Annotated in this window: 68 protein-coding genes (1 of these 68 running past the window's edge); 36 read left to right on the forward strand and 32 right to left on the reverse strand. The window is 73.6% G+C overall.

The genetic code is table 11. The annotated features are described in order from the left end of the window. The 5 genes from AB0H28_RS22305 to AB0H28_RS22325 form a co-directional block, all read right to left on the reverse strand. Positions 1 to 570, reverse strand: the 5' portion of a protein-coding gene (locus tag AB0H28_RS22305; protein WP_358043269.1) for an iron-siderophore ABC transporter substrate-binding protein. 375 nt of this gene lie to the left of the window's left edge; the window shows 570 of its 945 coding nt (coding positions 1-570); it begins with the start codon at positions 568 to 570; its stop codon lies off the left edge, out of view. 38 nt (positions 571 to 608) lie between these two features. Then, positions 609 to 1,478, reverse strand: a complete 870-nt coding sequence (locus AB0H28_RS22310; protein WP_358043272.1) for an ABC transporter ATP-binding protein — start codon at positions 1,476 to 1,478, stop codon at positions 609 to 611. After that, complete coding sequence (locus tag AB0H28_RS22315; protein ID WP_358043275.1) at positions 1,475 to 2,536, reverse strand: iron ABC transporter permease; 1,062 nt, start codon at positions 2,534 to 2,536, stop codon at positions 1,475 to 1,477. Before AB0H28_RS22315 ends, AB0H28_RS22310 begins: the two co-directional genes overlap by 4 nt. A gap of 80 nt (positions 2,537 to 2,616) precedes the next feature. Beyond that, a complete protein-coding gene (locus AB0H28_RS22320; RefSeq protein WP_358043278.1) occupies positions 2,617 to 3,663 on the reverse strand; it encodes an iron ABC transporter permease in 1,047 nt (348 codons plus the stop codon). A 110-nt stretch (positions 3,664 to 3,773) separates the two neighbouring features. Beyond that, the gene (locus AB0H28_RS22325) at positions 3,774 to 4,241 is read right to left on the reverse strand and encodes a cytidine deaminase (protein WP_358043280.1); all 468 of its coding nucleotides are present in this window, start codon (positions 4,239 to 4,241) and stop codon (positions 3,774 to 3,776) included. A 132-nt stretch (positions 4,242 to 4,373) separates the two neighbouring features. On the opposite strand from AB0H28_RS22325, the gene hrpA reads away from it, so the two are divergent. Next, positions 4,374 to 8,369, forward strand: coding sequence for an ATP-dependent RNA helicase HrpA (gene hrpA / locus AB0H28_RS22330; RefSeq protein WP_358043282.1), 3,996 nt, complete (start codon positions 4,374 to 4,376; stop codon positions 8,367 to 8,369). Here hrpA and AB0H28_RS22335 read toward each other — a convergent pair. Both AB0H28_RS22335 and AB0H28_RS22340 read right to left on the reverse strand, forming a co-directional pair. Continuing rightward, on the reverse strand, positions 8,336 to 9,718 hold the full coding sequence (locus AB0H28_RS22335) for an FAD-dependent oxidoreductase (protein ID WP_358043285.1): 1,383 nt from the start codon (positions 9,716 to 9,718) through the stop codon (positions 8,336 to 8,338). The two genes, hrpA and AB0H28_RS22335, sit on opposite strands and share 34 nt — an antisense overlap. A gap of 61 nt (positions 9,719 to 9,779) precedes the next feature. After that, positions 9,780 to 10,715 carry a LysR family transcriptional regulator gene (locus tag AB0H28_RS22340; RefSeq protein WP_358043466.1) on the reverse strand — a complete coding sequence of 312 codons (936 nt, stop codon included), beginning with the start codon at positions 10,713 to 10,715 and terminating at the stop codon, positions 9,780 to 9,782. 29 nt (positions 10,716 to 10,744) lie between these two features. Here AB0H28_RS22340 and AB0H28_RS22345 point away from each other — a divergent pair, with 29 nt between their 5' ends. The 6 genes from AB0H28_RS22345 to AB0H28_RS22370 all read left to right on the forward strand — a co-directional run bounded on the left by AB0H28_RS22345 (position 10,745) and on the right by AB0H28_RS22370 (position 17,920). Then, a complete protein-coding gene (locus AB0H28_RS22345; RefSeq protein WP_358043288.1) occupies positions 10,745 to 11,476 on the forward strand; it encodes a succinate dehydrogenase cytochrome b subunit in 732 nt (243 codons plus the stop codon). A 1-nt stretch (position 11,477) separates the two neighbouring features. Continuing rightward, entirely contained in the window at positions 11,478 to 13,412 is a 1,935-nt protein-coding gene (locus AB0H28_RS22350; RefSeq protein ID WP_358043291.1) for a fumarate reductase/succinate dehydrogenase flavoprotein subunit, read from the forward strand. Then, positions 13,409 to 14,170, forward strand: a complete 762-nt coding sequence (locus AB0H28_RS22355; protein ID WP_358043294.1) for a succinate dehydrogenase/fumarate reductase iron-sulfur subunit — start codon at positions 13,409 to 13,411, stop codon at positions 14,168 to 14,170. The genes AB0H28_RS22350 and AB0H28_RS22355 overlap by 4 nt, the downstream gene beginning before the upstream one ends. Positions 14,171 to 14,503: 333 nt before the next feature. Further along, positions 14,504 to 15,688 (forward strand): zinc-dependent alcohol dehydrogenase, encoded by a 1,185-nt coding sequence (locus tag AB0H28_RS22360; protein ID WP_358043297.1) that lies wholly within the window; start codon positions 14,504 to 14,506, stop codon positions 15,686 to 15,688. After that, positions 15,685 to 16,662: an SDR family NAD(P)-dependent oxidoreductase gene (locus tag AB0H28_RS22365; protein ID WP_358043300.1), complete on the forward strand. Its 978-nt coding sequence runs from the start codon at positions 15,685 to 15,687 to the stop codon at positions 16,660 to 16,662. The genes AB0H28_RS22360 and AB0H28_RS22365 overlap by 4 nt, the downstream gene beginning before the upstream one ends. A gap of 112 nt (positions 16,663 to 16,774) precedes the next feature. Beyond that, the gene (locus tag AB0H28_RS22370) at positions 16,775 to 17,920 is read left to right on the forward strand and encodes an MBL fold metallo-hydrolase (protein WP_358043303.1); all 1,146 of its coding nucleotides are present in this window, start codon (positions 16,775 to 16,777) and stop codon (positions 17,918 to 17,920) included. A gap of 6 nt (positions 17,921 to 17,926) precedes the next feature. Here AB0H28_RS22370 and dgt read toward each other — a convergent pair whose 3' ends face one another. Together dgt and AB0H28_RS22380 are read right to left on the reverse strand one after the other, a co-directional pair. Next, complete coding sequence (gene dgt, locus AB0H28_RS22375) at positions 17,927 to 19,438, reverse strand: dGTP triphosphohydrolase (protein WP_358043306.1); 1,512 nt, start codon at positions 19,436 to 19,438, stop codon at positions 17,927 to 17,929. Positions 19,439 to 19,484: 46 nt separating this feature from the next. Continuing rightward, positions 19,485 to 20,747: a nucleotide sugar dehydrogenase gene (locus AB0H28_RS22380; protein ID WP_358043309.1), complete on the reverse strand. Its 1,263-nt coding sequence runs from the start codon at positions 20,745 to 20,747 to the stop codon at positions 19,485 to 19,487. Between the two features lie 182 nt (positions 20,748 to 20,929). Here AB0H28_RS22380 and AB0H28_RS22385 point away from each other — a divergent pair, with 182 nt between their 5' ends. Continuing rightward, positions 20,930 to 23,368, forward strand: coding sequence for a Tex family protein (locus AB0H28_RS22385; protein ID WP_358043312.1), 2,439 nt, complete (start codon positions 20,930 to 20,932; stop codon positions 23,366 to 23,368). Positions 23,369 to 23,697: 329 nt separating this feature from the next. After that, positions 23,698 to 24,153 carry a hypothetical protein gene (locus tag AB0H28_RS22390; protein ID WP_358043315.1) on the forward strand — a complete coding sequence of 152 codons (456 nt, stop codon included), beginning with the start codon at positions 23,698 to 23,700 and terminating at the stop codon, positions 24,151 to 24,153. Here the strand turns inward: AB0H28_RS22390 and AB0H28_RS22395 are convergent. After that, positions 24,116 to 25,126 (reverse strand): DUF389 domain-containing protein, encoded by a 1,011-nt coding sequence (locus tag AB0H28_RS22395; protein WP_358043318.1) that lies wholly within the window; start codon positions 25,124 to 25,126, stop codon positions 24,116 to 24,118. The two genes, AB0H28_RS22390 and AB0H28_RS22395, sit on opposite strands and share 38 nt — an antisense overlap. Positions 25,127 to 25,301: 175 nt before the next feature. On the opposite strand from AB0H28_RS22395, the gene AB0H28_RS22400 reads away from it, so the two are divergent. The 6 genes from AB0H28_RS22400 (at position 25,302) to AB0H28_RS22425 (ending at position 33,004) form a co-directional block, all read left to right on the forward strand. Beyond that, positions 25,302 to 26,432, forward strand: a complete 1,131-nt coding sequence (locus AB0H28_RS22400) for an aminotransferase class I/II-fold pyridoxal phosphate-dependent enzyme (protein WP_358043321.1) — start codon at positions 25,302 to 25,304, stop codon at positions 26,430 to 26,432. Continuing rightward, positions 26,429 to 27,529, forward strand: a complete 1,101-nt coding sequence (locus AB0H28_RS22405; RefSeq protein WP_358043324.1) for a GNAT family N-acetyltransferase — start codon at positions 26,429 to 26,431, stop codon at positions 27,527 to 27,529. Before AB0H28_RS22400 ends, AB0H28_RS22405 begins: the two co-directional genes overlap by 4 nt. Positions 27,530 to 27,666: 137 nt before the next feature. Further along, a complete protein-coding gene (locus AB0H28_RS22410) occupies positions 27,667 to 28,953 on the forward strand; it encodes a glycosyltransferase (protein ID WP_358043327.1) in 1,287 nt (428 codons plus the stop codon). 41 nt (positions 28,954 to 28,994) lie between these two features. Continuing rightward, the gene (locus tag AB0H28_RS22415) at positions 28,995 to 30,185 is read left to right on the forward strand and encodes a glycosyltransferase (protein WP_358043330.1); all 1,191 of its coding nucleotides are present in this window, start codon (positions 28,995 to 28,997) and stop codon (positions 30,183 to 30,185) included. Continuing rightward, positions 30,182 to 31,759: an O-antigen polymerase gene (locus AB0H28_RS22420; RefSeq protein WP_358043333.1), complete on the forward strand. Its 1,578-nt coding sequence runs from the start codon at positions 30,182 to 30,184 to the stop codon at positions 31,757 to 31,759. Before AB0H28_RS22415 ends, AB0H28_RS22420 begins: the two co-directional genes overlap by 4 nt. Positions 31,760 to 31,789: 30 nt before the next feature. Beyond that, positions 31,790 to 33,004, forward strand: coding sequence for a glycosyltransferase (locus AB0H28_RS22425; protein WP_358043336.1), 1,215 nt, complete (start codon positions 31,790 to 31,792; stop codon positions 33,002 to 33,004). Positions 33,005 to 33,038: 34 nt separating this feature from the next. On the opposite strand, the gene AB0H28_RS22430 is transcribed toward AB0H28_RS22425, so the two are convergent. The 6 genes from AB0H28_RS22430 to AB0H28_RS22455 all read right to left on the reverse strand — a co-directional run bounded on the left by AB0H28_RS22430 (position 33,039) and on the right by AB0H28_RS22455 (position 39,514). Then, entirely contained in the window at positions 33,039 to 34,460 is a 1,422-nt protein-coding gene (locus tag AB0H28_RS22430) for a lipopolysaccharide biosynthesis protein (RefSeq protein WP_358043338.1), read from the reverse strand. Further along, positions 34,457 to 35,467, reverse strand: a complete 1,011-nt coding sequence (locus AB0H28_RS22435) for an NAD-dependent epimerase/dehydratase family protein (RefSeq protein ID WP_358043341.1) — start codon at positions 35,465 to 35,467, stop codon at positions 34,457 to 34,459. The genes AB0H28_RS22430 and AB0H28_RS22435 overlap by 4 nt, the downstream gene beginning before the upstream one ends. Continuing rightward, positions 35,467 to 36,813, reverse strand: coding sequence for a nucleotide sugar dehydrogenase (locus AB0H28_RS22440; protein WP_358043344.1), 1,347 nt, complete (start codon positions 36,811 to 36,813; stop codon positions 35,467 to 35,469). The genes AB0H28_RS22435 and AB0H28_RS22440 overlap by 1 nt, the downstream gene beginning before the upstream one ends. Positions 36,814 to 36,880: 67 nt before the next feature. Then, on the reverse strand, positions 36,881 to 37,609 hold the full coding sequence (locus tag AB0H28_RS22445; RefSeq protein WP_358043347.1) for a sugar phosphate nucleotidyltransferase: 729 nt from the start codon (positions 37,607 to 37,609) through the stop codon (positions 36,881 to 36,883). Further along, on the reverse strand, positions 37,597 to 38,499 hold the full coding sequence (locus AB0H28_RS22450) for an NAD-dependent epimerase/dehydratase family protein (RefSeq protein WP_358043350.1): 903 nt from the start codon (positions 38,497 to 38,499) through the stop codon (positions 37,597 to 37,599). Before AB0H28_RS22450 ends, AB0H28_RS22445 begins: the two co-directional genes overlap by 13 nt. Before the next feature lie 28 nt (positions 38,500 to 38,527). Further along, positions 38,528 to 39,514, reverse strand: coding sequence for an NAD-dependent epimerase/dehydratase family protein (locus AB0H28_RS22455; RefSeq protein WP_358043353.1), 987 nt, complete (start codon positions 39,512 to 39,514; stop codon positions 38,528 to 38,530). Between the two features lie 143 nt (positions 39,515 to 39,657). Between AB0H28_RS22455 and AB0H28_RS22460 the strand changes: the two genes are divergently transcribed. After that, positions 39,658 to 40,905, forward strand: coding sequence for a glycosyltransferase family 4 protein (locus AB0H28_RS22460; protein ID WP_358043355.1), 1,248 nt, complete (start codon positions 39,658 to 39,660; stop codon positions 40,903 to 40,905). Then, positions 40,902 to 41,543 (forward strand): sugar transferase, encoded by a 642-nt coding sequence (locus tag AB0H28_RS22465; RefSeq protein WP_358043358.1) that lies wholly within the window; start codon positions 40,902 to 40,904, stop codon positions 41,541 to 41,543. Before AB0H28_RS22460 ends, AB0H28_RS22465 begins: the two co-directional genes overlap by 4 nt. Here the strand turns inward: AB0H28_RS22465 and AB0H28_RS22470 are convergent. Together AB0H28_RS22470 and AB0H28_RS22475 are read right to left on the reverse strand one after the other, a co-directional pair. Further along, positions 41,527 to 42,534 (reverse strand): DegT/DnrJ/EryC1/StrS family aminotransferase, encoded by a 1,008-nt coding sequence (locus AB0H28_RS22470; protein ID WP_358043361.1) that lies wholly within the window; start codon positions 42,532 to 42,534, stop codon positions 41,527 to 41,529. The genes AB0H28_RS22465 and AB0H28_RS22470 overlap by 17 nt on opposite strands. Beyond that, positions 42,531 to 43,394, reverse strand: a complete 864-nt coding sequence (locus AB0H28_RS22475; RefSeq protein ID WP_358043364.1) for a GNAT family N-acetyltransferase — start codon at positions 43,392 to 43,394, stop codon at positions 42,531 to 42,533. The genes AB0H28_RS22470 and AB0H28_RS22475 overlap by 4 nt, the downstream gene beginning before the upstream one ends. 60 nt (positions 43,395 to 43,454) lie before the next feature. Between AB0H28_RS22475 and AB0H28_RS22480 the strand changes: the two genes are divergently transcribed. After that, positions 43,455 to 44,384: an NAD(+)/NADH kinase gene (locus tag AB0H28_RS22480; RefSeq protein WP_358043366.1), complete on the forward strand. Its 930-nt coding sequence runs from the start codon at positions 43,455 to 43,457 to the stop codon at positions 44,382 to 44,384. A gap of 4 nt (positions 44,385 to 44,388) precedes the next feature. On the opposite strand, the gene pgm is transcribed toward AB0H28_RS22480, so the two are convergent. Both pgm and glgC read right to left on the reverse strand, forming a co-directional pair. Beyond that, entirely contained in the window at positions 44,389 to 46,029 is a 1,641-nt protein-coding gene (gene pgm, locus AB0H28_RS22485) for a phosphoglucomutase (alpha-D-glucose-1,6-bisphosphate-dependent) (RefSeq protein WP_358043369.1), read from the reverse strand. 37 nt (positions 46,030 to 46,066) lie between these two features. Continuing rightward, a complete protein-coding gene (glgC, locus tag AB0H28_RS22490; RefSeq protein WP_358043372.1) occupies positions 46,067 to 47,299 on the reverse strand; it encodes a glucose-1-phosphate adenylyltransferase in 1,233 nt (410 codons plus the stop codon). Positions 47,300 to 47,393: 94 nt separating this feature from the next. Between glgC and glgA the strand changes: the two genes are divergently transcribed. From glgA to glgB, 4 genes are all read left to right on the forward strand, one after another. Next, positions 47,394 to 48,599 (forward strand): glycogen synthase, encoded by a 1,206-nt coding sequence (gene glgA, locus AB0H28_RS22495; protein ID WP_358043375.1) that lies wholly within the window; start codon positions 47,394 to 47,396, stop codon positions 48,597 to 48,599. Between the two features lie 27 nt (positions 48,600 to 48,626). Further along, positions 48,627 to 49,001, forward strand: a complete 375-nt coding sequence (locus tag AB0H28_RS22500; protein WP_358043378.1) for a Uma2 family endonuclease — start codon at positions 48,627 to 48,629, stop codon at positions 48,999 to 49,001. Positions 49,002 to 49,855: 854 nt separating this feature from the next. Then, a complete protein-coding gene (locus tag AB0H28_RS22505) occupies positions 49,856 to 51,952 on the forward strand; it encodes a maltotransferase domain-containing protein (protein WP_358043380.1) in 2,097 nt (698 codons plus the stop codon). Then, entirely contained in the window at positions 51,940 to 54,042 is a 2,103-nt protein-coding gene (gene glgB, locus AB0H28_RS22510; protein ID WP_358043382.1) for a 1,4-alpha-glucan branching protein GlgB, read from the forward strand. The genes AB0H28_RS22505 and glgB overlap by 13 nt, the downstream gene beginning before the upstream one ends. A gap of 97 nt (positions 54,043 to 54,139) precedes the next feature. On the opposite strand, the gene AB0H28_RS22515 is transcribed toward glgB, so the two are convergent. Continuing rightward, the gene (locus AB0H28_RS22515; protein WP_358043385.1) at positions 54,140 to 55,177 is read right to left on the reverse strand and encodes a phosphatase domain-containing protein; all 1,038 of its coding nucleotides are present in this window, start codon (positions 55,175 to 55,177) and stop codon (positions 54,140 to 54,142) included. A gap of 119 nt (positions 55,178 to 55,296) precedes the next feature. Between AB0H28_RS22515 and AB0H28_RS22520 the strand changes: the two genes are divergently transcribed. From AB0H28_RS22520 to AB0H28_RS22535, 4 genes are all read left to right on the forward strand, one after another. Continuing rightward, positions 55,297 to 56,886 carry a hypothetical protein gene (locus AB0H28_RS22520; RefSeq protein ID WP_358043388.1) on the forward strand — a complete coding sequence of 530 codons (1,590 nt, stop codon included), beginning with the start codon at positions 55,297 to 55,299 and terminating at the stop codon, positions 56,884 to 56,886. Between the two features lie 16 nt (positions 56,887 to 56,902). Next, positions 56,903 to 57,706, forward strand: coding sequence for a peroxide stress protein YaaA (gene yaaA / locus AB0H28_RS22525; protein WP_358043470.1), 804 nt, complete (start codon positions 56,903 to 56,905; stop codon positions 57,704 to 57,706). Between the two features lie 97 nt (positions 57,707 to 57,803). Next, a complete protein-coding gene (locus AB0H28_RS22530) occupies positions 57,804 to 58,457 on the forward strand; it encodes a hypothetical protein (RefSeq protein ID WP_358043391.1) in 654 nt (217 codons plus the stop codon). Between the two features lie 35 nt (positions 58,458 to 58,492). Beyond that, positions 58,493 to 59,455, forward strand: coding sequence for a TAXI family TRAP transporter solute-binding subunit (locus AB0H28_RS22535; protein WP_358043394.1), 963 nt, complete (start codon positions 58,493 to 58,495; stop codon positions 59,453 to 59,455). Between the two features lie 6 nt (positions 59,456 to 59,461). On the opposite strand, the gene AB0H28_RS22540 is transcribed toward AB0H28_RS22535, so the two are convergent. Further along, positions 59,462 to 60,895 carry an ATP-binding protein gene (locus tag AB0H28_RS22540; protein ID WP_358043397.1) on the reverse strand — a complete coding sequence of 478 codons (1,434 nt, stop codon included), beginning with the start codon at positions 60,893 to 60,895 and terminating at the stop codon, positions 59,462 to 59,464. An 11-nt stretch (positions 60,896 to 60,906) separates the two neighbouring features. Next, positions 60,907 to 61,563 carry a response regulator transcription factor gene (locus AB0H28_RS22545; protein WP_358043400.1) on the reverse strand — a complete coding sequence of 219 codons (657 nt, stop codon included), beginning with the start codon at positions 61,561 to 61,563 and terminating at the stop codon, positions 60,907 to 60,909. Between the two features lie 84 nt (positions 61,564 to 61,647). Here AB0H28_RS22545 and AB0H28_RS22550 point away from each other — a divergent pair, with 84 nt between their 5' ends. Both AB0H28_RS22550 and AB0H28_RS22555 read left to right on the forward strand, forming a co-directional pair. Continuing rightward, positions 61,648 to 62,052: a DUF952 domain-containing protein gene (locus AB0H28_RS22550; RefSeq protein WP_358043403.1), complete on the forward strand. Its 405-nt coding sequence runs from the start codon at positions 61,648 to 61,650 to the stop codon at positions 62,050 to 62,052. A 1-nt stretch (position 62,053) separates the two neighbouring features. After that, positions 62,054 to 62,596: an acyltransferase gene (locus tag AB0H28_RS22555; protein ID WP_358043406.1), complete on the forward strand. Its 543-nt coding sequence runs from the start codon at positions 62,054 to 62,056 to the stop codon at positions 62,594 to 62,596. Positions 62,597 to 62,645: 49 nt separating this feature from the next. Here the strand turns inward: AB0H28_RS22555 and AB0H28_RS22560 are convergent, their stop codons facing one another. From AB0H28_RS22560 to AB0H28_RS22570, 3 genes are all read right to left on the reverse strand, one after another. Then, positions 62,646 to 64,394, reverse strand: a complete 1,749-nt coding sequence (locus AB0H28_RS22560) for a CDP-glycerol glycerophosphotransferase family protein (RefSeq protein WP_358043409.1) — start codon at positions 64,392 to 64,394, stop codon at positions 62,646 to 62,648. A 200-nt stretch (positions 64,395 to 64,594) separates the two neighbouring features. Continuing rightward, on the reverse strand, positions 64,595 to 65,878 hold the full coding sequence (locus AB0H28_RS22565; RefSeq protein ID WP_358043412.1) for a nucleotide sugar dehydrogenase: 1,284 nt from the start codon (positions 65,876 to 65,878) through the stop codon (positions 64,595 to 64,597). A gap of 3 nt (positions 65,879 to 65,881) precedes the next feature. Next, the gene (locus AB0H28_RS22570; protein ID WP_358043416.1) at positions 65,882 to 67,450 is read right to left on the reverse strand and encodes a glycosyltransferase; all 1,569 of its coding nucleotides are present in this window, start codon (positions 67,448 to 67,450) and stop codon (positions 65,882 to 65,884) included. Between the two features lie 298 nt (positions 67,451 to 67,748). Here AB0H28_RS22570 and AB0H28_RS22575 point away from each other — a divergent pair, with 298 nt between their 5' ends. Next, a complete protein-coding gene (locus AB0H28_RS22575) occupies positions 67,749 to 68,951 on the forward strand; it encodes a hypothetical protein (protein ID WP_358043419.1) in 1,203 nt (400 codons plus the stop codon). A 13-nt stretch (positions 68,952 to 68,964) separates the two neighbouring features. On the opposite strand, the gene AB0H28_RS22580 is transcribed toward AB0H28_RS22575, so the two are convergent. After that, on the reverse strand, positions 68,965 to 70,863 hold the full coding sequence (locus AB0H28_RS22580) for a hypothetical protein (RefSeq protein WP_358043422.1): 1,899 nt from the start codon (positions 70,861 to 70,863) through the stop codon (positions 68,965 to 68,967). A gap of 217 nt (positions 70,864 to 71,080) precedes the next feature. Here AB0H28_RS22580 and wecB point away from each other — a divergent pair, with 217 nt between their 5' ends. Genes wecB through AB0H28_RS22595 form a run of 3 tightly spaced genes read left to right on the forward strand, consistent with a single transcriptional unit; the run spans position 71,081 to position 75,800 of the window. After that, a complete protein-coding gene (gene wecB / locus AB0H28_RS22585) occupies positions 71,081 to 72,163 on the forward strand; it encodes a UDP-N-acetylglucosamine 2-epimerase (non-hydrolyzing) (RefSeq protein ID WP_358043425.1) in 1,083 nt (360 codons plus the stop codon). Between the two features lie 41 nt (positions 72,164 to 72,204). Then, positions 72,205 to 73,677 carry a glycosyltransferase gene (locus AB0H28_RS22590; protein ID WP_358043428.1) on the forward strand — a complete coding sequence of 491 codons (1,473 nt, stop codon included), beginning with the start codon at positions 72,205 to 72,207 and terminating at the stop codon, positions 73,675 to 73,677. Next, positions 73,674 to 75,800 carry a glycosyltransferase family 1 protein gene (locus AB0H28_RS22595; RefSeq protein ID WP_358043431.1) on the forward strand — a complete coding sequence of 709 codons (2,127 nt, stop codon included), beginning with the start codon at positions 73,674 to 73,676 and terminating at the stop codon, positions 75,798 to 75,800. The genes AB0H28_RS22590 and AB0H28_RS22595 overlap by 4 nt, the downstream gene beginning before the upstream one ends. Positions 75,801 to 75,860: 60 nt before the next feature. On the opposite strand, the gene galE is transcribed toward AB0H28_RS22595, so the two are convergent. From galE to AB0H28_RS22615, 4 genes are all read right to left on the reverse strand, one after another. Beyond that, positions 75,861 to 76,907 (reverse strand): UDP-glucose 4-epimerase GalE, encoded by a 1,047-nt coding sequence (gene galE, locus AB0H28_RS22600; protein ID WP_358043434.1) that lies wholly within the window; start codon positions 76,905 to 76,907, stop codon positions 75,861 to 75,863. A gap of 2 nt (positions 76,908 to 76,909) precedes the next feature. Continuing rightward, on the reverse strand, positions 76,910 to 77,917 hold the full coding sequence (locus tag AB0H28_RS22605; RefSeq protein ID WP_358043436.1) for a Gfo/Idh/MocA family oxidoreductase: 1,008 nt from the start codon (positions 77,915 to 77,917) through the stop codon (positions 76,910 to 76,912). Beyond that, on the reverse strand, positions 77,914 to 79,023 hold the full coding sequence (locus AB0H28_RS22610) for a DegT/DnrJ/EryC1/StrS family aminotransferase (RefSeq protein WP_358043439.1): 1,110 nt from the start codon (positions 79,021 to 79,023) through the stop codon (positions 77,914 to 77,916). Before AB0H28_RS22610 ends, AB0H28_RS22605 begins: the two co-directional genes overlap by 4 nt. 150 nt (positions 79,024 to 79,173) lie before the next feature. Continuing rightward, positions 79,174 to 79,806: a TetR/AcrR family transcriptional regulator gene (locus AB0H28_RS22615; RefSeq protein ID WP_358043442.1), complete on the reverse strand. Its 633-nt coding sequence runs from the start codon at positions 79,804 to 79,806 to the stop codon at positions 79,174 to 79,176. A gap of 154 nt (positions 79,807 to 79,960) precedes the next feature. Here AB0H28_RS22615 and AB0H28_RS22620 point away from each other — a divergent pair, with 154 nt between their 5' ends. The 4 genes from AB0H28_RS22620 (at position 79,961) to AB0H28_RS22635 (ending at position 84,975) form a co-directional block, all read left to right on the forward strand. Then, entirely contained in the window at positions 79,961 to 80,863 is a 903-nt protein-coding gene (locus tag AB0H28_RS22620) for an ABC transporter permease (RefSeq protein ID WP_358043445.1), read from the forward strand. Beyond that, a complete protein-coding gene (locus AB0H28_RS22625) occupies positions 80,856 to 81,656 on the forward strand; it encodes an ABC transporter ATP-binding protein (RefSeq protein ID WP_358043448.1) in 801 nt (266 codons plus the stop codon). Before AB0H28_RS22620 ends, AB0H28_RS22625 begins: the two co-directional genes overlap by 8 nt. Positions 81,657 to 81,781: 125 nt before the next feature. Then, positions 81,782 to 83,281: a bifunctional cytidylyltransferase/SDR family oxidoreductase gene (locus tag AB0H28_RS22630; protein ID WP_358043451.1), complete on the forward strand. Its 1,500-nt coding sequence runs from the start codon at positions 81,782 to 81,784 to the stop codon at positions 83,279 to 83,281. 17 nt (positions 83,282 to 83,298) lie between these two features. Next, positions 83,299 to 84,975 carry a CDP-glycerol glycerophosphotransferase family protein gene (locus AB0H28_RS22635; RefSeq protein WP_358043454.1) on the forward strand — a complete coding sequence of 559 codons (1,677 nt, stop codon included), beginning with the start codon at positions 83,299 to 83,301 and terminating at the stop codon, positions 84,973 to 84,975. A 4-nt stretch (positions 84,976 to 84,979) separates the two neighbouring features. On the opposite strand, the gene AB0H28_RS22640 is transcribed toward AB0H28_RS22635, so the two are convergent. After that, a complete protein-coding gene (locus AB0H28_RS22640) occupies positions 84,980 to 85,810 on the reverse strand; it encodes an alpha/beta fold hydrolase (protein WP_358043457.1) in 831 nt (276 codons plus the stop codon). Positions 85,811 to 86,019 lie beyond the last annotated feature (209 nt).

Raw genomic sequence — 86,019 nt, forward strand, 5'->3', positions numbered from 1 at the left:
CTTCCGCGCGGAGGCGTCGCCGAGCGTCGCGCCGAAGTCCTTCGCCCGCTTCTCGTACCCGGCCAGCAGGTCCTTGGCCTGCTGCTCCTTGCCGAGCGCCGCGCCGTCGAGGAGGAAGTTCTCCTTCCAGGTGACGCCCACCTTCTCGGTGAACACGGTCGGCGCGATGGCGGACAGCTCGTCGTAGAACTTCTCCTGGCGGAACTTGCTGCCGAGGATCAGGTCCGGCTTGAGCGCGTTGATCGCCTCCAGGTCGGGCTCGGTGAGCACCCCGACCTCGGTGATGCCGGCGAGCCTGTCCGCGCCGAAATAGGTGGGCCAGCTCCGCGCCTCACCTGCGGTGGCCGCGCCGACCGGGGTGACGCCCAGCGACAGCGCGGTGTCGATCTTGTCGGTGTCGAGCACCACCACACGCTTCGGCTCGGCGGGCACCCTGGTGGCGCCCATGGCGTGGGTGACCTCCCGGGTCTCCCCGGTGCCGGCGCCGGCGACCGGGTCGCTCTCCCCGCAGGCGGTGAGGCCGACGCCGAGGGCGAGGGCGGTGGTGAGTACGGCGGCGAGGCGACGCATCGGGTTCCTTTCGGTGGTGCGGGTGCGGGTCGGCGCGCTCAGGCGTCGCCGACGGGTGCGCCGGCCGGAGCCGGCGTGTCGGCCGGAGCGGCCGAGGTCTGGGTCTTGCCGGCCGGGGCCGGGCTCTGGGTGCGGGCGGGCACCACCAGCGGGGCGCCGGTGACCGGGCAGGGCACGACCACGCAGTCGAGCCCGAAGACGTCGCGGACCAGGCCGGCATCGAGGATCGCGCGCGGCGGTCCGGCGGCGACCACCGCGCCGTCGCGCATGGCGACGAGGTGGTCGGCGTACCGGGCGGCCTGGTTGAGGTCGTGCAGCACGGCCACCACGGTCCGGCCCCGCTCGGCGCGCAGCCGGTGCAGCAGGTCCAGCACCTCCACCTGGTGGGCCAGGTCGAGGAAGGTGGTCGGCTCGTCGAGCAGCAGCGCGTCGGTGTCCTGGGCGAGGGTCATCGCGATCCACACCCGCTGGCGCTGCCCGCCGGAGAGCGTGTCCACCGCGCGGTCGGCCAGCCCGGTCACGTCGGCCAGCCGCAGCGCCTCGTCGACCGCCCGGCCGTCCTCGGCCGACCACTGCCGCCACCACCGCTGGTAAGGCTGCCGGCCGCGGCCGACCAGGTCGGCCACGGTGATCCCCTCCGGCACCAGCGGGCTCTGCGGCAGCACGCCGAGCCGCCGGGCCACGTCCCGGGTGGGCAGGTCGCGGATCTGCGCGCCGTCGAGCAGCACCGCGCCGCGGCGCGGGGTGAGCAGCCGGGCCATGGTGCGCAGCAGGGTGGACTTGCCGCAGGCGTTCGGGCCGACGATCACGGTGAACGCGTCGGCCGGCAGGTCGAGCGCCAACCCGTCCAGCACGGTCCGGCTCTCGTAGCCGACGACCAGGTCGCGGGTGGACAGCAGTGCGGTCACGACCGCCTCCCTCGGGTGCGCAGCAGCACGAAGATCAGGTACGGGCCGCCGATGGCCGCGGTCAGCACGCCGGCCGGCAGTTGGGTGGGCGCGAACAGGCGGCGACCGGCCAGGTCGGCGAGCACCAGCAGCAGCGCGCCCAGCAGCGCGGCGCAGAGCATCGGTGGGCGCTCGGCGCGGACCAGCCGGCGGGCCACCTGCGGGGCGACGAGCGCCACGAAGTCCACGGCGCCGACCTGGGCGGTGACCGCGGCGGCGGCGAGCACGCCGGTGCCGGCCAGGGCGATCCGGCGGGCCACCGGGCGCAGCCCGATCCCCCGCGCGGTGTCGTCGTCCAGGGCGGAACTGCGCAGCGCCCAGCCGGCCCAGAGCAGCACCGGCAGCAGCGCGACGAGGGTGCCGGCGATCCAGGCCGCCTCGGTCCACCCCTTGCCGGCGAGCGTGCCGATCAGCCAGAGCTGGGCGCGCAGGCCGTCGATCGGGTCGGCGGTGAGCATGACCACCTCGATCAGCGCCCGGAACGCGAACGCCACCGCCACGCCGGCCAGCACGAACCGCTGCGCGGCCAGTCCGTGGCGGGCGCCGAGCGCGAACACCAGCACGGCGGCGGCCAGGCCGCCGAGCAGCGCCGCCGGCGCCACCAGCACGACCGCCGCGCCGCCGGTCAACGCGATGGTGGCGGCCAGCCCGGCGCCCTGGGTGACGCCGATGACGTCGGGGCTGGCCAGCGGGTTGCGGGCCACGCTCTGGACCAGCGTGCCGGCCACGCCGAACGCCGCCCCGGCCAGCGCCGCGAGCACCGCGCGGGGCAGGCGCAGGTCGCGCACCACGAGGTCGTACGGCGTGCCGGCGCCGGAGAGCGACCGCAGCACGTCGACCGGCGCCACGTAGGGCGTCCCCAACGACAGGCTGACCACCACCGCCGCGAGCAGCAGCACCAGCAGCACCCCCGCCGCGACCACCGGCCGCCACCGGAACGGCACCGCCACCGCCCCCACGCGCAGCAGCGCCCTCCCCGCCAGTGCCCCACCCCGCTCCCGGCTGCCGCGATCGTGCACGGATGGCCCCTCGAACGGGGTATCTGCCCGGTTCGCCAGGGCAGCAACTGCACGATCACGGGAGGAGGGGGTGGGGGTGGTCATGCGGTGACCACCTTGGCTCGGTGGACCAGGACGGCGAGCAGGGGGGCACCGAGCAGGGCGGTGACGATGCCGGCGGGGATCTCGCCGGGCGGGGCGACCAGGCGGCCGGTCACGTCGGCGGCGAGCACCAGGGCGGGGCCGAGCAGCGCGGCGACCAGCATGCTCCACCGGTGGTCGGCGCCGACCAGCGCCCGGGCCAGGTGCGGCACGGCCAGCCCGACGAAGGCGATCGGGCCGGCGGCGGCCACCGCGGCGCCGGTGAGCAGCACGCCCCCGCCGCCGGCGGCCAGCCGGATCAGGGTGACCCGGTGCCCCAGCCCGCGGGCGAGGTCGTCGCCGAGGGCGAGCGCGTCCAGGCCCCGGGCGGCGAGCGTGGCCAGCAGCACCCCGGCCAGCACGAACGGGAGCACCTGCCCGGCCACGCCCACGTCCCGGCCGGTGAGCCCGCCGACCACCCAGAAGCGGTACTCCTCGAACGTGCGGGTGTCGATGCTGAGCAGCGCGTACACGATCGCGCCGAGACCGGCGTCGAGGGCGGCGCCGACCAGCGCGAGGGTGACCGGGCTGGCGCCCTCGCGGGTGCGGTTGGCCACGGCGAACGCCAGCAGCCCGGCGAACAGCGCGCCGGCGATGCCGAACCAGACGTACCCGGCGAGCGTGCTCACGCCGAACACGGCGATGGCCAGCACCACGCCGAAGGACGCGCCGGCGCTGACGCCGAGGATGCGCGGCTCGGCCAGCGGGTTGCGGGTGACCGCCTGGAAGAGCACCCCGGCCAGCGCCAGCGCGAGGCCGACGACCAGCCCGAGGGCGGTACGCGGCACCCGCAGCTCGCGGACGACCGTGGTGGCGTCGCCGGCGTCCGGCGCGACCAGGGCGTGCCACACCTCGTCGACCGGGAGGTGGCGGCTGCCGAGCGCCAGGCTGGCCAGCAGCGCGAGCAGGAGCAGGAGCGCCGCCGCCAGGGTGACCGCCACGCGGCGGGGCGCGCCGCGACGGGCGGGGGCGTCGGCCCGGGCGGGCCGGACGGCGACGGTGGTCACGGGGGTGTTCGCCTTCCGATTAGGTTCGCCTTACCTTAGCTGATCAGGTAAGGCACACCTAACTCGGCGATGTCGATGGGCTTGCGCCTCCACCGGGGGAGCGACGCGCGTCAGTCCTCCGCGGACTGGCGGCTCCCGGGCACCACCGGCTGCGGCCACACCCCGGTGCGCGGGACGGCCGGCACCTCGACCTGGTGGTCCGACCAGACGTACGTCTCGGGCAGCAGGTCGGCCACCGGCACCGTGCGCAACCCGTCCGGCGGCCCGACGATCACCCGGATCGACGGGAAGTAGTCGAGCAGCACCTGCCGGCAGCGCCCGCAGGGCGGGATCACCCCCCGGCCCCGGTCCCCCACCGCGACGATCGACTCCAACTCGCCGGCGCCCTGGGTGGCCGCCGCGCCGAGCGCCACCACCTCGGCGCACGGACCACCGGTGAAGTGATAGACGTTGACGCCGCTGAACACCCGGCCGTCGGTGCTGCGCACGGCGGCCGCCACGGTGTGGTTGTCGCTGCGGCAGCGGAGCTTGGCGACGGCGGTGGCGGCCTGCACGAGCGCCCGGTCGGTGTCCCGCATGATCATCCCCGTCCTCGTCGACCTCGTCGGCGGCAACCCTATCCGGGCCGGACGCTCCGACCTGGGACGGCACGCCAACGGACGGTAACCCGGGGGCGGTCCGCCGCGCGGCTGCCTATCCTTGGCGACGACATGCAGAATCCAGCCGTACCCGCCGCTGCCGACACCGCCCGCGACCTGCACCACCGCCTCGCCGCCCTGATGTTCCGCGACCAGCGCCGCCTCCGGCGGCAGCTCGACGGCGTGCGGCGGCTGCGCGACCCGCAGCGGCGGGATGCGGCGCTGGCCGAGGTCGCGACCGAGGTCACCCGTGCCGAGGCGCGGCTGGCGGCCCGGCGGGCCGCCGTGCCGGCGATCACCTATCCGGCGCAACTGCCGGTCAGCGAGCGCAAGGACGACATCGCCGCCGCGATCCGCGAGCACCAGGTGGTGATCGTGGCCGGCGAGACCGGCTCCGGCAAGACCACCCAGCTACCCAAGATCTGCCTGGAGCTGGGCCGTGGCGTCTCCGGTCTGATCGGGCACACCCAGCCCCGGCGGCTGGCCGCCCGGACGGTCGCCGACCGGATCGCTGAGGAACTCGGCACCGAGCTGGGCGGCGTGGTCGGCTACAAGGTGCGCTTCAGCGACCAGGTGGGCGACACCAGCCTGGTCAAGCTGATGACCGACGGCATCCTGCTGGCCGAGTTGCAGACCGACCGGATGCTCCGGCAGTACGACACATTGATCATCGACGAGGCGCACGAGCGCAGCCTCAACATCGACTTCATCCTCGGCTACCTGCGGCAGTTGCTCCCCCGCCGGCCCGACCTCAAGGTGGTCATCACCTCGGCGACCATCGAGACCGACCGGTTCGCGCGGCACTTCGCCGACGCCGACGGCAACCCGGCGCCGGTGGTCGAGGTGTCCGGGCGCACCTACCCGGTGGAGGTCCGCTACCGGCCGCTGGTCGAGGTCACCGAGGCCGACGAGGAGGACGAGGCCGACGAGGAGAACGTCCGGGACCAGATCCAGGCCATCGGCGACGCGGTCGAGGAACTGGCCGCCGAGGGTCCCGGCGACATCCTGGTCTTCCTCAGCGGCGAACGGGAGATCCGGGACACCGCCGACGCGCTGGGCAAGCTGGTGCAGAACAAGCGGTCCCTGCTCGGCACCGAGATCCTGCCGCTGTTCGCCCGGCTCTCCACCGCCGAGCAGCACCGGGTCTTCGCCGCGCACGACAACCGCCGGGTGGTGCTCGCCACGAACGTCGCGGAGACCTCGCTGACCGTGCCCGGCATCAAGTACGTGGTGGACCCGGGCACCGCGAGGATCTCCCGCTACTCCAGCCGGCTCAAGGTGCAGCGGCTGCCCATCGAGCCGGTCTCCCAGGCCAGCGCCAACCAGCGCAAGGGCCGCTGCGGGCGCACCTCCGACGGCATCTGCGTCCGCCTCTACGACGAGGCCGACTTCGACTCGCGGCCGGAGTTCACCGACCCGGAGATCCTGCGCACCAACCTGGCGTCGGTCATCCTCCAGATGACAGCCATCGGGCTCGGCGACGTGGCCGCGTTCCCGTTCATCGACCCGCCGGACCGGCGCAACGTCACCGACGGCGTGAACCTGCTGCACGAGCTGGGCGCGCTCGACCCGGCCGAGACGGACCCGGCGAAACGGCTCACCGCGCTGGGCCGGCGGCTGGCCCAGCTCCCGGTCGACCCCCGGCTGGCCCGGATGGTCCTCGAAGGGGAACGCAACGGCTGCGCGACCGACGTCGTGGTGATCGCCGCCGCGCTGTCCATCCAGGACCCGCGCGAACGCCCGGCCGACAAGCAGGCCCAGGCCGACCAGGCGCACGCCCGGTTCGCCGACTCCGAGTCCGACTTCGTCGCGTACCTGAACCTGTGGCGTCACCTGCGGGAGAAGCAGCGGGAGCTGTCGTCCGGCGCCTTCCGCCGGATGTGCAAGGCCGAATACCTCAACTACCTTCGCGTACGCGAGTGGCAGGACATCGTCGGCCAGTTGCGCCAGGTCCTGCGTACCCCGGACCAGGGTGACGGCCGGCGCGGCGCCGGCGCCGACCTGCCGGAGGAGATCGACACCCCGAAGGTGCACCAGTCGCTGCTGCCCGGCCTGCTGTCGCACCTCGGGCTCAAGGACGCGCAGAAACACGAATACCTGGGCGCGCGGGGCGCGAAGTTCGTGATCTTCCCCGGGTCCGCGTTGTTCAAGAAGCCGCCCCGTTGGGTGATGGCCGCCGAGCTGGTGGAGACCTCCCGCCTCTTCGGCCGGGTGGCCGGGCGGGTCGAGCCGGAATGGGTCGAGCCGCTGGCGCAGCATCTGGTCAAGCGCAGCTACAGCGAACCGCACTGGGAGAAGAAGCAGGCCGCGGTGATGGCCTACGAGAAGGTCACGCTCTACGGCATCCCGCTGGTCACCTCCCGCAAGGTCACCTTCGGGCGGATCGAGCCGGCGTTGAGCCGGGAGCTGTTCATCCGGCACGCCCTGGTCGAGGGCGACTGGCAGACCCACCACCAGTTCTGGCGGGACAACCAGAAGCTGCTCGCCGAGATCGAGGAGCTGGAGAACCGGGTCCGCCGGCGCGACATCCTGGTCGACGACGAGACCATCTTCGCCTTCTACGACCAGCGGATCCCCGCCGACGTGGTCTCCGGCCGGCACTTCGACGCCTGGTGGAAGAAGACCCGGCGGGAGCGGCCGGACCTGCTCACCTTCACCCGGGAGCTGCTGGTCAACGCCGGCCGGGGCGGGTTGACCGAGGAGGACTACCCGGACGAGTGGCGGGCCGACGGCGTCACGCTGCCGCTGACCTACACCTTCGACCCGACCGCTTCCACCGACGGCGTCACCGTGGACATCCCGCTGCCGCTGCTCAACCAGGTGCCGGCGGAGAGCTTCGACTGGCAGGTGCCCGGCCTGCGCGAGGATCTGGTGATCGCGCTGATCCGGTCGCTGCCCAAGCCCGTACGGCGCAACTTCGTCCCGGTGCCCGACTACGCGCGCGCGGCGCTGGCCGCGATGACGCCGGGCGAGGAGCCGCTGCTGGCCGCGCTGACCCGCCAGCTACGCCGGATGACCGGCGTGACGGTGCCGCCCGACGCCTGGGAACCGGGCAAGCTCCCGCCGCACCTGCGGGTCACCTTCCGGGTGCTCGGCGACGACGACAAACCGGTCGCCGAGGGCAAGGACCTGCCGGCGCTGCAACGCGAGCTGCGCCAGGAGGTACGCCAGGTCGTCGCCGCCGCCGCGCCGGACGTGGCCCGCAGCGGGCTGACCGGATGGTCGATCGGCACGCTGCCACGCACCATCGAGCAGATCCGCGCCGGTTTCGCGGTGACCGCCTACCCGGCGCTTGTCGACGAGGGCGCCACCGTCGGGGTGAAGGTGTTCGACTCGGCCGGGGAGCAGGAGGCCGCGCACTGGGCGGGCACCCGCCGGCTGCTGCGGCTGACCCTGCCGTCACCGGCGAAGTTCCTGCAGGGCCGGCTGAGCAACGAGGCGAAGCTGGCGCTGTCGCGCAACCCGCACGGCGGGGTGCCGGCGCTGATCGAGGACGCCACCGGGGCCGCCATCGACAAACTGGTGGCGGACGCGGGCGGCCCGGCCTGGGACGCCGACGGGTTCGCGGCGCTGCGGGAGCGGGTCCGCGCCGACCTGGTCGACACCGTGGTCGAGGTGATGGGCCGGGTGCGGCAGGTGCTGGCCGCCGCGTACGCGGTGGAGCAGCGACTCGGCGCGACCCGTGACCTGGCCGTGGTGGCCGCCCTGGCCGACGTCCGCGCCCAGCTCGGCGGCCTGGTGCACGCCGGATTCATCACCGAGGCCGGCTACGCCCGGTTGCCCGACCTGCTGCGCTACCTGACCGCGATCGAGCGCCGGCTGGACCGGCTGCCCGGCAACCCGCAGCGGGACAAGTCCCAGCAGGACCGGGTCGCGGTGGTGCAGAAGGAATACCGGGACATGCTGGCCGCGCTGCCCGCGGCGAAGCGGCAGTCGACGGCGGCGCGGCAGATCCGCTGGATGATCGAGGAGCTGCGAGTGAACGTGTTCGCGCAGGCCCTCGGCACCCCCTACCCGGTGTCGGAGCAGCGCATCTACCGCGCCATGGACGACGCCGAGGGTCGCTGACCGCCGCCGTCGCCCGCCGACGCGACCGCCGGGGCGGGCCGGGCGCCACGCAGCACCCGCCATCCGATCCGGGGCGCGAGCAGCCGGGTGGGCGGGTCGATCAGGTTGAGCACCCGCAGAAACGCGGCCCCGAGCACCGGATCGTCGGTGGCCGCGGCGTGCAGCCGGTGGACGTACGCGTTGACGAGCCGGACGGTCGGGGTGCGCCGGCCGGCCACCTCGGCGAACCGTAGGTCGGTCCCGACGGAGATGGACCAGGGCCCGTCGATGACCCGGGCCGCGCGGCGGAAGAACCGCCGGGCCAGCCGGTCCGGGCCACGGCGCAGCAGCGTACGCAGGAGCTGCGCCTCCAGCGCGGCGACGGTCATGCCCTGGCCGTACACCGGGTTGAAGCTGCACAGCGCGTCGCCGATGACCAGGAAGCCGGCCGGGAACCGGCGCAGCCGTTCGTACCGGCGACGCACACTCGCCGGATAGCGCATCCGGGCCGGCTCGCCGGCCGGGGTGGCAGTGCGCAGCAGCTCGGCGATCTGCGGGGCGGGGAGCGTCGCGGCGAAGGCGGCCATCCCGTGGTCGTCGGTGGGCGGTTGCTCGCCGAGCATGCCGCTGAGCGCCACCGCGAACCGGTCGCCCTCCTGCGGGGCGACGATCCCGCCCCGGGGCTGGCCGGGCATCGCGTTCGCCAGCGCGCCGAGCAGCCCGTCGAGTTGACCCGGCTCACGCCGGTAGGCGCGGGTCACATAGGTGATCCCGACGTCGACGCGCTCCTCGGGGGCGGGCCGGTAGCCCAGGTCGGCGAGCCAGTGGGGGCTGCGGCTGCCCCGGCCGCCGGCCTCCACCACCAGGTCGGCGGCGAGCGCGCCGACCCTGCCGTCGCCGGCGCGGGTGCGCACGCCGGTGACCCGGCGGCGGTCCTCGGTGGTGGTCAGGCCGGTCACCTCGACCTCGGTGACGATCCGCACCCCGGGCAGCGCGGCGACCCGCTCCCGGACGGCGTCCTCCAGCAACGGTCGGCTCATGCCGAACGCGTGCAACGTCGACGGCGCCCGGCGCATCCGGTGCCCGTCGTTGTACCAGTGCACCTCGCCGTGCAGGTCGACGGTCGGCGCTCCCCGGCGGGACAGCTCCGCGCCGAGCCCGGGGAACAGGTCCTCCAGCACCTGCCGGCCGCGGGCCAGCAACACGTGCAGCTGGCGACCCTGCGGGACGCCGCGGCGGGCCGCGGGCCCGGCCGGGAGGCCGTCGCGGTCCAGCAGGACCACCTCGGCGAACGTCTCGCTCAACGCCCGGGCGGCGAGCAGGCCGCCGATGCTCGCCCCGACCACCACGGCCCGTCCCACAGCTGTCATGGCGCTCACCGTAGGGAGACACCGGGCGCCGGTGCTTCTCCGGCCGTGCGCAGTTGCCGCGCTACAGCGGTTCGACGCCGGCGGGGAGCTGGGCGGCGGCGGTGGCGTCGTGGACGTACTCCAGGAGGATGCGGCGCAGCTCGCGGCCGGCGTGGGTCGGCACCACGTCGCGGCGGCGGGCCACCGCGATGGTCCGGCGGACGCCGGGCGGCACGAGCCGGGTGACCCGGATGCCCGCCCGGCGGGCCACCACGATGCCCGGCACCAGCGCGACGCCGAGGCCGGCCTCGACGAAGCTGAGCACGGCGTCCATCTCCCCGCCGTCGACCGACAGGCTCGGCTCGAAGCCGGCCGCCCGGCACGCCTGCAGGGTGGCGTCACGCAGGTCGTAGCCCTCCCGGAACATCACCAGCGGCTGGTCGCGCAGGTCGGTGATGCGCAGCTCGCCGTCGGCCGAGGCGCCGGGCAGCGGGTCCACCGACGCGACCACCAGGCTCTCGGCCAGGATCGGGTCGACGCGCAGCCCCGGGTCCGCGCCGCCGCCCGGCATGATGATCAGCGCCAGGTCGAGGTCGCCACGGAGCAGGTCGCGGACCAAGTCCTGCGAGCCGCCCTCCTCGACCCGCAGGTCGACGGTGGGGTGCGCGTCGCGGAACCGGCGCAGCACCGGGGGCGCCAGCGAGGTGGCCAGGCTGGGCGTCGCGCCCAGCCGGACCCGGCCGCGGCGCAGCCCGACCAGTTCCTGCACCTCGCGGGTGGCGGTGTCCACGTCGGCGAGGATCCGTTTGGCCAGCGGCAGCAGCACCTCGCCGGCTGCGGTGAGCGTGATGTTGCCCCTTACCCGCTCGAACAGCGGGGCCCCCAGGTCGGTCTCCAGGGCGTGAATTTGCTTACTCAACGACGGCTGGGTTATGCCGACCACGTCGGCCGCTTGGGTGAAATGTCGTACTTCTGCGACCGCGACGAAGTACCGGAGCTGATGGAGCTGCATCTCTATAGCCTACGGCTATCAAGACTGTGATTTCGATGCATTGGACGCCTGATCGAACTGCTCCTAGCGTCGGTCGTGTGGTAATCACGAAAACTCGGTCGCCCATCCGCTCGAACGTCGGCCTCAAGGCCGTCATGGCGGTGACGGGCATCGTCCTGGTGCTGTTCCTGATCGCGCACATGCTCGGCAACCTGAAGATCTTCACCGGCGAGACGTCCTTCGACCACTACGCGCACTGGTTGCGGGACATCGGCACGCCACTGCTGCCGGCCACCTGGTACCTGTGGATCCAACGCACCGTGCTCACCGTGGCGGTGCTGGCCCACATCGGCGCGGCCGTCGTGCTCGCCAGGCGCGCGCGGGCCGCCCGCCCGGTCGCGTACGCGCACCGCCGGAAGATCCACGTGAACTACGCGGCCCGCACCATGCGCTGGGGTGGGGTGATCATCCTGCTCTTCGTGATCTATCACATCCTGGACCTGACCACCGGTCACCTGAACCCGCAGGGCGACCCGGCCAACCCGTACGGCAACGTGGTCGCCGACTTCGCCCCGGAACGCTGGTACGTCACGCTCTTCTACACCCTCGCGCTGGTGACCCTCGGCTTCCACCTGCGGCACGGTGCGTTCAGCGCGTTCCGCAGCCTCGGCCAGCAGACGCCGAAGGGTGAGCGCCGGGCCCGCACCGCCGCGCTCGTCTTCGCCGTCCTGCTCGTCGGCGGCTACCTGGTGGTCCCGTTCGCCGTACTCACCGGATTGGTGGCCTGACATGGAGCTCTACCTCGAAGGCGACCCGATCGCCGACACCCGGGCCCCGGACGGCCCGATCGAGACCCGGTGGGACCGCCACCGCTTCGACATGAAGCTGGTCAACCCGGCCAACCGCCGCAAGCTGACCGTGATCGTGGTCGGCACCGGCCTGGCCGGCGGCTCCGCCGCGGCCACCCTGGCCGAGCAGGGCTACCACGTGAAGTCCTACTGCTACCAGGACAGCCCGCGCCGGGCCCACTCGATCGCCGCCCAGGGCGGCATCAACGCCGCCAAGAACTACCGCAACGACGGCGACTCGGTGCACCGCCTCTTCTACGACACGGTCAAGGGCGGCGACTTCCGCTCCCGCGAGTCGAACGTGCACCGGCTCGCCGAGGTCTCGGTCAACATCATCGACCAGTGCGTCGCCCAGGGCGTCCCGTTCGCCCGCGAGTACGGCGGGCTGCTCGACACCCGCTCCTTCGGCGGCGCGCAGGTGCAGCGCACCTTCTACGCCCGGGGCCAGACCGGCCAGCAGTTGCTGCTCGGCGCGTACCAGGCGTTGGAGCGGCAGATCGGCCTGGGCAACGTGGAGATGAACGCCCGCCACGAGATGTTGGAACTGGTCACCGTCGACGGCCGGGCCCGCGGCATCGTGGTCCGGGACATGGTCACCGGCGAGATCAGCACCGAGATGGCCGACGCGGTGGTGCTCGCCTCCGGCGGCTACGGCAACGTCTTCTACCTCTCCACCAACGCCAAGGGCTGCAACGTCACCGCCTCCTGGCGGGCGCACCGCAAGGGCGCCTACTTCGCCAACCCCTGCTACACCCAGATCCACCCGACCTGCATCCCGGTCTCCGGCGACCACCAGTCGAAGTTGACTCTGATGAGCGAGTCGCTGCGCAACGACGGCCGGGTGTGGGTGCCGAAGGCGAAGGGCGACGACCGCGGCCCCCGGGACATTCCCGAGGACGAGCGGGACTACTACCTGGAGCGGATCTACCCCTCCTTCGGCAACCTGGTCCCCCGCGACATCGCCTCCCGCGCCGCGAAGAACGTGTGCGACGAGGGGCGCGGCGTCGGCCCGACCGGCCTCGGCGTCTACCTCGACTTCGCCGACGCGATCGGCCGCCTCGGCCGCAAGGCCATCGAGGCCAAGTACGGCAACCTCTTCGAGATGTACGAGCGGATCACCGGCGAGGACCCGTACCAGGTGCCGATGCGGATCTACCCCGCCGTGCACTACACGATGGGCGGCCTCTGGGTCGACTACGACCTCCAGTCCACCATCCCGGGCCTGTTCGTGATCGGTGAGGCCAACTTCTCCGACCACGGCGCGAACCGGCTCGGCGCCTCGGCACTCATGCAGGGCCTGGCCGACGGCTACTTCGTGCTGCCCAGCACGCTGGCCAACTACCTGGCCGCGAACCCGATGGAGAACGTCGACGCCAGCCACCCCGAGGCGGTCGCGGCGCGCACCGAGGTCGAGCAGCGGCTGCAACGGCTGCTCTCGATCAACGGCGACCGTACGGTGGACTCGTTCCACCGCGAGCTGGGCCAGATCATGTGGGAGCACTGCGGCATGGAGCGCTCCGAGGCCGGGCTGCGCAAGGCGATCGACGAGATCCGCGCCCTGCGCGAGCAGTTCTGGCAGCGGGTGCGGGTCCCCGGCGACGGCGAGGGGCTCAACCAGTCATTGGAGAAGGCCGGCCGGGTGGCCGACTTCTTCGAGCTGGCCGAGCTGATGTGCGTCGACGCCCTGCACCGCGAGGAGTCCTGCGGCGGCCACTTCCGGGCCGAGTACCAGACCCCGGACGGCGAGGCGCAGCGCGACGACGACCGGTTCGCCTACGTGGCGGCCTGGGAGTACACCGGCACCGGTGAGCCCGTACTGCACAAGGAAGACCTGACCTTCGAATACGTCCACCCCTCGCAGCGGAGTTACAAGTGAACCTGACCCTGCGCATCTGGCGCCAGTCCGGCCCCGAGGACAAGGGTCGGATGGTGACCTACCCGGTGCCGGACGTGTCCCCGGACATGTCCTTCCTGGAGATGCTCGACGTCCTCAACGAGCGGCTGATCCTCGACGGCGAGGAGCCGGTCGCCTTCGACCACGACTGCCGCGAGGGCATCTGCGGCACGTGCAGCCTCATGATCAATGGCGAGGCGCACGGACCGCAGCGCGGCACCACCGCCTGCCAACTGCACATGCGGCAGTTCTCCGACGGCGAGACGATCGACATCGAGCCCTGGCGGGCCCGCGCCTTCCCGGTCGTCAAGGACCTGGTGGTGAACCGGAACGCCTTCGACAAGATCATCGCCGCCGGTGGCTACATCACCGCGCCGACCGGCAGCGCACCGGAGGCCCACTCCACCCCGGTGGCCAAGGACGACGCGGACGCCGCCTTCTCCTCGGCCGCCTGCATCGGCTGCGGCGCCTGCGTGGCGGCCTGCCCGAACGGCTCCGGCATGCTGTTCACCGCCGCCAAGGTCACCCAGCTCTCGCTGCTCCCCCAGGGCCAGCCCGAGCGCTACACCCGGGTGATCGGCATGGTCGACGCGCACGACGAGGCCGGCTTCGGCGGCTGCACCAACATCGGCGAGTGCGCGTCGGCCTGCCCGAAGGGCATCCCGCTGAACACCATCGGCCGGCTCAACCGCGACTACCTCAAGGCCACCACCAAGCGCGCCGGCACCCCCGGTTCCTGAGCCTTCCCCGCCGAACCACGCGACCGCCGCGCCCCGCACCCAGGAGCGCGGCGGTCGAGGTTTCCGGTTCCCTGGCAGTACCTCTTCGGCTGCCTTTCGAGCTGAGTCGTTCCTGATATCAGCTCGAAAGGCGGCGCCAGCCCGTGTCCCGGTCCGCGTGCCCCACCACGGCCAGCCCGGCGCGACGTCGCCTGGCATCGGCGCGGAAGGCCGCCCCGGCCCGTGCCCCGGTCCACGGGTCCGACGCGGCACGCCCGGCGCGACGGCGCCGGTTCAAGTCACTTTTCGCGGGTAGCAGTCCCATGGACGGAACCGAGGAGGGGACATTCAGGCATGAAGGCACTGACCTGGCAAGGCAAGCGTGACGTCCGGGTCGAGGACGTCCCGGACCCCCGGATCGAGGAGCCGACCGACGCGATCGTCCGGATCACCTCGACCGCCATCTGCGGTTCCGACCTGCACCTGTACGAGGTGCTCGGCCCGTACCTCAAGCCCGGCGACGTGCTCGGGCACGAGCCGATGGGCATCGTCGAGGAGGTCGGGTCGGGGGTGACCCGGCTGAAGAAGGGCGACCGGGTGGTCGTCCCGTTCAACATCTCCTGCGGGCACTGCTGGATGTGCGAGCGGCAGCTCTACGCCCAGTGCGAGACCACGCAGGTCACCGCCGAGGGCAAGGGCGCGTCGCTGTTCGGCTACACCTCGCTCTACGGCTCGGTCCCGGGCGGCCAGGCCGAGTACCTGCGCGTCCCGCAGGCCCAGTTCGGGCCGATCAAGATCCCGGAGGCCGGGGCGGACGAGCGCTGGCTCTACCTCTCCGACATCCTGCCCACCGCCTGGCAGGCGGTGAAGTACGCGGACACCCCGCCCGGTGGCACGCTTGCCGTGTTCGGGCTCGGCCCGGTCGGGCAGTTCTGCGCCCGGATCGGCCGGCACCTCGGCGCCGGCCGGGTGATCGGCCTGGACCTGGTGCCGGAGCGGCTGGAGATGGCCCGCCGGCACGGCATCGAGGTGCTCGACGTCAGCCAGCTCGACGACGTGCCCGGCGCGCTCATCGACCTGGTCGACGGGCGCGGCCCGGACGCGGTGATCGACGCGGTCGGCATGGAGGCGCACGGCGCGCCGGTCGGCAAGATCGCCCAGGCCGCCGCCGGGCTGCTGCCGGACAAGCTGGCCCAGCCGATGATCGACGCGGCCGGGGTGGACCGGCTCGTGGTGCTGCACGCCGCGCTCAAGGCGGTCCGGCGCGGCGGCACCGTCTCGATCTCCGGCGTTTACGGCGGCGAGCAGGACCCGATGCCGCTGATGGAGATGTTCGACCGGGGCATCCAGCTGCGGATGGGGCAGTGCCACGTGCGGCGTTGGGTGGACGAGATCATTCCGCTGTTGGCGGGCGACGACGACCCGCTGGGCGTGGAGGACCTGCGCACCCACCGGTTGCCGCTGGCGCAGGCGCCGCAGGCGTACGAGATGTTCCAGAAGAAGTCCGACGGCTGCGTCAAGGTCGTGCTCGCACCGTGACCCGGACGGTGGTCGTCACCGGCGCGACCAGCGGGATCGGCCGGGCGGCGGCCCGGGAGTTCGCGGGCCGTGGGGACCGGCTGGTCCTCGCGGCCCGCTCCCCTGCCACGCTCGACGAGGTACGCGACGAGTGCCGGGCGGCCGGCGCGGCGGGCGTCCTGGCCGTGCCCACCGACGTCACCGGTCCGGACGCCCTCGACGCGCTGGCGGGCACCGCGCTCGCCGAGTTCGGGCGGATCGACGTCTGGGTGCACACCGCGGCGGTGATGGCGTACGGGCGCTTCGAGGACATCCCGGCGGAGGTCTTCGACCAGGTGGTGCGCACCGACCTGCTGGCCGCCGCCGGGGTGGCGCGGGTGGCGCTGCGGCACTTCCGGGCGGCTGGCGGCGGCACGCTGATCCTCACCGGTTCGGTGCTGGGCCACATCACCGCGCCCTACATGAGCGGCTACGTGACCAGCAAGTGGGGGTTGCACGGTCTGGCGCGGGCGTTGCAGCAGGAGTCGCGGGACCTGTCCGGGGTGCACGTCTGCCTGGTCACCCCGGGCAGCGTGGACACCCCGGTCTACCAGCAGGCGGCGAACTATCTCGGCCGGATCGGCCGGCCGCCGCTGCCGATCACCAGCCCGGAGCGGGTGGCCCGGGCCATCGCGCACCGCGCCGACCGGCCCCGCCGGGAGACCTCGGTGGGGAGGGTCAATCTGATCATGCGGGTCGGCTTCACCGCGCTGCCGGCCGTCTACGACGTGCTGGTCGGCCCGCTGATGCGCCTCGGCGGCCTGACGAACCGGCCGGCACCACCCGGCCCGGGCGTGGTGTTCGCCCCGAACCCGGCGGGCGAGGCGGTACGCGGCGGGTGGCTGCCCGACCTGGCCGGGCTGGCCCGGTCGGTCGGCGACTCGGCGATCTCGACCCTGGGGCGCAGGCTAGGTCGATCGCTACCGCCGGTCCACGACGGGCCGACCGGGAAGTGAACCCGCCGGCCCATGCGAATCCCGGACGAGCGGCGACGGCGGGGCTCACCTGGGCGGGTGGTGGGATGCGTGACTACCGTGTAGAGCGCAGGACACGGCGGAGGGCGGAAGCATGCGGGAACCGGTGGAGCGGGACGTCGAACGGGCCGGCGGCGGCCGGGGGTGGCGGATCGCCGGGTTGGCCGCCGCCGCCGGGCTGGCATGGGCGGCGCGGGACGTGCCGGCGCAACTCGGCGGCCGGCTCACCGGCGCGCGGGCGGAACGGGCCGCCCGGTCGCCGCGGTTCCGCGACGGCACGTTCCACAATCCGACCGGCACCGATGCCAGCATGGCCGCCGACCCGGGCCGCAACCTGGTCCGGGAGCTGATCTTCGGCAAGCAGAAGCGGCGGCCGGGCAGCGCGGTGCCGCTGCTGCGCCCGGCCGCCGCCGCGCCGGCCGACCCGGCCCGCGAGCTGAACGTGATCTGGTACGGCCACGCCTCCACGCTGGTCGAGATCGAGGGGCACCGGGTGCTGCTCGACCCGGTGTGGAGCGACAGGTGCTCGCCGTCGGCCCTGGTCGGCCCGCGACGTATCCACCAGCCGCCGGTCCGCCTGGACGAGTTGCCCCGGCTCGACGCCGTCCTGATCTCGCACGACCACTACGACCACCTGGACATGGCGACGGTCCGTGGGCTCCTCACCCACCAGTCCGCGCCGTTCGTGGTGCCGCTCGGCGTCGGGGCGCACCTCGACCGCTGGGGCGTGCCGGCGGACCGCGTCGTCGAGCTGGACTGGTCGGAGTGCCACCGGGTCGGCGGGCTGACCCTCACCGCCACCGCCGCGCAGCACTTCTCCGGGCGCGGGCTGCGCCGCGACGGCACGCTCTGGAGTTCCTGGGTGGTGGCCGGCGCGACGCGCAAGGTCTTCTACACCGGCGACTCCGGCTACTTCGCCGGCTACCGGGGCATCGGCGCCGAGCACGGCCCGTTCGACGTCACGCTCATGCAGATCGGCGCGTACGACCGGGCCTGGCCGAACATCCACATGTTCCCGGAGGAGGCGGTCGCCGCCCACCTCGACGTGCGCGGCGAACTGCTGGTGCCGGTGCACTGGGGCACGTTCAACCTGGCCCTGCACGATTGGTCCGAGCCGGTGGACCGGCTCTGGGCCGAGGCGAAGGCCCGCGACGTCCGGCTGGCCGTGCCGCGTCCCGGCGAGCGGGTGGTCGTCGACGAGCCGCCGGCGGTGGACGGCTGGTGGCAGGCGGTCGCCTGAGCCCGGTCAGAGCACGAACGCGTCCGTCCACAGCGCGCCCGAGCGCCCGGACAGGGCGTCCAGCATCGCCACCGCCTGACCGTCGGTGAGCTGCGCGACGAAGTCGACGATCGCCCGGCCCCGGGCCCGTCCGATCCGGTCCGGGGTACGCGGGTGCAGCTCCGCCTCGGCCAGCTCGCCGAGGTCGTGCAGCCGACGGGGCAGCCGGGACTCCTCCTCCGGGTCCAGCAGCCACTCCCACAGCGCCTCGACCAGGGTGTCCAGCAGCCGGGCCTGGCCGCGCTGGTGCAGCGCCAGGTCGGGGCGGGCCAGCACGAACCGGTGGTGGACGAACTTGAGCACCTGCACCTCGTGCCACTGCGCCTTGCCGAGCAGCACGTACCCGGAGCGCACGTCCGGCTCCGGGGTCACCGTGATGGCGTCCACGAAGCGGGTGGACCAGCGGGCGGAGAACCGGGCGACGTACTGCTCCGCCTCGATCGAGCCGTCGAAGGGCAGCGCCAGCAACCCCTCCACCAGTTCCTCGCGGACGTGCTCGACCGCGGCGGCGAACGCCTCGTCGTCGGCGATCCACCCGTCCTTGCGGTGCACCTGCCGGCGCAGCCGCTCGATCGCCGCCCCGGGCCGCCGGCCGGCCGCCTCCAGCGCCGGGCCGGTGATCGACCGCAGGTGCCCGCACTCGCGCTGCCAGGCCATCAGTTCGGCGGCCACCGCGCCCTGCTGGAGCACCCCGACGCGATAGAAGTCCTCCACGTCGTGGATGGCGTAGGCGATGTCGTCGGCGGTGTCCATCACGGACGCCTCGGGGGTCTGCTGCCAGTCCGGGATCCGCCCGGCGAACGGCTCCCGGGCCTGCCGCAGGTCGTCCAGTTCGGTGCGGTAGGCGCCGAACTTCACCGACCCGCTCGCCGGGTCCTCCGGGGGCACCGCGGCACCGCGCGGCGCGGGGTCGAGGTGCCGCGGGTGCGGGTCGGGGTGGTCCAGCCGGGTCCACGGGTATTTCAGCATCGCCGCCCGGACCGCCGCGGTCAGGTCCAGCCCGGTGGTCGCCGCGCCGCGGATCTCGGTGCTGGTGACGATCCGGTACGACTGGGCGTTGCCCTCGAAGCCGTCGGGCAGCCCGAGCCGCTGCCGGGCCAGCCGGTCCAGGACCCGCTCCCCCAGGTGCCCGAACGGCGGGTGGCCGAGGTCGTGGGCGAGCGCGGCGGCCTCCACCACGTCCGGGTCGCAGCCGCCCAACTTCTCCAGCAGGTCCCGGTGGGCCGGGTCGGCGGTGAGCCGCTCGGCGATCGCCCGGCCCACCTGGGCCACCTTGAGGCTGTGGGTGAGCCGGTTGTGCACCAGCAGCCCCGAGCCACCCGGGCTGATGACCTGGGTGACGCCGTTCAGCCGGGCGAAGAACGGCGACGAGACGATCCGGTCCCGGTCGGCCCGGAACGGGCCGGCGGCCAGATCGCCGAGCGCCCGGGCGCTGCCCCCGAAGAGCCGCCGGGCCCGCGGATCCGCAGGTGCCTCCATGATCGCCACGCTAGCGCAGCCGGCCGGCCCACGGCGCCGGGTGTGTCTAGAGCCGCTCCACCACCGGCCCGGAGCACCGGTTGCGGGCGTCGAACACGTAGCGGGCCCGGCGGGCGACCATCTCGTAGTCGAAGACGTCGTGGTCGGTCGTGACGATCACCGCGTCGGCGGCGTCGACCTCCTGCTCGGTCAGCGGCACCACCAGCACCCCGGCCGGGATGTGGTGCGGCTCGGCGTACGGCTCGACGGCCCGCACGTCCGCGCCGAGGTCGCACAGCCGCTGGGCGACGTCCACGGCGGGCGAGTCGCGCATGTCGCCGGTGTTGCGCTTGTAGGCGAGACCGAGCAGCAGCAGGCGGGCGCCGCTGACCGCCCGACCGCTCCGGTTCAACCCGGCCATGATCCGCTGCGTCACGTGTTCGGGCATCTCGTGGTTGACGTCGTTGGCCAGCTCGATGAACCGGAACTGCCGGCCCAGGCGCCGCTTCACCTGCCAGGACAGATAGCAGGGGTCGATCGGGAGGCAGTGCCCGCCGACGCCCGGGCCGGGCCGGAACGGCATGAACCCGAACGGCTTCGTCGCCGCGGCGTCGATCGCCTGCCAGACGTCGATGCCCAGGTGGTGGGAGAGCATGGTGAGTTCGTTGATCAGACCCAGGTTGACCTGGCGGAAGGTGTTCTCGATCAGCTTGGTCAGCTCCGCGACCCGGGTGGAGGGCACCGGCACGGTCCGGGCCACGATCCGGCGGTAGAACCCGTCCACCCGCTCCAGCGAGGGCTCGTCGACGCCGGAGACCACCTTCGGCGTGTTCTCCAACCGCCAGGTCGGGTTGCCGGGGTCGATGCGCTCCGGGCTGTATCCGAGGTGGAAGTCACCCGGCGTGTGCAACCCGCTTGCCGCTTCGAGGATCGGGCCGAGGAGTTCCTCGGTCGTGCCGGGATAGGTCGTCGACTCCAGCACCACGGTGCTGCCGGGCCGCACGTACGGGCCGATGCCGCTGCCGGCCTGCTCCACGTAGCTCAGGTCCGGCGTGCCGTTGCGCAGCGGGGTCGGCACCGTGATCACGCAGACGTCGAAGTCCCGGGCGTCGGTGTACTCGGTGCTCGGCAGGTAGCGACCGCTGCCCAGCGCCCGACCGAGGCGGTCCGCCGGGATGTCCTCCACGAACGACTCACCGGAGGCGAGCCGTTTGATCCGGTCGGCGTCCACGTCCAGGCCCACCACGTCGAAGCCGGCTTCGACGGCGCGCATGGCCAGCGGAAGACCGACGTATCCCTGGCCGATGACGACCACTTTCTCAGCGCTCACCCGGTTCTCCAGACAGGCGTAGAAATACCTGGTTGGAGGCTAGAGGGGCATCTGACCGCGTAAGGGAGGTTTCGTGATATCCGTCGGTTTCCGCGCCGCCGAGGGCCGCGCCGGGGTGCGACGCGCCGCGCGCCGGCGGGCAGAATGCACGACGAACCCACCCGAGAAGGCGGATCAAGATCGTGACTCAGTCTGTGCACCAGCGGATCGCCGAGGAACTCGGCGTCGCCGAGCGTCAGGTCCGGGCGGCCGTGGAGCTGCTCGACGGCGGCGCCACCGTGCCGTTCATCGCCCGCTACCGCAAGGAGGCCACCGGCCTGCTCGACGACGCGCAGCTGCGCACACTCGAGGAGCGGCTGCGCTACCTGCGGGAGCTGGACGAGCGGCGCGCCGCGGTGCTGGAGTCGATCCGGAGCCAGGGCAAGCTCGACGAGGCGCTGGAGGCGCAGATCCTCGCGGCCGACTCCAAGTCCCGCCTGGAGGACATCTACCTGCCCTACAAACCCAAGCGGCGCACCCGCGCGCAGATCGCCCGCGAGGCCGGGCTGGAACCGCTCGCCGACACGCTGCTCGCCGACCCGGCGCAGGACCCGCGCGCCACCGCGGCCGGCTTCGCCGACGCGGACAAGGGCGTGGCCGACGCCGCCGCCGCGCTGGACGGCGCGCGGGCCATCCTGATCGAACGCTTCGCCGAGGACGCCGACCTGATCGGCACGCTGCGCGAGCAGATGTGGTCGCGGGGCCGGCTGGTCTCCCGGGTACGCGACGGCCAGGCGGCCGCCGGCGCCAAGTTCGCCGACTACTTCGACTTCGCCGAGCCGTACCCGAAGCTTCCCTCGCACCGCATCCTCGCCATGTTCCGGGGCGAGAAGGAGGGCGTGCTGGAGCTGACCATGGCCCCGGAGGCCGACGATGACGCCGACGCGACCACCGGGCCCAGCCGCTACGAGGCGGCCGTGGCCGGCCGGTTCGGCATCGCCGACCGGGGGCGGCCGGCCGACCGGTGGCTGGCCGACACGGTGCGCTGGGCCTGGCGTACCCGGATCCTCATCCATCTCGGCGCGGACCTGCGGATGCGGCTCTGGCAGGCGGCCGAGGAGGAGGCCGTGCGGGTCTTCGCCACCAACCTGCGCGACCTGCTGCTCGCCGCGCCGGCCGGCGCGCGGCCCACCATGGGCCTCGACCCGGGCCTGCGGACCGGGGTCAAGGTCGCGGTGGTCGACGCCACCGGCAAGGTGGTCGCCACCGACACCATCTATCCGCACGAGCCGCGCCGGCAGTGGGACGCGTCCCTGCACACCCTCGCCACGCTGGCCGCGGCGCACGGCGTCGAGTTGATCGCGATCGGCAACGGCACCGCCAGCCGGGAGACCGACAAGCTGGCCGGTGACCTGATCAAGCAGCACCCCGAGCTGACGCTGACCAAGGTGGTGGTCTCCGAGGCCGGCGCGTCGGTCTACTCGGCGTCCGCGTACGCCTCGCAGGAGCTGCCCGGCCTCGACGTGTCGCTGCGCGGCGCGGTCTCCATCGCCCGCCGCCTCCAGGACCCGCTCGCCGAGCTGGTGAAGATCGACCCGCGCTCGATCGGGGTCGGGCAGTACCAGCACGACCTGTCCGAGGTGAAGCTGTCCCGTTCCCTCGACGCGGTGGTCGAGGACTGCGTCAACGCGGTCGGGGTGGACGTCAACACCGCCTCCGCGCCGCTGCTCACCCGGGTCTCCGGCATCGGCGCGGGCCTGGCCGAGAACATCGTGCTGCACCGTGACGCAAACGGCCCGTTCCGCACCCGGGGCGAGCTGAAGAAGGTGTCGCGGCTCGGGCCGAAGGCGTTCGAGCAGTGCGCCGGCTTCCTGCGCATCCCCGGCGGCGACGACCCGCTCGATTCGTCAAGCGTGCACCCCGAGTCGTACCCGGTGGTGCGCCGCATCCTGGCCCGCGCCGGGCAGGACCTGCGGACGCTCATCGGGCGCTCGGCCATCCTGCGCGGCCTGCGCGCCACCGACTTCGTCGACGACACGTTCGGCCTGCCCACGGTCACCGACATCCTGGCCGAACTGGAGAAGCCCGGCCGCGACCCGCGCCCGGAGTTCCGCACCGCGACGTTCGTCGAGGGGGTGGAGAAGATCGGCGACCTGATCCCGGGGATGGTGTTGGAGGGCGTGGTCACCAACGTGGCCGCGTTCGGCGCGTTCGTCGACGTCGGGGTGCACCAGGACGGCCTGGTGCACGTCTCGGCCATGTCACACACGTTCGTGAAGGACCCGCGCGACGTGGTGAAGTCGGGCGACGTGGTGAAGGTGCGGGTGCTCGACGTGGACGTGCCGCGCAAGCGGATCTCGCTGACGCTGCGGCTGGACGACGAGGCGCCGGCGGGCGGCGGGCGCCCGGGCCGCGAGGGCCGGCGGGACCGCGACGACCGGCGCGGCCCGGGCGGCGGCGGCCAGGGCGGCGGCGGCCAGCGCACGCGGGGCGGCGCGCGGGGGCCGGGCGAGCGGGGCGGCGCGGGCGGTGGTCAGGGCGCGCGGGGCGGCCAGTCACCGCGATCGGGGCGAGGCGGCGGTTCTGCGGCACCGGTCAACGACGCGATGGCGGAGGCGCTGCGCCGGGCCGGCCTGGCCTGAGCCGAGCCGGCCGAGCCGAGCCCGAGCCCGAGCCGGCCAGACCGCGCGCGACGGCCTGTCGAGCTGACGTCAGGAACGACTCAGCTCGACAGGCCCGGCCGAGGTGAGCCCACGGCCGATTCACGGCCGTACGGTCCGGCGCCGCTGCGAGGCGAGCGCGTCGAGGCAGCCCGGTGGCACGCCGCCGAGCGACCGGAACGCCCGGGAGCGCGGACGCCGGGCGAGCCGGGGACGCGGGACGACCCGGCGGGCCCGGGGCGGCGGGCGCGGGCCCGGGACAGCGGACGCGGGCCCGGGGCGGCGGGCGCGGGCCGGGGCAGCGGACGCGGATGTCGGCGTACCCTCGCCGGGTGAGCGGTGACGACGACGCACGGTGGCGGGAACGGCGACGCCACGCGGTGCGGGCGCACGCGGAGGCCGACGCCCGGCAGCGCGCCGCGGAGCAGGCAGAGGCGGCGGACCTGGTGGCTCGGTTCGCGGCCGAGGCGGCGCGGCGCGGGCTGCGCGCCGTCCGGCTGGCGGCGACCGGCCACGACGGGCGCGGACGCTACCGCACCAGGCTCACCGGCTGGTACGTGGACCGGGCGCTCAGCCGGGCGGTGGACACCGAGGGTCGCTTCTACCTGCTGACCGTGCCGCCGGGCCTGCGGTCGCGACTGCTCGGCGCCGAGCCGCCGCCCAGCGCGCCGCCGCTGGTGGTCGGGCGGGGTGGTCGCGACGGCGAGTCGGTGCCGCTGGCGGCGCTGCTCAACCGCCGGCTCGACGCGGGCGACGACTGGCCCTGACCGGCGTCGGAGCACGACCGGACCGCTGCCGCGGAGCCGGGCGCGCGGCCCGCCGGTCCACCCGTCGCCACCACCACCGCTGCACGAGCAGCGTGAACAGTCCGGCCAGGACGATGGCGGTCAGGTTGATGACCAGTTGGAGCGCGGAGCCGGCCGCCTCGTGCCACACCCCGTACCCGGTGGCGACCGCGACGTTGGCCGCGGCCGGCACGGTGGTCACCGAGATCAGGACGCCGACCAGGGAGCCGGACTTCTTCGACGTCAGCGACAGCATCCCGGCGATACCCGCGAGCAGGCCGACCACCCAGGACAGCGCGTCCGGGCGCCAGATGAAGTCGGTGAGCGGCCGCTGGGCCAGCAGCATCCCCCGGCCCACCAGACCGGCCGCGTCCAGCGCCCAGGTGCTGACCACCGTGGCCAACATCGCCGCACCGAAACCGACGGCCAGCGCCTGCACCGACCGGAGGACGACCCGCCCCTCGCCACGCAGCAGGGCCACGCAAAGCGCCGCCAGCGGGCCGAACTCCGGGCCGACCACCATCGCGCCGACGATGAGGATGGGCTGGTCGAGCAGCACCCCGATGCCGGCGATCATGGTGGCCACCACGATCAGCACCAGGTAGGTGCCGGACAACTCGGTCTGCTCGCCGGTCTTGGCCGCCACCTCGTCCCAGACCACGGCGTCCGCGCCGCTGCCGGGCGCCTCCTCGGCGGCCCGTTCGGCGGCGGCGGAGAGGCTCAACTCCACGTCCTCGGCGGAGATCCCGCCGCGCGCCTCGATGCCCAGTTCCTGGAGGCCGCGCAGCACCTCGTCGGCCCGTTCCCGGACCACGTCGCAGAGGACGAGGTCACCCGCCGGCCGGCGGGCGGCGCCGGCCAGGACGGCCAGGTGGGTGACACCGGCGTCGGCGGAGAGCAGGTCGACGACCGCACCCGTACGGTCTGCCGGAGTGATCACCCGCAGGTGCAGCACGGCAGTCTCCCCTCGGCTGCTGCGCCGCCGCGCGGCGGCGCAGCAGGTTACCACCGGCCGGCGCCCGCTCCCGCGACACCGCACGTGCTCCGTCTCGTTAGCCAGTGGTGAGGGCCGGCGCGAGCAGACGGGAGCACCAGGTGAGCTTTTCCTGTGGTCGGGATCCGGTCCGGCGATGAGCGGACGCATCTGGCTCTCTCCCCCCGACGTCGGGCCGCTGGAGGAGTCCTACCTGCTGTCGGCACTGCGGTCCGGCTGGGTGGCGCCGCTCGGCCCGGAGGTCGACGCCTTCGAGCGGGAACTCGCCCGCCGGGTCGGGGTGGCGGACGCGGTCGCGCTCTCCTCCGGCACCGCCGGCCTGCACCTCGCGCTGCTGGCGCTGGGTGCCGGGCCGGGGCAGGTGGTGGTCGTACCGACGCTGACGTTCGTGGCCACCGCGAACGCCGTGGTCTACACCGGCGCCGAGCCGGTCTTCGTGGACTGCGACCCGGCGACCGGCAACCTCGACCCGGCGCTGCTGCGCCAACTCCTGGCCGAGTTGGACCGGGAGGGCCGGACGGTGGCCGCGGTGGTGCCGGTCGACATGTTCGGCTCCTGCGCCGACTACGACCGGATCCTGCCGGTGTGCGCGGAGTTCGGCGTGCCGGTGGTGGAGGACGCGGCCGAGGCGCTGGGGTCCACGCGGCGCGGGCGGGCGGCCGGCTCCTTCGGCCGGGCCGGGGTGCTGTCGTTCAACGGCAACAAGATCATCACGACGTCCGGTGGCGGGATGGTCGTCTCCGACGACACCGAGCTGGTCGCCCGCTGCCGGCACCTCGCCACCCAGGCCCGTCAGCCCGCCGTTCACTACGAGCACGCCGAGGTCGGCTACAACTACCGGCTCAGCAACCTGCTCGCCGCGATCGGCCGGGCCCAGCTGCACCGGCTGGACCTGATGGTCGACCGGCGGCGCCGGCTGCGGGAAAAGTACGCCAAGCTGTTCGCCGCGCGTCCCGGCGTCCGGCTGCTCGCCGACGACGACGCCGGCGCCAACTGCTGGCTCACGGTCGTGGTGGTCGATCCAGGCGCCGCCGGCTGGCGGGCCGGCGAGCTGGCCGCGCACCTGGCCGGGCAGGACATCGAGACCCGGCCGGTGTGGCAGCCGATGCACCGCCAACCGGTGTACGCCTGCGCGCGGGCACTGCTCAGCGGGGCGGCCGACCAACTCTTCGCCGACGGCCTCGCGCTGCCGAGCGGCTCCGGCATGACCGAGAGCCAGATCGCCCGGACGCTGGAGACGATCGACGCGTTCGTGGAGGCGAAGTGAGCGGCACCGGGGACGGGCGGGTCCGGCTGGAGATCTGGGACGCCCGCGACCCGGCCGACGCGGCCCGCTGGCAGGCCGTCCACCACGACTGGGCGCACCGCGAGGTCTTCGCCCACCCGGCGTACGTGCGGCTGTTCGCCGGCCCCGCGGAGCAGCCGCTCGCCGCGTACGCCCGCACCGAACGCGGCTTCGTGCTCTACCCGTTCGTGCTCCGGCCGGTCCACGCGCCGCACCTGCGCGAGGCCGGTGGCGCGTGGACGGACCTGACCAGCCCGTACGGTTACGGCGGCGCGTTCGCACACGAGGTGGGCGACGTCGAGGCCAAGGAGTTCTGGGCGGCCTTCGACGACTTCTGCGCCGCCCGCCGGGTGGTTGCGGAGTTCACCCGCCTCTCCCTCTTCCCCGAGCAGCGGCTGACCCAGCCGGGCCGGGTCGAGGCGCGCCAGACGAACGTGCGGCGTGACCTGCGGACCCCGCTGGAGCAGATGTGGCGCGAGTTCGACCACAAGGTGCGCAAGAACGTCAACAAGGCGCGGCGCAGCGGCGTGACGGTCGAGGTGGACCTCGACGGGCACGGGCTCGACGATTTCCTGCGGATCTACGAGGCGACCATGGACCGCCGGTCGGCCGCGGCCGGCTTCTACTTCCCACGCCGGTTCTTCGAGACGATCGTCGACGAGCTGCGCGGGCAGTTCGCCTTCTTCCACGCCCGGCACCAGGGCCGGGTCGTCTCCACCGAGTTGGTGCTGGCCTCCGGTGACGTCCTCTACTCCTATCTCGGCGGGACCGACCGGGACGCCTTCGACAGCCGTCCGAACGACCTGCTGAAGGTCGAGATCTGCCGGTGGGGTCAGGAGCGGGGGAAGAACTGGTTCGTGCTGGGCGGTGGCTACCGGCCGGACGACGGCATCTTCCGCTACAAGCGGGCCTTCGCGCCCGGCGGTCTGACCCCGTTCGAGGTGTGCACGCGGGTGCTCGACGCCGAGGCGTACCGGCGGCTCGAACAGGCGCACCTGCGGGAGGGCCGCCGCCGGGACCCGGCCTGGTCGCCGGCGGCCGACTTCTTCCCCGCCTACCGGGCCCCGTTGCCCGACTGACGTCGCCGGCACCGACCACCAAGCCGGACGATCCATCACTTTTGTCGCCTTCATCCGTTTACCTTCTCGGACGAAGTCGACGGTGATGCCCCTCGTCAGGACGCTCGGCGCGGGCGGCATCGGATGCGGAGCGCGCGATGCGAGTGGTGGTGACCAGCGAATCCCGATTCGCCAGGACCCGCGATGGCGCGATCTGGACGGTGCACGGCCCCGGCGCCACGTTCTTCGCGCGCTACCTCACCGCGTTCGACGAGGTGCGGGTGGTGGCCCGGGTGGCCGAGGTGGCCACGCCGCCGCCGGACGCCGTCCGGGTGGACGCGGACGGCATCTCGGTGTGGCCCGCACCCCACTACCTCGGGCCGGCGCAGTACCTGCGGCGACGCGCTGCGGTGGTGGCAAGCGTCCGGGCGTCCGCCGGGGACCGGGACGCGGTGATCCTGCGGGCGCCCACGGTCTTCGGCGCCGCTCTGGCGCAGCGGTGCCTGCGGCACGGCCGGCCGTACGCCCTCGAGGTGGTCAGCGATCCGTACGACGTCTTCGCCCCCGGCGCCGTACGCCATCCGGCACGTCCCTTCCTGCGGGCCCGCGAGACGGCCCGGCTGCGGACGCTCTGCCGGCACGCCGCGGCGGTCGCCTACGTCACCGAGCACCAACTCCAGCGGCGCTATCCGCCCGGCCCACGAACCCGCAGCACCCACTACTCCAGCATCCACCTGCCGCCGGCCGCGTTCGTGGCCGAACCGCGGCCGGTCCGGCGCGCCGCCGGCGTGCCGCTGCTGGTCTCCGTCGGCGCGCTGGAGCAGCCCTACAAGGGCATCGACACGCTGCTGCACGCCCTCGCCCGGCTCGGCCCCGACCTCCCGGTCCGGCTCGTCCACGTCGGGGACGGCCGCTGCCGCCCCGACCTGGAACGCCTCTGCCGGCGCCTCGGCCTCGCCGGTCGGGTCACCTTCGCCGGCACGCTGCCGGCCGGGCCGGCCGTGCGACACCACCTCGACCAGGCGGACCTGTTCGTCATGCCGTCGCGGACCGAAGGGCTGCCGAAGGCACTCGTCGAGGCGATGGCGCGGGGTCTGCCGGCGGTCGGCACCACTGTCGGCGGCATTCCGGAGCTGCTGGCGGCCGAGGATCTGGTGCCGCCCGACGACCCGGACCGGCTGGCCGGGGCGCTGCGGGCCATGCTCGGCGACCCGGACCGGATGGCGCGGGCCGGCGCCCGCAACCACGCCCGAGCCGCCGGCTTCGACGAGCGGGCGCTGGCGGGCCGGCGGGCCGACTTCTACCGCTGGGTCCGCGAGGCGGCGGAGCGGCCGGCCGACGGCACCCCCGGCCCGCGGCGGCGGGAGCCGGTCGGCGAGCGCCGGCCGGTCCCGGAGACCGCCGCCGGCCCGACACCGACCACACCGCCGCGGGCACTGCCCTGACGGAGCACGAGCAACGGCCCGCCGACGAGGAGTACGCAACGATGCCGAAGGCGCATCCCATCGCACCTGCCACGCACACCGGTCGACCGGTCCGGGTGGTCCACGTCCTGGGTTCCCTGGACCGGGGCGGCATCGAGACCGCCTCGCTCGACCTCTGCCGGTCCATCCCACCGGACGAGGTGCACCAGACGTTCGTCACCACCGGCGGCTGGCTGGGCGCGCTCGCCGACGACTACCGAGCGGCGGGCGCCGACGTCACCCAGTGCCCGGGCGCGCCCCGGTGGTCGTTCCTCTTCCGGATGTGGCGGCTGCTGCGCCGCCTGCGGCCCGACGCGGTCGTCGGGCACATCAGGCTCACCAGCGCGCCGATCCTGCTCGTGGCCCGGCTCTGCGGGGTGCCGGTGCGAGTGGCCCGGATGTGGAGCGAGGGCGACGGCGCGCCGAACACCCCGGTCCGCCTGGCGAAGCGGGCGGCGTACCGCTGGTTGCTGCCACGAGCCGCCACCGACGTCCTCGGGGTGACCGGCGCGACGCTGGACTTCACCGGCCGGCGCGGGCGGGACGCGCGGTACCGTGTGCTCTACAACGGCTTCGCCGCGGAGCGGATCGCCGCGGGTGACCGGGACACCGCCCGGCAGCGGTGGCGGTTGCCGCCCGACGCGCCGGTCCTCGGTTACCTCGGCCGGTGCGCGCCGGTGAAGAACCGGCCGTTCCTGGTGCAGGTGCACCGGGCGGCCCGCCTGAGGCGGCCCGACGCGCGGCTGCTCGTGGCCGGCGCCCGGGGCGCCGACGACATCACCGACGCCCATCCGGACGTCGTCCACGATCCGCAGGTGGTGCTCGCCGGCGAGGTGGAGCAGATCGGGCCGGTGCTGGCCGCCGCCGACGTGCTGCTGCTGCCGTCGCTGACGGAGGGGCTTCCGGGCGTGGTCCTGGAGGCCCTCGCCAGCGGGCTGCCGGTGGTCGCCAACGACCTGCCCTGCATGCGGGAACTCGCCACGCTGTTGCCCGGGGTGACCCTGGTGCCGCTCGCGGCGGGCGCCGACCGGTGGGCCGAGGCGGCACTCGACCAGGCCGCCCTGGGCGGTGCCGAGCGCGAGGCGTTGCGCGCGGCCCTGCGCTCCTCGCCGTTCACGCTGGAGCACGTGTCCCGGCAGTGGTGCCGGGTCTGGGGCGTGCCCGCGCCCCCGGCCCCGGTCCGGCCGACGGAGCAGCCGGTGGGACGCCGATGAGCACGCCGACCGGTCTCGTCCGGCCCGTCGGCGCCGACGCGCCGGTCGGTCCGGGCGACGGGCGCACGCGGGCCTGGGAACTGCTGGCGGCCGGCGCGCTCACCACGTTGCTCTCGGTCACGCTCGTCATCGGCGTACCGTCGCTGCGGCACTGGTTCATGGCGCCGGTCACGGTGGGCGGCGCCCTCATCGGGGCCGAGGCGGTCCGCTGGTTCCGGCGCGGCACGGACGTGCTCGAACCGCGCGCCTGTGCGGGCCTGTTCGGCTTCCACTTCTTCTACCTGGTGCCGGTGCTCACGGTCGCCAACCGGACGTGGGGGACGGACTACTACAACGCGCCCGACTGGCCGGAGGCGATCGGCGCGCTGTCGGTGCTGAACGTCGTCGGGCTCTGCGTCTACCGGCTGGTGCTCGACGCGCCGGGCGGTCCGCCCCGGCAGCGACGCCCGGGCCGGATCCTCCACCTGCGAACGTTCTACCTGGTCGGCGCCGCGGCGGCGGCGCTCAGCATGGCGCTCTTCTTCGGCTACCAGGTCCGCTCGTTCGGTGGCTTCCCGGCGTTCGTGGCCGCGATGACGAACCGGGCGGACCCGCCGGATCTCACCAGGTTGGGCTCGATCCTGCTGGTCAGCCAGGCGTTCCCGCTGCTCGTCTACACGTTGGCGCTGGTGCGGTGGCGGGACGCGTTCGCCCGTGGGCCGGTCCGGTTGACCCTGCTCCTGGCCGGCCTGGTGGTCGCCCAGTTCTTCGTGGCCGGCCTCGGCGGCAGCCGGAGCAGCACGCTCTGGCCGCTGCTGCTCGCGCTGGTGATGGCCCACCTCGTGGTGCGGCGGCTGAGCCGGCGGGCGCTCCTCGTGCCGGCGGTGCTCATCCTGGTGTTCCTCTACGGGGCCGGCTTCTTCAAGGCCGGCGGCGTCGACAGCATCCGGGAGATCCGGCAGACCGGTTCGGTCAGCCAGGCCGAGTCGGCGACCGGGCGCAGCCTGCCTCTGCTGTTGACCGGCGACCTGGGCCGCACCGACGTGCAGGCGCTCGTGTTGCACCGCCTGCTGTCCGGCCAGATGGAGCCCGAGCTCGGCACGACCTATCTCGCGCCGGTGCGGCTCTGGTTGCCGAACTCGATCGCCCCGCTCGACTTCGAGACCAAGCGCGACGTCGGTTCGCGCTGGCTCTACAACCCGCTCTTCGGCCGGGGGGAACGCAACGCGAGCAAGGTCTACGGGATGGCCGGCGAGGGGATGATCAATTTCGGGCTGCTCGGCGGGGTGCTCTCCTTCGCCGTGTACGGCCTGATCATCCGCCTGATCGGGCGGCTGTACCGCACCGCTCGGACCGGCACCGCGCTGGTGCCCCAGATCTTCGCCGCGATGGCCTGGGGCCTGACGATCGCCGTCAACGCCGACCTCGGCAACCTGATCGACTTCAACATGAAGTTCACCGTGCCGGTGGTGCTGCTGGTCCTGCTCAGCAGTGCCCGGTCCCCGGCCGGGCCACCGGCCCCGGACCCCGCCGTACCGCTGCCCCACCGGCCGCCACGACCGGACCCGGTCGACCGGCAGCGCGTCCCGCACTAGCCGCCGCACGTCCTCGGGGGGCGACCACACATGACCCGTGCAGAGGTTGGACGTACGTCCACCGCGCCGACCCGGTACGCGGTGGTGCAGGTGTTCGGCGTCCTCGACGTCGGCGGCGCGGAGCTGCGGGCCGTCGAGCTGCTGCCGCACCTCGCCGCCGCCGGCGCGGACGTGCACTTCGTCACGCTCGCCGACCGTCCCGGGGTGCTGGCGCCCACGGTCGAGCGCCTCGGCGCGCGGGTGCGGGCGCTGCCGCTGGACCTCCGGTTCCCGCTGCGCTTCGTCCGCTTCCTCGTCCGGCTGCGACCGCGGGTGGTGCACTCCCACGTCGCCACGTTCTCCGGCGCGCTGCTGCTGCTCGCCCGGCTGGCCCGGGTGCCGGTCCGCATCGCGCACTTTCGCAGCGACGGGGACGAGCACGGGAACACGCTGCGCCGGCGGGCGCAACGGCGGGTCATGCGCGGGCTGATCGGCTGGTGTGCCACGGACATCGTGGGGGTGGCGCCCGGCGCCCTGACCCACGGCTACCGGCCCGACTGGACGTCGGACCCGCGGTGCCGGGTGGTGCCCAACGGTCTCGACGTCGACCGGCTCGACCGCCCGTCCGGGTTCGACCTCCGCGCCGCTGTCGGCGCCGCCGCGGACGAGATCGTCTGCCTGCACGTCGGCCGCCCGTCACCGGCGAAGCGGCGGTGGCTACTGCCGCGGATCGTGGCGGCGCTGCGGACGGTTGGCGTGGACGGTCACGCCGCCCTGGTCGGCCTGCGCCAGGCAGACGACGAGGAACGGGTCCGGGCCGAGGCGCGCGCGGTCGGCGTGGCGGGCCGGGTCCACCTGCTCGGCCCCCGCGACGACGTCGGCGCGGTGATGCGGCAGGCGGACGTGGTGCTGCTCCCGTCGGCGCGGGAGGGCCTGCCCGGCGTGGTGCTGGAGGCGCTGGCGGTCGGCACCCCGGTGGTCGGCTCGGACCTGCCCGGCGTGCGCTTCATCGCCACCGAGCTGCCCGGGGTCAGCCTGGTTCCCCGCGACGCCCCACCGTCGCAGTGGGCCGCGGCGGTCGCCGCGCTGGTCCGGACGGGGCGCACGGCACCGGACCGCGAGGCCGCCCGGGACGCGTTCCGGGCCAGCGTCTTCTCGCTGCGCTCCGCCGTCGACGCCCACGTTCGCCTGTACCGGGGCCGCCCGGACGAACGGTACGGCCGCCCGACGACCGCCCCGGCGCCGGAGCACGCCAGCCAAGCCTGACGGCCCTGGTCGCCGGCGCCGCCGGGGACGGGGCTCACCGGCTGACGACCGGGGCCGCCCCGGCCCACGCCGGCCGCCGGTCGGCGAGCACGCGCCGATAGCCGTACCACAGGGTGGGGCCGACCGCCAGCGCGTAGGCGGCGCAGCCGGCGTACGGGACGGCCACCAGCCCGTACCGGCCGGCGACGTACCACTTGGTCGGCACCGAGAGCCCGAGGAACAGGATCTGCCCGATCAGGTGCGGGCGCACCACGCCGGCGGCGTTCTGCACCATGAGCACCACCGAGAACGTCCCGACCAGCACGAAGTAGAGCCCGAGCCCCACCAGCAGCCACCTGCTGTCGCCCAGCGGCACCGGGAGCCAGACCGCGAACAGCCAGTCGCCGAGCAGCGCGAGGACGGCGGTCGGGACGGCGGTGGCGACGAGCGACAGGACCACCATCCGCCGCACCGTGCGACGCACCCAGGCCAGGTCGCCCCGGGCCAGGGCGTCGCCGTTCGCCGACCAGAGCGGCATGTTGATCATCGAGACGAGCATGCCGACCAGGGAGACCAGCTTCACCGGCAGCGCGTACGCGGTGACGCTCTGCGGCCCGAGCGCGTGCGCGATGATCAGGTTGTCCGCGTTCGTCGCCATCGCGTAGAGCACGACCACCACGAAGAACATCCCGCTCAACCGGAGCAGGGTGACGCTGAGCCGACCGTCGACCGCGGCCAGCCTCGGCCGGAGTTCGGGCATCCGCCGGCCGAACACCCAGACGCTGGCCGCGAGGTTGGTGGCGAGCGGGCCCAGCGCCGTCGCGGTGACCACCCCGAGCGGGGCGTGCGGGGCGTGTGCGGCGAGCAGCACCAGCGGTACGGTCGCCAGCGACCCCGCCCCCTGCCAGATCGCGCAGGCCGCGACCTGCTGGTAGGCGTACTGCACCCGGACGATCAGGGCCAGCGGGATATTCAGCAGGAACGCGGTCAGGCAGATCAGGACCATGCTCCTGGTCTCCGCCGGCGCGACCTGTCCAGCGACGTTGAACACCGCCGTCCAGGGCACCAGGCCGGCGCCCAGCCAGAGCAGGACGCACAGGCCCGCCGCCACGGCGGCGAGCAGCGCGTACGCGGTGGAGATGTAGCTGCGGGCCCGCACCGTGTCGCCGCTGGCACTACACGGCGCGAGCTTCGTCATCAGCCCCGCGCCGAGCCCGAGGTCGGCGAAGGTGACCATGCCGGTCAGCGCCAGCACCGACATCCACAGCCCGTACCGCGCGGGTCCGAGCGTGGCCAGGGACACCGGGATGAGCAGGATCGGCGCGGCCAGCGCCACCGCCCGGGCGAGCGCGGTGGTGGCGATGCCCCCGGCCAGCCGCCGGCTGCGGATCTCGTTCGCTCCGGCGCCGGCCGGCGGTGGACCGCCGGCCGGGGCGGTGGCGGTCGGTCCGGCCGGCGAGCGCGGCGCCGCCGTCATCGTCCGCCGGCGACGTCTTCGGAGACGGTCGAGGGCGGGCCGGCGGGGCCCCGCCAGGTCCGGTACCAGTCGAGGGTGCGGCGCACCCCCTCCTCCAGCGGCACGCTCGGCTCGAAGCCGGTCAACCGGCGCAGCGCGCCGAGGTCCGGGCACCGCCGGTGCACCGAGCGCGACGGCGCCGGCAGGTGCCGCACGGCCGGGGCCACGCCGGTCAGGCGCAGCACCAGTTTCGCCAGGTCGCCGATGTTTGTCTGCTCGCTGTCGTTGCCGATGTGCACGATCCGCCCGTCGGCCGCCGGGGTGGCCATCAGCCGGACGACCGCCTCCACCGCATCGTCGACGTGGCAGAACGCGCGGAACTGGTCCGCCCCCCAGATCCGGAACGGGTCCTCTCCGGCCATCGCCCGCAGCGCCATCTCCGGGATCACGTGGTCGGCGCCCATCCGGGGGCCGTAGACGTTGTGGAACCGGCCGATCACGGTCGAGCAGCCCCGGGCCCGCGCGCCGTGCAGGAGCAGCGCCTCGCCGGTCAGCTTGCTGATGGCGTACGCCAGCCGGGGCGAGGCGACGTCGGCGATCATGACCGGCACGTCCTCGGGCGTGGGCACGGGCACCAGCCCGGCGTCGACCCCGCCCGCGTACACCTCGCTGGTGGAGCTGAAGAAGACCCGCAGGCCGGGGTGGAGCCAGTCCACCAGGTGCGCCGCGGTGAGCGTGTTGACCCGCAGCACCCGGGCCGGGTCGGCCTCCACGTTGCGCACGCCGACCACGGCGGCGAGCAGGTAGACGTGGTCGACGTCGCGGGGCAGCGCCGGCCACGCCGTCGGCGCGGTCAGGTCCGCCGAGCGCACGTCCACCGCGCCCGTCCTGCGCAGCGCGGCGATGCGCTCGTCGTCGCGCCCGCGCGAGAAGTCGTCCACCAACACGACGTCGTGGCCGTCGGCGACCAGCCGCTCGACCAGGTGCAACCCGATGAACCCGGCGCCGCCGAGCACCAGCGCCCGCATCAGACCGTCACCTCCCGCGCGGCCGACGCCCGGGGCGCCGGCGGCGCGACGCCCGCCGGCAGGTAGCCGATGCCGGCGTAGCCGACCCCGGCCGCCCGCACCGCCGCCTCGTCCAGGATCCGCCAGGAGTCGAAGACCAGCCGCACGCCGGTGCCGGGCAGCAGCGTGGCGACCGGGAGCGCCCGGTAGTCCGGATGGTCGTTGAGCAGCAGCACCGCGTCCGACTCCGCGAACGCCCTGTCCGTGCTGACCGGCTCGCCGCCGTGCCGCCGGATCACCTCGTCGGTGACCATCGGGTCGTGACCGAGCACCACCAGGCCCGCCGCCGCGAAGACCGGCAGCATGCTGGTGATCGGCGTGCCCCGCATGTCGTCGGTGGGCGGCCAGCCCTTGTACGCCCAACCGAGCACCGCCAGCCGGGTGCCGCGCAGGTCGTCCCCGCGTTCCTGCCGCAGCAGCCGCAGCAGCCGCTCGGCGACGTGCACCGGCAGGTGCTCGTTGAGCCGCCGCGCCGCGCCGACCAGGAACGGCGGGCGCTCGCGGGCGCTGGCGATCATCAGGTAGGGGTCCTTGGAGAGGCAGCCGCCGCCGACGTAGCCGGGACGGCTCAGGTCGGGGCGGGGGTAGTCGAGGTTGGTGGCCCGGATGACCTCCAGCGGGTCCAGCCCGTGCGTCTCGGCGATCAGGGCCACCTCGTTGCCGTACGAGTAGATCAGGTCGGTGTGGCAGTTGTTGGCGAGCTTCACCAGCTCCGCCGCCTCCAGGCTGGACACCGGCACCAGCCGGCGGGCCAGTCCGGCGAAGAACTCCAGCCCCGCCTCCAGGCTCGCCGCGTCGAGCCCGCCGACGACCTGCGGCAGCTCGACGAGTTCCCGCAGCGCCTGCCCCTGGATCGTCCGCTCCGGCGCCATCACCAGCCGGACGTCGTCGCCCCACGCGGCGGCGAGCGCGGGCAGCACGACGTCGCGGCTGGCGCCCACCGGCACGGTGCTGCGCACCACGACCAGCGTCCCCGGCCGGCAGCGCGCCGCCACCGCCGCCGCGGCCTCGGCCAGGTTCTCCAGCCGGGCCCGGTGGTCGGCGGGGTCGACCGGGGTGGAGACGCACAGCACCACCGCGTCGAGGTCGGCCGGCAGGCGGTCGGTGACGAACAGCGACCGGCCGGTCTCCCGGCGGAGCACCTCCTCGATGCCCGGCTCGAAGAGGTGCGGACGGCCCGCCCGCAACGACTCCCGCACGGCGGGCTGGGTGTCCACGCCGTGCACTTCGTAGCCCTTGTCGGCAAGCGCGGCGGCGAGGGTCACGCCGACGTAGCCGAGGCCGACGACTCCGATCCTGTGATACACGTCTACTCCTTCGGGCGGGAACGGGACGGCAGCGGCGCCTCGGGCGCCGCCGGGTGGGGTGGACGGCTCACGCCGGGGCGCCGACGGTCGGCGGCAGCAGGAGGGGCCGCAGGTCGGCGAAGGTGCGGTTGGCCTCGTCGTAGTCCTCGGGGCGTCCGATGTCGAGCCAGTGCCCCTCGAAGGGGTAGTCGGCGGGGTGGTCGCCCTGCCGGATCAGGTCGAGCATGAGCTGGTCGAAGCCGAACGCCCGGCCGACCGGGTAGGACGCGATCGTCTTGGCGGACAGGCCGTAGACCCCCATGCTGACCTGGTAGTCGAGGGTCGGCTTCTCGGCGAAGTCGACGATCCGGCCGTCGGCGGCCGAGAGCACCCCGAAGTCGATCTTCACGGTGCGCCGGAACGTCGCCACGGTGACCGGAGCGCCGGAGGCCACGTGGGTCCGGAGCAGATCGGCGTAGTCGAGGTCGGTCAGGATGTCGCCGTTCATCACCAGGAAGTGCTCGGGCAGCCGGTCCCGGAGCCCGAACAGCGGGCCGACCGTGGACAGCGGCACCCGCTCCTCGGTGTAGTCGACCCGGATCCCGAACCGCGCGCCGTCGCCGACGAACGCCCGAATGAGCGACCCCAGATGGTTGATCGCCAGGGTGGCGTGGGTGAAGCCCCGGGCGGCGAGCTGGTGCAGGACGATCTCTAGGATCGCGTAGCTGTCGCCGATCGGCACCAGCGGCTTCGGCAACGCGGTCGTGTACGGCCGAAGCCGGGTGCCGAGCCCACCGGCCATGATCACGACGTGCATGGCGCCTCCTCTCGTGCCTCCGCCCAGATCGCCTTGATCGAGTCGGTCAGTTCGTGGGCGGGGCGCCATCCGAGGCGCCGGGCGTCGGCGACGTCGGCGCACATCCACGGCACGGCGGCCGAGCGGCGGCCCGCCTCGTCCGGCGTCGCCTCGACGACCGCGCCGGTGAACCCGGCCGCGGCGGCGAGCGCCCGGATCGCGGCGCGCACCTGGACGGCCCGCCCGGTGCCGACGTTGAGCACGGTCGGCGTCGCCGGCGCCGACGCGACGGCGGCCACGGCGAGGGCGAGGTCGCGGACGTCGACGAAGTCCCGGTGGGCGTCCAACGGCCCGAGGGTGATCTCCGTCGCGTCCCTCGCCAGCGCGACCCGCAGCAGGCGGGCGGCCCGGCCCAGGACGTTCTGCGGCGACAGGCCCGGACCGATCGGGTTGAACACCCGGAGCACCACGCCGTCGAGGCGGCCCGCCGCGACGGCGAGTTCCATCAGTCTGGTGGCGGTCAGGTGGCTCAACCCGTAGCCGCTCACCGGTTCGGCCGGCCAGGTCTCCGGCACGGCGACGCCGGTCGGCACGACGCCGTACTCCCCCGCCGAGCCGAGCCGGACCAGGCGGGCCCGGGGCGCGGCGGTCGCCACCGCGTCGACGAGCTTCGCGGTGACAAGCGCGTGCGCCGCCATCATGTCGTGGTCGCTGCCGGTCAACCGGCCGGTGCAGTTCACCACGACGGCGGGCCGGTGCGCGTCGACCAGCTCGGTCAGCCGGTCCACGGTGGCGACGAGCAGGTCGCACTCGGCGCGGCCCGGCGCGACCACGTGGTGCTCGGCGGCGAGCGCGGCGCGCACGTGGCGGCCGACGAACCCGTTCGCGCCGAAGATCAGCGCCGTTCTCACCGCGCGCCCACCCGGTCGGCCGCCGGACTCAGGACGCCCATGCCGCGCCGTCCCCGGCGCCCGCCGGGACCGGCGTCGCCGCGACCGCGCCGGACCGGAACCAGTCCACGGTGGCACGCAGCGCCTCGCCGAACGGGGCCGGCGAGGCGGCCGGGAACAGCTCGCGCAGTCGCGTGTGGTCGGCCTGGGACTCGCGGACGTCGCCCGCCCGGGGTGGGACGTGCACCACCTCCAGCGGGCGGTCCAGCACGGTCTCCAACTCGGCGATCAGGTCCAGCAGCGAGATGCGCGCGCCGAAGGCGAGGTTCACCACGTCGGGGGACGCCACCCGGCGCAGCACGGCGTCCACGATCACCGACGTCACGCTGCCCACGTAGGTGAAGTCCCGGGACTGGGTTCCGTCGCCGTGCACCTGCAACGGCCGGTTCGTCAGCGCGGCGGTGACGAACCGGGGCACCACCGCCGCGTAGACGTGGTTCGCCGCCTGCCGGGGGCCGAACACGTTGAAGAAGCGGAACGGCAGGACCGCCATGCCGTAGCAGTGGGCGTAGGCGATCGCGTACGCCTCGGTGGCCAGCTTGGAGACCGCGTACGGGCTGACCGGCATCGGTCGCAGCCCTTCCTGGCGGGGCAGCACCGGGTTCGCGCCGTACACCGAGGACGAGGACGCGAGCACGCACTGCGCGACACCGTGCCGGCGGGCGGCCTCCAGCACGGTCAGGGTGCCGGTGGCGTTCGCGTGGTGGCTGCGCAGCGGATCGTCGATGGACCGGGGCACGGATCCGAGGGCGCCGAGGTGCACCACGCTCGCCGCGCCCACCATGGCCCGGTCGAGCAGCTCGGGGTCGAGCACGGAACCGACGAGCAGCTCCACCGGCAGCCCGCGCAGGTTCTCCACGGAACCGGTGGAGAGGTCGTCCACGGCGACGATCTCGGTGACCCGGCCCGTCTCCGACAGGGCCTGGACCAGGTTGGCGCCGATGAAGCCGGCACCCCCCGTGACGACGACTCTCACGTGCGCTCCTACCGGTAGCGGATGCTCTCCCGCAGGGCCAACGAGAGAATCCGACGTTGGTTACTAAATGCCGCAAACCTCGTTCCCCTCGGTAGAGCTTCGGACCGACCCGGTCCGCCCACCACCGTTCGGAGGCGAACCACGTGGCACTGCGCGTCGCCGTCATCGTCAAGACCAACTACGGCGGACTCTGGACCATCCCGCAGGCGTGCGCCCTGCGGGACCGCGGCCACGAGGTGGTGGTGATCTGCCCGGCGGGCGGTCGCCTGAACGCCCGGCTGGCCGAGGCCGGCATCCGCACGGTGGCGTCGCCCTTCTCCTTCCGCCTCCGGCCCACACCCACCACGCTGTACGAGTTGTGGCAGCTACGCCGCCTCGTCCGCCGGCTCCGCGTCCAGGTGCTCTACCACCACCTCTACGCGGCCACGCTGGCCGCGCGCCTGGCCACCGTCGGCCTGCCGCTGGTCCGGGTGCAGTTCGTCGCCGGACCCGCCTTCCTGGAGTCGCCGGTGGTCCGGGCGGTGGAACGGCTCCTCTGGCGTCTCGATCACGCGATCATCTGCGGCACCAGGTACACCTCCCGCCGCTACCGGGCCCTCGGCGTGCCGGCCGCCCGCCGGCCGGCCGTGACCAGCGGGCTCAACCTGGCCTGGGCGACCGCCGACCTGCCGGACGACAGCGCGGCGACGAGAGCCGAGGCACGCGCGAAGTCCCGGGCGGACCTCGGGCTGGCGCCCGAGGTGTTCCTGGTGATCATGGTGGCGTACGTGTACCCGCCCCGGAAGCTCGCCGCCCACCGCAACCGCGCGTTCAAGGGCCACGACGTGCTGCTCGCCGCGTGGCGGGAGTTCCGGTCCCGGCACCCCGAGGCGGTGCTGATGCTGGTCGGCGGCGGCTCGGACCGGGCCGGCGAGGATCATCGACAGGATCTGATCCGCCGCTTCCACGTCGCCGAGGATCCCTCCGTCCGGTGGATCGACACCGCCGACGACGTCCGGCCCTACTACCGGGCCGCCGACCTGAGTGTCAGCCCGTCGTTGAGCGAGGGACACGGCGCGCCGCCGGAAGCGGCGCTGCTGGACGTGCCGAGCATCGTCAGCGACGCCGGCGGCCTGCCCGAGACGGTGGACGACACGTGCGGGTGGGTGGTCCGCCGGGACGACCCGGCCGCCCTGGCGCGGGCCTTGGCGGACGCGCACGTGGAGTTCCGCACCGGCCGGCTCGCCGAACGCGGGCTCCGGGCCCGGGAGCGGTCGCACCGGTACTTCGACAACCGGGTCTCGGCGGTCCGGATGGCCGAGGTGATCGAGCACGCGGCCGGGGTCGGCGCTCCCCCGGGCGACTACGCCCCACCCGAGTACGCCCCGGCCCCCGAGGAGGTCTCGCGGTGAACCGCGCCGACCGGCGCGCCGATCGGCGCGTCAAGCGGATCGTCGATGTCGTCGTGGCCGTGGCGGTCCTGGTGCTGACCGCACCGGTGGTGGCGGTCGCCGCGCTGCTCGTGCTGGTCCAGTTCGGACGCCCGGTCTTCTTCCGCCAGGAGCGCACCGGCCGCCACGAACGGACCATCCGGGTGCTCAAGTTGCGCACCATGTCCGACGACCGGGACGCGCGGGGGCGGTTGCTCCCGGACGGCGTCCGCTGCCGGGGCGTCGGCCGGGCGCTGCGCCGGCTGAGCATCGACGAGCTGCCCCAGATGGTCAACGTGCTGCGGGGGGATCTCAGCCTGGTCGGCCCCCGGCCGCTGCTGCTGCGCTACGACCCCTGGTACACCCCACGGGAGCGCCTGCGCTTCGCGGTCCAGCCGGGCATCACCGGCCTGGCCCAGGTCAACGGGCGCAACGACCTGGCCTGGACCGAGCGGCTGGAACTCGACGTGCGCTACGTCCTCGACTGGTCGCTCTGGCTCGACCTGCGGATCATCGCCCGGACGGTCGGCAAGGTCGTCCGCGCCTCCGGGGTGGCGGTCGACCCGTCGTCCCGGATGCTCGACCTCGACGAGGAGCGGCGCCTCACCTCGGTGCGGTGAGATGCGGGACGGCGTCCGCCCGCACCGGCTCGGGCAGCGAGCCCAACGCCCGGCGGAAGCTCTCCACCAGGGCCGGGTAGTCCGCCGGGGTGACGTCCTGGTGCACCGGGAAGTTGATGATGTGCCGGGCCAGGTCCGCCATCGACGGGTGGTCGCGCAGGTGCTCGATGAGCGTGTGGTAGAGGCTCACCATGCCGAACCCGTCGCGGTTCATCGCGGCGTACACGTGGTCGCGGTTCTTCCGCCCGGCGCCCAGGATCCGCACCGGCAGCGTCTGCGGGGCGTCGTCGTCGTGCAGATCGGGCCACATCAGCTCGAACGTGTGACCCCGCTCCGGCAATCCGTGCAGCAGCGCGGTGAGCACGCGGAAGTTCTGCTGCCGCCGCCGGGCGATCCCCACCGCGTCGTGGTCGAGCAGATGCCGGGCGAACGCCGGTGCGGTCTCCCGCTGGCCGGTGATCCGGGCGGGATTGCGGTAGGTCACCATTCCGCCGCGCGCGCCGGGCATCGGCAGCATCTTGTGCAGGGAGTAGAGCGCCACCTCGCCGGTGCGGCCGGCCGGGCCGCCGAGCGCGTGGGTGAACCAGGCGTGCGCGAGGTCCTCCAGCAGCAGCGCACCGTGCCGATCGGTCAGCTCCCGGATCCGACCGATCGCCCGCTCGGTACGGCCGAAGTAGTGGATGACCACGACCACGTCGTACCGCCGCTCGTCGAGTCGGGCCGCGAGCGCGGGCAGGTCGACGGCGAGGTCCTCGGTCAGGTCGTAGAAGCTCGGGTCGAGCCCGAGTTCGGTCACCGGGTCGAAGACGCCGCTGCCCTCGTTGGCCGACCAGCCGATGAACGCCGGCAGCAGGATGCCGCGCCGCTCGCCGCGCCACACCTGGGGCTGGGCGAGCAGGTCCCGCATGCCCTCGCGGGCCGCGTCGTAGAACAGGCTCGGGGTGCGGAAGCCCGCCGGGTCGGTGGCGGTCTTGGTGATCGTCTGCGTCACGGGTGCTCCAGGCGGGCTCGGATCTCGGCGGTGGACATTCTGAGCGAGCGGTTGACGGCGCGGAGTTCGCCGACGGCGCTCGGTGGCGCGTCGCCGCCCGGGGTCATGACCAGCACGCGGTCGACCTCGGGGAACTCCTGGCACGCGGCGGCCAGGAGCGCCGGCTGCCGCAGCGTCGCCGGGTCGAAGCACCGCAGCACCCGGGCGCTGGGCCGGCCCAGCCGGACCGGGCCGGACTCGGTGACGACCGCGAACTCGGCGAAGCCGTACGTGTCGAGCCAGGCGCGCGCGGTGTGCAGGCCGTCGAGCCGCACGTCCGCGGCCGGGGCGAGCCCGTCGCGCGCGAGATCCGCGACCCACCAGGTGCTCGTCGACTCGACGGCGAAGCCGAGCCGGTCGTAGAGCGCGCGGGCCGGGGCGTTGTCGGTGAAGACGTCGAGCTGCACGGTCCGCACCTCGGGGTTACCGTCGAGGTAGGCCCGCAGCAGAGCGCCGGCGACGCCGCGTCCCCGCGCCGCCTCCACCACGCAGACGTACGAGAGGTGGGCCCGGTCGTGCTCCGTCAGGGTCAGTTCGGCGAAGCCCAGCCGGTCGCCGCCGGTCGCCTCGGCGACGAGGAAGCAGCGGCCGGGGAACGACGCCGGGTGGGCGAGCACGACCTGCCAGAACCGGTCGACGCCGGGCTGGGCGGAGGTCAGGTAGTCGCGCAGGCGCGGCGCGAACGACGCCCGGCTGACCTCGGCCAGCCAGGCCGCGTCCGCCGCCACGGCCGGGCGGACCCGGACCGCGGCGGGGGCGCCCCGGCGGGACGGCACGCCCGGTCCGGCGTGCAGCGGCGGGGCTGGGTGCGATATCGGCATGTTCACACCTTAGTGTCCAGTAGTGCACTAAAGGTGGATTCGGGGTGGTGAGGGGGGACCGTGGCGGGCTACGTGTTCGGGCTGGTGCTGCATCCGACCCGGGACGTCTCCGAGGTGGTGGAGATGATCGCGAGCTGGGCGGGCCGGCACGGCAAGACCCTTGCCGTGCGCGCCGAGGACCGGCACCGGGTGCCGGCGTCGGTGCAGGCGGTGGCCGCCGACGAGCTGGCCACGCACTGCGACGCGCTGATCAGCATCGGCGGGGACGGCACCATGCTGGGCGCGCTCCGGCTGGCCGTGAAGGATCCGAAGCCGGTGCTCGGGGTGCACCTAGGGCGGGTGGGTTTCCTGGTCGAGGTGCAACCGCCGGACCTGCCGCGGGCGTTGGAGCGGCTGGTGGCGCACGACTTCACCGTCGAGTCGCACGCCTGCCTGGCCTGCGATGTGTGCGGCGACGACGTGGTGGCGTTCAACGACATCGCACTGGTCCGGCAGCCCGGCGCCGGCTTCGTCACCGCCACCCTGGCGGTGGACGGCCAGCGGTACGGCTACTACCGGTGCGACGCGCTGGTGGTGAGCACGCCGACCGGCTCGACCGCGTACAGCTACGCCGCCGGCGGGCCGCTGATCTCACCGGCGACGGAGGCGCTCGTGGTGACGCCGTCGGCCCCGATGGCCGGGATCTCCCGCTCGGTGCTGTTGTCCCCGCACGAGAGCGTGCACCTGGAGCTGCGGGCCGACTCGGCGCCGGTGGCGGTGGAGATGGACGGGCTGCTGATCCGGCAGGCCGCGACCGGCGGCTCGGTCCGCGTCCGCTACGTCCGCGACGCCGGCCGGGTGGTCCGCCTCGACCCGCGCCGCCACCAGGAACGCAACCAGCTCAAGCTGAGCCTGCTGGACCTGCCGCTGCTGCCCGACCAGCTCCGCGAGTTGCTGCCGGACGGGTTGCGGGAGCAGCTCAACCGCCGTGAGCTGCCCCCGCCCCGGTGACGCGTCAGGTGCCGAGCACGCCGTCGACGAGCGACTTGGCCTCATCCTGGATCCGGGCCAGGTGCTCCGGACCCTGGAACGACTCGGCGTAGATCTTGTAGACGTCCTCGGTGCCCGAGGGCCGGGCGGCGAACCAGCCCGACTCCGTGGTCACCTTGAGCCCGCCGATCGCGGCGCCGTTGCCCGGCGCGCTGGTCAGCACCGCGGTGATCGGCTCGCCGGCCAGCTCGGTCGCGCTCACCTGCTCCGGCGACAGCTTCGCCAGCACCGCCTTCTCCTCCCGCCCGGCCGGCGCGTCGATCCGGGCGTAGGCCGGCGCGCCGAACTTCTCGGCCAGCTCGGCCCAGTGCTCGCTGGGCGTGCGCCCGGTGGTGGCGATGATCTCGGCGGCGAGCAGGCAGAGCAGGATGCCGTCCTTGTCGGTGGTCCAGGTGCTGCCGTCGCGGCGCAGGAAGGACGCGCCGGCGCTCTCCTCGCCGCCGAAGCCGACCGCGCCGTCGAGCAGGCCGGGCACGAACCACTTGAACCCGACCGGCACCTCCAGCAGCGTCCGGCCCAGGTCGGCCGCGACCCGGTCGATCATCGAGGAGGAGACGAGCGTCTTGCCCACCGCCGCGGCCGGGCTCCACCGGTCCCGGGTACGGAACAGGTGGCCGATCGCCACCGCCAGGTAGTGGTTGGGATTCATCAACCCGCCGTCGGGGGTGACGATGCCGTGCCGGTCGGCGTCGGCGTCGTTGCCGGTGGAGACCGCGAACCGGTCGCGGGCGGCGATCAACGAGGCCATCGCGTTCGGCGAGGAGCAGTCCATCCGGATCTTGCCGTCGCCGTCGAGCGTCATGAACCGCCAGGTCGGGTCCACCTCCGGGTTGATCACCGTGAGGTCGAGGCGGTGCCGCTCGGCGATCTCCCCCCAGTAGGCCACGCTCGCCCCGCCCATCGGGTCGGCGCCGATGCGCACCCCGGCGTCGGAGATCGCGTCGATGTCCAGCACGGCGGGCAGGTCGTCGACGTAGTGGGCGAGGAAGTCGTACTCCCCGGTGGTGTCCGCGGCGCGGGCCCGCGCGTACGGGATGCGCTTCACCTCCTTGAGCCCGGCGGCGAGGATGGCGTTCGCGCGGTCCTGGATCCACTTCGTGACGTCGGTGTCGGCGGGGCCGCCGTTTGTCGGGTTGTACTTGAACCCGCCGTCGGACGGCGGGTTGTGCGACGGGGTGATCACGATGCCGTCGGCGAGCCCGGAGGTGCGGCCCCGGTTGTGGGTTCCGATGGCGTGCGACAGGGCGGGCGTGGGCGTGTAGCCGTCCCGGCTGTCGCGCAGCACGGTGACCTCGTTGGCGGCGAGCACCTCCAGCGCGTCGGCCTCGGCCGGCGCGGAGAGCGCGTGGGTGTCCCGGGCGAGGAACAGCGGCCCGTCCAGGCCCTGCTCCCGCCGGTAGTCGCAGAGCGCCTGGGTCACGGCGAGGATGTGGTCGGAGTTGAACGCGTTGCGCAGGCTCGACCCGCGGTGCCCGGAGGTGCCGAAGGAGACCTGCTGCGCCGGGTCGCTCGGGTCCGGGTGCTCGGCGTAGTAGGCGGTGACCAGCCGGGGCACGTCGACCAGGTCGGCGGGCTCGGCGGGCTGCCCGGCACGGGGGTGGGCCACTGCGAGATCCTCCTCGGAGATGGATGGGTGGGGCCGGTCAGGGCTCGACGCGCTGACCCTTGCCGATGACGACGATGCCGTTGTCGGAGACGGTGTAGCGCTGACGGTCCTTCTCCAGGTCGACGCCGATCTCGGCGCCCTCCGGAACGTAGACGTTCTTGTCCAGGATCGCCCGCCGGACGACCGCGTGCCGGCCGATCTCGACACCTTCCATCAGCACCGCGCCGTCCACGTGCGCCCAGGAGTGCACCTTGACCTTCGGCGAGACGATCGAGTTCTCCACCAGCGAGCCGGAGATCACCGAGCCGGGCGAGACCATCGAGCTGACCGCCCGGCCGACCCGCTCGCCCCAGGCGTGCACGAACTTGGCCGGCGGATACGGCGGCTGCTCGGTGTAGATCGGCCAGTCGAAGTTGTAGAGGTTGAACACCGGGTGCACGTTGATCAGATCCATGTGGGCGTCGTAGAACGAGTCGAGCGTCCCCACGTCGCGCCAGTAGCCGCGGTCACGGTCGGTGCTGCCCGGCACCTCGTTGTCCTTGAAGTCGTAGACGTTGGCCTCACCGCGCTCGACCAGCATCGGAATGATGCTGCCGCCCATGTCGTGCTTGCTGCTCTTGTCGGCCGCGTCGCGCTCGACCGCTTCGCAGAGCGCCTTCGTGGAGAACACGTAGTTGCCCATCGAGGCGTAGATCTCCTCCGGCGCGTCGGGCAGCCCCACCGCGTCGGTGGGCTTCTCCCGGAACGCCCGGATCCGCTTGCCGTCCTCGCCCACCTCGATCACGCCGAACTGGTCGGCCATCGACAGCGGCTGGCGGATGCCGGCCACGGTCACCCCGGCGCCGGAGGCGATGTGGTCCTCCACCATCTGCCGCGGGTCCATCCGGTAGATGTGGTCGGCGCCGAAGACGATCACGTGGTCGGGCTGCTCGTCGTTGATCAGGTTGAAGCTCTGGTAGATCGCGTCGGCCGAACCGGCGAACCACCACGGGCCGCGGCGCTGCTGCGCCGGCACCGGTGTGACGTAGTTGCCGAGCAGCGTCGACATCCGCCAGGTCTTGGTGATGTGACGGTCCAGGGAGTGGGACTTGTACTGGGTCAGCACGACGATCTTGAGAAAGCCGGCGTTCGCCAGGTTGGAGAGGACGAAGTCGACCATGCGGTACATCCCGCCGAAGGGGACGGCCGGCTTCGCCCGGTCGGTGGTCAGGGGCATGAGGCGCTTGCCCTCCCCGCCGGCCAGGACGATCGCGAGCACCTTGGCAGCCATGGTCAGACGCTATCCACCCCGCCGCGACTTCACCACTCGGACGCCCACACTTGCGCGCCCGGCGCGATCCGGCGCGCTGCACTAGGGTGCGGGCATGGCACCGTTGCGCGTCGACCTGCTCACCCGTGAATACCCGCCGGAGGTCTACGGCGGCGCCGGGGTGCACGTGGAATACCTGGCCCGTGAGCTGCGCCGGCTCGCCGACGTGCGGGTGCACTGCTTCGGCGCGCCGCGCGACTCCCCCGGCGTGACCGCCTACCCGGAGCCGGCCGGCCTGGCCGGCGCGAACCCCGCGCTGCGGGTCATGGGCGTCGACCTGGAGATGGCCGCCGGCGCGGCCGGCACCGACCTGGTGCACAGCCACACCTGGTACGCGAACCTCGCCGGGCACACCGCGAAGCTGCTGCACGGGGTGCCGCACGTGGTGAGCGCGCACAGCCTGGAGCCGCTACGCCCGTGGAAGGCCGAGCAGCTCGGCGGCGGCTACGCGCTCTCCTCCTGGTGCGAGCGGACCGCGTTCGAGGCCGCCGACGCGATCATCGCGGTCAGCGCGGGGATGCGCCGCGACGTGCTCACCGCCTACCCCCAGGTCAACCCGGACCGGGTTCGGGTGGTCTACAACGGCATCGACACCGCGCAGTACGCCCCGGACTCCGGCACCGACGTGCTCGACCGGCTCGGCATCGACCCGGGGCGGCCCAGCGCGGTCTACGTCGGGCGGATCACCCGGCAGAAGGGCCTGCCCTACCTGCTGCGGGCGGCCCGGGAGCTGCCCGCCGACACCCAACTCGTGCTGCTGGCCGGCGCCCCGGACACCCCGGAGATCGCCGCCGAGGTGCAGGAGCTGGCCGACGAGCTGCGGGCGAAGCGCTCCGGCGTGGTCTGGGTGGCGGCGATGCTGCCCAAGCACGAGGTGATCCAGGTGCTCACGCACGCCACGATCTTCGTCTGCCCGTCCGTCTACGAGCCGATGGGCATCGTCAACCTGGAGGCGATGGCCTGCGAGACGGCGGTGGTGGCCACCGCGACCGGCGGCATCCCCGAGGTGGTCGCCGACGGCGAGACCGGGCTGCTGGTGCCGATCGAGCAGGCCGGCGACGGCTCCGGCACGCCGCTGGACCCGGAGCGGTTCGTGGCCGACCTGGCCGCCCGGATGAACGAGCTGCTGGCCGACCCGGCGCGGATCGCCGCGTTCGGCGCAGCCGGCCGCCGCCGCGCGGTGGAGCACTTCTCGTGGAGCGCCATCGCCGACCAAACGCTCGCCCTCTACGAGTCGGTGAAAGGAGGGGCCCCCGCTTAACGCCTCCGGTAGAGGCGGGGCCCCCTTTTGACAGGCGGCGTACTGGCGGACCACACCGCCCAGGCCGTCGGGCTGCGCATCCCGGGCCGGCGTGGCGGGGTCGGCGGGCGCATTCCGGATCTGGTGGTCTGGAGCAAGGCCCAGGCCGACGGCGTATGGCTGCCACCGGCCGACGTCCTTCTCGTCGTGGAGATCGTCTCGCCCGGGTCCGAAGGCATCGACACGGTCACCAAGCGGAGCGAGTACGCCGCTGTCGGCATCCCGCAGTACTGGATCGTGGAGCACGATCCGGCGCAGACCGTCGCCATGCATCGCCTCGACGACGAGCGCTACGACGTACGGGCGACCATGCCGCTCGCCTGGGTCCTCAACACCAGCCCGGCCGAGTACGACCTCGGCTGATCCCCGATCGCGACGGGCCGCCACGACAGACCTCGGGCAGAGCCGACAACCGAAGCCGGCCGGCGCCGGACGACGTCGCCGATGCGCCACAAGGCCGGATTGGCCCGGATGCCCGATGCGATCTTCGCCCATCCGCGCCTCGCGCTAGTCTACGACGCCTTCGACGACGACCGCGACGACCTGACCGCCTACCTCGGCGGGCCAAGGACGCGGCGCGGGCCGAGGAGGCGGTCAGGGCCGTGGACGGAGCCATCGAGGTCCGCTGGCTCCACGGCGACGCCACGACGCTGCCGGCGCTCGACGTCGACCTGGCCACCATGACCGGAAACGTCGCGCAGGTCTTCCTGACCGACACCGCTTGGGCCCGGACGCTCCAGGGCATCCGCGCCGCGCTCCGCCCGGGCGGTCACGTCGGACTCGACACTGCGGTTCCGCGACCGCGACGAGATCGAGTCGAGCCTGACCGCCGCCGGCTACCGGGTGCTCGACGTGCGGCAGGCGCCCGACCGCCCCGACCGGGAGTTCGTGTTCGTCGCGCAGCGGACGAGCTAGGCGCGGAGGTCGGAGCGTTGCGAGCAGCACCGCGCGAACGCACCGCTCGGTGGAACGCCATAGGTGCCTCAGCCGCCGTTTGACACCCACAGCGTTCCACCCGTCGCCGTTCGCGCGACTCGGTGGAACGCTGTGGGTGTGTCAGCCTCGTTTTGGCACCCGTGGCGTTCCACCCGTCACGACTCTCGTGGGGCGACCGGCGGATCTTGGCGGGGACGAGCAGGGGCAGGCGCGTGGGCGCGATCCGGTGCATCGGAGGGCGCTGCCGAGCGCGAGACGATCTCGCGCAGTAGGTTGAGCGGGTGACTGGACGGTTCCCGATCGAAGACGTCTCCCCCGTCGTCGCCTGCGGTCGCTACCCGGCCAAGGCGGTGGTCGGCGAGGTCGTACCGGTGTCGGCCCGGGCCTACCGCGAGGGCCACGACGCGCTCGGCTGCAACGTGGTCTGGCTCGGCCCGGACGGCACGGCCCGCCCGTTCACCCGGATGCGCCCCGGCGAACCGGGCCAGGACCGCTGGCACGCCACCATCTGCCCGGACGCGGTCGGCGAGTGGCGGTTCACCGTCGAGGCGTTCGGAGACCCCTATCTCACCTGGCAGAACGCGGTGACCAAGAAGCTCGCCGCCGGCCAGGGGCCGACCGAGCTGGCGAACGACCTGGCCGAGGGCGTGCGGGTGCTGACCGCCGCGCTCGACCTGGTGCCGAAGGCCGACCGGAAGCGCGTAAAGGCGGCCGTGCAGGCGCTGCGCGACGAGAAGGCGGACCTGCCCCGGCGGGTGAGCGCGGCGCTCGACCTGGCCCCGCTGCTCTGGGCGCACCCGGTGCGCGAGCTGGTCACCACCGGCGACGAGCGCACGCTGTGGGTGGACCGGCCGCGCGCGCTCTTCTCCGCCTGGTACGAGTTCTTCCCCCGATCCGAGGGCGCGGTCGCGGCCACCGCCGACGCGCCGGCCCGCTCCGGCACGTTCGTCACCGCGCTCGACCGCCTCCCCGGCGTCGCCGCGATGGGCTTCGACGTGCTCTACCTGCCGCCGATCCACCCGATCGGCCGGGTCAACCGCAAGGGCCGCAACAACGCGCTCACCGCCGGGCCGGACGACGTCGGCTCGCCGTGGGCGATCGGCGCCGACGAGGGCGGCCACGACGCCATCCACCCCGACCTGGGTACGCCGGCGGACTTCCGCGACTTCGCCGCCGCCGCCGCCGAGCAGGGCCTGGAGGTGGCGATGGACCTGGCGTTGCAGTGCGCGCCGGACCACCCGTGGGTGACCGAGCACCCGGAGTGGTTCACCACCCGGGCCGACGGCAGCATCGCCTACGCGGAGAATCCCCCGAAGAAATATCAGGACATCTACCCGCTGAACTTCGACAACGATCCGGAGGGCATCCGCGCCGAGGTGCTGCGGGTGGTGCTGCACTGGGTCGGCGAGGGCGTGAAGATCTTCCGGGTCGACAACCCGCACACCAAGCCGTTCGACTTCTGGCACTGGCTGATCGCCGAGGTGAAGAGCGTCGACCCGGACGTGCTGTTCCTCGCCGAGGCGTTCACCCGACCGGCGATCATGCACGGGCTCGGCAAGATCGGCTTCACCCAGTCGTACACCTATTTCACCTGGCGCACGACGGCGGCCGAGATGCGGGAATACTGCGAGGAGCTGGTCGCCTCCGCCGACTGGATGCGCCCGAACTTCTGGCCCAACACACCCGACATCCTGCACGCCTCGTTGCAGCACGGCGGGCCGCCGATGTTCAAGATCCGGGCGGTGCTGGCGGCGCTGCTCTCCCCCTCCTGGGGCATGTACGCGGGCTTCGAGCTGTTCGAACACACCGCCCGCCCCGGCGCGGAGGAATACCTCGACAACGAGAAGTACGAGCTGCGCCCCCGGGACTGGGACGGCGCGCTGGCGCGCGGCCGGTCGCTGGCGCCGTTCATCACCACGCTCAACCGGGTCCGCCGCGACAACCCGGCCCTGCACCGGCTGCGCAACCTGCGCTTCCACGACATCGACAACCCGGCGCTGCTGTGCTGGTCGAAGCACGACCCGACCACCGGCAACACGGTGATCGTGATCTGCTCGTTCGACTCCCGCGCCGTGCAGTGGGGCAACACCACGCTGGACATGCCGGCGCTCGGCTTCGACTGGCACGAGCGGTTCACCGTGCGCGACGAGCTGACCGGCGCGCAGTACGACTGGGGGCAGCGCAACGCGGTGCGCCTGGATCCCTACCTGCAACCGGCGCACGTGCTCACGGTGCGCCGCCCGGCCCCGCCGGCCGCCGACCAGCCGGCGCACCCGACCGCGCCCGACCTGACCGTCGAGGACGTACCCGCCGCGCTGTCCGGCGGCACCGCACCGACCGCACCGGCCGAGAAGGACGACGCACGATGGACCAGTTGATCGCCGGCGAGGCGTACGACCCGCACGCCGTGCTCGGCGCGCACCCGGCCGACGGGAGCACCACGATCCGCACGCTGCGCCGGGGCGCGGGCGAGGTGACGTTGCTCGTCGACGGCGAGCGGCACCCGATGAAGCGGGTGCACGACGTCGGCGTGTTCGAGGCGGTGGTGCCCGGCGAGGTGCTCGACTACCGGGTCGAGGTGGACGGCGCGACGCACGACGACCCGTACCGCTATCCGCCCACCCTCGGCGAGCTGGACCTGCACCTGATCGGTGAGGGACGGCACGAGCGGCTCTGGGCCGCGCTCGGCGCCCGGGTCCTCGACGAGGGCGTGGCGTTCACCGTCTGGGCGCCCAACGCGCGCGGCGTGCGGGTGGTCGGCGACGTCACCGGCTGGGGGCCGGACGACGGCTGGCCGATGCGCTCACTCGGCTCCAGCGGCGTGTGGGAGATCTTCGTGCCCGGCATGCCGGTCGGCAGCCGCTACAAATACCGCATCCTCGGCGCCGACGGACAGTGGCGGGACAAGGCCGACCCCCTCGCGGCCCGCGCCGAGGTGCCGCCGGCCACCGCGTCCGTGGTCCACCATTCGGCGTACGAATGGGACGACGCCGCCTGGCTGGAGCGGCGGGCGGCGGCCCGGCCGCACGAGGAGCCGATGAGCGTCTACGAGGTGCACCTGGGCTCGTGGCGCCCCGGCCTCGGCTACCGGGAACTGGCCGAACAGCTCACCGCGTACGTCACCGAGATGGGCTTCACCCACGTGGAGTTCCTGCCGGTGATGGAGCACCCGTTCGGCGGCTCGTGGGGCTACCAGGTCACCGGCTACTACGCGCCCACCGCCCGGTTCGGCGACCCGGACGACTTCCGGCACCTCGTCGACCGGCTGCACGCCGCCGGCATCGGGGTGATCCTCGACTGGGTGCCCGCCCACTTCCCCAAGGACGAGTGGGCCCTGGCCCGCTTCGACGGCACTCCGCTCTACGAGCACCCCGACCCGCGCCGCGGCGAACACCCCGACTGGGGCACGTACGTCTTCGACTTCGGCCGCAACGAGGTGCGCAACTTCCTGGTCGCCAACGCGCTCTACTGGCTGGACGAGTTCCACGTCGACGGGCTGCGGGTCGACGCGGTCGCCTCGATGCTCTACCTCGACTACTCCCGGCAGGAGGGCCAGTGGGCGCCGAACGTGCACGGCGGCCGGGAGAACCTGGAAGCCATCGCGTTCCTCCAGGAGGTCAACGCCACCGTCTACCGGCAGCACCCGGGCGTCCTGATGATCGCCGAGGAGTCCACCGCCTGGCCGGGCGTGACGCGGCCGACCTCGGACGGCGGGCTCGGCTTCGGCTTCAAATGGAACATGGGCTGGATGCACGACACCCTGCTCTACACGTCCAAGGACCCGATCTACCGCCAGCACCACCACCACCAGCTCACGTTCTCCCTGGCGTACGCCTGGAGCGAGAACTACGTGCTGCCGATCAGCCACGACGAGGTGGTGCACGGCAAGGGCTCGCTGACCGGCAAAATGCCCGGCGACACCTGGCAGCGGCTGGCCAACGTGCGGGCGCTGCTGGCGTACATGTGGGCGCACCCCGGCAAGCAACTGCTCTTCATGGGCTGTGAACTCGCCGACGACCGGGAGTGGAGCGAGGAACGCGGCCTCGACTGGTATCTGCTGCACGATCCGGCACGCGCCGGGGTGCAGCGCCTGGTCGCGGACCTGAACCGGGCCTACCGGGCCACCCCGGCGCTGTGGGCGCAGGACACCGACCCGGCCGGCTTCCGCTGGATCGCCGGGGACGATGTGGCCAACAACGCGGCGTCGTTCATCCGGATCGCCCCGGACGGCCAGACGCTGGTCTGCGTGGCGAACTTCTCCGCGGCGCCGCTGAACGACTACCGGATCGGCCTGCCGGCCGGCGGGACGTGGACCGAGGCGCTGAACACCGACGCCCACCACTACGGCGGTTCCGGGGTGGGCAACCTGGGCGAGGTGCACGCGGAGAACGTCCCGTGGCACGGCATGCCGGCTTCGGTGTCCCTGCGCGTCCCCCCACTGGGCGTGCTCTGGCTCCGCCAGACCTGACCCCCACCCCCACCTCTCCACGCTGATTCACGGAAAGAGTGGCCATCCGGCGAGGAATAGCCACTCTTTCCGTGAATCAGCGCGAAGTGGGGTGGGGTCAGACGAGGTCGGCTTCGCGGAGGAGTTTCCAGAGGCCGGCGCCGTCGGGGGCGCTCAGCCACTTCTGCCCCACCGGGCCGGCCGAGGGGCGGCCGGCCGGGGCGGGCAGGCTGCCGGCCAGGACGGACTGGGTCGGCGACAGCCGCCGGATCGCCACGCCGGCCACGTTCTCCGGGTGGGCGGCGGCGAACTCCCGGTAGATCTCCTGGTCGTGCTGCCCGTCGTCGCCGATGAGCAGCCAGCGCACCTCGGGGAACTCCCGGGCCAGCCGGGCCAGCGTGGCCCGCTTGTGCTCCCGGCCGCTGCGGAACCACCGGTCGGCGGTCGGCCCCCAGTCGGTGAGCAGCAGCGGCCCTGCCGGGTAGAGGTGCCGGGACAGGAACCGGGTCAGCGTCGGCGCGACGTTCCAGGCGCCGGTGGAGAGGTAGAAGACCGGCGCGCCCGGGTGGGCGGTGGCCAGGCGCTCGTAGAGCACCGCCATGCCGGGCACGGCGGTGCGGGCGTGCTCGTCGAGGACGAACGTGTTCCAGGCGGCGAGCATCGGCCGGGGCAGCGCGGTCACCATGACCGTGTCGTCGATGTCGGACAGGACGCCGAAGCGCACCGTCGGGTCGAGGATGCGGACCAGCGCCTCCACCGGCTCGGCGTCGGCCACGGCGAGGCGTACGCAGCCCCAGCCGGGGGTGAAGTCGCCCTTGACGACGGTGTCGACGAAGCCGCTGCGGTCCGCGGTCACCTCCTGGCGCACGCCGTTGACCTCGATGGTGACCTGGGCGTGCTTGGCCGGGAGGGTGGCGAAGCTGCGCCAGCCGCGGACATTCTCCAGCCGGCCCCGGCGGGTGTCGGGGCGGCCCAGCAGCACCCGGCAGAGCACCCGCGCCCAGCCCGGGGCGCCGTACCCGGCGTACGCGATGATGTTGGGCTGCCACCCGGTGCGGCGCAGCCGGCGCTCCACGAACCCGTGCAGCGCGTCCTCGATGCGCGCAGCCCGGTGCAGTTGCGGCACGGCCAGTTGGTCCGGTGGTGTGGGTGGCACGTAGCAACACTGCCACAACCGGCGGGGCCCGGCCACGCGAGTGATCTGGACCGATCCGCCCCGACTGCCGGCGGCCGGCGTGACAGACTGCGGTCGGGGCGACGACGGGGGCGTGGGTCGTGTCGACAGCGAAGCGCAACCCGGACGGTCCGGCGTTGGCGGCGCTGCTGATCGGCGTGGCCGGGGTCGGCTACCGGCTGGTGCTCACCCTGCTCACGGTGCCGGCGTCGAACAGCGACGAGGCGACGTTCGGCCTGGCCGCGCTGCACATCGCCGGCGGCCACGAACGGCCGGTCTTCCTCTACGGGCAGCGCTACATGGGCGTGCTGGAGTCGTACCTGGCCGCGCCGCTGGTGGGCTGGGCCGGGCCGAGCTGGCCGCTGCTGAGGCTGCCGCTGCTCGCGCTGTACGCGGTCTTCCTGTGGCTGGCCTACCGGTTGACCCGTCGGCTGTTCTCGCCCTGGCTGGCCGTGGTCGTGGTGGGCCTGCTGGCGCTGGGTTCGGAGCGGGTGGTCCGCGACCAGCTCACCGTGGTCGGCGGCCGGCCGGAGGTCAAACCGGCGGTGCTGGCGATGCTGCTGATCGCGGTCGCGCTCGGGCAGCGGCGGGTCCGGCACCGCTGGCTCGCCACCGGGGCGTTCGGGCTGCTCGCCGGCCTGTCGTTGTGGTCGGACTGGCTGATCGCGCCCTACCTGCTGGCGGCCGTCGCGGCGCTGGTGCTGGCCGTCCCGCGGGAGCTGGTCGGCTGGCCGGGCGTGCTGCTGGTCGCCGGTTTCCTGGCCGGGATCGCGCCGGTGGTGAAGGACAACGTCGTGGCGCCGCCCGGACAGGACTCGCTGTCGGTGTTCCGGGAGATCAGCACGAAGGAGGGAGTCGCCCCGTCGCTGGCGGAGCGGCTGCACGGCGGGCTGCTGGAGGGGGTGCCCCTGGCCTGGGGGCTGTGCCCGATGGACGGCTGCGCCGGCTGGGCGCGGTGGTTCGGCGTGCTCTACCCGGTGCTGCTGGTGGCCGCCGCCGCGCTCGGCGTGGTCGTGTACCGCCGGGCCGTGGACCCGGCCGCGCGGGTCCGGGCCGTCGCGATCCTCGCGCTGGTCGCCGGCGCGGCGGTGACGCTGCTGGCGTACGTGCGCAGCCCGCTCGCCGCGACCGACCCGCTGGGCAACGCCCGCTACCTGTCGGTGTTGCAGATCTCGTTGCCGGCGGTGCTCTGGCCGCTCTGGCTGGCCGCGGTCGCCGCCCGGCGGGCGACCGCGTCCCGGGTGGCCCGGCCGGGCGGCGTCGCGGCCGGCGCGGTGCTGGCCGCGCTCACCGCCGGCGCCCTCGCCGGCACGCTGGCGTTCCTGGCCGGCCTGCCCGGGGTACGGGCCGAGGAGCGGTCCGCCCGCCGGCTCGCCGACGCGGTGCTGCGCGCCGGCCTGCACGAGGTGTACGGGGACTACTGGACCTGCAACCGGTTGATCTTCAACACGGGCGAGGCGGTCGCCTGCGGGGTGCTGGACGGCAACCTGACGCCGGGGCAGAACCGCTACCCGGCGTACTGGCGGCGGGTGGGGCGGGCGGCGCGGCCCGGCTACGTGGTGGCGGTCGGGTCGCCGGCGGAACGCGCGCTGCGGCGGCTGCTCGGCGCGCGGGCCGACGCGGTGGTGGTGACCGAGGTCGGCGGCAGTCGGGTGTACCACCCGGACCGTGCCGTGCGGCCGTGGCGCTGAGCCCGGCCCGTACGCTGTGCCGGTGCTCATCCTGCTCCCCCCGTCCGAGGGCAAGGCCGAGGCCGGCACCGGCCGGCGGCTGGACCTGTCGAGGCTGTCGCTGCCGGAGTTGACCCCGGCCCGGGAGGCGGTGCTGACCGCGCTCGTGGACCTCTGCGCCGGTGCGGACGACGCGGCGGCCCGCGACACGCTGGGCCTGAGCGAGGGGCAGCGCGGCGAGCTGCGCCGCAACGCGCGGCTGCGGGCGGCGGCCACCGCGCCGGCCGGGCGGCTCTACACCGGGGTGCTCTACGAGGCGCTCGACCTGGCCACGCTGCCCCCGGCGGCGGAGCGGGCCGCCCGGCGGTCGGTGCTGATCAGCTCCGGCCTATGGGGCGCGCTCCGGCTCACCGACCGCGTCCCGCCCTACCGGTGCCCGGTCGGGGCGCGGCTGCCGGGGGTCGGCGCGCTGTCGGCGTACTGGCGGGCCGCGCTGGGACCGGTCCTGACCGCAGCCGCGGGAAACGGGCCGGTGCTGGACCTGCGCTCCGGCGCGTACGCGGCCACGTGGACGCCGCGCGGGGCGGTCGCCGACCGCACGGTGACGGTGCGGGTGCTGCACGAACGGACCGTCGACGGGACGCCGGTGCGGTCGGTGGTGAGCCACTTCAACAAGGCGACGAAGGGCCGACTGGTGCGCGACCTGCTCCTCGCCGGCGTCCGCCCGCGCAGCGCCGACGCGCTGGTGGCGGCGCTGCGCGAGCTGACGTACGCGGTCGAGGAGGCGCCCCGCACGGCCGGCCGGCCCCGGCAGCTCGACCTGGTGGTCACCGACCTCTGAGCGCAAGTTTTCCTCAAGGCTCGGCCGCAGCGGTTCCCCGGCCCGGCCTGGGCGGCCACGGTAGAGGCACCACCACGCCGACCAAGGAGCTGAGCCGATGCTCTCCGAGCCCACCTCGCTGCTCGACCGGCCCCGCCCGTCGTCGCCGGCCCCGCCGCTGGACTGGCTGACCCTGGCCGACGCGTTCGAGGTCGCCTGCCTGGTGCGCTGCACGCCGCCACCGGCCGCCGCCGGCCGCCGGCTCGACGCCGGCCCGTACCGGGGCGGGATCGCCGAGTTCAACCGGGAGGACGCGGCGCACCGGATGCGGCAGCTGCTGCGCCGGCTCGACCTGCCGGTGGAGCACGAGCTGAGCACGGGTGGCCTGCGCCGCCGCTACGAGCTGCACCGGCTGTCGGTGCCCGGGGAGCACCGGTCGGCGTACGCGAATCTACTCACGGCCGGCTGGCGGCAGGGCCGCCGGGAACTGCTCGGCGGTCCGGTGCCCGGCGCATCGACGGCACGCCGGCTCTGGCGCCCCCGGCTGGCGGCCTCGGCGTGGCGGGCGGCGCTGCTCGCCGGCGGCCGGCACGTACGCCGGCACTGTCTGGGCATCCGGCTGGCCGACCGTGACCTGGCGGCGGTGCTGGTGCGCGGTGCGGCGCTGCTCGACGTGCCGGCGGTGCTGCGGCCCGGGTCGGGCTGCTTCCTGGTGAGCGTGCCCAATGGTGAGCACCGGGCCCGGATCACCGAGAGCGCCCGGCTGGGCTGACCCGGGCTTGCGCGACGGCGGGTGCGCGGCGCAGAGTGCAGCGGGTGAGCCGCCAGTGGTCCCTACCCGGCCGGCGCCGGGCCGCGGCCCCGCTGGCGTTGCTGCTGCTCCTCGTCGCCGGCCTCACCGGCTGCCGGGACGAGCCCACCGAGCCGGTGCGGATCCGGATCGCCACCGGCAGCCCGACCGCCGTCTACCACGCCTTCGGCCAGTCGCTGGCCGCCCTGCTCAACCGGGAGCTGCCCGGGGTGCGGGCCGAGGTGCTGGTCACCGCGGCCTCCGCGCAGAACGTCCGGCTGGTCGGCGCGGGCGAGGCGGAGCTGGGGTTCACCCAGGCCGACGTGCTTCCGCCGCGCGAGCCGGAGCACCCGGCGGTGCTCGCCGTGGCCCGGGTCTACGACGACCTGCTGCATCTGGTCACCACCGCCGGTGGCCCGGTGCGCACGCTCGCCGACCTGCGGGGCCGGCGGGTCTCGGTGGGCGCTGACGGTTCCGGCACCGAGGTCACCTCCACCCGGCTGCTGGCGGTGGCGCAGCTCGGCGGCGACCGGGTCCGCCACGAGCGCCTCGGGTTGGACGATTCGCTGGCCGCGTTGCGCGACGGCCGGATCGACGCGTTCTTCTTCTCCGGCGGCCTGCCGGTGCGCGGCGTCGCCGACCTGGCCCAGCGGACCTCGCTGCGGATGGTCGACCTGGGTGAGTGGACCGAGCCGTTGCGGCGCGCGTACGGGCAGGTCTACGTGACCCGCGACATTCCCCGCTCGATCTACCGGGCGGACCCGGTCAGCACGGTGGCGAACCCGAACTACCTGATCGTCAACGCCGACCTGCCCGCCGCGCTGGTGCGCGACGTGACCCGGCTGCTGATGGACCGGCGGGAGGAACTGGCCGCGGCGCATCCGGCGGCCGGTCGGATGAGTCCCCGGTCGGCAATCGTGACCACCCCGCTGCCGCTGCATCCGGGCGCGGCGCGGTGGTATCGCGACACCAAGCCCTGACCGGGCTCAGCGGTCGACCGACGCGCCGGCGCGCGCCGGCTCGCCGGCCGCGTCGAGGGTGGCCGGTTCGTCGGGCGGCGCCGGGAACCACAGCTCGGCGACCAGCCCCCGCGGCGCGCCCTGGCGCATGGTGAGCCGGCCGTCGGACGCGTCGACGAGCACCGCGGCGATGGCCAGCCCCAGCCCCGCGCCGTCCACGTTCTGCGCGTCCGGCGCCCGCCAGAACCGCTCGGTGGCCTGGTCGAGCTGGCTGGCCGTCATGCCGGGGCCGGTGTCGGCCACGGTCAGCTCCGTCCCGCCGTCGGCGGGGCGTACGGTCACCGTCACCTCTCCCCCGGCGCCGCTGAACTTGACCGCGTTGTCGATCAGGGCGTCGAGCGCCTGGTCGATGGCGGTCGGCACGGTCCGCGCGTACGCGGGGGCGCCGCCGGCGTCGAGCCGGAGCGTGACCGCCCGGTGCCGGGCCAGCGGCAGCCAGGCCGCGACCCGGGACGCGGCCACCGCGCCGGCGTCCACGCTGATCCGCTGGTTCTCCTCCCGCTCGGCGCGGGCCAGGGTGAGCAGCGCGTCGAGCAGGGTGGCCAGCCGGTCGGTCTCCTCCAGCGCCAGCCGGTGCTCGGCCCGGCCGTCCGGGTCGGTGAGGCTGGGCCCCAACTCCTCCACCCGCAGCCGCAGCGCGGTCAACGGGTTGCGCAACTGGTGGCTGGCGTGCGCGACGAAGGCCCGCTGCCGGTCCATCACGTCGGAGACCGCGTCGACCATGTCGTTGAAGCTGGTCGCCAGCCGGCGCAGCTCGGGCGGGCCGAGTCGGGGCCGGACCCGGGCGGTGCGACGTCCCTCGGCGATCTCGTGGGTCGCGGTGTCCAGCTCGGTGACCGGGCGCAGCACCCAGCCGGCCAGCCCGAACGCGGTGGAGACGCAGGCCAGCACCGCGAGCAGGCCGATCCCGGCCAGCATCAGCCACCACAGGGTGACGGTGCGGCGCACCGGGCCCGCCGGCGTGCTGGTGACCACCGCGCCGAGCACCTCACCGCCGTCGTTGATCGGCACCGCGGTCACCAGTGGCCCGTCCTCCCAGGGCCAGACCGACTCGGGACCGCTGAACTGCTGCCCGGACAGCGCGGTGTCGACAGCCGGTCCGGTGCCCGGGCCCGGATCCCACCGGGGCGAGGCGGCCACGGTGCGGCGGTCGCGGTCCACCACTGCCGCGCCGATGTGGTAGAGGTCGTCGTAGGCGGCCAGTTCCGCGCCGAGCGGGCCGGGGCTGCCGCCGCGCAGCGCCGGCCCGGCCAGCGAGGCGAAGCGGGTGGCGTCGGCGAGCCGGTCGGCGCGGACCCGGTCGGTCTCCCGGGAGGCCAGCGTGACCGCCAGCGGGGTCTCCAGCGCGAACAGCACCAGCACCATCAGCAGCAGGTAGCTGATCACCAGCCGGCGGCGCACCCGGGCCCCCGCTATCCGCGGCGGAGCCGGTAGCCGACCCCGCGTACGGTCTCCACGAGCGTCGGGTCGCCGAGCTTGCCGCGCAGCGAACCGACGTGCACCTCGACGGTGTGCCGGTCGGCCCAGACGGTGCCCCAGGCGTCGAGCAGGATCCGGTCCCGCGGCACGGCCACCCCGGGCTGGCGGGCCAGCGAGAGCAGGATGTCGAACTCCTTGCGGGTCAGGGTCACCGCCCGGCCGGCCACGCTCACCGTCCGGCCGCCCACGTCGATGCGGACCGGGCCCGCCTCGATCAGGTGGCGTTCCGGGACGGTGTGCGACGCGCGGCGCAGCACCGCCTCGATCCGGGCCTGCAACTCCACCATCGAGAACGGCTTCACCACGTAGTCGTCGGCGCCGAGCCGCAGGCCCAGCACCCGGTCGCGTTCCTCGCCCCGGGCGGTCACCGCGATGATGCCGAGCTGGCTGCTGCGCCGGCGCAGCTCCCGGCACAGGTCGGTGCCGTCGCCGTCGGGCAGCGTCAGGTCGAGCAGCACCAGGTCGCAGGGGGCGGCGGAGAGCGCGGCGGCGACGGTGGCCGCGTGCTCCACCTGGTAGCCGCGGCGGGTCAGCGCGGACGACAACGCCGCGGCGACCCGACGGTCGTCCTCGACCAGGAGGATCCGCACCCCTGCCTCCGTCCGCTCGACCCGCTGCCCTGGGAATGGTGGCAGACCCGCCGCCGGGACGCGAGGCCGCTCTAGGCTGCGGTGGTGATCTACAAGATTCTCGCCGACGACGAGTGGCGGCAGGCACGGGCGGCCGGGCGGTTCCCCGGCACCGCGCTGGACCGGCAGGACGGCTACCTGCACCTGTCCGCCGCCGACCAGGTGGTGGAGACCGCGCGCCGCCACTTCGCCGGGGTCACCGGTATCATCCTGCTCGCCGTGGACGAGGCGCGGCTCGGCGACGCGCTGCGCTGGGAGGCGTCCCGGGGCGGGGCGCTCTTCCCGCACCTGTACGCCGCGCTGCCGGTCGCCGCGGTGGTCGCCGCGCACCCGCTGCCGGCGGACCGGCCGGCCGCCGACGCGGTGGCCGATCTGCTCACCGAAGGTGCTCGTTATGCTGCGTCGAGCCCCGACCGACGGCGCGACGCGCCCCACCACGATGCGAGTTGAGATGACTGACAGCAACGACCGGTCCGCCTCCGTCTTCGTCCACCCGACGGCCGACGTGGAGTCCGGCGCCCAGGTCGGCGACGGCACCAAGGTCTGGCACCTGGCGCACGTCCGATCGAGCGCCCGGGTCGGCGCCGGCTGCGTGATCGGCCGCAACGTCTACGTCGACGCCGGCGTCACCGTGGGCGACCTCGTGAAGATCCAGAACAACGTCTCGGTCTACCAGGGCGTGACCATCGAGGACGAGGTCTTCGTCGGCCCCTGCGCGGTGTTCACCAACGACTTCCGGCCGCGCGCGCAGAACCCGGACTGGACGATCACCCCGACGCTGGTCCGCCGGGGCGCGTCGATCGGCGCCAACGCCACGCTGGTGTGCGGCATCGAGGTCGGCGAGTACGCGATGGTCGCCGCCGGTTCGGTGGTGACCCGCGACGTCGCGCCGTACCAGCTCGTCGCCGGCAACCCGGCCCGGCCGAAGGGCTGGGTGGACGCCAAGGGCGAGGTCGTCTCCCGGGACGTCGACGACCCGCCGCACCAGCGCTGAGCGCGGACCGGGGTGACGACCCGACCGGTCGTCACCCCCGCCGCGTCGGTCAGCCGCAGAGTCGGGCGATCTCGTCGAAGAAGCGGTCCATCGGGTTCGAGCCGGCCGGGCCGAGCAGGTATTCCTTCAACTCCCGGCGCGCCTCGGCCAGCGGGTCGTCCCCGCCCCGGGTCACCGCGAGGATCTTGGCCAGCTCGCCGCCGTCGGCGGAGAGCAGGTACGCCGCCCGCGCGGTCGGGAACTGCCGGCGGAACTCGTCCTCGGGCAGGCCGGCCGGGTTGGCCACCACGTACGGCCGCTCGCTCTGCACGAAGTCGGAGACCACGCTGGAGACGTCGCTGACCAGCAGGTCGGTGACGTTGAAGCAGTCGAACAGCGACGGCGTGCGGCTGGTGACCACCAGGTGCCCGGTGCCGTCGAGCGAGGACGGGTCGGTCTCGCCGCCGGCGGCCCGGAGCCGGGCCACGATCCGCTCGTGCGCCGCCTTCGCCTTCGGCGAGCGGGTGCCGGTCAGCGGGTGCGGCTTGTAGACCACCCGCAGGTTCCCGGCGGCCAGCAGCCCGGCGACGATCCGCTCTCCCATCAGCACCAGCGACGTGTGGTAGGGGTCGTCGTCCAGCCAGCCCTCCCAGGTGGGCGCGTAGAGCACGGTGAACAGGTGGTCGGCGGCGCCGGAGCCGAACGTGTGCACGCCGGCGAGCTGCGGGCGGCCGACCTCCACGATGTCGCGGTCCAGCACACCCACGCCCGCCCGGGCGTACCGCTCCCGGCCGGCCGGACCGGCCACCCACACCTCGTCGTACACCTTGCTGTACGGGTTGACGCTGGCCGCCTTGTCGCTGTCGCCGTGCCCGACGAAGACGTGCTTCACCCCCGGCTCGCGCAGCAGGTGGATGTTGGCGCCCACGTTCGCCGCGTAGAGGGCGACCCGCAGCGAGCCGAGGTCGAGGTTCATGAAGTCCACCCCGGCCGGCACGCAGATCACCGGCAGCCGGGTGTCGGCGAGCTGCGTGAACGCGTCCGCGGCCCGCAGCAGCACCACCGCGCGGCGGCCGGTCGCCTCCACCGGCGCGAGCCACATGTTGGCCTGGTAGACGTCCTTGGCCGGGCCGGCGAAGTAGAGCGCCACCTCGGGTTTCTCCCGGGCCATCCAGTCGTGCACGGCGGGCAGCACACCCGGGCTGCCGCCCCGGCCGCGCAGCGCGGTCAGCGCCAGCACGGCGGCGGTGACCAGGCCGGCGACCAGGGTGACCAGCCCGGTGACCACCACCGGCGCGACCCGGTCCACCGCGGCGGCCACCACCGCGGCCGGCACCAGCAGCACGTTGAGCAGCGGCAGCCGCAGACCCGCCAGCGCCCGCGCCCAGGCCGGCGGCACCGGGACGCGACGCAGCGCGCCGAGGTCGATGTTGCGGGTGTACGCCGGCGGGTCGACCCGCCCGTCGATCGTCTTCGTCACGGCGGTGGTGAGCACGGCGAGGGTCCACAGCGCGGCGGGCAGCAGCAGCACCGCGACCGTGCCGAGCACGCCGGGACGGACCGCGGCGACCACCAGCAGGACCACCGACAGGTCCCGGACCAGCCGCCGGAACGTCTCGCCGACACCCGCCTTGGCGACGAGCTGGGCGGTGGCGGCGTGCCGGGAGGCCAGCGCCAGCTCACCGCCGAGGACGACCACCGCGGCGATCGCGTACGGGACCACCAGGCCGAACGCCCCGGCGAGGATCATGACGCCGTACCCGAGGAACGTCACGCCGACCACGGCGAGGCCCTGCTGGCTGCGTACTCTGCTGAACAACGACACGCTCCCTGTCTGCCCGCCGGTGTCGGTGAGGCCCGATCCGGACGGCTGCGACCCTAAACGGGTCAAGTGACGCAAGTATTACCGGGGTGTCCGGTGGGTGAACAACGGACGACGGCTTTCCCGCGGCGGCCCGGCCGGGCACAGCACGCAGCGGGGCCCCGGCCGAGACGGCCGGGGCCCACCGGTGACCAGGGTCAGCCGCCGATGACCACCCGTCGCACACCCGCCCAGCGGGCCGGATCGGTGACCCGCCGACCGTCGACCAGCACCGTCACGCCCGGCAGGTCGGCGGGGGTGAGGCTCCGGTACTCCGCGTGGTCGGCCTGGATCACCGCGGCGCCGAGCGGCTCGCCGGCGTAGCCGGGCAGGCCGTGCGCGGCCAGCTCCTCGTTGGAGTACATCGGGTCGGAGACGTACGGGATCGCGCCCCGCCGGCGCAGCGCCTCCACGGTCGGGAAGACGCCCGAGAACGCCGTCTCCTTGACCCCGCCCCGGTAGGCGGCACCCAGCACCAGCACGCCCACCCCGGTCAGGTCGCCGTACGCGGCGGCGAGCAGGTCGACCGCGTAGTCCGGCATCGCGGCGTTGGCCTCGCGGGCCGAGCGGACCACGGTGGCCGCCGGGTCGTTCCACAGGTACATCCGCGGGTAGATCGGGATGCAGTGACCGCCGACCGCGATGCCCGGCGAGTGGATGTGGCTGTACGGCTGGGTGTTGCACGCCTCGATGACCTTGGTGACGTCGACGCCGACCGTGTCCGCGAAGCGGGCGAACTGGTTCGCCAGGCCGATGTTCACGTCCCGGTAGGTCGTCTCGGCGAGCTTGGCCAGCTCGGACGCCTCGGCCGAGCCGAGATCCCACACGCCGTTGGGCCGGTCCAGGTCGGGCCGCTCGTCGAAGTCGAGCACCGCCTCGTAGAACCGCACCCCGTGCGCCGCGGACGCCTCGTCGATGCCGCCGACCAGCTTCGGGTAGCGGCGCAGGTCGGCGAAGACCCGGCCGGTGAGCACCCGCTCGGGGCTGAACACCAGGTGGAAGTCGGTGCCCGCGGTGAGACCGGAGCCCTCGGACAGCATCGCCGCCCAGCGGTTGCGGGTGGTGCCGACCGGCAGCGTGGTCTCGTAGCTGACCAGCGTGCCCGGCTTGAGGCCACGGGCGATGGCCCGGGTCGCGTCGTCCATCCAGCCGAAGTCCGGCACGCCCTCGGCGTCCACGAACAGCGGCACGACCACCACGACCGCCTCCGACTCGGCGACCGCGGCGGCCGTGTCGGTGGTCGCCGACAGCAGCCCGGCGGCCACCGCCTCCTTCAGCTTGACGTCCAGGTCGGCCTCGCCCGGGAAGGGCACGGCACCGTCGTTGACCAGCTGGACGACCCGCTCGGAGACGTCGGCACCGAGCACCCGGTGCCCCTTCGAGGCGAACTGCACGGCGAGCGGCAGACCGATCTTTCCGAGCGCGACGACGCAGATGTTCATGAACTACTTTCCTCCAGAGGGCCAGATTCGGCGCAGGCGGGCAAGGAACCGACCGGCGGACACCGGCGTGATCGCGACGATCACCTGGCCCTTGTGGTTCGTGGTGGGCGTGACGAGGTGCAGCCGGACGCCGCGCCGGGCCAGCCGCCGGGGCGCGGCGACGGGGCGGTCGGTGCGCAGCGGCGCCGAGCCGACCCCACCCAGGGTCGACACCTCGGCGCGCACGGTCCGCCGTTCCCCGTTCGCCGCGACGACCGCCAGCAGCCGGTCCACCGCGAAGTCCGCGCGTACGACGGTACCGGGACCGCCCGGCGTCGCCGACGTGACACCCGTCAGGTCGCCGACGCTGACCCGCAGCGCCTCGGCGCTCAGCTCGGCCAGCTCGGCCCGGCGGCTCTGCGCGGTGATCACCAAGGCGCGGGCGCCGGCGTCGTCCCGCCCCCAGGACAGCCCGGTCGCGGTCAGCTTGGCCAGCAGGGTCGCGGCCCGTTCGGTGACGTCGTACCAGTCGTCCGGGTAGCCGAAGGCGGGATCCCGGAAGCCGACGTGGTGGGCGTACCAGCGGCCGTCGGCGATCGTCACCTCGGGCAGCGTCCGGTCCGCCTGCTGCCCGATCAGCTCACGCAGCGCGTCCAACCCGCCGTCGCGGGCCACCGCCAGGCGCAGCCGCTCCGCGGCCGGCATCCGGGTCAGCACCCCGTCGGTCAGGTGCGCCTCGGCCAGCTTGCGGACCCGGTCGTGGACCTGCTGCTGCACGTCGGGCGAAAGGGCGAGGAAGTCCGTCCGGAGCAGCTTCGCCACCTCCCAGGTGAAGTGACGGACCAGCACCGCGTCCCGCCGGGGCCCCGGCTCGATCAGGCCGGCGACGAAACCGACGAGTTCCTCGGCGCAGCGCAACCGCTCCTCGAAGCGACTGGCGTAGGTGATGTTCTGGGCGTTCTCCCGCTTGACCGCGAAGTAGTAGTCGTAGTCGCCGAGCACCGAGACCTTCTTCGCCCGGAAGCAGGCCTCCAGCGTGAACGGCTGGTCGCTGCCCATCGGCATGTCGGTGCGGAAGCGCAGGCCGTGCCGCTCGATCAGGTCCCGCCGGAACAGCTTCGTGTTCGACAACGACCACGGCAGCGCGCTGTCGAACAGGTCGAGCCGCTCCTGCGTGCTGGCGTAGACGGCCTGGTGCACGTAGCGCTTGTTGGTGCCGACCATCCGGCCCAGCACCACGTCGGAGTCCCACCGGTCGGCCGCGTCGACCAGCCGTTCCAGGGCCTCCGGCCCGAGGTGGTCGTCGGAGCCGACGAAGAAGACGTAACGGCCGCGGGCGTGGTCCAGCGCCACGTTGCTCGGCGCGGCCGGGCCGCCGGAGTTGGCCTGGTGCAGCACCCGGACCGTGCCCGGGTAACGCTCCGCGTAGCGGTCCAGTTCCGCGCCGCTGCCGTCGGTCGAGCCGTCGTCGACGGCGACCACCTCCAGCCGGTCCCGGCCGATGGTCTGGCCGACCAGCGAGTCCAGGCAGGCGGTCAGGTAGGGCATGGTGTCGTAGACGGCGACGATGACGCTGACGTCCGGCGTGCTCATCCGATCCTTCTCCATCGCCGTGATCGCTGTGGGCGGGGATCCGCCGCCGGCAACGGGCGCACGCGTCGACGATCCTCGACGCGCTGAGGCGACCTCGCCTGCGCCGTCCGCGCCGCACGGCCGCGGCACCGGACGGAACCCCCGCGAGTGTACGGCACGGCGGCGGTCGCCCGGTGGCTCCGGCAGCCGCCCCGGCGAGCCGGAATCAGCCGGTGGGCACCGGCGCGTGAACGCGGGCGCGATCGGCCCGCTTGCTAGTGTCGCCCGGGGCTGAAACACCTGCGAGGGGCGCACGTTGGTGACGGAATCGGCAATCGGTAGGGACGGGGTCACCGACGGGGCCGGACCCGCGGAGTGGACCGGGCGGGCGACCGGGTCGCCGGAGGACCGCACCCGCGCCCGGCGGCTGCGGCGGGCGCTGCACGCCGCCTGGCCGGCGCTGGTGGGCTACGCCGCCGTCCGCGCGATCGGGCTCGTCACGCTGGCGGTCTGGGGAGACGCCCGCAACGCGTCGTTCCCCAAACAGATCGGCAACCGGGCCGACGCCAGCTGGTATCTCGCCATCGCCGAGCACGGGTACGACCGGGCCGAGACCCTGCAGAGCAACCTGGCGTTCTTTCCGTTCTATCCGCTGCTGATCCGCCTCGCCGAGCCGCTGTCCCCGTTCCAGTTCCGCGGCACGGCGATCGCGCTGGCCTGGCTGGCCTCGCTGGCCGCCGCCTGGGGGCTGTTCGCGGTCGGCAACCACCTGCACGACCGGCGCACCGGGGTGCTGCTGGCGATCCTCTGGGGTCTGCTGCCGCACGCGATCGTCGAGTCGATGGCCTACACCGAGGCGCTCTTCACGGCGCTGGCCGCCTGGACGCTGTACGCGGTCCTGACCGGCCGGTGGCTCACCGCGGGTGTGCTCTGCCTCGTCGCCGGCGCCACCCGGCCCACCGCGACCGCGCTCATCCCGGTGGTGATGCTGGCCGGCCTGATCGCGCTGGCACGCCGGCGGGGCACGTGGCGCCCGGCGGCGGCCCTGCTGCTGGCGCCGCTGGGCTGGCTCGGCTACGTCGGCTGGGTGGGCCGGCGCACCGGGCGGGTGGACGGCTGGTTCCGGATCCAGACCGAGGGCTGGCACTCGACCTTCGACGGCGGCGCGGGCACGCTGAGGTTCACCGGGACGACGCTGGACCAGCCGGCGAAGCTCCAGTTCTATCTGATCGTCGCGGTGCTGGCGGCCAGCCTGGTCCTGCTGGCGCTGAGCGTCGTCGACCGGCAGCCCTGGCCGCTGCTGGCGTACAGCGCGCTGTTGCTGGTCACCACGATCGGCGCCTCCGGATACTTCAACTCCAAGGCGCGCTTCCTGGTGCCGGCGTTCGCGCTGCTGCTCCCGGTGGCCCGGGGGCTCGCCGCCGCCCGCACCGCGCGGGCGGCGGTCATCCTGGTCGGGATGACCGCCGCCTCGGCCTACCTCGGCGGCTACCTGCTGCTGGTCTGGCCGTCCTCCCCCTGACCGGCGTCGTCGCTCACCCGGTGATCGGCCGCACGTCCCACAGCCACACGTCGCGCACCCGCTGCCCCGGCCCGAAACAGGCGTCCAGGAACGCCTTCAGCTCGGCCTGGTGCGCGTGCCGGGGCAGCACCACCGCGTCCGCCTGCCAGTACCGCACGTCCGCCAGCGCCTGGTCGCGCTCCGCGGCGCTGGCCGTCGGCGGCCGGGTGCCCGCGCCGATGGCGGTGAGCAGCACCGCGGTCGGGCGCGGCGGGGTGCCCCAGCGACCGGTGTCGTCGGTCGGCGAGGTCGGCCCGAGGAAGTAGCCCTGCGGCACGGCGAAGCCGGTCAGCGCGGCGGCGCCCCAGTTGATCGAGGTCATGTTGTGCACCGGCACGGGCACCAGCGTCCGGCCCTCGGCGACGTACCCACGCCACGCGCCGGACATGACGAACTGCGGCACCGGCACCCGTCCCTTCGCCGGCAGCGGTGTCGGCAGCATCGGCAGCAGCGCCCCGACCAGCGCCGCCGTGCTCACCAGCCGCAGCGGCGCGGCCACCCGCGGCATCCGCGCCGCCAGGCCGTCGAGCCGGGCCACGGCGAGCGCCAGCAGCAGCCCGAACGCGACGGTGGTGATCAGCGCGAACCGGGCGATCACCATGGCGTCCACGATCGGCAGGTCGTGCAGGAGCGCGAACGGCGCGGGCACGTCGCTCTTCTCCGGCCCCCAACTCAGCGTCGAGCCGAGCGAGAACACGCCGGAGATCAGCGCCACCGCGGCCAGCACCCGGACGGCCGGTTCCCGGCGCAGCCCGACGACCGCCGCCGCCACCAGCACGACCACCGGCCAGCCGAAGAAGCTGGCCTGCTCGGTGGTGTTCGGCGCGAGTCCCTGGGCGCTGTCCGGCCCGCCGCCGATCGACTCCGTCGCGTAGGCCACGAACGAGCGCAGCCGCAGGGTGTAGACGTCCGGGTCGCCCGGGTGCCCGATCCGGTGCTGCGGCCCGGCGAACTGCATCCACAGCGGGTAGGCGGTGACCAGCAGCACCACGCCCCCGGCCACCGCCAGCGCGCCGAGCGCCCGCGGGGCCAGCCGGAGCGTCTCGCGGGGCCGCAGCGCCAGATACGCCACCGCGGCCATCAGCGCGCCGAGGGCGACCAGGAAGAGGATCTCGACGGAGATGAAGAACTGGGCCGTGACCAGCGCGCCCAGGATCAGGCCGTCCCGGAGCGGGGCGACCGACCGGGTCAGCCGGACGACCCGCCACACCAGGAACGGCACCAGCCACTGCGCGGTGATGTGCGGGTGTCCGTTGGAGTGGGTCACCATCGCCGGCGCGAAGCCGCAGAACAGGCCGCCGACGACGGCGGCGGCCCGGTTGCCGGTCAGGTGCCGGTCGAGCACCCAGTACCAGCCGAAGGCGGTGCCGGCCAGGTTCAGCGTGATCAGCACGAGGTAGGACAGCGGCGCGCCGCCGAGCAGGGTGACCGGCGTCAGCAGGACGCCCGGCAACTGCATCCCCACGTTCGACATCAGGTTCACGCCGTCCGGCGCGTTCTGCAGCGTGGTGAAGAACGGATTCTCCAGGTGGGTCACCGCGTGCGCGGCGTACGCCAGCATCCACTCGTTGAACCCCTGGTCGTCCGGGCGGCTGCCGAGCAGTCGCCCGTCGACGTCGAGCCACCCCCGCCCGGTGACCCAGAAGGCGCCCACCACGAACACCACGGCGACGACCAGGTCGACGAGGCGATGCCCCGGCCACCACCGGCGGTGCGGGGCGGCAGTGGCGCCCGGGTCCGTCGTGACCGCCGGGGGCGGCGGGGCGGGCGGGGCCGGCGGTACGCTCGGTGCGGCGGCGCTCCCGGCCACGGCTTCCGGCGGGGCGGCGGGCGGGCTGCTCGTGGGCTTGCCGGTGGGATGTGCCGTCGTCACACCGGCGAATCCTACGGGTCGGCCTGCGGCGGGCGTGGCGACACCGGCGGACGACGCGAAGGTGACGGCCGGGCGACATGTGGTTGACGCTTGCCCGCACCCGGTGCGGGAATTTGGCGGTCACGTCCGACTGAGGCAGAATTCGTCTCTGACTCAAGGGACAGCGCCTGCCGACGCGCTAGCTGCCTTTCACGAGATCACACGAGGAGTCATACAGGTGAAGGTCATCAGCGTCGTCGGGGCACGCCCTCAGCTGATCAAGCTCGCTCCCATCGCCGCCGCGTTCGCCGCCACCGAGCACGAGCACCGGATCGTGCACACCGGCCAGCACTACGACGCGGATCTCTCCGACGTGTTCTTCTCCGGTCTCGGCATTCCCGACCCGGACATCCACCTGGGCATCGGCTCCGGCTCGCACGGCGTGCAGACGGGCAAGGCCCTCGCCGCGCTGGACCCGGTCTTCGAGGCCGAGAAGCCGGACTGGGTGCTGGTCTACGGCGACACCAACTCGACCCTCGCCGGCGCGGTCTCCGCGGTGAAGCTGCACCTGCCGGTCGCCCACCTGGAGGCGGGCCTGCGCTCGTTCAACCGGATGATGCCGGAGGAGCACAACCGCATCCTCACCGACCACGCGGCCGACCTGCTGCTCGCGCCGTCCGACGAGGCGATGCGGCACCTGTCCGCCGAAGGGCTGGCCGCCCGGTCCGTCCTGGTCGGCGACGTGATGGTCGACGTGTGCCTCGGTGTCCGCGACGCCGTCCTCGCCGGCCGGCACCCCGCGCCGGCGCTGCCCGAGGGGATCCGCGCCGACGAGCCGTACCTCCTGGCCACGTTGCACCGGGCGGAGAACACCGACTCCCGGACGCGGCTGGCCACCCTGCTCGACGGCCTGGCCGACCTGCCCGTGCCGGTGGCGCTGCTGGCGCACCCGCGGCTGGTGGCCAAGGCCGAGGAGCACGGGCTGAAGCTGGGCCGGGGCGCGGTGCACGTCGGCCGCCCGCTGCCGTACGCCGGCATGGTCGCCGCGGTGCTCGCCTCGGCCGGTGTGGTGACCGACTCCGGCGGCCTGCAGAAGGAGGCGTACCTCCTCTCCCGGCCGTGCACCACGCTCCGGCCGGAGACCGAGTGGATCGAGACCCTGGCGGACGGCTGGAACCGCCTGGTGCCGGACCCGTCGGCCCACTCCCGCGCCGAGTGGATCGACATCGCCACCCGACCGGCGCCTACCGCCGCCCAGGGCACGCCGTACGGCGACGGCCGGGCGGCCCAGCGGGTCGTCGAGACCCTCGCCGCGAAGTGACAGTGCCCGCCGACCGAGAGACCCGGGGTGTTCGCCCGACCATGACGCCATCCCTCGACCCGTCGAACGCCACCGCGAACGGGCGGCCCGCCGCTGGCCGCGGTCGTCGCCCCCACCTCATCTACCTGGCCATCGGGTTCCCGCCAGCGGCCAAGAGCTGCGCCTACCGGATGCGGGAGACGGCCAACCAGTTCCGCCGCATCGGCTGGGACGTCACCGTGGTGACGATCACCGCCGCCTCCTGGGAGCGGGACTCGGGCCTCGACTGCAGCCTCCTCGACCAGGTCGATCCCGAGATCAAGGTGGTCGAGCTGCCGCTGGCCCGGGAAGACCTCGAGACGGACATCCGCCAGTTCAGCGAGGAACGCGCGCTGCGCCCGGCCAAGTGGCTGACCAACCTGCGCAAGCGGGAGAAGCGGATCTTCCCGGAGCCGGTGTTCGGCAGCTGGCGGGGCGCGCTGGAGCGGGCGGTCCTCGACGTGCACCGCCAGCACCCGGCCGACCTGCTGCTGGCCAGCTGCGTGCCGTACGTGAACCTGGCCGCGGCCTGGAAGCTGTGGGAGCTGCATGGCGTGCCCTACGCGGTGGACTTCCGCGACGGCTGGTCGATCGACGTGGTCAACGGCGGTCAGGCCTTCACGCCCGACTCCGAGGCGGGGCTCTGGGAGCGGCGGATCCTGGACCACTGCCAGTCGCTCTGGGTGGTCAACGACCCGATCGCCGACCACTACCGGGCGCGTTACCCGCACGTGGCGGACCGGGTGCACGTGGTCCGCAACGGCTACGACCGGGACAGCGTGCCGGCGATCCGTCCGCGCCGGCCCGACCCGGAGGCCGGCCTGACCTTCGGCTACCTGGGCACGGTCAACTACACCACCCACCAGCTCGGGGTGGTGCTCGACGCCTGGCGCGAGGCACGCAAGCAGGAGCCGCTGCTGCGCAACGCCCGCTTCGAGATCCGCGGGCACATCGGCGCCGGCGCGAACCGGGAGGCGAACGGGCTGACCGAGCTGATCCGCGAGGCGGCGGCCGACGGCGTCTCGTTCGGCGGCCCGGTGCGCAAGGCGGAGGTCGCCGAGACGTACGGCGGCTGGGATGCCCTCGTGCTGATCCTCATCGGCGGCCGGTACGTCACCTCCGGCAAGGTGTACGAGTACATGGCGACCGGCCTGCCGATCGTCTCGGTGCACGAGGTCGACCACGACGCGTCCCGGGTGCTCGACGGGCACCCACTGTGGACGGGCGCGTGCGGGCTGGACGAGCTGCGCCTGGTGGAGAGCTTCCGCGCCGCCGCCCGAATGGTGGTGGAGGCCACCGACGAGCAGCGGGCCGGGGTGCGGCACCACGCCGACCCGTTCACCCGGGAGATCCTGATGCGCAACGCGGTCGCGCAGCTGGCGGCGCACGCCCTGGCGGAACCGCACGACCTGCCGGTCAACGGCGCGGTGGTGCACCCGTCGGAGGCAGACTCGACGATGGAGCAGAACGAACGATCCGGTGGGGTGCGCGCATGAGCGACGTGTTGCTGGTGACGGGGGTGGCCCCGCAGGCGGGAATTCTCAGCACGGCGGTGCGGCGGCTGCGCGAGGCCGGCGCGACCGTCCACCTGGTCGGCGCGCTGAAGCCGGACGAGATGGCGGAGGACCTGCACCTCGACGGGGTGTGCGCGCTGCCGGCGGACATCGCGAAGGACTCGCCGACGCGCACCCTGGCCCGGCAGGTGCCCGGGGAACGGGTGTGGAGCCGGATCCGGCGGGAGCCGTGGGCCCGGGAACGCGCCCGCACCGCGGACGTCCTGGTCGCCCTCGACGCCCACGCGGTCTACACGGTGTGGCGGTTCGCCCAGCGCAACCGCTCCGCCGACGCCCGCTACGGCATCCAGGCCGCGGTGCAGGCGCTGGCCGAACGTAAGGGCCGCCACGGCACCGGCCCGCTCCAGCGGCTGGCCAACGGCATCCCCTCCACCACGCTGGTGCGCCAGAGCGTCAACCGCCTGATCAGCGGTGCCCCGCGGGCCGCAGTGAACGCGGTCACCGCCCGGCCGATCATGCGCAGCAAGGCCGGCACCCAGCTCTGGCTGAGCGCGTTGAAGGCGCCGAAGGTGCCCGACTCGATGCGCACCAAGGTCGCCCGGCAGGTCGCGAAGGGTATGGCCTGGGCGGACCGGCCCGACGGTGAGGCCATGGTCCTCACCGCCACGGCGAGCAAGCTGCGCACACCCGCGGCGCGGGCTCGGATGCTCGGCGAGGCGGCCAGCCGCGAACTCAAGGCCGGCATGCCGCCGCGCGATCTGAACGGCGCGGTCGAGGCGCTGCTCAAGGTGGCCGACCAGCGACACCGGGCGGACGAGAACACCGCCGCCGCCGATCTGCTCAACCGCGCCATGACGCTCGCCTTCGACCGGGTGCTGCACATCGACCAGCTCACCTCGCCCCTGGCCGAGGACCCGGAGGGCTTCATCACGCCGTTCCGCCGTTCGCTGGCCGCGACCACCGTGGCGAGCCCGCGCGGCCGGCTCCAGCCGGCGGCGCCGCCGCCGACCGACCGGCCGCTGCGGCTGCTGATCGCCACCAGCGCCAACGACAACTTCCTGAAACTGATCCGGTCCTACTACGACGCCCACCCGGGGGTCGAGGTCCGCTTCGTCGACCTGGCGGCGAACGCCGCACTCAAGAGCGTGACCTGGGCGTCGAAGCCGATGCTGGAGCACCGCCTGTCGGCCGACTCCACGGCCTACGGCGACAAGGCGGAGGAGCGGCTGCGCCCCTACCTCGACTGGGCGGACACGGTCTTCGTGGACTGGTGCGTGGCGCCGGCCGCGTTGTTCACCATGGTCGACCCGGGCACCACCCGGATCATCGTCCGGCTGCACAGCTACGAGGCGTTGTCGCGCTGGCCGTACATGGTGGACTTCTCCCGGATCGACGACCTGGTCTTCGTGGCCGACCACATCCGGGATCTCACCACCACCCTGGTGCCCTACCTCAAGGGACCGGACGGGCCGCGCATGCACGTGCTGGACAACGCGATGGACCTGCGCGGGTTCCAGATCGACAAGCCGTCGGAGGCCCGTTTCCAGCTCGGCATGGTGGGCATCAGCCAGGTCGCCAAGGATCCGCGCTGGGCGATCGAGGTGCTGCGGCTGCTGCGCAAGCGCGACGAGCGGTACCGGCTGCTGCTGGTGGGCGGCGACATGAACCCCAACGTGAGCGTGGCCAGCCGGGAATACCTGGAGGCGTTCAACCGCGACGTGGCGGAGTTCGAGGCGGACGGCGCGGTGCGTCGGCTCGGGCCCACCAGCGAGGTGCCGAAGATGCTCAGCGACATCGGCGTCATCATCAGCTCGTCGGTGCGCGAGGGCTGCCACTGCGGTCTGATGGAGGGGGCGGCCAGCGGCGCCGTCCCGGTGGTGCGGGACTGGCCGTTCTTCGCCGGGCGGCCGAACAGCGCCCGCACGCTCTACCCGAACGGCTGGGTCATCGGCAGTCCGGAGGAGGCGGTGGAGCGGATCCTGGAGACCACCGCGACCGAGGAGTCGTGGCGCGCCGCCGGCCGCGACGCGTCGGAGTACGCGCTGCGCGAGTGGGACTGGTCGGTGGTGCAGCACCACTTCGACCGGCTGCTGCTCGGTTCCTGACCGCGCGACGGCGAAGGGCCCCACCGGTGACCGGTGGGGCCCTTCGTCCTTCCGTCCGGCTCAGCGCGGGGCGGGCACCCGGGCCGGAGGTGCCGCACCGGCGGCGTCGTCCGCCGGGCCGAGCAGTTCGTCGCGCAGCTCGGCCCACTGGAGCGAGTGCCGGATCCCCTCGGTGAGCGAGAGCGTCGGCGTCCAGCCGAGATGCCGCTTGGCCCGGTCGCTGCGGGTGTAGGTGCCGGCCGAGTCACCCGGCCGGCGGGGCGCCACGACGGTGGGGATGGGCCGGCCGAGCACCGTGTTGAACGCGTCCAGCAGCTCCCGCACCGTCGTGCCGTCGCCGGTGCCGAGGTTGAACACCTCGTAGCGGCGGTCGCCGGCGAGCACCGTGTCGAACCGGCGCAGCGCCTCGACGTGGGCCTGCGCGAGGTCCCACACGTGCACGTAGTCGCGGATGCCGGAGCCGTCGCGGGTCGGCCAGTCGGTACCGGTGACCTGGAACGTCGTGCCGGTGCGGGCCGACTCGATCATCTTGCCGAGCACGTGCGACGGACGCGGCAGTTGCAGGCCGGTGCGCATCTTCGGGTCGGCGCCGACCGGGTTGAAGTAGCGCAGCGAGATCACCCGCAGGGGGTACGCGCGGGCGCTGTCCGCCAGCACCCGCTCGACCATCGCCTTGCTCTCCCCGTACGGGCTGGTGCCGGCGACCGGGGAGGTCTCGTCGACCGCGAAGTCCTCCCCCGGTTGGTAGATCGCCGCGGAGGAGCTGAACAGGAACCGGCCGCATCCGTTGGCCACCAGCGCGTCGACGAACTCGACGGTCTTGCCGACGTTCTCCCGGTAGTAGCGCAGCGGGTGCGCGACCGAGTCCGGGACGACGATGAGGGCGGCGCAGTGCACCGCCGCCTCGATGTCGGGGTGCTCGGCGAAGATCCGGTCGACGAGCGCCGAGTCGGCGATGTCGCCGTGGTAGAAGATGCGGTCCGCGACGAACTCGGCCCGCCCGGTGCTGAGGTTGTCCAGGATCACCGGGGTGATGCCGGCGTCCAGGCAGGCCGAGGCGATGGTGCTGCCGATGAAGCCGGCGCCACCGGCGATCAGAACCTTCACGGTCAGCTCCGCGCCGGCGGGATGGCCACCGTGACGCGCTCGGTCGCGGAACGCAGCACCGCGCCGGCCACGTCGACGGTCCGCAGGCCCTGCCGGAGGGTGACGATGTCGCTGTCCTTGCCCTCGACCGCGTCCCGGAACCGCTCGTGCTCCACCAGCAGCGGCTCCCGCTTGGGGATGGCGTAGCGGACCATGTCGCCCTCGGCGACGCCCCGGAACGCGCGCAGCGCCTCCCACTCGGTGTCGATGGCGGCGTTGGCGTAGAACGTGAGGTCGGCGGTGAGCGTGTCGGCGACGAAGCAGCCCTTGTCGCCGGTGACCACAGTGGACCGCTCCTTGAGCGGGCTGAGCCAGTTGACCAGGTGGTTGACCATCGTGCCGTCGCTGAGCTGGCCGACCACCGCCACCATGTCCTCGTGCAGCCGGCCGCTGCGCGACACGGTGTGCGCCGACACGGACGTGTATTCCCGGCCGGTGACCCAGGCGGTCAGGTCGATGTCGTGGGTGGCCAGGTCCATCACCACGCCGACGTCGGCGATCCGGTGTGGGAACGGGCCCTGACGCCGGGTGACGACCTGGAACACCTCGCCCAGCTCGCCGGCCTCCAGCCGGGTCCGCAGGCTCTGCAACGCCGGGTTGTAGCGCTCGATGTGCCCCACCCCGGCCACCAGGCCGGCGGCCTCGAACGCCTCGACCAGCTTCGTGGCGGCCTCGACGGACTGGGCCAGCGGCTTCTCGATCAGCGCGCAGACGCCGTTGGCGGCCAACTCCAGGCCGACCGGCTCGTGCAGCGCGGTCGGGCAGGCGATCACCGCGTAGTCGACGCCCAGGGCGATGAGGTCGCTCACCTCGGCGACCACCGGCGCGCGCAGCGCGCCCGTGGTGTCGCCGGCCGGGTCGACCACGCCGACCAGCTCGACGCCGTCCAGGTTGGACAGCACCCGGGCGTGGTTGCGGCCCATGGCGCCGAGGCCGATCAGGCCGGCCCGCAGCTTGCGTCCCTCGCTCATCGGGCGCCCCCGGCCAGGTTCGCGCCCTCGGCGATCCGCTCCAGCTCGGGCTGGGTGAGCGACGGGTGCACCGGCAGCGAGAGCACCTCGGCGGCGGCCCGCTCGGTCTCCGGCAGGTGCCACGGGCCCGGCGTGCCGTCCTGGGTCAGGTAGGGCTTCAGCCGGTGGATCGGGGTCGGGTAGTAGACCGCGTTGCCGATGCCCAGCTCGGTGAGGCGGGCCTGGGCGGCGTCGCGGTTGCCCCGTACCCGCACCGTGTACTGGTGGTAGACGTGCTTCGCGCCGTCGGCGACCGGCGGAGTGACCATGCCGGTGATCGCGGAGTCGAGGAACTTGGCGTTGGCGCGGCGCTGCTCGGTCCAGTCGGCGAGCTGGGTGAGCTGCACCCGGCCGATGGCGGCGGCGACGTCGGTCATCCGCATGTTGGCGCCGACGATCTCGTTGGCGTACCGCTGCTCCATGCCCTGGTTGCGCAGCAGCCGCAGGGTGCGGGCCAGCTCGGCGTCGGCGGTGGTGATCATGCCGCCCTCGAGCGAGTGCATGTTCTTGGTGGGATAGAAGCTGAAGCAGCCGGCGGTGCCGAACGCGCCGACCGGGGTGCCGTTCAGCTCGGCGCCGTGGGCCTGCGCGGCGTCCTCGACGACAGCCAGGCCGTGCCGCTGCGCGATCTCCATGATCCGGTCCATCGCGGCGGGGTGGCCGTAGAGGTGCACCGGCATGATGCCCACGGTCTTCGGCGTGATCGCGGCGGCGACCGCCTCCGGGTCGACGCAGAAGCTGCCCGGCTCGATGTCCACGAAGACCGGCTCGGCGCCGACCAGCCGGACCGCGTTGCCGCTGGCCGCGAACGAGAACGAGGGGACGATGACCTCGTCGCCCGGGCCGAACCCGAGCGCCATCAGGGTGAGCTGGAGCGCCGAGGTGCCGGAGTTGACGGCGACGCAGTGCCGCCCGGCGACCAGGTCACCGAACTCCTCCTCGAATGCCGCGACCTCGGGGCCCTGCACGACCCGGCCGCTCCGCAGCACCCGGACAGCCGCCTCGATCTCGGCCTCGCCGATGATCGGTCGTGCTGGGGGAATGAACTCTGGATGCGGCCCGACCATGGGGCTTCCTCCTGTCGACGTGACTGTGGGGGATGTTCCGGGGGGATGGTAACGGTTTGGGGGACAAGCGCTGAGTTCGCGCTCAGTGTCCGGCCGGATGTTGCACGCTGTTCATGATCGACGGGTGGGCGCCGGCGACTTCGTCGTGCTTCACACTTCCACCTCGTCGCGGGCGGGCTCCACGCATGCTACCCGCAGCGCCGCGACGATCGCGGCGGCCATGCGCGGCACCTCCGCGGTCTTCAGCGGCGCCCGGGAGATGGCCATCCGCCAGTAGATCGGCCCGACGATCAGGTCCACCGCGGCGCGCCGGTCGGTGTCCGGCGACAGTTCACCGCGCTCGACCGCCCGGCCGATCAGGATCCGGCCCACGGCCTGCTGGTAGTCGTCCAGCGCGGCCTGGAGCTTCTCCCCGATCTGCGGGTTGCGGGCCGCCTCGGCGAGCAGGTCCGGGATGATCTGCGCGGCCAGCCGGTGACGTAGCGCACGTGCCATCACGTGCAGCAGGATCTCCAGGTCGCCGAGCAGGCTGCCGGTGTCCAGCAGGGGCAGGTTACGCCCGGCCACCGCCGAGACCATGTCCAGCACCAGGTCGAGCTTGGAGCGCCAGCGGCGGTAGATGGCGGTCTTGCTCACCCCGGCCCGCCGGGCCACCGCCTCGATCGACAGGCGTCCGTAGCCGACCTCGGCCAGCTCCTGCATCACGGCGGCGCGGATGGCGGTGGTGATTTCTCCACGCAGCACCGCCGCACCGGCGGGTGCACGCCTCTTCTCGGTGGTCACGTGGAACAATGTAGCGCAACGACGGTACGGTTGCGTCCCGACGTTCGGTGGACTACCTTCCATCCAGCAGCGAGGCGGTTCCTCCCCGCCCGGCCACGCTGGATGTCTTCACCGCACTGCTCCCCATCGGCACGAAAGATCGGAGCGCCTGATCATGGCCAACACCGCGGTGGCCGACCCCGAATCCGGACTGACCCGGGCCCAACTGGCCCAGCGGTACGGGCTTCGGGTCGCCGGCGAGCGCCCGCCACTGGCCGAGTACGCCCGCCGGTTGTGGGCGTACCGGCACTTCATGACCGCGTACTCGCGGGCGAAGGTCGCCTCCTCGCTGAGCAACACCCAACTCGGCCAGCTCTGGCAGGTGCTGACGCCGCTGACCAACGCGGCGGTCTACTACCTGATCTTCGGCGTGATCCTGTCCCAGCACCGCGACGTGTCGAACTTCATCGCGTACCTCTGCACCGGCGTGTTCATCTTCATGTTCACCCAGACCGCCGCGTCGAACGGCACCAGCGCGATCACCAGCAACCTGGGCCTGATCCGAGCGCTCCAGTTCCCCCGGGCCGCGCTGCCGATCACGGTCACCCTGGTCCAGCTCCAGCAGTTGCTCATGTCCATGGTCGTGCTGGCCGCCATCGTGCTGCTGACCGGCGAGCCGCTCACCTTCCGGTGGCTGTTCATCGTGCCGACGCTGGTGCTCCAGACCATCTTCAACATCGGGTTGTCGATGGTGATGGCCCGGCTCGGCTCGAAGGTCACCGACCTGCGGCAGATCATGCCGTTCGTGATGCGGACCTGGCTGTACGCCTCCGGCGTCCTCTACCCGGTCAGGTTGTTCCGGCAGCACCTGCCCGACTGGGCGGCGAACCTACTCGAGTGCAACCCCCCGCTGGTCTTCATCGAGCTGGCCCGGCACGCCCTGCTCGACTCGCACCAGCAGAACCTGGTCTCCTCCCCCACGAAGCTCTGGGTGCTCGGGGCGGGTTGGGCAGTGGTGATGGGGATCGGTGGCTTCGTCTACTTCTGGCGCGGTGAGAAGGAGTACGGCCGTGGCTGAGCAGACCCTGCCGGTGAACGCCGGCCCCGTGACCGACTCGGGCCGCATCCCCACCGTGGTGGTGGACGACGTGCACGTGATCTACCGGATCCACAAGGGCGCGACCGGCGGCACCTCCCCGGTCTCCGCGCTCAAGCGGATCGCCTCCCGGACCAAGGCGCCGAACATCCGCGAGGTGCACGCCGTCAAGGGCGTGAGCTTCACCGCCTACCAGGGCGAGGCGATCGGCTTGATCGGCAGCAACGGCTCCGGCAAGTCGACCCTGCTGCGGGCCATCGCCGGGCTGCTCCCGCCGGCCCGCGGCGCGGTCTACACCCAGGGCCAGCCGTCGCTGCTCGGCGTGAACGCCGCGCTGCTCAACGACCTCTCCGGCGAGCGCAACGTGGTGCTCGGCTGCCTGGCCATGGGCATGTCCCCGGAGGAGGTCAAGCGACTCGCCCCGGAGATCATCGAGTTCTCCGGGATCAACGAGCGCGGCGACTTCGCCTCCCTGCCGATGCGCACCTACTCGTCCGGCATGGGCGCCCGGCTGCGCTTCGCCATCGCCGCCGCGAAGAAGCACGACGTGCTGCTGATCGACGAGGCGCTGGCCACCGGCGACCGCAAGTTCCGGGCCCGCAGCGAGGAGCGGGTCCGCGAGCTGCGCGCCAGCGCCGGCACGGTCTTCCTGGTCAGCCACGGCATCGGCACGATCCGGGACACCTGCGAGCGGACCATCTGGCTGGAGAGCGGCGTGCTGAAGATGGACGGCCCGACCGCCGAGGTCTGCGACGCGTACGAGAACCAGAAGTAGCCCGCCGGAGCGCACCGCCCGGGCTCCCGCCCGAAGCGGTGCGCTCCGCCGTACGCGTTAAGGTTCACTGGTCCGTCGGTCAAAGTTCACCAACCGGTCACCCTTCCCCACAGTGAGGTACGGCAATGACGCAGGACCACCCCACCGCACCGGACGCCACGCCGGCGAACCCGGCACCCTGGCGCCCCTCGCGCACGGTGGCCGTGATCCTCGCCGGAGGGACCGGGACCCGCCTCGGCCTGGGCATCCCGAAGCAACTGCTGAAGATCGCCGGCAAGCCGATCATCGAGCACACGCTCGCCGTCTTCGAGGCCGCGCCGGAGATCGACGAGATCATCGTGTTGATGGCCACCGGCCACGTGCCCGACGCCGAGCGGATCGTCGCCGGCGCCGGCTTCCGCAAGGTCACCAAGGTGATCGAGGGCGGCGACACCCGCAACGACACCACCCGCATCGCACTCGACGCGGTAGGCGACGGCGACGTCAACATCCTCTTCCACGACGCGGTCCGCCCGCTGGTCAGCGCCCGGATCGTGCGCGAGTGCGTGAACGCGCTCTGGAGCTACTCGGCGGTCGACGTCGCCATCCCCTCGGCCGACACGATCATCCAGGTCGACGCGCACGACTGCATCACCGACATCCCGGTCCGGTCCCGCCTGCGCCGCGGCCAGACCCCGCAGGCGTTCCGCTCCGGCACCATCCGCGAGGCGTACCGGCGGGCCGAGGGCGACAGCGACTTCGCCGCCACCGACGACTGCGGCGTGGTGCTGCGCTACCTGCCCGGCACCCCGATCAAGGTGATCGACGGCTCGGACGAGAACATCAAGGTCACCCACCCGGTCGACGTGCACCTGGCCGACAAGCTCTTCCAGCTCGCCGCCGCCCAGGCGCCCCGGCTGACCAACCACGGCTACGCCGAGGAGCTGACCGGCCGGACCATCGTGGTGTTCGGCGGCAGCTACGGCATCGGGCACGACCTGACCGAGCTGGCCCGCCGCCACGGCGCCCAGGTCTTCCCGTTCAGCCGCTCCACCACCGGCACCCACGTCGAGCGCGCCGAGGACGTGGCCGCCGCGCTGAAGACGGCGTTCGAGGCGACCGGCCGGATCGACCACGTGGTGGTCACCGCCGGGATCCTGGAGAAGGGCGCGCTCGCCGAGATGGACGACGAGACGATGGACCGGCTCCTGCACGTCAACTTCGTCGGCCCGGTCACCATCGCCCGGCAGTCGCTGCCCTACCTGCAGCAGACCAAGGGCCAACTGCTGCTCTACACGTCCAGCTCCTACACCCGGGGCCGGGCCCGCTACGCGCTCTACTCGGCCACCAAGGCCGCGCTGGTCAACCTGACCCAGGCGCTCGCCGACGAGTGGGCGGAGTTCGGCGTACGGGTCAACTGCGTCAACCCGGAACGCACCGCCACCCCGATGCGCACCAAGGCGTTCGGCGAGGAGCCGGCGCACACCCTGCTCGCCTCCGAGGCGGTCGCCCAGGCATCCCTGGACGTCCTCCTCAGCGAGCTGACCGGCCAGGTGGTCGACGTCCGTCGCGCGCCCGGGGAACCGGTGGCCGCGGTGCCCGCCCAACCCGGCGCGCCCCGCGCCGACGTCGGCGTCGGCGCCTGACGGACGGGACGACTCGGATGCGTGGTGACCTGGTCCGGAAGCTGACCGCCCGGGCGCTGGCGAGCGGGCTGGCGGTGTTGGCGTTCCTCGTCGTGGCGCTCACCGGCGGCACCGGTGTCGGGCTCGCCGTGGCGGTCGCCGCGCTGGCCGCCACCGCCTGGGAACGCCGGGTCCGGCCCACCGCCGACGGGCTCGTCGAGACGGTGCTGGTGGCCGCCGGCATCCTGGTCGGCTACGCCCGCCGGGCCGACGACGGCTTCGATCCGGCGCTGGCCGCTACCGCGCTGATGCTGCTCGGCCTGGTCCTGCTGGTCGGCCCGCTGCGCCAGGCCGGCGCGCTGGAGATCCGGGCCGCCAATCTGCCGGTCCGCCCCTGGGCTCCGCCGGTCGCGGCCCGGCTCGGCGACGCCCTGCTGCTGCTGCTCGTCCTGGTGGCGCTCGCCGCCGCACTGGCCCTGCCGGCCTGGCTGCCGCTGGCCGTCACGCTGCTGTTCGGCGCCGGCTGCGCCGCGGTCGCGCTCGACCTCGCCCGGCGCCGGTTCCGACCGCCGGCCGGGGGCGGCCCGATCGGCCGGGCGCTGCGCCGGCACCAGCCGGAGTTCGTGCTGCACTTCTCCGCCCCGCCGGGCTCGGAATACCAGGTCACCATGTGGCTGCCCTACCTGGAGCGGATCGGTCGCCCGTTCGTGGTGGTGCTGCGGGAGCCGGAGTTCCTCGCCACCGTGGCCGCCGCGACCCGCGCCCCGGTGGTGCTCTGCCCGACGCTGAAGGCCCTGGACGAGGCGCTGGTGCCCAGCCTGCGGGCGGCGTTCTACGTCAACCACGGCGCGAAGAACGCCCACGTGATCCGGTTCCACCAGCTCACCCACGTGCAGTTGCACCACGGTGACAGCGACAAGGCCCCCAGCGCCAACCCGGTCTCGGCCATCTTCGACAAGATCTTCGTGGCCGGACCGGCGGCGATCGACAGGTACGCGCGCGCCGGCGTGGAGATTCCCGCCGAGAAGTTCGTCGTGGTCGGCCGCCCCCAGGTCGAGGCCATCGAGGTACGCCGGGAGCCGGCGCCCGCCTCGGCGCACCCGACCGTCCTCTACACGCCGACCTGGACCGGGCACCACGCCGACGCCAACTACTGCTCGCTGCCGGTGGCGGAGACGCTGATCCGCCGGCTGATCGACCGCGGCGCGGCGGTCATTCTGCGGGCCCACCCGTACACCGACCGGAACCCGGCGTCGGCCCGGCAACTCGCCCGGCTCACCGAACTGCTCGCCGCCGATCGCGCGAAGACCGGACGACCGCACCTGTGGGGCGCGGCGGCGGCCCGGGACCTGACGCTCACCGAGTGCGTCAACCGCGCCGACGCGCTGGTCTCCGACGTCTCCGGCGTCATCTCCGACTGGCTCTACTCCGGCAAGCCGTACGCGGTCACCGACACTGGCGCGGACGGCGAGCACTTCGTCGCCCGGTTCCCGCTCGCGTCCTGCGGCTACGTGCTGCGCCGGGACATGTCGAACGTGGACGACGTGCTCACCGCGCTGCTCGACACCGACCCCAAGGCCGCGGAGCGCTGGGCGGCCCGGAGCCGCTACCTGGGCGACTTCCCGGCCGACCGCTACGCCGAGGCGTTCCTCGACGCAGCCCGCCGCGAGCTGGAACCGGACTTCGCCGTCCCGGCGCCGCGCGCGGCCGTCTGACCCCTCAGAGGTACGCGTCGAGCAACGCGAGCACCGCGGCCGGGTCCTCGAGGTGCGCGTTGTGGCCCAACCCCGGCAGCGTGGCCACCGCGACGCCCAACTCTTTGAGCTGGGCGTCGGTCACCATCGGGTCCAGCTCACCGCGGGCCAGCAGCACCGGCACGTCGACGGCGGCCAGCAGCGCGGGCAGCGGCGGCTCCCCCACCGCGAACGCGGCCGGGTCCATGGCCAGCCGCCAGCGGCCGTCCCCCCGCTGCTCGCCGGTCGGGGCCGGATCGACGGCCAACCGCCAGCGGCCGTCCCCCGGCTGGTCGCCGGCGGGATGGCCGCCCGCCCGGCGCAGCCCCGCGTCGACCACCGGATGGTCGGGGGCGAACAGCCCGGCGAGGCCGGCGACCCGCAGGTAGCGGCGGGCCGCCTCGTCGCGGGTCGGGAACCAGGTCACCGGGCGGGCCGCCAACTCGTCCGCCTTCGCCAACTCGGCCGGCGACCAGGCCACCTTGATGCCGAGCCCGACCACGGCGTCGACCGGCAGCCCCCGCTGCCGGGCGGCCAGCGCCAACGCCACCACGCCGCCGAGGGAGTGCCCGAGCAGCACGAGCCGGTCGTTCGGGCCGAGCCGGACCGGCCCGAGACCGTCCGCCGCGCGCTGCGTCAGGGCCGCGGAGGAGTACTCGGGCAGCGGCGGCGACCAACCGTGGCCGGCCAGGTCCGGGGCGAGCCAGCGACCGGGCCAGCGGCGCTCCAGCAGCGGCGCCCACGGCAGCCACACCTCACCGGTGGCACCCATGCCGTGCAGCAGCACCAGGTGACGGGTCACCGTCGTTTCCCCCATACGGCGCAGTCTGCCACCGGACGGACACCATGCGCGAGACCGAACCCCGTGCCGATCCTCGGCGACTGAACCGGCATGAGCGGTTCCCCCCACCCCCGCCGTTTCCCGGAGCACTGAGACAGCCGTGGCGTTCCACTCACCAGCCCGCTCGCTGCCGGGTGGAACGTGGTGGTTGTCTGCGAGCACTTGAGAGGTGCATGGCGTTCCAC

It is taken from the genome of Micromonospora sp. NPDC050980 (assembly GCF_040653835.1).
GTDB lineage: Bacteria > Actinomycetota > Actinomycetes > Mycobacteriales > Micromonosporaceae > Micromonospora.

Bases quoted from the DNA above. Each gene is read 5' to 3' on its own strand.
- AB0H28_RS22325 (WP_358043280.1), bottom strand. From the start codon at position 4,241: ATGCGGGACACCGACCGGGCGCTCGTGCAGGCCGCCACCGCCGTCGCC.
- hrpA (WP_358043282.1), top strand. From the start codon at position 4,374: ATGCAGAATCCAGCCGTACCCGCCGCTGCCGACACCGCCCGCGACCTG.
- AB0H28_RS22335 (WP_358043285.1), bottom strand. From the start codon at position 9,718: ATGACAGCTGTGGGACGGGCCGTGGTGGTCGGGGCGAGCATCGGCGGC.
- AB0H28_RS22345 (WP_358043288.1), top strand. From the start codon at position 10,745: ATGCATTGGACGCCTGATCGAACTGCTCCTAGCGTCGGTCGTGTGGTA.
- AB0H28_RS22350 (WP_358043291.1), top strand. From the start codon at position 11,478: ATGGAGCTCTACCTCGAAGGCGACCCGATCGCCGACACCCGGGCCCCG.
- AB0H28_RS22360 (WP_358043297.1), top strand. From the start codon at position 14,504: ATGAAGGCACTGACCTGGCAAGGCAAGCGTGACGTCCGGGTCGAGGAC.
- AB0H28_RS22370 (WP_358043303.1), top strand. From the start codon at position 16,775: ATGCGGGAACCGGTGGAGCGGGACGTCGAACGGGCCGGCGGCGGCCGG.
- dgt (WP_358043306.1), bottom strand. From the start codon at position 19,438: ATGGAGGCACCTGCGGATCCGCGGGCCCGGCGGCTCTTCGGGGGCAGC.
- AB0H28_RS22390 (WP_358043315.1), top strand. From the start codon at position 23,698: ATGTCGGCGTACCCTCGCCGGGTGAGCGGTGACGACGACGCACGGTGG.
- AB0H28_RS22400 (WP_358043321.1), top strand. From the start codon at position 25,302: ATGAGCGGACGCATCTGGCTCTCTCCCCCCGACGTCGGGCCGCTGGAG.
- AB0H28_RS22410 (WP_358043327.1), top strand. From the start codon at position 27,667: ATGCGAGTGGTGGTGACCAGCGAATCCCGATTCGCCAGGACCCGCGAT.
- AB0H28_RS22415 (WP_358043330.1), top strand. From the start codon at position 28,995: ATGCCGAAGGCGCATCCCATCGCACCTGCCACGCACACCGGTCGACCG.
- AB0H28_RS22420 (WP_358043333.1), top strand. From the start codon at position 30,182: ATGAGCACGCCGACCGGTCTCGTCCGGCCCGTCGGCGCCGACGCGCCG.
- AB0H28_RS22425 (WP_358043336.1), top strand. From the start codon at position 31,790: ATGACCCGTGCAGAGGTTGGACGTACGTCCACCGCGCCGACCCGGTAC.
- AB0H28_RS22430 (WP_358043338.1), bottom strand. From the start codon at position 34,460: ATGACGGCGGCGCCGCGCTCGCCGGCCGGACCGACCGCCACCGCCCCG.
- AB0H28_RS22435 (WP_358043341.1), bottom strand. From the start codon at position 35,467: ATGCGGGCGCTGGTGCTCGGCGGCGCCGGGTTCATCGGGTTGCACCTG.
- AB0H28_RS22445 (WP_358043347.1), bottom strand. From the start codon at position 37,609: ATGCACGTCGTGATCATGGCCGGTGGGCTCGGCACCCGGCTTCGGCCG.
- AB0H28_RS22475 (WP_358043364.1), bottom strand. From the start codon at position 43,394: ATGCCGATATCGCACCCAGCCCCGCCGCTGCACGCCGGACCGGGCGTG.
- glgC (WP_358043372.1), bottom strand. From the start codon at position 47,299: ATGGCTGCCAAGGTGCTCGCGATCGTCCTGGCCGGCGGGGAGGGCAAG.
- glgA (WP_358043375.1), top strand. From the start codon at position 47,394: ATGGCACCGTTGCGCGTCGACCTGCTCACCCGTGAATACCCGCCGGAG.
- glgB (WP_358043382.1), top strand. From the start codon at position 51,940: ATGGACCAGTTGATCGCCGGCGAGGCGTACGACCCGCACGCCGTGCTC.
- AB0H28_RS22530 (WP_358043391.1), top strand. From the start codon at position 57,804: ATGCTCTCCGAGCCCACCTCGCTGCTCGACCGGCCCCGCCCGTCGTCG.
- AB0H28_RS22555 (WP_358043406.1), top strand. From the start codon at position 62,054: ATGACTGACAGCAACGACCGGTCCGCCTCCGTCTTCGTCCACCCGACG.
- AB0H28_RS22565 (WP_358043412.1), bottom strand. From the start codon at position 65,878: ATGAACATCTGCGTCGTCGCGCTCGGAAAGATCGGTCTGCCGCTCGCC.
- AB0H28_RS22570 (WP_358043416.1), bottom strand. From the start codon at position 67,450: ATGAGCACGCCGGACGTCAGCGTCATCGTCGCCGTCTACGACACCATG.
- AB0H28_RS22590 (WP_358043428.1), top strand. From the start codon at position 72,205: ATGACGCCATCCCTCGACCCGTCGAACGCCACCGCGAACGGGCGGCCC.
- AB0H28_RS22595 (WP_358043431.1), top strand. From the start codon at position 73,674: ATGAGCGACGTGTTGCTGGTGACGGGGGTGGCCCCGCAGGCGGGAATT.
- AB0H28_RS22605 (WP_358043436.1), bottom strand. From the start codon at position 77,917: ATGAGCGAGGGACGCAAGCTGCGGGCCGGCCTGATCGGCCTCGGCGCC.
- AB0H28_RS22610 (WP_358043439.1), bottom strand. From the start codon at position 79,023: ATGGTCGGGCCGCATCCAGAGTTCATTCCCCCAGCACGACCGATCATC.
- AB0H28_RS22620 (WP_358043445.1), top strand. From the start codon at position 79,961: ATGGCCAACACCGCGGTGGCCGACCCCGAATCCGGACTGACCCGGGCC.
- AB0H28_RS22630 (WP_358043451.1), top strand. From the start codon at position 81,782: ATGACGCAGGACCACCCCACCGCACCGGACGCCACGCCGGCGAACCCG.
- AB0H28_RS22635 (WP_358043454.1), top strand. From the start codon at position 83,299: ATGCGTGGTGACCTGGTCCGGAAGCTGACCGCCCGGGCGCTGGCGAGC.
- AB0H28_RS22640 (WP_358043457.1), bottom strand. From the start codon at position 85,810: ATGGGGGAAACGACGGTGACCCGTCACCTGGTGCTGCTGCACGGCATG.